We start from the raw sequence: 115,343 nt of genomic DNA on the forward strand, positions 1-115,343 counted from the left end.
CACATGCTGAAGAAATGCTTCCGCCGCACCCGAAGCCAGCGTATTCACCTGAATATCGCTTTCCATCCGAGCGGTCGACAGTCTTTGTGTAGACAGACCGTTTAAGATTACCGGCGTTACAATAACCAGAACTAACAAAATACCCATGCAGTATAGCAGTATACTTCCCCGCTCGTTACGAAAGACGTTTCGATCTCTCATTCCACGAAAGCTAAGCATCCGCTCCTCCTTTCCGGGTAAGGGCCTCCTTGTATCCCGGCGCCCAGAACACCTTGATATTCGTATCAATGGTCAACTTGCCTCCGTCGGCCTGATTAATAACAAAAGTATCCACAATCGTAAGCCGCTGCAGATGCAGCAACGTTTCTAAAAACTGATAAACTTGAAGGGAATCGCCATTGGCCGAAATAGAGATACTCCTGCTTTTGGCCATTCCTGTAACGCTCGCTTCGTTGCCCGTGCTGCTCTGTCCATCGCCGGATTGCTCCGATGTTGTATCTGGGTTGGCGATGACGCTAACATCTGCTTCCTCGCCAACATTGAGGGAATTGATCTTTACGCCGCTTGTTTTTTCCGCCGCCAATAAAATTTGCATATAATCGGTCATATCGGAGTCCAGCGGCAAATGACTAAGAATCTCCTTTAATATCGTATCCTCGACAGCTTTCTTGCTCTTCTCCTCAGATTCGGCCAGCGACGACATTCGACGCTCCAATCGATCGTATTCTTGCTCGTATCCCGCGAGTCGTCTGGCTTCGGGTTGCGAGAGCAGCCAATAAAGGAGCAGAACCAGAAGCACGCTAATCAAAGCGGCTAGAATCAAGATAATTTGCGGCTTTTGTTTGTCCGAACGGTTCCTTATTAACATCAAATCGCTCATCGCTATCCCTCATTTATTGAAACTTGATCGTCATATGAACATCGTAAGCCAGATCTCCGCTGCCTTTGGAGTAAGAATTCAAGCTTACGTCATTGACTATTTGTGCCTGCTTCATCTCTGCCATATAAGGGATAACGTCATCCATATTTCCGAAGCCATATTGTACCTTAACCGTGTGATTCGCTTCTACTTGGATGGTTTTGATAGATGCTTCCGAAGGCAATGGTGATCTTATAATTGCCGTCAGACTGATCCAATCTATCCATTGGCTTCTTATAACGTTATATGATCTTTCCAAACCACTGTACGCGGCCACATAAGGATCTTCCTTAGGCCCCGAGCTTAAGGTTTGGATTTGCGACTCCAGTTCTGCAATTCCCTGCTTCAGCAAATTGCCCTCGCTGCGATTGGAAACGAATCCATATACAAGTATAGTCACGCTGGCAATAGTAATGGTGACGATCAAAACCATCAGACGAACAAAATATCGCTGCCACAAGCTTCTCCGGGGAAGGAGATTCAAGTATTTCAAGATTCACTCCCCCTAAGCGCAAGTCCAAGCGGAACAGCCAAAGCCGAGAAGAACGGCGCGAAATCTGGAGTCTGAGAGCTGAAGCGCGAATTGGACACTATACGAATTTCCAGCGGGAGCTCCCGGCTTAAAAATTCCCGGATGTCCTCCATCCTTCCGAAATCGCCAGTCAAATAGACGGTTGCTACATCTTCTCCTCGATGTTCAAGCGTATATAGATAAAATTTGGTCAGCCGGTCGACTTCGTCCGCGAACTCTGCGCAAATTTGCGAGAACGAGTCCTCTGCCGCATCTGTCTGACTCGAAGACTGAAAAGGAACGTTGAGCGAAATTTGAATGCGTCCCTTCTGCAAAATAACCAGATCGGCGGAATTGGCGCTTATATCGGCTAACATAACGGTTTGTTCATTGTCATAGGATTGATCCTCTTGCAGCAACCGGAATAACGAGAACGACTTAATATCAAAGCTGATCGGCTCAAGGCCGCATTCTTCAAATAAATTGCGATACTCTTCAATTCGATTATAAGGTGCTGCCGCGAGAAGAACGTCGCACATTCCATTCTGCGCTTCGGCTCCAGCCGGACCCATAATCTGAATATGGCCCGCTTGAACCGGTTTTTTCCGCGAGAATAGCTGCTTTAGCGAAGGTTGATTGCGATTGTTAGCGCTTCCATTCAGCTTAATGCAGTCATAGTAGGGATGCTTAAAGGGCAACTGAAGATTATGTTCGATTTCAAAGCTGACCATCTTCTTCAAATCCGGTTCGGGGATGTCGGGGAGACGGAGAATTCGGGTCAGAACGAGCTGGCTGGGCAACACAAAGTGTACACGCTTGGTCGGATTATTTATTCTGGCCAAAAGCGCCCTAAGCGTACGGGTAGCCGCTTCTTTGTCAACTATGACGCCATCTACGATAACCCCTTGTTCAATTGGCTGAATCGCATAGCTATGAACGACCGGAGTTTCCGTGCGCCGATTGTCAAGACTGACCCATTTCATGCAGGAATCGGTGATCTCAATGCCTGCACAATCCCGTCTGAAATACTGGTGAAACATTTGTTTGATTCTCATAGCTCCAACCCCCCCTGCTTCAGCTACCCCCGGATGTCAATAAGCTCCAGTACCACGTAAAGGCTTTTTCTCCCCATAAGTATGAAAACAACGCTCCAGCTGCAATAAATGGTCCGAACGGAATAAATTTCTTCTTGCTGTCCTTGCGAAGCAATCGAGTAGCAAAACCTACAAGAACGCCAAGCAAGCTAGCGATGAACAAGGCCAAGAAAGTGTTCTGTAATCCTAGGAATAAGCCAAGTAGCGCGAATAGCTTAATATCTCCCCCGCCGATGCCGCCTTTGCTGACGACAGCAAGCAGAAAAAGCAAAATACCGACACCGAGACCCGCGACTGCATAGCTCCACAGCGGAAGCGGATGACTAACGAACAGCCGGATCGGTACGATAGCTAGTAGACCGAACAAGACGACCCGATCCGGAATAATCATAAGCCTCAAATCGGTCTGCACAATAACGAGCAAAATGGAAACGAACAACAAGGCCGGTATAAGTTCTAGTTGCCAACCCATTTGCCAAGCGTATACGGCGAACAGTGTTCCCGTCACTAACTCTCCAAGCGGGTACACCGGTGAAACGCTTGTTTTGCAGAAGCGGCATTTGCCTCGAAGCCATATATAACCAAGTACAGGCACCAAATCGAATTTCCGTAACGTATTCCCGCATTTCATGCAGTGAGATGCCGGAAAAACGATTGATCGGCCTTCCGGCACACGGATGGCGACAACGTTGAGAAAGCTGCCTATCAACAGTCCCATTATTCCGGCAAGTATAATAAATAGCGATTCCGGAATCACTTCACGCAGCTCCTCGTAGATTTTGAGAGAAAAAGGTAACTCGTTAGAGTTACCTCTTCACCAATTATGAGTCAAAAACGGCTCAAAACCAAGTCATTGCTTGACGGATTCAACGCATCATGCTGATTTAAGTTGAGGATGGAGATGGTGATCCACCAGCCACCGTGCCGTAAGTAAACCCTTTTCCTGCACCGTCGTCGAATGCCCAAGAATCGCCAATCTGTTTGACGTAAAATGTCGCGTATGGCTTATTAGCATCAGATCCAGTTTGCTTTATAGGAGCGCTTTGTAAATACCCCTTAGCAACCAAATCCGATACTGAGATTGTAGTACTACTAAAGCTCGGAGTGTCAAAAATATAACGTAGACCAGCCTCTACTATCATTTTTTCTGAAGTAGCATCGCTGCTTTTGCGAGAGTTGTTTACAGCTCCGGCAATTAATGGGATAGCAATCGCTGCAATAATACCTATAATGACAACAACCGCCAGAAGCTCGATCAAGGTCATCCCTTTTTGGTTTTTCAGTAATCTTGCTTTTGCTAAAATCATAGTAATTCCTCCTAATAAATTCTATTGCTTCAAAGCTTTTTAGCTCTGTGCAAACGTTTGATTTATATATCGGCAAATATTGGGGATTTTTTCATAATAAACTTAAAAATTTTTTCGATTTTTTACTGTTTTCTGTTCACTTTTTGTTCAATTCTGCTATATTTTTTACTCGCCATTTTGCGTTGAGCAAACGTTTGCTCACTAATAGCCGCCAAATGGTCTTGCTCTCGCGAATGTTTCATCATTTCATGCTGCCCATCAACGAGAAGCTTGGGAGAATGACAGCAAGAACGATAGTTCCTACAGCTACCGTCATTCCTACGATCAGCAACGGCTCTATCAAAGCTTTAAGGCGGTCGGCCATCATATCGACGTCGGCTTCGTAATATTCCGCCGTCTTGCCAAGCATGACCTCCAACGTCCCCGTCTTTTCCCCGACAGCTATCATTTCGAGAACCATCACAGGAAAATTGCCGCTCGCTTGCATCGGCTCGATCAAGGAATGACCGCTGCTAACGTTTTCCCTCGATTGCAACAACGCCTTACCAATCGCCTCGTTATCGACAACTTTGGATAAAATAGTCAATATTTGCAACATAGGCACGGAGGCCGCATGAAGCGAAGAGAACGTCCGGCTGAATCGGGCAATCGCTTGCTTATGCCAGAGTTGTCCGAATATCGGAACTTTCAGCTTGTAAGCGTCTATCTGGTACTTGCCCTGCTCCGTCTTCCGAAAATACATGAAGGCCGGGACGATAATCGCGATTCCCAAAAGAATCAGGTACCAGAAATGCTGGAGAAATTCGCTTAATCCGACGACCAGCTTCGTAGGCAATGGCAGTTCTACGCCCATTGACTTGAAATTTTCTATGTACGTCGGAACGATGAACAGCATCATAAAAATAACGACGAGAGAGATAGCGATAGACATGATGATCGGGTAGATCATCGCCGATTTGACTTTTCCCTTCGTGGTCTGTTCCTTCTCGTACATAATAGCGATTCGTTGCAGCATTTCATCAAGCTTGCCGCTCATCTCGCCGGCTTCGATCATATGAACGAACACCGTTCCGAAAATCTTCGGGTGAGCTGCGGCCGCGGCCGAGAAGGACGAACCTCCTCTCATGTCGTTTACAATTTCATTCAGCACTCTGCGCAATGGCTTGCTCGTCGTCTGGCGAGCCACAATCTCGATAGCGTCGACCAGGTTGATTCGGGCCGAATACATCGTAGCAAGCTGTCGGCAAAGTAGCGTAAACTGATCTTTCTTCACCTTGGCTTCGAGAAAAGGAATATCGCGAGTCCAGACGCTCCGTTGCGGATCAACCAGTTCGACAATTCTTAGTTCCTTGGACCGAAGCAAGGCAATCGCCTGCTGTGCACTTTGGGACTCTATCGATCCTTTTCGATACGATCCGCTAGAATCGACGGCAACATATTTGTATGCAGCCAATCATCATCCCCTCCAGCGAGTATGAAAACGCTTACTTTAAGTGAATTATACATCCACTTGGAATAATTGTCTAGGTGTTTTGCCTTAGTTTCCCTACCGTTCGGCCCATTTTATTCCACCGTTCGTCAAACGTCCCGGCTAGTGACCCGAAGCACTTCCTGCAAGGTCGTAAGCCCGGCGGCCGCCTTCTGCAAACCGTCATGCAACAGAGACAGCAGTCCCTGCTTCACGGCATGCTCCCTGTAATCGGCGTCGGATCTTCTGTTTATGATCATGGATCTCAACGTATCGTCCAGCAGCAGAACTTCATGAATCGCAACCCTGCCCTTGTATCCCGTCTGAGAGCATTGCAGACAGCCGGTTCCCCTCTGCATTTCCTCAACCTTAATACCTTGCATTTCGAACCATTTCCGCTCTTCGAGCGAGGGCTTGTACTTCTCGGCGCAGCCTTTGCACACGCAGCGAACCAACCGCTGAGCTACTACGCAGTTAAGAGAGGATGACAACAAGAAAGGCTCGACTCCCATATCAAGCAAGCGAGTAATCGCATTAACGGAGTTGTTGGCGTGAAGCGTGCTAAGAACGAGGTGACCGGTCATGGCTGCTCTTACGGAAATTTCCGCCGTTTCCAGATCGCGCATCTCTCCGACCATTACAATGTCCGGATCCTGCCTGAGCATCGACCGCAAACCTTTGGCGAACGACAAACCCGGTCCGGGATTGACCTGAACCTGATTGATGCCTTGCAGCTGATATTCGACAGGGTCCTCGATTGTCAAGATGTTCACATCGTCCGAATTCAATTGCTGTATAGCGGAGTAAAGCGTTGTCGTCTTCCCGCTTCCGGTTGGCCCTGCAATGACGACCATTCCGTAAGGACTATGAATTCCTTCTTCGAATCTGCTCAAATTCGATTCCGCGAATCCGAGATTGGACAGCTTGTTGTTTTTGTTCTTCGAGTCGAGAATCCGCATAACGATCTTCTCTCCGAACATAGTAGGAAGGGTCGAAATCCGAATGTCGATCTTACGCCTGTCGATAGTGAGCTCCAGCCGTCCGTCATGAGGCAGCCGGCGTTCGGCAATGTCGAGCTGTGCCATAATTTTGACGCGGGCCGAAATAACCTTCTGCATATGAATAGGAAGCTTCTTCTCCGAACGAAGCACTCCGTCCACCCGATAGCGAATACGCAAGCCGTCTTCCTGAGGATCGAAGTGAATATCGCTCGCTCCTACTTGAACCGCTTGCTCGATAATTTGGTTAACGGTCTTGATGACCGGTGAGTAGATGTCGTCTTGCAGCATGGAATTGGCATCGACGATTTCATTCTGCTCCAGCCGCTTGGCAATCTGATCGACCGACTCCTGAAAACCGTAAAATCGGGAGATCGACCGTTCAAGCTCCTCCTTGGAGGTGATAACAGGTACGATCTGCATGCCGGTAGTCATGCGCAATTCGTCGATAGCGAAGTAGTCCAGCGGATTGTTCATCGCAACGACCAGCTTGTTGCCTTCTCTCGATACAGGCAGCACCTTTTGCCGTTCGGCCAGCTTCTGCGGAACGAGCGAGATAACCTGAGAATCGATAGGCAATTCGTGAACTTGAACGTATGGAATTCCGAGCTGATGCACGAGCACATCAATGACTTGTTGTTCGGTAACGTAATTTTTGGATATAAGCACGTCGCCAAGTCGTAACTTGGACTTCCCTTGTTCCTCTAGAGCGGATTGCAGCTGTTCCTCTGTGAGCAGTCCGGCTTCGATCAGTAAATCCCCAAGTTTTTTTCGTGGCAGCATCGGCGTACCTCCGGTATGGTGCTTAGTGGGTAGTGGAATAATTGTACAATCCAAACACATAAAAAGGGAAGCCCCGACTTCATCGTCCGGGCTTCCCCTTCATCAGGCCACTGCACTCGGTGAGATACTGCCGTTCACCGGTTGGTCGCAATCGGGTTTAAGTCTCGAAGATTACTTGTCTTTCCATTTCTGAACCGTTTGGCTTAAGGTTTGCGTGCTGCCCGTCATTGTATAAGAACGGTTAGCCGTGTCCGAGCCATTCGAGTTCGCTTCAGCCGATGCCCACGTGCCTCTAGTAAATTTGAATTGAATTGCAGTGCCGGACGTCACGTTGAGCACGATGGAATATGTGCCGTCGCTATTCCGCGTCATTTTGTAGCTGCTACCCGCCGGATCCCAGTTGTTAAACGAACCGGTGATGTACACCGAATCGCTCGACGTCGTAGTGGACGGTACGGAAAGCTGGATCGTCAGACCTTGGGTTTGCGGATTTACGGTCGGCTCTCCAGCCTTGATCGTTCCATTGTCGTACGTCCATACTCCTTGCTGGAACGTGTAGTTCTTGCCGCCATTATTGTCCCACGTGCCGCTGCCGTTGTTGAACACAGCCTGCATGCTCGTAGCGGTGCCCAGATCCACCGTGATGGCGCTGTAGCCTGGGTAGTCAGTCGACGATTGCATCGCTTTTCCAGGTGCCGTCGTCCACGTTCCGCCTGCCGGCATGTAGTGGAAGTACGGCGTGCTGTAACCGCGCTTGTAGTAGATCGTAGCCGTGTTCGATGTTGGAACTGCGCTCGTCGTTACTGGAAGCACGCTGCTCGCATCCGATTTGTTGCCTGCAGCGTCGTAAGCTTTCACCGTGTACGTATACGCAGTTTCAGCCGTCAGGCCGCTGTCCGTGTAAGACGTCTGAGCCGAAGTGCCGACTTTCGTATCGTTGCGATAAATCTCGTAGCCGGTTACGCCCACGTTGTCCGTCGAAGCGTTCCAAGCCAGTGTGACGGAATTGTGCGTCTTCGCGGTCGATTGTACACCGGCCGGTACAGATGGCGCGATGTTGTCGATAATTACGCCAACCGGCGTTCCCGCCTTAATGGTTCCATTCTCGAACGTCCACACTCCTTGTTGGAACGTGTAGTCCTTGCCGCCATTGTTATCCCACGTGCCGCTGCCGTTGTTGAAGTCGGCTTTCAGGCTCGTTGCCGTGCCGATGTCAACTGTGATCTCGCTATAGCCCGGGTATTGTGTAGAAGCTGTCATCGCTTTACCAGGTGCCGTCGTCCAAGCTCCGCCAGTTGGCATGTAGTGGAAGTACGGCGTGCTGTACCCGCGTTTGTAGTAGATCGTAGCCGTGTTCGATGCCGGAATTGAGCTCGTCGTTACTGGAAGCACGCTGCTCGCATCGGATTTGTTGCCTGCAGCGTCATAAGCTTTGACCGTGTACGTATACGCGGTTTCAGCCGATAGACCGCTGTCCGTGTAGGACGTCTGAGCCGTAGTGCCGACTTTCGTACCGTTGCGATAAATCTCGTAGCCGGTTACGCCCACGTTGTCCGACGAGGCGTTCCAAGCCAGCGTGACGGAATTGTGCGTCTTCGCGGTCGATTGTACGCCAGCCGGTACGGATGGTGCGATGGTGTCGACAATTACGCCAACAGGAGCTCCCGGCTTAATGACTCCGCTCTCGAACGTCCAAGTGCCTTGCTCGAACGTGTAGTCCTTGCCGCCATTGTTGTCCCACGTGCCGCTGCCGTTGTTGAAGTCGGCTTTCAGGCTCGTTGCCGTACCGATGTCGACTGTGATCTCGTTATAGCCCGGGTATTGAGTCGAAGCGGTCATCGCTTTGCCCGGTGCCGTCGTCCAAGCTCCGCCAGTTGGCATGTAGTGGATGTATGGCGTGCTGTAGCCGCGCTTGTAGTAGATCGTTGCCGTGTTCGATGCCGGAACTGCGTTCGTCGTTACTGGAAGCACGCTGCTCGCATCGGATTTATTTCCTGCAGCGTCATAAGCTTTGACCGTGTACGTATACGCGGTTTCAGCTGATAGACCGCTGTCCGTGTAGGACGTCTGAGCCGAAGTGCCGACTTTCGTACCGTTGCGATAAATCTCGTAGCCGGTTACGCCCACGTTGTCCGACGAGGCGTTCCAAGCCAGCGTGACGGAATTGTGCGTCTTCGCGGTCGATTGTACGCCGGCCGGTACGGAAGGCGCGATGGTGTCGACAATTACGACCGGTGAACCTTCGGTGATTTTACCGTTGTCGTATGTCCATACTCCTTGCTGGAATGTGTAGTTCTTGCCGCCGTTATTATCCCAAGTATTGAGGCCGTTGTTGAACACGGCTTCGGCGCCGCTCGCCGTTCCAACGTTAATGGTTATCTTATTGTAGCCTTCAGCTTCCGATTGCGGCATAACGACGCCAGGAGAGACTGTCCACGTCCCGCCGATCGGACGATAGTGGATATAAGGCGTCGGATAACCGCGCTTGTAGAAAATCGTGACGATGTTGCCTTTTTCGGTTTTGACCGTGATCGCCACGCTGAGTGCAGACGGATTTCCTGCCGCGTCGAACGCTTTTACGCTGTAGGAGTATTCCGTTTCAGGGCTCAAGTCGACATCCGTATAAACAGTTTGGTTCGTGCTGCCGACTTTGACGCCATTACGGTATACGTCGTATTTCTCTACGCCGTAGTTGTCCGTAGCTGCCGTCCAGCTCAACTTAACAGTAGATGCCGATTTTTCGACCGCCGTCAGGCCAGTCGGAGCGTCAGGAGCGATCGTATCCGGCTCCTTCGTTAGTACCGGCAGCGCCGAGCTGGCTGGCGATACGTTGTTCGCCGCGTCTTTTGCTTTGACCGTATAAGAATACGAAGTGGTAGCCGTCAGACCCGTATCGGTATAAGACGTCGTCGGAGTGGAGCCGATCTTTACTCCGCCGCGGTACACATCGTAAGCAGTTACGCCGACGTTATCCGTCGATGCCGACCAGGTCAAGCTTACGGAACGATCCGTCGTGTTAGCTGCTACGACGTTCGAAGGAGCAGTAGGAGCTTCATTGTCGATAACCAGGAACGGATAAGTTCCTTGGATCGAGCCGTTGACATCCTCTACAATTTTGCCGCTTGCATCCTTCTTGTACTTACCTGCGCCAACGTAAACCGATTGAATATCCGATTTGGTTACGTTACCTGCGTTGTCAACCGCTTCGATGTAGTAATCGACCAGTTGATCGCGGTAAGCGTTCAAATAGGTGTAGTACAAGTCGCCGATTTCTTGAGCAGGAACGACTTGGAACATTTTCGTGCTGCTAGGCTGCCAAGCTACGCCATTGATGTCTTTTTTCAGATCGCGTTTGTTCATCGGATATTCGACCCAGGAGCTGACTTTGCTAGGATCGATATTCGCGATGCCTTGCGCCTTCATTGCTGCAGGATCGTAGACGCGGAACGTGTTGTCTTTGGCGTCTGCCGATTTTGCGGTATGCGTTCTAACCTTCAGCTTGATGTCGCTCAGACCGTTGACATCGTAGCCATACGTGTAGATACCGAACGTGTTGTCGTAGTATTGAAGAGTCCAGCCTTCGGCTTTGCTGACGTTTGAGCTGCCCGGGTTGTAAGGGTAGCGCTGAGGCCACCAAACGGAAGGACCGGTTTTGTCTTTCGCCAGTTTTTGAGATACATACGGTTTCGTGAAATACAAGGAATTGTTGAACGAAAGCGTCGGTTTTACGCCGTCGTCTATGTTCTCATCGTAGTAACCGAAACCGGAATCCATAGCCGGAAGCAAGAAGTACCATCCGAGCTCGGCCGGGTTGGCTCCGCCTTTGTAATCGTTGTTTGGATCGCCTTTGACCGGGTAAGAAAGCATCCACGGATTCAATTGGTTGCCGGAATACGTTACTTTCTTGTCCGCGGTTGACGTAGGCGACCAGTAGTTCGGATGATCGTCCAGCCAGATTTGCTCGGCTGTCTTCGCGTAGTTCTCCGCTGCCTGCAAGAGGGCGAAGTTTCTTTCCAAGTAGTGGTATCCGTATTCGAAGGATACCGTCATGCCGTCGTCGACGCCATTCAAGTTCTTCTTCGGCGCCAAGTTCAGCCCAGTTGCCTGGTTGAAGGCTGCGAATTGGCCTTTCCAAATGCCGAACGGCAAGTGCCAGTGATACCAGGTAGGGTCGGAAGAAGAATCGCGCGTATCGATCCAGGAGCCGTCCTGCACGTGAACGACATCGTTCGCAGCCGGCTTATTGTTGATCAAATACTCGCTGATCCCTTCGCCCTTCACTCCGGAATCGGAATAAGTTACGTTAGCCGCATTCCGCCACGTATCTTCCGAGCCGGCGCGGCCGGAGGAATTGTCTCCGTCATGCGCAATAACGAAAAACTGCTTCTGCGCAACCAGACCTTCGAACGGCTTGAGCGCCGTCGCTCTGACCGAGCCTTCGTAGCCCTCTTCCCACGATTCCGCTTGCGCCACAGGAATGCCGACTACTTTGCTCTCACTGCCCGTAGCAGGATCTACGTAACGAACCCAGTGCGGGGTGGAGGCAAATGGAAATTTGTTATAAACAACTTGTTGCTCGTTGAACATCGGTTGGGCAAGCCATGAACCCACCGAGCTCGTATTTTGCAAATCAGCGCGATTCGGAGGAGATACCATCGTATCCTTGCCCGGATCGTTCAACAGAGGATAATCCGTCAGCGTACGGGAGAAATGGTTGTTCCCGATAACCGACCACTCGATGCCGAGCTTGGAAAGAACCGGAATAATTCTTTCGGAGAAGCCAAGCTCCGTAGGGAAGAACCCTTTGGATGGCGTGAAAGCATCTCCCAGGAAGTAAGGCTGTGCCAGCGTAACATTGTGGTAGATCAAATCTTTCAATAAATAGTCGTTGCCCGTCAAAGGACCCATGGAATGGTGTCCGCTAAAATGAATCGTGTCCAGCGTGCGGTTCCCGCCTGGAGTAAACAGCGTGCTGTATGCGTTTCTCCAAGGCTGCCACCAGTTGGGGTTGTTGTAACCGGATACATTGTTGGTCGTCATGAAGCTGTTAACGTTGTTGATGACCGCAGCCGACATGGTGACTTGCACCTGCGCGGAAGGGTTCGATTGGCGCAAAGATTGCGCGACTTGCCAAGGCCAGTACAAATAAGCGCCGGATTTGGCATGATGCGTATAATAGGAAACCAAATCGTCATGCGGCAACGCAGTGCCGTTGCTCGGGTTAAAAAACGTATAGCCGGCAGGAGGATTCTTCTTCAACTCGATGACTTGACCGTCGTACGTGTAGCGGATAGGCGAACCTACCGAAGCGGAACCATACGACGAAGTATCGTAATAAGCCCAGAAGTTAGGCATGTGGTTATGATAGACATGGGATGCCGAAATTTCGGCGAATGCGCTTGTTGTGCCAGCCTGCATCGAGATGATCAAGGCGATCAACAAGACGGACCATTTGTGTCTGAGAAATTTCAGAGAAGCCGCCTCCTAATAAAGATATGGTGAGGGGAATAATGCTGCCACATCCGTATTTGAACGGGCATGGCAGCATTGTTCCTTCCTCTTGGATCAAAAATTACTTGGTGAAGATTTTGACTTCTTTTGGAGCGAGAGTTACCGTGATGCTTCCGTTGTTAACGGATGCGGAGTCGGAGCCCATACGATTGTAAGCTTGGCCCATATTGCTCACATTAGAAATCGTACGAGTCTGGCTCGACCAGGAGTTGTTGATAACGACGAGTGCTTCGTCCCCGTCCTTGGAACGTTGGAAAGCATAGATGTCGTTGTCTACCCATTTCTCAGTTTGAGTTCCGTTCTGCAGAGCAGGGTGAGCTTTGCGAATAGTATTCACTTGGGCAATGTACTTGTACAGCTCATGGTTAGCGTTCAGAACCATATCTTCGCGGTTGCTTGGATCGTCTCCGCCGGAGTAGCCCAGCTCGGTTCCTTGGTAGACGATTGGAATTCCGCGGGACGTCAGGACGAAGCCCAATGCCGCTTTCAATTGCTTCCATTTGTCCCCGCTCGTCGCTACGTTCAGGAACCGTTTCGTATCGTGGTTGTCAATGAACACCCCGTTGAATCGGGTGTCGCGATACTTGTTGTCCGAATTGTAGCGATCCTTGATCAGGTTCATGGAGCCGTCTTTTGCGAATACGTCCGTAATGGTGTAGTACATTGGGAAGTCAAGTACTGCATCCAGATAGTTGGAGTAATCGCCTACTACTGCCGGATCTCCGTGGAAGATCTCGCCGATAGTGAACGTATTTGCGGCGTTGTCGAAGCTTTTCAGGTACCATTTTGGAACGTGCTTCGCCGTATCGACGCGCAAGCCGTCGACTTTCGACTGAGCGATCAGCCATTTGATCCAATCGTTCAGCGCGTTCGCGACCGCAGGGTTTTCCTGGTTCAAGTCATCCAGGCCGGCGACTTCGCCATTCTCGATTCGGTACGTGTTGTTCGTGTTGTAGTCGTTGTTCGAAATATCGCCGATATGGTGATACCAGTCATAGTTGTTGAACGGAGCTGCCGCGCCGCCGGTTCCGAAATCGCCCGTATGGTTGACGACGACGTCGAGCATAACGGCGATTCCTTTTTGGTGAGCGGTATTGACCAATTCCTTGAACTTGTCCATCGTGCCCAAGTGCCCATCTACGGAGTAGAAGTCATAGGTGTGGTAGCCGTGATAAGCATAGGCACCTTTTTGCATCGTAACAGGAGTGATCCAGATGGCGGTGAAGCCCATGTTCTTGATGTAATCCAAGTTGTTGATGATACCTTGGAAATCCCCACCGTGCCACTTGGTCGGATTGCTCTTGTCCGAATTGAACCCGCCGTAGTTGTCGTTGCTCGTATCTCCGTTGACGAAGCGGTCGGTCATCATGAAGTAGATGCTTTGCTTGCTCCAATCGACCGGATCGGTGATCGGAGTGTCGTCACCGCCGCCGCCATTATTGCCGGGAACGCCGGATTTGATCGTACCGGACTCGAACGTCCACGTTCCTTGCTGGAAGGTGTAGTTCTGGCCGCTGTTGTTGTCCCAAGTATTCAGACCGTTGTTGAAGACGGCTTGCATGCCCGTAGCCGTACCCAGATCGATAGTAATGACGCTGTAGCCCGAATGGTCAGGGGAATTCGTCATCGCCTTGCCCGGAGACGTCGTCCAAGTACCGCCGGTTGGCGCGTAATGGATGTACGGCGTGCTGTAGCCGCGTTTGTAGTAAATCGTTGCCGTGTTCGTCGTCGGTTGCGCGTTGGTCGTTACTTTCAGCTCTGCGCTGGCATCGGACTTATTGCCCGCTGCGTCGTAAGCTTTGACCGTATACGTGTATTCGGTGGACGCCGCCAGACCGCTGTCTGCGTACGTCGTTCCCGCCGACGTTCCCACTTTGCTGTTGTTGCGGTAAATCTCGTAGCCGGTTACTGAGACGTTATCCGTCGATGCGCTCCAAGAGAGGTTGACGGAATTGTGCGTCTTGGCAGTCGACTGTACGCCCGCTGGAATGGATGGCGCTATCGTGTCGATGATTACGCCGCCGGTAGGCGTGCCGGCCTTGATCGTTCCGTTCTCGAACGTCCACACTCCTTGTTGGAACGTGTAGTCCTTGCCTCCATTGTTATCCCATGTGCCGCTGCCGTTGTTGAAGTCGGCCTTCAGGCTCGTAGCTGTGCCGATATCGACTGTGATCTCGCTGTAGCCCGGGTATTGAGTCGAAGCCGTCATCGCTTTGCCCGGTGCAGTCGTCCACGCTCCGCCGGTTGGCGTGTAGTGGAAGTATGGCGTGCTGTAGCCGCGTTTGTAGTAAATCGTTGCCGTGTTCGTCGTCGGTTGCGCGTTGGTCGTTACTTTCAGCTCTGCGCTGGCATCGGACTTATTGCCCGCTGCGTCGTAAGCTTTGACCGTATACGTGTATTCGGTGGACGCCGCCAGACCGCTGTCTGCGTACGTCGTTCCCGCCGACGTTCCCACTTTGCTGTTGTTGCGGTAAATCTCGTAGCCGGTTACTGAGACGTTATCCGTCGATGCGCTCCAAGAGAGGTTGACGGAATTGTGCGTCTTGGCAGTCGACTGTACGCCCGCTGGAATGGATGGCGCTATCGTGTCGATGATTACGCCGCCGGTAGGCGTGCCGGCCTTGATCGTTCCGTTCTCGAACGTCCACACTCCTTGTTGGAACGTGTAGTCCTTGCCTCCATTGTTATCCCATGTGCCGCTGCCGTTGTTGAAGTCGGCCTTCAGGCTCGTAGCTGTGCCGATATCGACTGTGATCTCGCTGTAGCCCGGGTATTGAGTCGAAGCCGTCATCGCTTTGCCCGGTGCAGTCGTCCACGCTCCGCCGGTTGGCGTGTAGTGGAAGTATGGCGTGCTGTAGCCGCGTTTGTAGTAAATCGTTGCCGTGTTCGTCGTCGGTTGCGCGTTGGTCGTTACTTTCAGCTCTGCGCTGGCATCGGACTTATTGCCCGCTGCGTCGTAAGCTTTGACCGTATACGTGTATTCGGTGGACGCCGCCAGACCGCTGTCTGCGTACGTCGTTCCCGCCGACGTTCCCACTTTGCTGTTGTTGCGGTAAATCTCGTAGCCGGTTACTGAGACGTTATCCGTCGATGCGCTCCAAGAGAGGTTGACGGAATTGTGCGTCTTGGCAGTCGACTGTACGCCCGCTGGAATGGATGGCGCTATCGTGTCGATGATTACGCCGCCGGTAGGCGTGCCGGCCTTGATCGTTCCGTTCTCGAACGTCCACACTCCTTGTTGGAACGCGTAGTCCTTGCCTCCATTGTTATCCCATGTGCCGCTGCCGTTGTTGAAGTCGGCCTTCAGGCTCGTTGCCGTGCCGATATCGACTGTGATCTCGCTGTAGCCCGGGTATTGAGTCGAAGCCGTCATGGCTTTACCTGGTGCCGTCGTCCACGCTCCGCCTGTTGGCGTGTAGTGGAAGTATGGCGTGCTGTAGCCGCGTTTGTAGTAAATCGTTGCCGTGTTCGTCGTCGGAGCTTTTTCCGTCGTTACGATCAACGGTGCGCTCAGAGCCGACAAGTTGCCGCCGGCGTCATAAGCTTTGACCTTATAGGTGTAAGCTGTATCCGCCGCCAAACCGGTGTCCGCGTAGGAAGTCGAAGCCGAAGTGCCGACTTTAACGTCGTTGCGGTAAACCTCGTAGCCTGTTACTCCAACATTGTCCGTCGACGCGCTCCACGTCAGGGAAACGGAATTGTTGGTTTTGGAAGCCGCTTGTACGTTCGTTGGCACCGATGGAGCTTGCAGATCCTTCGGTTCCGTCGTTACGGACAATGCACTGCTCTCATCCGATTTGTTGCCGGCTGCGTCATAAGCTTTAACTTTGTACGTATAAGCGGTTTCAGCTGTAAGGCCGCTATCCGTGTAAGCCGCTGAAGTAGACGTACCGACTTTCGTTCCGTTGCGATAGATTTCATAGCCCTTGACGCTTACGTTGTCCGTAGACGGGCTCCATGTCAAGCTAACGGAATTTTGCGTCTTGGCCGCTGCTGCGAGATTCGTCGGAACGGATGGAGGATCGTTGTCTACAGGATTGTCGATCCAGTTCGCACCGTCATACCATCCTTCCGCGCTGATCAGGAAGCCTGCCGATTGAGCCGCAGGAAGCTGCTTGCCGCTTGCATCCTTGAAGATGACTCTTGTGCTCTCGACGTCCGCTATCGTATACGAATACCAACCGTCGCCGTCATCGGTCATCGATGGCGCCGAAGCCCATACAGGTTCCGTTACTTTAGGCGTCGTTTCATAGAAGTACAATTGCGGAGTGCTCCAATTGCTAGGCTTCTTGAAGTGAACGGTCAGCATGCTTCTGTCCGTCTTCGTGAACGTGTACTGCTTGGAATCGCTGCCCAGTTCATTGACCGCATACAAGCGAAGCGTTGCCGTATCGCCAATTTGCATGCCAGTGCCGATCGTCAGCGTTTGTCCATTCGTGAACGAGGTTCCGCTCGTTTGCGGGTCGCTGCCGTCAAGCGTGTATTTTCCCGTTGCCGAGTTTTTCACATACAGAGTGATATCTTTCGTAGCCGAGCTAAATTTGCCGCCCATCGGAGTAGCGGATACTTTAGCTTTCGGGTTCGGCAGTTCTTCGATAAGAATGACGCCGTTTCCGTTGGCCGTGAAGGTTGCTTTGCCGCCGCTTACGACGGTTTCGGCGCCGGTGTACGCATCGCGTACAGCCGCTCCATCATCGAATACGCCGCTAACATTGACCTGCGTCGAACCGCTAGCTCCTACTGCCACAACCACTTTGTCTTCCAGACCGTTCTTGTTGTAAGTACGGCTGAAGACGTATGGCGACGACGCTTGGAGCTGCTTGTGGGCGCCCGCGCCGATGGAGATGTGGTTGCTGCGGAACTTACCAAGCTTCTGCCAGTGCGACAGTACGCTTTGATTAATGGAGCTCCAGTTCATATCCGAGCGCGTCGGTTGATCCCAAGGCGCGGTTACCGGCTGTCTGGCCGTCTCGTCGCCGTAATAAATCTGGACGGCGCCCGGCAACAGCAGCATCGAAGTTCCGCCGTTGATCAGATTGCCGCGGTTGTAGAGCGATGTATCATGGGAAGACATGTAGCTGAGAACATTGAACGAATCGTCCGAATTGATCTTGGACGCATATTCCGAGAAGATGCTCTCCAATTTATCAAGGTTGCCTGCTTGTCCTTGGAACGAGAAGTTGATCAAGGAATCGAACCCGTTGTCGAAGTAGCTGCTGCGCCCGACTCCGTGCCCGTATACTTCGCCCGTCATCCAGAAGTCCAGATCGTCCATCTTCTTCGAAGGATTGGCGGCCTTCCAGTCCCGGAGAGCCGTAACGGCTTCCGCCTTCAAGCTTTTCCATACGGATTGGTCTACGTGTTTAGCCGTATCGACGCGGAAGCCGTCGATTCCATAGTCCCGAACCCAGTCGGTCAGCCATTTCGTCAAGTAGTTGCTAACCGTGCGAGGCTTGCCCGTACGGTTGAAGAACGCATCGAGCTCTTGCTGCTCTTTGGTCTTCTTCGCGCTATCCCACTTGCTCAGCAAAATCGGAGGCAAGCCGACGACTTTGCTGGACTCCGTCTTGAAATCCGGAAGATCGGATAGACACATGGTCGTATCGGATCCGCCGCAAGCATCGTAGCCCGATTTGTTAACGCGAATCCAGTCCGAACCCCACCACTTGCTCCAGCGGGACGAGTCCGTATTCTGTACGATGTTGTTGTAAGTAGTGTAGTGCGCGGACGATTCCGGCTGGTTGTAGTAGTAGCTCTGCCAGCCGCTGGCAAGTTGGCCGAAATCGTACTCGCTCATGTCTTTCATCGTTTCGTAGCCGGCATGGTTCATAACGATGTCCATTACGATCCGGATGCCGTGCTCATGAGCCGTATCGACGAACGTTTTCATGTCCGATTCCGTACCCATGTTTTTATCGATTTCGGTGAAATCGAGAGGGTAGTAGCCATGGTAAGCATAATGACGGAACGCTTCTCCGCCTACCCAGCCGTGAACTTGCTCGTAAGGCGCCGTAATCCAGATAGCGTTAACGCCCAGATTGTTGAAGTAGCCTTCGTTGATTTTGTTTGTAAGCCCTTTCAAATCCCCGCCGTGGAAAGTGCCCACTTTGTTTTTGTACCCGGAGTACTCGTTGCCGCTCTGATCGAGCTCGCGACCGTAAGAGTGGTTGTTGCTCGAATCTCCATCGAGAAAACGGTCCGTAATCTCAAAGTAAACGGTGGCATTGTCCCATGAGAACGGGCTTGCCGGTTCCGTAGATGTCGTAGCCGCTGCCGATACCTCTTGGCGCGCGCTCCCGAACGTAAGGAACGTCGAGAGAACCAATGCGCAGATCAAGAACGCATTCAGCGTTTTTCTGGCTAGTTTCATGAAAAATCATCTCCCTTTCCTGATAACTCCCACTGTGCAATCGTTTGTGCAAACGTTTGCGCAGAGCTGAATAAAAAGCCATGAAATCGAATTTTCGAAATTCACGTCAAGTTTGCTTTTGTTTTTTGAATGATATCGCTTTCAATTTGACACGTTCATTCAATGGTGAGGTCAATCATTCAATCGTCGATCGTAGGGTGAGACGGAAGCGGGAATGCCATTCGACTTGCTTGATGAGCCGACAAGCATAAAACGGAGTTTCAAAGATTGAGGCAATGTCTTGCGTGGTTGCTGTTGTCCTGCCCTCCTTTTCGATAAAAGGTGCTTGCGAAGCTCGCCGTTCTGTAAGCGTATTCAAGAAGCATTAAACATTAATCTGTTTCTATCCCTTGAGGGGGATGGGTTGGGTCATTCGCTTGATGGCCGAGCACAGATTTCAGATTGTAAGAAATTAGCCTTTCTTGCAAGTCCTTACCTGTAAAAAATGTGAAAGGCTTCTTGAATAATTTTACTCTATGATAATTTTTCGGTTTTGTATAGGGGGAATCTTTCAATTTTTGTCGAACTGTCTCAAAAATTTATCGACAAAGAGCCGTTTAACCGCTCAACCTTCCACCTAATTATCCAAAAAATATAAATTTAGTTCATAGATTAGGTTTCTGAAAATATGGCGGCCGAGGCTCGTTATGAGCTTTCGAACTGAACAAAAACGGCCCTCCCGATTGAACGGGCGGGCCGTCTCGATTACCGGAAATCACGAGGAATCCGGCGTGCGGTTCCCGAGTCGATGGCGGCTTGGACGACGCGGTCCCGAACGGTTTTGACCACATTCTGATTGAATACGCTCGGAATAATATAGTGCCGATTAAGCTCCTTCTCCGAAATGATAGAGGCGATCGCTTCGGCGGCCGCCAGCTTCATCTCTTCGTTGATGTCGATAGCCCGGCAATCGAGAGCGCCTCGAAAAATCCCCGGAAAACAGAGCACATTGTTGATCTGATTCGGAAAATCCGACCTTCCGGTCGCGACGACGGCAACCAGATCCTCGATCTCCTCGGGATGAATCTCCGGCGTCGGATTCGCCATCGCGAACACGATCGGCCTCTGCGCCATACGCTGTACGTGCTCCCGCGTCAGAACGCCGCCCTTGGATACGCCGATGAAGACGTCCGCTCCTTCCAGTGCGTCCGCCAATCCGCCGCGAAGCCGGTTCGGATTCGTCCTCTCGGCGAACCACCGCTTCATCGGGTTGTCGTAGTGCGAGTCGGCGGTTAGAATGCCCTCCACGTCGACGCCGATCAGCTCCTTCACTCCCGCCGCCAGAAGAATGTTGCTGCATGCAATGCCCGCCGCGCCGATGCCGCAGACGACGACTTTAACCTCGTCGATCGACTTGCCCGCCAGCTTCAGAGCGTTAATCAGCCCGGCATAGAGCACAACCGCCGTACCGTGCTGATCGTCGTGAAAAACCGGAATGTCCAATTCCTCCCGCAGTCTTCTTTCGATCTCGAAGCAGCGCGGAGACGAGATGTCCTCCAGGTTGATGCCGCCGAAGGCGGTCGCGATTTGCTTGACGGCGCGAATGATCTCCTCGGTATCCTGGGTTTCCAAGCAGATCGGAAAAGCGTCCACCTCCGCGAACTGCTTGAACAGCATGGCCTTCCCTTCCATCACCGGCATAGCCGCCCGGGGACCGATGTTGCCAAGGCCGAGCACGGCGCTGCCGTCGGAGACGACCGCTACGGTGTTCCTCTTGATCGTCAAAGTGAACGCCTTTGAAGGATCTTCGTAGATGGCCATGCACACACGAGCGACATCCGGCGTATAGACGCGAGACAGATCGTCCCTGTTCTGAATGGGCGTCTTCGGCGTGATCGCGATTTTGCCGCCCAGGTGAAGCAGGAACGTGCGGTCCGAGACGTGCATGACTCGAACGTCGGACAGCTTCGCGAGCGCGTCCGTGATCTTGGCAATATCGCCCGTGTCGCCCGCGTTAACCGTCAGATCGCGTACCGTGGCGGTCGACGTCGTCCCGATAATGTCGATGGCAACGATATCGCCGCCGGCGGACGAGATCGCAGTCGCCACCTCTCCGAACGTAATGCGGGCCGAATTCATTTCCAGACGGATAATGATGTTTTTTCCCGAAAAATTTCGCGACCAGTCGTTCATCCTGCCACCCCCTATGAGTAAAATAGCATATATCCATCTACAAGTATGAACATGTTTTGAGCGAAATCGGCAGGCGGCGCGGATTTTTTTACATTTTCTCCGATAGGAGCTTGGCTTGGGTCAGCAGCAGCAGGTAGTCCCGACCGCCGGCCTTCGAATCGGTGCCGGAGAGGTTAAATCCTCCGAACGGGTGAACGCCGACGAGAGCGCCGGTGCATTTTCGATTGAAGTACAGGTTGCCGACATGAAATTCCCGCCTCGCCCGCTCCAGATGAGCCCGGCTTCTCGAGAACACAGCTCCGGTCAGCCCGTAATCGGTATCGTTCGCGATTCGCAACGCTTCGTCGAAGCTGGCCGCCCGGATGAACGCAACGACGGGGCCGAATATTTCTTCCTGCGCGATGCGGGCGCCCGGCTCCACGTCCGCGATTACCGTCGGTTCGATGAAATAGCCGTCGCCAGCCGCCTTGCCGCCGCCGCAAACGATACGGCCCTCCCTCCGTCCGCTCTCGATATATGCCAAGATGCTGAGATAGGCTTTCTCATCGATAACCGGGCCCATGTAAGTCGCTCCATCCGTCGGGTCGCCAACAACGAGCTTGCTCGCTCTCTCCGCCACTTTTGCCAATACCTCGTCGTACACCGCTTCATGCACGATAGCCCGCGAGCAGGCCGAGCATTTCTGCCCGGCGAAGCCGAACGCCGATACGACGATCGCTTCAGCCGCGGCGTTCAAGTCGCTATCGCTGTCTACGACAATGGCGTCTTTTCCGCCCATCTCGGCGATAACGCGCTTTATCCACCGCTGCCCGGGCTGCGCCTTGGCCGCCTTTTCGTTAATACGAAGCCCGATTTCGCGCGAGCCGGTAAAACTGACGAACCGGGTGAGGGGATGCTCGACCAACGCATCTCCCACTTCCCCGCCGGAGCCCGGGAGGAACGCGACCGCTTCGGGCGGCAAGCCCGCTTCGTGAAGCAGTTCCACGAATTTGGCCGCGATGACGGGCGTCGGGCTCGCGGGCTTCAAGACGACCGTGTTGCCCGCCACGAGAGCGGACGTTGTCATCCCAACCATGATGGCAAGCGGAAAATTCCAAGGAGGAATGACGACGCCGACGCCTAGAGGGATATAGGTCAGCTCGTTGTCTTCGCCAACTATCCGATACAGAGGCTGCCGCTCCTCCAATCGCTCCATTTCCCGCGCGTAAAACTCCATGAAATCGATCGCTTCAGCCGTATCGACGTCAGCCTCTACCCAGCTTTTACCCGCTTCGTATACCATCCACGCCGAAAACTCGAATTTTCGCCGACGCAGAAGAGCCGCCGCTTTGTACAAATAACGCGCTCTCTCCGAACCCGGCACCCGGCTCCACGTCCGGAACGCTTCGGAAGCTTCCCGAATCGCTCGCGCGGCCAGCTCCCGATCCGCTTGCCCTACAATTCCGATTACTTGCTTCGGATTCGCGGGGTTGACGGATGGCGCGAAGCGGTCCACGTCAATACGCTCGCCTCCGACGATCGGTCTATATTCGCGGCCTAGCTCCTTTTCGACCCTCTTCAACGCTTCCTTGAACGCCTGAGCTTGATGCGCCGGAGAAAAATCGGTGAACGGCTCGTTGCGAAAAGCTTCCAGCATGCTTATCTCCTCCTTCTGCGAACTGCGGCAGTCTAATGCCAATAAATGCGAATGACTCGCGGCATATGCCAGCCTCTCGACAGGTCATCGCTATTCGAAGGAGGTGAAGGAACAAGTGGACAGAGTAACCCGAATGTTCAGATCCGCTTTGCTCGCCATGGCCGGCAACCGGGTTGCCGAATCGATAGCTTCCCGGTGCGGCCTGAAGCTGGGCGCGGGCAGATTCGTCGCAGGCGAAACGATGGAGCAAGCTCTGGATCAGGCGCGAAAGCTGAACGAAAAAGGAATCATGGCGACTCTCGACCACTTGGGAGAAGGAATTCGTGATTTGACGGAAGCGCAGCGGTACAAGGAAGAGGTTCTGCGTCTGCTAGACGGCATTGAAGCTTCCGGCGTCGATGCCAACGTATCGATCAAGCCGACTCAAATGGGCTTGGCTCTGAACGAGGAAGCCGGATATGCCCATATTCGCGAAATCGTGTCGAAAGCGAAAACGCTGCGAAATTTCGTGCGGCTCGATATGGAGAATTCACCCTATACGTCCGCTACGATCGAGACGGTTCGGAGATTGAGGGCAGAAGGACTGAGCAATACAGGCACCGTCATTCAGGCTTATTTGCGGCGGTCCGAATGGGACTTGCGACGGATCACGGCCGAGAAAATGAACGTGCGGCTCGTCAAAGGAGCGTACAAGGAACCGGGAGCCATCGCCTACCCCGATATGAAAGATGTCGACGACAGCTTCAAGCGGCTCATTAGCGCAAGATTGCGCAGCGGCGTCTATACCGCTGTGGCCACCCACGACGAACGAATGATCGAATGGACAAAATTTTGTGCATCCGGCTTCGACGTATCGCCCTCCTCATTCGAATTTCAGATGCTGTACGGCATCCGGACTCCTCTGCAAGAAAGGCTGGCGCGCGAAGGCTTCCGCATTCGCTGCTACGTGCCTTACGGGCGAATGTGGTACCCCTATTTCGTTAGGCGGCTGGCCGAGCGGCCGGCTAACCTCCTGTTCATAACGAAGAGCATTTTCAAGCGTTAAAAAACTCGTCCGGAGAGGATGACTGTCTATGAACCGGCTTCGGAAACCGATCGGCGTAATTAGCGTCCCCTTCGATCTCGGTGCTGCGCGGCGAGGCGCGGCAGGCGGCCCCCATGCCATTATGCAGGCGGGGCTGGAAGCCGATCTTCGCCGATTGGGCTACGACGTTCATCGTTACGAGCCGTTTCCCGTCGATGACGGAGCGACAATAGACTTAGGAACGGATAAGGATGCGATAGCGACTGAAGGCGCAAATACGGCCCAAAGCAAACTCAACTTTGTCCGGGAAGTCGCCGCAGCCAATCGGCTCCTTGCCGAACAAGTTGCGGCAACGGCCGCTCGCGGGCAATTTCCGCTTGTGCTGGGAGGCGATCACAGTATCGCTGTCGGAACGATCGCGGGAATGGCCGACCGATATGCCAATCTGGGCGTTGTTTGGTTCGACGCTCACTCCGACTTGAACACCGCGGAGACGACCCCCTCCGGCAATATCCACGGGATGTCGCTTGCGGCCAGCCTTGGTCTCGGCCCTCCTGAGCTAACCGGGATTCGCGGCCATGCGCCCAAGCTGAAGCCGGAAAATGTCGTCCTGATCGGAACGCGATCGCTCGATCAAGGCGAGAAGGAGTTGATTCGCGCTTCCAACATCACTTGTTACACCATGCACGATATCGACCGCAAAGGAATCCCTCTCGTCATGGAAGAAACGATCCGCAAGCTATCCGGCTCGTGCGACGGCGTTCATCTGAGTTTCGACGCGGATAGCGTCGACCCGCTCTTTGCTCCGGGCACGGGAACCCCGGTGCGCGGAGGAATCTCCTATCGCGAGGCTCATCTCGCACTGGAGCTGCTCTGCGAGGCCGGGATCGTCACCTCGGCGGAATTCGTAGAGGTGAATCCCGCTATCGATATCCGGAACGAGACGGCCCGGCTGACCGTCGAACTCATCGCCTCCCTTCTCGGCGACACGATCCTGTAGCGACTATTGCTCTTTGAGCAGATGCTCCCCGGCGATTCCGGGAGTCGTCATCTGGATCGGATCGAGAATTTCGTTCATTTCCTCCGGCGTAAGCAGATGGCGTTCCAAAATAATCTCCTTAATAGATAAGCCCGTCCTTAAAGCTTCCTTCACGAGCTGAGCCGCTACGTCGTAACCCAGGTGAGGGTTCAGCGCCGTCACTATTCCGAAGCTTTGCTCCACGTACGACCGGCACCGCTCGCGATTCGCTTCCATGCCGGCGAGCGCATAATCGACGAAAACGACAAGCGCGTTGCGCATGATTTTCAAAGATTGCAGCAGGTTGAAGGCGATAACGGGACCCATGACGTTCAGCTCGAACTGCCCCGCTTCCGAGGCCATGCAGATCGTATGGTCGTTGCCCATGACCTGGAATGCGACTTGGTTTACGACCTCGGCCATGACCGGGTTCACCTTGCCGGGCATGATGGAGGATCCGGGCTGCCGCGACGGCAGCTTGATTTCGCCGAACCCGGTGCGCGGCCCGGAAGCCATAAGCCGGATGTCGTTGCACATTTTCGATAGATTGACCGAGCATACCTTGAGCGCCGCCGACAGCTCCGTATATGCGTCCGCGTTCTGTGTAGCATCGACCAGATCGTCTGCCGAGCGGACGGGAATCCCCGTATCCTCCGCGAGCTTGGCGACGACCAGTTGTATGTATTCGGGCTTGGCGTTCAAGCCAGTGCCGACCGCCGTCGCTCCTATATTCACCGCGAGCAAATTATTCGTCGCCCGCGAGATCCGTTCGATGTCCCGTCCGATTACCCGGGAATAAGCGCCGAACTCTTGTCCCATGCGGATCGGCACCGCGTCCTGAAGGTGGGTTCGGCCCATTTTGATAACGTCGTCGAACTCCGCCTCTTTCCGCTCAAGCGCCTCTCTCAAAGTCTGCATCTGCTCAAGCAGCAGCAGCGATAGCCGGTACGCGGCAAGTCGGAGCGCCGTTGGAATCGTATCGTTCGTCGACTGCGACATGTTGACGTGATTGTTAGGATTGCAATGAAAATAGTCGCCCTTGGCCAGCCCCATCAACTCGAGCGCCCGATTGGCAAGCACCTCGTTCATGTTCATATTGATGGACGTACCGGCGCCGCCTTGAATGGAATCGACGATGAACTGATCGGCTAATCCGCCTACCGCGACTTCGTCGGCCGCGCGAATAATCGCGTCCGCGATTCGGCCGGGAAGCAGCTTAAGCTCGGCGTTCGCCTCGGCTGCCGCTTTCTTCACTTGCGCAAGCGCGACGTATAGCTCGGGATGAACGGAAACGCCGGTAATGGGGAAATTTTCGACCGCCCGAATGGTCTGTATGCCGTAATACGCTCCTGATGGAACCGTGTGCTCGCCTATGGAATCTTTCTCGATGCGATCGGACATTGGCGCGCCCCCTTCGGTAGGTTATTGTCGGAACTCGACCTACTCTCATTAAACCATGTCCCGGATTAGGATGTCATCAGCAACAGGAGGAAATACCGATGAACGATACGACTCGTTCCATTGCCCTGACGGAGAAGCTCGGAGCCCGGAATTACCGCCCGCTCCCCATTGTTGTCGCCGAATCGGAGGGAGTATGGGTCCGCGATCCGGAAGGCAAGCGATACATGGACTTCTTAAGCGCCTACTCCGCCTTGAACCATGGACATCGGCATCCGGCCATTATACGGGCGCTCATAGATCAGGCGAATCGGGTAACGCTGACGTCTCGCGCATTCCATAACGATCGGCTTGGCGAATTTTATGAGGAACTGACCCGTTACACCGGGAAGAACATGATTCTGCCCGTGAACACGGGAGCGGAAGCCGTGGAGAGCGCGATCAAAGCCGTGCGGAGATGGGCGTACAATGTCAAAAAGGTACCGGACGGGCTAGCGGAGATTATCGTGTGCGAAGGAAATTTTCATGGGCGGACGATTACGGCGGTTTCTTTCTCCTCGAACGAGGAGTACCGTCGAGGATTCGGGCCGTTTACGCCGGGCTTCCGAATCGTACCCTACGGAGATACGGAGGCTCTGGAGAAGGCGATCGGTCCGAATACCGCCGCCTTTCTCATTGAACCGATTCAAGGAGAAGCCGGCATCGTTATTCCGCCGGACGGTTATCTGCGTGAAGCTGCGCGGCTGTGCAAGATGAACGACGTCCTGTTCGTCGCCGACGAGATTCAGACCGGCTTCGGGCGTACCGGGAAGCCGTTCGCTTGCGATTGGGAGGATGTGAAGCCGGACGTCTATGTACTCGGCAAAGCTTTAGGCGGAGGCGTCTTTCCAATCTCGGCCGTAGCCGCCGATGAGAAGGTGCTTGGCGTCTTCGATCCGGGATCGCACGGATCGACATTCGGAGGCAACCCGCTAGGCTGCGCCGTAGCGATCGCGGCTCTCGACGTTATGGAGAAGGAACGGCTGGCGGAGCGGTCCGCGGAGCTTGGCGACTACTTGCTGGATAGACTCTCGAAGGAGCTTGGAGGCCATCCGCTCATTCTTGACCTGCGCGGCCGCGGACTCTTCATCGGCATCGAGCTCGCCGTTGGCGCGAGGCCGTATTGCGAGCGGCTGATGCGGGATGGACTGCTATGCAAGGAGACGCACGACAACGTCATCCGTCTCGCTCCGCCGCTCATCATTACTCGGCATGAGCTGGATTGGGCGATGGAGCGGCTCGTTAACGCGCTTGGTAACTAACCTTCGAAGGCCTTATTTCGGCGCTTCCCCCCTCATCCGCTCGTAATAGTAACTCTGACGGTCTTATTTCGGCGCTCTCCCTCACATCCGCTCGTAATAGTAACTCTGACGGTCTTATTTCGGCACTTCCCTCCTCATCCGCACGTCATTGTAGCTGTGACTGCCTTATTCAGGCGCGCCGGCACCCGTTAAATAAACGAGCCGCAAAAGGCCTGCCCACGGCAGGCCTTCGTTATGTTAAGGTACCACACGTCATTCCGCAGCTCACTTACGGCGGCCCTGCCGGTAAGCCCGCGACTTTCCGAATGGCGGTAAACGGCTGGGCTCGAAGAACGACGGGGATTCTTCGCATCGGCAATCCCCCGTCCGGAGCCTGGCCGACATGGACGCCCGCGCTGCCGGATGGCAGCAGTCTTCTGCCGGATCGTACAATATGGCTCGCCAAAGAATAGAACCACGCTCCTCCGGCAAACAAGCCCACCCAAAATTCCAACATCGCCAGCGCCATCCGCTCCAATCGCATCATAACCGGACGACCGCTCATCAGCTTCTTCATACTCTTCATACTCTTCATACTCTTCATATTCTTCATTTTCCCCATCATAAGCCGCTCCTCCATTCAGCTCACCGTCCTTGGCCGTTCCATCTTGCCCATTCCCGGAAAGCGGAAGGCCGCCCATTCCGGCTGATACCGGGTAATCTTCGTCACGATGACGGTCATATCGTCGCCGATGCCGCCTCCGGGATTTTGCCTCATCGCCTCGGCAAGAAGCTCCTCGGCAAGCTCCTGCGGATCGTCGGTCTGAATTTCCTGAATAACCCGCTTCATCCACAGCTCCTTATTGATCGCATGTCCCGGAGAATCCATGATCCCATCGGTCATCATAATGAGAGTATCGCCCGGCTGCAGTTGAACGCGAAGCAAATCGATCTCGATATCGTGCAGGATGCCTATGGGCAAATTGTTCGCGGCGATCGGAATAATCTCCCTCCCTCTCTTAATAAAGCTTGGCGTAGATCCAATCTTAAGCATCGTGGCATGAGCGCTGTACAAATCGATAAGAGCCAGATCAACCGTCGCGAACATCTCCTCCGGAGAACGGAGCAGCAGCACCGAATTGACGGACTTCACGGCAAGCCGTTCGTCGATGCCGGATTGCAGCAATTGCTCAAGCATCGAGAGTGCGGCGCTGCTCTCCATTCGCGCTCGTGCGCCGTTGCCCATCCCGTCACTGAGCGCAACCGCGAATTTGCCCGTGCCGAGCTCCATCATGCTGAAGCTGTCTCCCGACAGCAAATCGCCGTCCTTCGCCGCTCCCGCAACACCGGTTATGACCTCGAAAGCCTTGGCGGAGGCGAATGTTACCGAGGACAAATGCACGGCAGGCTCTCCGGTCCGTTCCCGGGCGACGGTGACCGTCTCTCCCAATATTTCCGACAGAAGGGGAGCGATCATTTTGCGGCATTCATCGTACCCGGTACGAAAAGCGTGAATCATCTCGATCTCGATATGCCCCTCTTCGAGACTAATAATCTCAATGCCTTGGATCGCCAATCCGAGCCGTTCGAGCGAATCGCGAATTTGCCATTCCTGCTTCTCCAGCTGCTTAGCTTCCCGGCGAATTTCGTTCACAAGATCGTCCATCACCTGCGAGACGCCCGACAGTTGATCGGCTACCAAGTATCGGCTGTCCTGAAGCTGGCGTCTCCAATGAAGATCGTGACGGTACAATTCGTATTCCCGCTTCAAAACGTCGAGTACTTGCGGCGTTTTCACGCATAATTTGGTCCACATTTTCGGCAGCTGCGCGGAGGTTACGTTCGGATTCTGCTCCACGGTAGTCATCATTTCGGTCATGAGAGCATAGGTTTGAACATACTGCTGCCCGTCCCAGCAAGCAGCTCTCTTGTGGCAAGCGGCGCAAGCCTGCTTGTGAACGGCTCCGACGAAATGCTCGAAGTCGCGGTCTTGGCGCACCGACTCGCCGTGCTGCGTCATTTGGCGGAAGCTTCGGGACAGCTGGCGGAACACCTCCGAGAATCGGGCGACTCGCTCCGCAGTCAGATCCCGTACCTTCTGGGCGTATTCCTGCTGAGTCTGAGCATGACCGTTCGTGCCCGGTACCGTTCTGGCGACCGCTTCGATCCAGCCTTTGGGCGTTACAAGAAGCAGCAAGGACCCGGCGACGGACGCCCAAGTGGATACCATCGCTATCGTTCCGTCGCCGGTATAGAGTGCCAGCACGGACGTACCCAGCATTAGCCCGAATACTACGGCTGCCTTGCCCCCCTCCCGAAGCAAGCCGGCCATCAACCCTCCGAATGCGAGCAGCCCGATTTCCGAAGCCGCGGCCGAATCGGACAAGCCGATAATGACGCCGGATACGACGCCGACCGTTGTGCCAAGCGCGGGGCCTCCCGCCAACGCCGATATAAGAACGACATACCGGGTCAGAACTGCCGCGACCGCGATTCCAAGCACTGTCCAGCCCGTCATTCCCGTCATAAGGCAAGCAAGCAGAATCGTCAGTCCGATCCATTCCTCGTGGCGAAGCGGCAGCGACTTCCTCTTTCGGGTTAACACCGGGAGCGCATGTACGAACAACAGCGTAAGCACGAACGCAAGTCCGGCCTCGACCGCCGTCAGCAAATACTGAAGCCACTCCGTCTTGTCAGCGGTAAGAACGGTATCGAATAGACGTACGATGAGCGTTGCCGCGAACACGACGACCGGCGCATGGGACAAATCCGCACGCTCGTATTTTTCCAAGCCTCGAAACAACAAGTAAATAATGCCTAACTCCGCACAAATGACCGTCGGCATCGGATCGATGGAGAAAAAGCTGCCGCATGCGAGAGATAAGGCAGCCCAGAAGGCGAACTCCCTTCTTACATACAACACGACTCCAAAAAAAGCAGCGGCAAAAGGAGCTATTCCCTCCAGCATCTCCGCCCTGCCGAGCAAAAAGCCGATCAAGAGCGTTCCCGCAAGAGGCAGTTGGGCCCGAAGAGCCTCCAGCAACGTCGTCCAATACGACAACGGCTGATCAGCCTTGCGTCCGGACGAATGCCGGTGCGGCAACCATTTCCTTTTGTTCCGTTTGACCGAATGCTGGCTCGATTGTTGTCCGTTCCCTATGCGCGGCACGAAAGGAACGACGGACGGCTTGTCCATCATGCACACCCCATTCTCACAAAAGTAATGTGCCTCTTATTATAGGAGCACCGAAAAAGGAAGTTTGTCATAACCCGGCTGTCGGCCAAAAGTTTTTTCCGACACCCTCCGCCCTTGCTGTCCGACGGTTTTCGGGAAGGGGTCGAACCCGCGCTGCGACACCTTATTTTCAACCTAATCGAAAATATGTTCCGGTCATTCGGACGCCTCCGCTAACGAAAAAACGCGCTCATCCGACGGCGCGTTCCGTCGCCCCGAAGGGCGGCGATCGTTTGCAAATGCCGGATGAGCGCGAATGAAAGCGCTGCTAAAATAATTCTCATTATTTTTTTCTTTTAGAAGCGTTAGAAGACACAAAAAACCGGATCCTCACGGACCCGGCCTCGATCGCATAGCGTATGTTAGGAACGACGTCCGCCACGGCCGCCGCGTTTGGATTCGGTGCTTTTTTTCAAGTTGGAGATGCGCTCTTCGCTGTCTTTTAAGAAGCGAGACACTTTGTCCTCGAAAGTGGCACGGCCTGGACCAGGCTTGAAGGGGCGGCCTCCGCGGTCGCGAGGTCCACGATTTTGTTGCTGTTGCTGCTGTTGTTCCGGCGGTTTGTCCACGGCCTGTCTGATCGACAGTCCGATCTTACCGTCTTTGTCTACGTTAATGACCTTTACCGTCACGACATCGGCAATCTTCAGATGCTCGTTGACATCCTTCACGTAGCTGTCGGCAATCTCGGAAATATGGACGAGCCCTGTGACTCCTCCCGAGAGATCCACAAATGCTCCAAAATGCGTAATGCCGGTTACTTTACCTTCCAATTTGGTGCCCACTTCGATGGCCATAAAAACCGATGTTCCTCCCTAGAACATGAGTGTCCGGAATAATCTCCGGTTATGTTGATTATAACCGACCTGCAAAAGCAAGGTCAACAGACGTTCGTCCCGCTTTGTCATGTCGAAACAGGTCAAGGCTTCGTCGGTTCGACATGAATCGCTTGTTCGCCGGGCATTCCCATCCCCTGATCCTTGCGGGCGATCTGTCCGATATATTCGGGATCGTTCAGCCGACTAACCTCTTGCGTCAATCTATCGCTCTTCAACTTGGCATCGGAAAGCTGCTTCTCCGTCTCCCGTAGCTGCTGCCCGCGGTCGCTCATCTGCCCGTGTTGGGCGATGTAAGTATATAAAGCCCAGCTCATAAAAAGAACGACAACGAACAACAATAGCCTCAACCGTCTGCGAACGCCCATATAGGTTGGCGCTGCAGCCGCCGATCGGGTTGACATTCCGATGCCTCCTCTCTTTACTCATGAATAGCGATTATTATAACATATGATGGTAGGGTAAACTATCGTACTTCCGTCTTATTCTGTCGCTGTATTCGACTTCTCGTTTTACTCCTTTTTTTGAAAAAGCTCGCGGATTTGACGCCATTTCTCTTTCGCTCTCTTCCAAGCGAGAACGATCGGCTGCATTCGTCTGCGAACCGGCATTAGTCTCGCCCACAGCCATCGTCCGGAGGACGAAGAAGCTTGGCTGCAAGACGGTATAAGACTAATAAAATAGCGGCCAGGATAATAAAGACGATGTCAATCAGCTTGGCGAGAAAACGTACGAGCCAAGAAACAGGAATAATCAAAAGCACCCGAACGATCCGCCACAGCAGCAGCGATACCCGCTTAATCGCTTCGAACAGCCACCCCGACAGCCTGACCACCCATCCGCTGAACAATCCGAAATATCCGGTAACGCCGATGCCGAGTCCCAAAAAAACGAACAGACGAACTTCCCGTGATTGTACCGCAGCAGCACGGCAAACACGCACAGTGTCGCCGCAGCCCAGTAAATCAGATCGAGCGGAGGAAGCATCCATCGCGCGATGTGAAACCGGCGCGCCGCTACTCGATAGACGTCGAACACGGTGCCCATCGACAGTCCGCACAACACCATGGAGCCTATCGTCATCCATTGAGCGGCCGCGTTCACTTGAACAGCTTCCCGAACAGTCCCTTGGATTTGCCCGCACCGTTCCCGTCCAAATATTGGAGGGAGTGAATCAGTCCTTCTATCGCGACGAGCCCCTGTTCGAGATTCAAATTTTTCATGTGCAGGTTTTGCCCCCGCACCGTTAGAAAACCGCACTCGGTTTCCAGCAGAAATTCTTCGTTGTCGAAGCTTTCTACGTTTCCGACCCCCGAGATTTCGAGCAGCTTGCGGTTGAGCATCCGAACTTCCTGGTGCTTCGCGGTTTTGCCGTGGTCCATAGCACGTCCCTCCTCCTCTTAGGTCTAGCATATGGGAGGGTTTGGACGAATAGAACCGGCTTAGCTAGCGAAGGTGACCGAGCAGCCAGGCGAGAATGGCGGCAAGCCAGCCGACTGGACCTGGAGCAACGGGCGCAGGAACCGGAACGGTCGCGGCTTGCTTCAAATCGGCAGCCGCTCCGGCGAGCAGCTTGCCGTCCGCGTCGCCGCCAAGCTCCCAGAACATCGCTCCCGCCAGTCCTTGCGATCGGATGAAGGCGGTCTTATGACGGATCGATTCGGCGTCGTCATAGCTGATGAACGTCCGATTCGAGGCATTATAAAGATAAGGTACTCGGGCATTTTCGTTCCAATAGCGGCGATATCCATTCTTGCCGATGTACTTCGCCGCAAGCTGGTCGTAAGTAAAAGTGCCGTTGGACGTTGGAGCCGCCTTCGCCGGTCCCGAGCATTCCTTATATTGCCCGTTGCCTGCCTCTCCGCAGTCACTCCACCCCCGCCCGTAAAAAGGGATGCCGAGCACCAGCTTGTTCGCGGGCACGCCCGCCTTGCGAAAGCCCGCTATAGCCGCCTCTCCATAGGCTTGCTTCGCATCGGGAAGATTGGCCGCCTCCGCCGCTTGATCGCGATACAACGGGGCGTTGTGACCGCTCGTTTTTTGCCAATCCCCGTTAAAATCGTACGTCATGACGTTAATCCAATCGACGACGGTCGCGACTTTGCTCATCTCGGTATTATTCAAATACGGCGTTCCGATACCGGCCGCTATAGTCAGCAGATACGATTTGCCGTCCGCTTTGCCCGCCGCATCCAGCTTCGCACGCAGCTCCTTCAACAGCAGAGTAAAATGGGTCTTGTCCTCGGGACGGCTGCTGTTGCCGGCCATCCCTCCTCCGCCGGGATACTCCCAATCGAGGTCGACACCGTCAAAGGCGTATCGGCGCAAAAAGGAGACGGTCGAGTCGGCGAACGTTTCACGCGTCTTTGCGGTTGCGGCCATATCGGAAAATCGGCCCGACCAGGACCATCCGCCGACGGAAATAAGCGTCTTCAGCTTGGGGTTTGCTTGCTTCAGCTTTTTGAGCTGATTGAAATTGGCGATATCGATGGACGGATCGCCCATGACGAGCGTTCCGTTCGACACGGGAGCCGAGGAACCGTTGCCGCAAGGCTGGCGCTGATCGACGCTGCCCCTCTTCCCTCCCAGCAAATATCGGCGAAAGCGTAGTTCACGTGAGTTAGCTTCGACGCGGCGATTTGGGAGACGGGGTAGCGGTCGTTGTACGCACTCCATGATGAATAGTAGCCGACGACCTTATATGTATGAGCTGGAACGACGTTCGCGACAGACTGAGACTCATCCTTTGCTTGAAACGGAAATATCGACCATATCGCCGAAAATAATAGAAATAGACGCACAATCAACACAGAAAATAACGGCACAGCCAAAAGAAGCTCCCCTTTCGATGCCCGGAAATCGATCGTTACAATCTATCTCCATTGTCGTAGGAAAGCGGTTGCTAGAATAGGCGTAATATTTTCCTGCGCCGAATGTGGGGGCGGGCAAGGGGGCGGCTTGGTTGCTGGCGGGTTATTGGGGCAGCGAGAGGGCCCGGTGTGAGCGCGGTAGCCCGCTGCGGGCGGGCTACTTGGGGGTGGGATGCACTCGCTTGGCGCTCGTAACCGGCTGTGGGCGCGCTATTGGGCGGTGCACACACTCTCTCGACGCTCGTAACCCGCTGCGGGCGCGCTATTGGCGGTGCACACACTCTCTCGACGCTCGTAACCCGCTGCGGGCGCGCTATTGGCGGTGCACACTCTCTATCGGCGCTCGTAACCCGCTGCGGGCGCGCTATTGGCGGTGCACACACTCACTCGAAGCTTGTAACCGGCTGTGGGCGCGCTATTGCGCGGTGCACACACTCTCTCGACGCTCGTAACCGGCTGTGGGCGCGCTATTGGGCGGTGCACACACTCTATCGGCGCTCGTAACCGGCTGTGGGCGCGCTATTGCGGTACACACACTCACTCGACGCTCGTAACCCGCTGCGGGCGCGCTATTGGCGGTGCACACTCTCTATCGGCGCTCGTAACCGGCTGCAGGCGCGCTATTGGCGGCGCACAACACTCACTCGACGCTCGTAACCGGCTGTGGGCGCGCTATTGAGTGGTGCACACACTCTATCGGCGCTCGTAACCGGCTGTGGGCGCGCTATTGCGGTACACACACTCACTCGACGCTCGTAACCGGCTGTGGGCGCGCTATTGAGTGGTGCACACACTCTATCGGCGCTCGTAACCGGATGTGGGCGCGCTATTGGGCGGTGCACACACTCACTCGACGCTCGTAACCGGCTGCGGGCGCGCTATTGGCGGTACACACACTCTCTCGGCGCTTGTAACCGGCTGCGGGCGCGCTATTGCGGGGCTTACGCCGCTACATTTTTACGTCCGGGCTTCGCGGATGAGTACGCAGACCGGTTTGCGAACCGCTATTTCTGTGCCGGCAAAAATCGGGAGGCCGGAATTTGGCTCAATCCGGTACAGAACAACGTTGTCGGAATCCTGGTTGGCGGCGATGAGCCAGCATCCATCCGGCGTCAGCGCGAAGTTCCTCGGATTGCTTCCACGAGTCGATACGTGGCCGGCAGCTTCGATCCGACCCGTAGCATCGTCGATCCGGAATATCGCAATGCTGTCATGGCCGCGATTGGAAGCATAGACGAATCGGCCGTCGGGAGAAACGACGATTTCGGCGCACGTGTTGTCACCCTTGAAAGAAGACGGCAATGTCGTAATCGATTCCTGGCGCCCAAGCGCCCCTTCTTTCTCATCGTAGGTGAATCGGGTTACCGTGCAGCTTAGCTCGTTCACAACAAACGCGGCTCGGCCGGAAGGATGGAACGCGAAGTGTCTCGGTCCGTCGCCTGGCGCCATCGAAATCGCCTCGTGTCCGGACCATTCGTTGGCTTCCGGTCCGCGAGCGTAAACCATTACTCGATCGAGCCCGAGATCGGGAACGAACATATAGTTGCCGTCCGGACTGAATACGGCCGCATGCGGGTGCGGCGCTTCCTGCCGTTGCTCGTTCGGACCCGAGCCCGTATGACAAAGCCGAATAACCGCCGGGCTTGGGCGCGAGTCGGGGGTTATCATGAACAAAGTAACCGAAGCTCCATTGTAGTTGGACACAGCGAGCCAATCCTCCTCTGGAGCAAGGGAAAGATGACAAGGGTGAGCGCCGTAGGTTCGATGAAACTGCACGGGGCCCAGCTTAAGCGTGTCCGGCTCTATCGGGAAAGACGCAAGCTGGCCGCCTTCCTCGCCGTCGGTTTCAAGCGTTTCGCTAACGGCGTACAGTCGGGTGCCGGACCGGTTCATACGGAGAAACGAGGCGTCCTCTATTCCTGCATATTCGGCCGCTTTGACTAGCTCGGCCGTATCGGAAAAAAGCTGCAATCTTGTAAGCGTGACCTCGTCCTTGGCGCCGTATGCGCCGATCCATATTTCAAAGGCGGATGCTTGCGAGTTTTCGGGGGTAGTCATGTAGCGCCTCCTCAAATGTCAAACGGTCGGTTGCTATTCCGTCTATTGTAGCCCAAGGAGGGGGGGCAGGCTAGCCGAGCTAACTCTATCTGTCAGCAGTTACATTGCGATCCTCCGACTGTCTCAACGCAGTCTCGGCCATTCCACTAGAGTGCTGTCAGTCTCCCTGCTACTGTCGGGTTAAGCACTCTTGTACACTCGACCGCGCAGCGCATTGTCACAGCCTGCGATAGCGCCGGAAAACAGCCTATTGCGCAGCATGAACGCGATCAGCTTGGGCGCTTTCGTCTTTTACGGCTTCTTTGCCGACGACGGCCTCGCGCAGGGCTTGCTCTGCCCGCACGGCGGCGCTTCGCAGGCGACCTCTTCTTCTTTCTGTTCTTGCCGCTATGAATCAATCGTTGTTGTTTTTCGCGTAAAGGTTGCGGCTCCGGGGCGGGTTCGATTGCCGGAATCAAATCTGTCGGAGCCGCTGCCAGGGAAGGGATAGGAATTCGTTCCATTTCACACCGCTTCTTTATCAGCATTCCGTAATGGATCGGACAAATACCGAGAGCTTGAATAGTCAACCCGACGGAAGGATGGCAGAAGACAGCTTGCTCCGCCTCTCTCACATTCGCCCATTCGGATAATTCGCGCAGAATATCGTCCGCATAACCGGGATGGCACATGATTTCGGTCGTTCCATCCGGAAGATTGTGCAGGCAGCGCAGCAGACGCAGCAAGCCGTCCTCCTCGTGATACGTATCCAGCCATATATAATCCGTCGTCCATGCCTGCTGCCCGTTCGGTTCGATCGGCGTCTGGGAACGTCTCATCGGAATGCCTTCCCGCTCGGCCCATGAAGCCATTACGTTGAAAACGGAAGGAATGTTCTGGTGCAGCAAATGGTGGGAATCGAGATGGGTCGGCCGTAAGCCTGTCGATACGAATCGGTTCCACTGCGCCGCAAGCTCCGTCGCAATGTCCTTATCCGTCCATGCAGCCGCGCTGCGGATGCCGAGATAAGCCCCGCTGGAGTTAACAAGCGAAGGCACAAGACGAGGCTCGGACAACGGCTTGCCATAAGTAAGATTGAAATGGAGACCCACTCCGAGGAAGGGATTCAACCGAGCCAGCCTGACCGCATCCTGAAAACCCGGCATGTTGACCATCATGGAGGCGCTCGTAATGCCGCCAGCGGCAAAGGCTTCCGCAATACCCCGATTCACGCCGGGAGATAAGCCGAAATCGTCGGCGTTCACGATCAAAAATTTCGTCATCCGTCACCCTCCACTGAATAATGGCTATTTATCAGCAGATGCGGGGACGCCGATTTCGGACAGGGGCAAACGTTTGCTCTTTGCAGCTTAACTTGCGTCTCTTATTCGTTCATACCTTCGAACGGCTGCCGTATAACCCCTTCCGATCTGCCAATACTATCCGCGATCCCATCATGCTACGGTCAAAGGGGGAACGAAATGCGCCGTATAGCGGTTGGAATCGTCCTGGCGCTCTGTATATTCGGACAAGCCGCATCCATACAAGCATCCGCGATCGAGCAGCCTAACGGAACGTCCGAAAGCGTCCCGACCATGAAAGAGGAGGATAACTCCGTTCAATCGAAAGCTTTTCGATCAGGCAGAAGAACGTACCGCGCTCCTCGAAGCGGCTACACCGGAGGGAATCGGACCGGGGTCGCTCCCGGAACCAATACAGGGCGAACGACAAGGACGCCCGCTGCGGGCACGACGGGAAGGTTTGGCGGTTTTTTCGGCGGACTGACTGCCGGCTCCTTGCTTGGAGGCTTGCTGAATCCTTTCGGATTCGGAGGCTGGGGCGGCGGCACCGGGGCTTCTCCCTGATCGGCGTGCTGTTCTGGGGCGTTCTGCTTTATGTCGCCTTCCGGTTTGTCCGCCGTTTGTGGAGCGGCAGACGGCATTAATCGGCCGCAATCGCAACAAAGGCATCCAAACCGCTAACGGTTGGATGCCTTTGTTAAACATGACGGATGTCTAGCCTTGCAGAAAATCCGCGGAATCCTCCCGCTTGCGAATCTCTTCCTTCACAATCGTATAGAGCTCTTCCGCGTCTTCCTTGCGCGCCGACTCCGCCAACCGTTCGATGCGCACCGTCAGAATGCGCTGTCCGAACTGAACCTCCAGCGTATCCCCGGGCTTCACGACGCTGCCCGGTTTGGCTTCCTTACCGTTGAGAAGGACGCGCCCTTGATCGGACACGTCCTTCGCGACGGTGCGGCGCTTAATAAGCCGCGACACCTTCAAAAACTTATCGAGTCGCATGAATTACTTAACGGCGTCTTTCAGTTTGTTGCCCGCTTTGAAAGCAGGAACCTTGGAAGCCGGAATTTCGATCGATTTACCCGTTTGCGGGTTGCGTCCTACGCGACCGGAACGAGCGCGAGTCTCGAACGTGCCGAAGCCGATAAGTTGAACTTTGTCGCCGCCGGCCAATGCGCCGGATACTTCATCCAGGAAGCCGTTCAATACGGACTCCACATCTTTCTTAGTAAGGCCGCTTTTTTCTGCGATGTTGTTGATCAGGTCGGTTTTGTTCATGTTTCGAATTTCCTCCCGTTATCTTCGTTTCCAGCTTGTGAAAACGTTTGTTTGATAAAGCACCATGATAACTATTCGGTCCCCTGCTAAAAAAATCCTGCCGCCAAACCAAAAAAAATTCTCGAAACAAGTAGAAATTGCGAGAAAGTTGCCGAAAACTCTGGAAATGGACAAATTTAGTGTGCAATTTGGAAGCTAATTAGTCAATTTCGCTTCCTGCCACCACTCTTCCATCTCTACTAAACCAGTCTCGTCAAAAGTTCGTCCTCTTATACGCAGTTGTTGTTCGATATATTCAAACCGGCTTCTGAACTTGCGATTCGTCCCCGCAAGCGCTTCCTCCGGATCGGCCTTAATGAATCTGGCGGCGTTGACGACGGCGAACAGCAAGTCTCCGAGCTCGTCCTTCTGACGTTCGGGCGACTCGTCGGATGCAGCTTGGCGAAGCTCGGCCAGCTCTTCTTCGATTTTATCGAATACGCCGGACAGATCGGGCCAGTCGAAGCCGACGCGGGAAGCCTTCTTCTGCAGCTTGTACGCCCTTGGCAGGGCGGGCAAGTCCTTCGGAATGCCGTCCAGAACCGACTGGCGTTCCTCCACCCCTTTGCGGCGCTTCTCCTCGGCTTTCATTTGCTCCCAATTTTTCAGAGCCTCCTCCGCATTCCGGGCATCCTCTCCTCCGAAAACATGAGGATGGCGGAAAATAAGCTTGTCGTTCAGCTCGGCCAGAACGTCGTAGACGTCGAACGCGCCGTTCTCCTCTTCCATCTGGCTGTGCAGAAGCACCTGGAGAATGACATCGCCGAACTCTTCCTTCATATTATCGGGGTCGTCGTTGTCGATCGCTTCGATCGCTTCGTACGTTTCTTCGATGAAATTTTTGCGGATCGATTGATGCGTCTGCTCCTGATCCCAAGGGCAGCCGCCCGGACCGCGCAGGATGGAGACGATCTCGTGCAGCCGCTCGAAGGAACGGCGGCGCAAAGATTCGGACGAGTCAGCCGGGATATAGACGAGCGTCAGATTGCCGTAGACGTCCAATCGATCCAGCTCGTGAAGCGGAACCGTCAAAATTCGCTCTTGGCCCGGAACGCCCAGCGCTTGGCCCACGGTGACCGGATATTCGTCCGGATAGACGCTCATTAGCGCAAGCTTCACGTCGGATGCGGTGAACGCATCGTACACTTGCCCAATGATCGTATGAAGGCGAGGGCGAAGGTGCTCGCGCGTAAGTTCCGAGGCATCCAGCAGTTGGAAACCTTCGATCGGGTCGAATCCGAGCCTGACGAAGGCTTGGTCGAGAAAGCTTTCGCCGCCGAGTAGCTGCAGCTCGATTCCTTCCTGTACGGCGCGCTCCCTTAACAGCTGCACTGCCCGCTCGGCGACCATCGGATGACCGGGAACGGCGTAGACAATCGATTCGCCGGGGTGATCGGCGGCCGCCGACAGCAGCGTCTTCGCGATCGCTTCGTACACCTCTTCGAAGCGGCCGTAGCTCTCGTACAACGAATCGAACGAGACGAACTCGATGCCTCGCGCAGACAGATCGGCTACCGCAGGATGGTCGACGGTCCTCACGTAGCGATGCGTCGCTTGCTCAAGCTTCTTAAGTATGCCAAGCGTTAATTGGTTTTCTCCGCCGGAGCCTAATCCGACGATGGTAATGGTGCCATGCATAGTCAACGATCATCCTTTCCAGGGTTGCTCCGCTTCTGCGGAGCGATGTATGCGAATCGACGCGCCGAATAGGCGCGTGAATGCTCGGTCTGGCCGCGAACCGGCCGACAAGCCGGGCAGCGCCCGCCACTGCTGCGGCGACAAGGCGCCGAACGCGACGAGGCTCGCCGCGAAAGCGGCCGCGCCGACGGCAACGCCGGGCAGCGCGGTGAGCAGCGCGGCGGCGCGGTCCGGCAGGGCGCGGGCGAGCGCCGCGATTAGCGCCGCGGCGAGTGCGGTGAGCGCGGCCATGGCGGTTAGAGCTGCCGCCGGGCGCCACATAGTGGCGGCGCGAGGCGCAGGAATGGCAATGCGCTGGCGCAGCGACAGCGCATTAAGCAGTGCGGCGGCGGCGAACGCGAGCGTCATGGCGGCCGCCGCGCCGTTGATGCCGTAAGCGGGCACTAGCAGCGCGTTAAGCGTGAGCTTTAAGATGGCGGCGGCAGCGAGGTTAACGGCCGGCGCGCGCAGCTCGCCGAGCCCTTGCAGCAAGCCGCCGCTCACCGCTTGAAGCGTACCGCCGACAGCGGCGAACGCGATGATCGCAAGCGCTGCGGAGCCGCTGTTGTCCGAGAACAGCGCGATATTGACCGGCGACGCGAGCAGAGCGAGGCCGATGGCTGCCGCGCAGCCGATCCACCAGGCGAGCCGGATCGTGAAGGCGGCGCGCATCGCCGCTTCCTCGCCTCCGCCTTCGCCCCGCGCGCGTGCAGCGGTCAGTGCCGGCACGAGCGCCGCCGCCGCGCCGCTGGCCGCCATTAGAATGAGCTGCAGCAAGGCGACTCCCCGGTTATACACCCCGAAGCTCGCCATGGCCGATGAAGAAGTTACTTGCGGGTCGTGCTGCAGCAGGCGCGGCACCGAGAAAGCGTCGATCAAGCCAAGCAACGGCGCCGCGACGGACGCAATAGCGACCGGAATGGCCACGACGGCGATGCGCTTGACGAGAGCCAGCCTCGTTTCCGGCATCCTGACCTTCTTCGGGCGGGCGAAGCCGGCTGCCGGTGCCGAGCCCGATGATGACGCCGACTTTGCCGCGTTCGCCGTCGGCTCCTCAACCGGGTCTGCCGACGTGGATTCAACGGCAGTTGCCCCGCTGCTCCCGTATTTCTTGCGAGCTCCTCTGGCCGCGACCGTTAGAGCAATCGGCTCCCGCCTTTTGCGAGCCGGCCAAAGCATAGCCGCAAGGCCCGCCGATGCTCCCGCCGCCAAGCCGCCGTGAAGCGACGCCGCGGTTGAAGACGGGGACCAGCCAGCCTCAATGGCCCATACGAGCATGACCAGCATGAACGCCACTCTGGCCGACTGCTCCACGATCTGTGATACGGCAGGCCGCAGCATCTTCATTTGCCCTTGCCGGAAGCCTCTCATCGCGGCCGTTGCCGGGGCGAACAGCAGCGCGATGGACGATGTACGAATCGCCGAAGCCGCATCCTTCGCGCCCATCCAGGCCGCGAGAGTATCGGCGAATGCCTGCGCCAGCCCAAATGCAATCAATCCGCTCAAGCCAAGCAGCACGATCGACCATCGCAATACCCTTTGAGCGTCCTCGTCCTCGCCATCGGCGCTTCTCTCGGCGACGAGCACGCTGACGGCCGTCGGCACCCCTGCCGCAGCCAGCGTAATCCACATGACCGCCAACGCGTATACGGCGCTGTACAACCCGAATACTTCGTCTCCGGCAACGTTCTGCAGCGGTATTTTTTGCAGCGTTCCGATCAGCTTGGATAGAAGCGCCGCTCCCCCTAGCAGCGCGGCTCCCTTCAGCAGCGTCCCTTGCGCGGAATCCCCCGGAATTCCAATTTCCTTCCGTTCCGTCGACATGGCGGTGCTCTCTTCCCCTCTTATCTATCCCACGGTTATCTGTTCCATAACCCAAATTATAACCGAAAAAAGCTCCCCGCACCGCCTTTCCGGAAGGCTGGGAAGCTTTTTCTTTCTTATTCTCCGCTATCGTCTTATTGCTCCATCTGCTTCGCAAGAAACCCGGCCGCCGTCTCGACCATTTTGCTCTCCATGTCTCCCATCGAGACGCCTTCTTCTTTGCTGAGCAGAACGACCGTTCCGATCGGATCGCCGCCCGCTACAATAGGAGCCACCGCAACCGAACTGTAAGTCTCGGCGATGTCCTTTAGGATTTCGTAGCTTCCCGGACCCGGCTCCAAAGCGATTTTCCGATTTTCCATGATGTTCTCCAGCAAGTTTCCAACCGATTTTTCGAGAAATTCCTTCTTGGATGCACCCGCCACGGCAATGACCGTATCGCGGTCCGTGATGATGGCGATATGTCCGGTGCTTTCGAACAATGACTCGGCGTATTCCTTGGCGAAGTCGCCCAGCTCGCCGATCGGGGAATATTTCTTCAGAATGACTTCTCCGTCCCGATCCACGAAAATTTCAAGCGGATCCCCTTCGCGGATTCGAAGCGTGCGGCGGATTTCCTTCGGAATGACCACCCGGCCGAGGTCATCGATGCGGCGTACAATCCCGGTTGCTTTCATGGCTCATGTTGCCCCACTTTCGTTGGTGTTTTATGCCTTGGCTGCTTGCCGGTGCGAGATGGGACCGGCCTGTATGGCGAAGCAAGAGCACTCGGAAAAAGGTGACATTGAATCGTAGGTGTAGTATTCAACCCCTCCCATTTTCTTATGCGTTCACCCTGAGCTGGCGGAATTCGGCAATAAGAAAGGCCTTCTTGCGGATCGCTCCGCCCGAAGGCCTTCCCATTCGATTGTACGGCTTCCTAGAAGGCCGGAACGACCGCTACGCCGTATTTGTCCTCGATGAATTTCTTCACTTCCGGCGTCGTCAGCGCCGCGTTCAGCTTCTTGATCTCTTCGCGGTTCTCGTCGCCCTTGCGAATCGTAATGATATTCGCATACGGCGAGTTGGCGTCCTCGCGGAACAGCGCGGTTTTCGGATCGATCTTCGCTTCCAGCACCAGGTTCGTGTTGATGATGGCTCCATCCAGATCCGGCAAAGCTCGCGGCAGCGTTGCCGAGTCAGCTTCGACGAAGGTCAGCTTTTTCGGATTGTCCACGATGTCCTTCGGAGTCGCCTCGTACGTGGTCAGACCGTCCTTCAGCTTGATCAAGCCTTGCTGCTGGAGCAGGACGAGCGCCCGGTATTCGTTCGATGGGTTGTTCGGAATGCCGATCTTGGCGCCGTCCGGCAGCTCGTCCTTCGATTTGTGCTTATTGGAATAAAAACCGATCGGCTCTACGTGAACCTTCGCCCCGACGACGAAATCGTAGCCTTTTTCCCCTTTGACCGAATCGAGGTAGGGCACATGTTGAAAATAGTTTGCGTCGATCTGGCCGTCCTTGAGAGCCGGATTCAGTTGGCCTTCGTCGTCCAGGATGACGACCTCCAGATTGACGCCCTGCGCTTTCAGCGCCGGCTTGATGAATTCCAGAATTTCGGCATGCGGCACCGGAGCCGCGCCAACCTTCAATGTCACTTCCGGTGACGGCGAAGGCGACGGCGATTCCGAAGCCGGGGGCTGCTCGAAGCGCTGGGACTTGCCGCAACGGACGCTTTCGGCGAAGCCGAATCGGCTTTGTTGTTCTTGCTCGAGCCGCAGCCCGAAACAATCAAAGCAAAGACAACGAACAGGGATACAAGTGCAAATACCGACTTTTTAGACATGGTTAACTCCTACCCTTCTTTTTATATATGAAACCATGCGCTGTTGGCGCGTAAAACCTATTCCGGCTTGAACCGCTTGCGTTCGATGGATTTGGCGGCGGCGTTGCCCGACCATTGGATCGTCTGCACGAGCGCCAGAATGACGAAGACGGTCGCGAACAGAATATCTTCCCGGAATCGCTGGTAGCCGAACCGGATAGCCAAGCTTCCGAGCCCTCCCGCTCCGATCGCACCCGCTACGGCTGTGAACTCCGTAATGGCGATGACGGCAATCGTCATGCTGCGGATCAGCGCAGGCAGCGCTTCCGGCAGCAGCACCCGCCAGACGATGGCGAAGGAGGAGGCGCCGACGGATTTTGCCGCTTCGATCTTGCCTCCTCCGACCTCCTTCAAGGAGTTCTCTATCATGCGCCCCAGGAAGGGCGCAGCGGCGATGGACAGCGATACGATCGCGGCTGTCGGGCCTAGCGTCGTGCCGACGATCCATCTTGCGACAGGAAGCAGCAGCACAATCAGGATGATGTACGGCATGGACCGTACAACGTTGATGAAGAAGCCGGTCAACCGGTGAACGGCCGGAAACGGCCGAATGCTGCCCTTATCCGTGACGACCAGGGCGATGCCGAGCGCCAGCCCGAGCGTGAGCGCGAATATCGACGACCAGAACACCATGTACAGCGTTTCTCGCAGCCCTTCCCACAGCAGCTCGATCAAGTCGTCCTTCATATGCCCGCCCCCGCTCCGTCCACGGCGAATCTTCGCCTGCGATAATTGTCCGTAATGTTGACGAAGCGCCGCGCCGTATCGCTCTCCGGATGAAGAAACAGCTTGTCGACGGAGCCGCTCTCCACGATCCGTCCGTTCTCCAGAACGGCCATGTGACGGCAAATATGCTGAAGAACGTCGAGCTCGTGCGTGATGAGCACAATCGTCAGTCCCAATTGACGGTTGATGTCCGCCAGAAGCTCGAGAATCGAATAAGTCGTATGCGGATCAAGGGCGGAGGTTGCCTCGTCGCTGAGGAGCACATCAGGCTCGCCTACGAGCGCCCGGGCGATGCCGACTCTCTGCTTCTGTCCGCCGCTGAGCTGCGACGGATACGCGTTCGCCTTATCCGCAAGCCCGACGAGCGCCAGCATCTCCTCGACCCGAGGGCGAATATCCTTCTTCGCGCAACCCGCCACGGCGAGCGGGAAGGCAACGTTCTGAAATACCGTCTTGGCATCGAGCAGATTAAAATGCTGGAAGATCATGCCAATTTTGCGTCTGGCGTTCCGCAGCTCATTCTTGCCCAAATCCGTAATGACGCTGTCCCCGATGACGATGGTGCCGGAATCGGGCTCCTCCAGTCGGTTCAGGCAGCGGATCAACGTCGACTTGCCCGCGCCGCTGAAGCCGATGATGCCGAAGATGTCGCCTTTTTCTACCCGCAGATTGATGTCGTCCAGCGCCTTTACCGTCTGGGTGGGCGTTCGATATGTTTTGTTGATGTTGTTAACGACGATCATGAAGCATCACTCGCTTTTCCTGTCTGATAAACAAAAAAAACAGAGTTCCTGCGCCCCATGTTCCGACGCAAAATCTCCGTTTCCAGCTACCTGGTCAACTTTAGATATATCTTATAAATCCGATTTGTTTAGTAAACATTAAATCAAATTCCAGTCGTTGTCAATAGACTCATTGCCTTAGTGAAGCTATTTACAGTAGCTTAGACTTAATATACGGATTAAAATTGGCATTAATGAAAAAGACCGTAGCTTAAGCTTCCCCCTGAAGCTCTCCCCTTCCACCCGACGCAAATTGTAACTGTGGGTGCCTTATTTCTGCCGCTCCCCCACCCTCCGACGCAAATTGTATGGATCGGCTACACTAAGTTGGACAGAAAAAAAGAGGGGGTAGTAAAATACAAGAAAGAGCCGAAGGAGCGGATTGCTGTTGTCGCAGTCAAGACGAACGTTTACACCCGAGTTTAAGAACCAAATGGTGCAGTTGTACGAGAGCGGGAAGTCCAGAGCGAGCCTCGTGAAAGAGTATGATTTGACCGCATCCGCATTGGACCGTTGGATCAGCCAAAGTCAGCGGACAGGCTCATTCGCGGCCAAAGACAATCGCACACCCGAAGAGAACGAAATGTTGGAATTGCGTAAGGAAAATCAGCGGCTGAAGATGGAGAACGATATTTTAAAGCAAGCCGCGCTGATTATGGGACGAAAGTAAATGTGATTCGCAATAATGCGCACAAGTACTCGGTATCAGCAATGTGTAGCGTCCTGCAACTGCCCCGAAGCACGTATTATTACGAGCCTGTGCCTTCACCCGACCCACAAGAGCAACAACTGGAAGAAGTAGTGATAGAGATCTTCAAGAGCAGTCGTAACAATTATGGCACGCGCAAAATCAAGGTGGAACTGGCCAGAAAGTCGCTTCAAGTCTCCCGTCGTAAGATCGGACGTGTGATGAAGAGGCACGGGTTGGTTTCCACTTACACGGTAGCGCAGTACAAGCCCCACAAAGCCGCGCCAAACGAAGCGGAGATCGGCAATGCCCTGCAGCGGGAGTTCAGTCAAGAGAAGCCCCTTGCCGTTGTCGTAAGCGACCTGACCTATGTACGGGTGGACGCCAAATGGAATTACGTCTGCTTATTTGTTGACCTCTTTAACCGTGAAATTATCGGTCACAGTTGCGGTGTAAACAAAACCGCCCAGCTCGTTTACGATGCCATAGCAAGCGTCTCCGTGCGCCTTGATCGTATCCAGATGTTCCATACAGACCGCGGCAGCGAGTTCGATAATAAACTCATTTCCGAGGCACTGGAGACCTTTGAAATTGAGCGTTCGCTGAGTAATAAAGGTTGCCCCTACGATAACGCGGTTGCCGAAGCGACGTTTAAGATTTTTAAGACGGAGTTTGTCAAACAAAGGCACTTCCATAATCTGCAACAATTACAATTGGAGCTTGACGATTACGTACACTGGTTCAATCATCACCGCATTCACGGGACTCTCGGTTATCGTACACCCGTTGAAGCTAGGCAGTGGCCCTCATAATATCTGTCCAGTTTCGTGTTGACAATCCAGTAACTGTGAGTGCCTTATTTCAGCCGCTCCCGCCCCTCCGACGCGAATTGTAACTGTGAGGGCCTTATTTCAGCCGCTCCCCCGCCCTCCGACGCAAATTGTAACTGTGAGGGCCTTATTTCAGCCGCTCCCTCACCCTCCGACGCGAATTGTAACTGTGAGGGCCTTATTTCAGCCGCTCCCCCGCCATCCGACGCAAATTGTAACTGTGAGGGCCTTATTTCAACCGCTCCCCCGCCCTCCGACGCAAATTGTAACTGTGAGGGCCTTATTTCAACCGCTCCCCGCCCTCCGACGCAAATTGTAACTGTGAGTGCCTTATTTCAGCCGCTCCCCCACCCTCCGACGCGAATTGTAACTGTGAGTGCCTTATTTCAACCGCTCCCCCGATCGCCGCTTTACTTAGATGATTCTTCGTCAGAGGACAAACAAACAAGCGACTCTCTCAATCCTCTCATAGAATACGCAGAAGGACGCGCAACGAGGAGGGAAGGACATGAGCGGTTCCGCCAAAGACGACCGGGACATCCGTATCGAAATTTTGATCAAGCCGCACATCGAGATCGGCACCGTTATTATTATGCCGTGTCCCGATCCGGTTCCCACCCCGCCGCCCTGCCGCGTCATCCCTACCGTGAGACGTTATTTCCACATTGCCGTTCGCCCTATTCATCTCGCGGCTCCCGCCATCATCCCCGCCTCCCGGTTCGCGGACGATGCGGGAAATCCTGCCGACAAGTTGCCGAACTACGGCGAATACGGCTATTGCAACTGCTTCATCAACGGGGTGATGCAAGAAGGCGATCTCTATCACACTCATTCGCTCGGCCTCGTTATCGCGGCAACCGGACAGACGATTCCGGCCGGTACCCCGATCATTCTTGAGTTCGTCAAGCTCGATGTCGAGCATTCCTCTTAAAGTTAGTGCAACTCTATCAGGAAAACCGCCCTATCGTTTCGCCTCCGTCATGCATTAACTACTAGTAGATTGGAGGTGATTCAATGCCGCTCTCGATCATCAATATTCACGTCAACGTCTCTGGCGACTCCACTCGTTTCTTTAATGTCTTGGCCGCGCCTCTAGCGATAACGGACGGAACAACCGTCGCCGCTACAACCTTCACGACGGATGCCGGAGCTGCAGCCACAGCGTTCCCGGTCGTCTCGAACGGGTACTACAATCTGTACATCAACGGAGTGCTGCAGGAAGGAGACGCGTACACCGTCTCGGCCACCGAGCTTACGTTCAATGGCGTTACAGGTACACTTAGCGCCGGTACGCCTCTTATTGTGGAAGCCGTCGAATTGACGACCGTCATCTGATCGGTCCTATTAAATGCAACAATACAAGCCCGAAGAGCATCGAGCTCTTCGGGCTTGTTGTCGGGCTGGAAACCATGGCAATCCGAAATTACTGTCGCCTCTGCGGTCTGGCAGGCCAGTTGATTAACTGTACCACATACATCTATCCTTCCCGTAGAGCCGCGCCGATGGGAATGACCTGCAAAAAGTACCGTTATTTTTCATCATTCCGGAGCTGGGCGCTAAAAGAACCCCCAATACATGTACCTTTTGCCGATAATGTCACTAGAGTGCCAATCTATCCTCAAAATAAAGGTATGTTTTACAGTTGAACATCAGGCCAGCTCCCGCGCTGCTGTTTGCCATACGCACACGAGCTTTTTACACAGCGCCTTGATCGGCACTGGCGGAAATAAAGCCCAAATAACGGAATGCCGCCCGGCCGGGCTGGCTCCGCTATTCCTCCCGGTGTTTCAACAGCGAGGCCAGCTCCCGCTTCAGCTTCATAAAGTCCGGATGCTCCCTTACTTCCGGAGTCCGCTCGGCAGGGAGCTCGACGCGATATTCGCGCAAAACCCTCCCCGGCCCCGCCGCCATCACGACGATTCGCTGAGAGAGGAAGATGGCTTCGTCGATGTCGTGAGTAATAAACAGGACGGTCGTCTTCTCCTTGTCCCACACCTCAAGCAGCGCTTCCTGCATTTCCAGCTTCGTCTGCGCATCGAGCGCCCCGAACGGTTCGTCCATCAGAAGCACCTTCGGCCCGTTCGCCAAAGCACGAGCGATAGCGACGCGCTGCTTCATCCCGCCGGAAAGCTGCTTTGGGAAGTGGTTCGCGAACGATTCCAGTCTCGTAATCCTCAAATAATGGTTCGATATTTTGCGTCTATCCAGTATCGGCACTCCGCGCAGCTTCGGTCCGTATTCGATATTCTGCCTGACGGTAAGCCACGGAAACAGCGTATACCCTTGAAAAACCATGCCGCGATCCGCGCCGGGACCGACTATCGATTCCGCGTCCACAGACAGTTCCCCTTCGCTCGCTTCCTCCAGCCCCGCCACAATGCGAAGCAGCGTCGACTTCCCGCAGCCGGAGGGCCCGAGAATCGTGACGAATTCGTTCGCGCCGATCGTCAGATCAATCTCGTCCAAGGCGCGGAATACCGATTTGCCTGTCCGATAGGTTTTGCCAACGCCCTTGATCTCAATCTCGCCCGCTTTGGCAGCCGATTCGATCATTCGGTTCAACCTCCTCTCAATCGATTACGCCCATGGAAAGAAACGGCGGTTCAAAAATGCGAAAATGCGGTCGCTGACGAGCCCCAACAAGCCGATGACAATAATGCCGACGAATATTTGATCCGTGTTCAGAAACCTCTGCGCCTTCATGATCGCGTAGCCAAGACCGCTGTTGACGGCGACGAGCTCGGCGACGACGAGATACGTCCAGGCCCAACCGAGCATAAGCCGCAGCGTATTGAGCAGACGAGGCTGAACGGCCGGGATAACGACCGTCTGGATCGCCTGCCAGCGGCTCGCTCCGAGCGTGAACGAGGCCTGCACGAGATCTTTGCTCACAAGCCGCGTATCCGCCGCCACCATCAACGTAAGCTGGAAAAAGCACCCGATGAAAATAAGCAATATTTTCGCCCATTCCCCGATTCCTGCCCATACCATGATAAGCGGGATGAAGGCGACAGCCGGCATGTATCGGATGAATTCCATCGGAGGCTCGACGAATGCTTCGCCGTATCGGTACGTACCGGCCAACAAGCCGATGGGGATTGCAATGACGCAAGCAAGCACGAAGCCCGCCGACACCCTGAAAATACTGATTCCGATATGATGCCAGTACGCGCTCGTACCGAGAAGGTCGAAGAACGTCGCAAGCACCCGGTCCGGCGTCGGAAGAAAAATCGGATTGACGAACTCCCCGTAGCTAAGGACAGACCAACCCGCCAGCAGCAGCAAGAACGAGAAGGCTGCCGTCATCCCGAAGCCTTTCCTGGAAATATCCTCGAAAATTTGCATCCGATGACGCCTTTTGCGGACGGCGGCTTGCCGGTAGGAGGGCGCCCCCGTCTTCGGCGGCCCCTCCTTCACTTCGGTTGCTTGAGTCATTAAGTTTTACCCCCCGGCTGCTTTTTGCACGAACTTCGGCTCTAGGAGCGCATCGATATCGGGAATGTCGGAGATCATATCGAGCTTTTTCAAAAATTCGGCCGTTTTGTTGCCCGTATAGGAAAGCGATGTGTAGTCGTCCTTCTTCTCGAACGCGGCGACGTTGTCTTGAGCGGTAAACAGCTTGATGCTTTCAAGACCCAGCTTGAAATCCTCGGGCGACGTCTCGGCATGCTTAGCCAACAGCTCGATCGATTCCTGTTCATGCTCCTTGAAGTAATTCAGCGCATCGAACCAAGCGTCGACGATCTTCTGCACGTCTTCGGGACGGTTTTTCACGACCGATTCCTTGAAGACAAGCAGATCGGGAATAAGACCCGGCGTTTCTTTGGAGGAGAACAGGATTTTGCCCTTGCCCTCCTTGACGGCGGTCGTCTGGAACGGCTCCCACAGAACGGAAGCGTCAGTCTTGCCGGTAATAAAAGCCGGACCCGCGTCGTTGACCGTCATGTTCGTATAGTTGATATCGTTCTCGCTCATGCCGTTCTTCTCCAGCGCGGTCAGCAGCAGCAGGTGGTCGACGGTGCCTAGCTCGGTAGCGACCGTCTTGCCCTTCAAATCCTTGATGCTGTTGAACTCCTGCTTGCTGACGATGGCATCGCCGCCGTCGGAGTTGTCGTTGACGAGAACAGCCCTCAGCTTGATCCCTTTGGAAGCCGGAGCGAGAGTATCCGACAACGTCTGGCTGTTCGCGTCCACCTTGCCTGTCGACAGAGCCTGGAGCGAATCGCTGTAGACCGGAAACCATTCGAGTTTGACGTCGACGTCATGCTTGTCGAAGAACCCTTTCTCTTCGACCAAATACCAGAAAAACCAGCCCGGCCACGGACTAAGCGCAATCTTGATCGGCTCGTCCGTTCCTCCGGAAGCCGCTTCATTCTTGCCGCAGGCGGTCATGACGGCAGCAAGCAGCGCAGCGGCGACAAGCGCAGTAACGACAGTCTTGCGAACGCGGAACAATCCTGGTTTCATCTCTCTCCACTCCTTTTTGATGGTTAAAAATAAACAGAAAAAGCCTGAGAGAGATCTCCCAGGCTTTTGTCCTTCCGTGTTATATGAGCGCCGCAGCAAGCCGTTGTGCCGTCTGATGCCGCATGCGTCATACGCCGACTCTTGGACCAGCTTGAGCCGCGCAACGCGCGATCAACGGAACCCTAGACGGCTTTGTCGTTCCCCTTCGGGGCGGAACCTTTATGAATTTGTAAGATTTGTTAACATTATAGGGTCGATCGCCTGAGCGTGTCAACCTTTATGTTAGTTTACATAACATAAATAAATTTACACCGTCAAATATCGCATGACCGCAGGGTCGTCGAGGTCGTCTTTTCCGCCTTCCCAGACGATAGAACCCTTCTCCATGATATAAATCTTGTCACACACGCTCCGAACGAACTCCAAGCTTTGCTCCACAAGCAAAATAGCGGTCTTCCCTTCGTCGCGGATCGAACGGATAACGTCGCGGATGTCGTCGACGATCGAAGGCTGAATCCCCTCCGTCGGCTCGTCGAGCACGAGCAGCTCCGGCTCGGAGATGAGCGCACGCGCGAACGCGAGCTGCTGCTGCTGCCCGCCGCTCAGGTCGCCGCCCCTGCGGCCGTACATCGCCGGAAGCACGGGGAACTTCTCCACCGCTTCGGGCGGAATGACGCGGCTTCTCCGCTTAGTCTTATCGCGAACCGCTTCAAGCCCGATCCTCAAGTTCTCGTATACCGACAATTGGGAGAAAATCTCGCGCCCTTGCGGAACGTAGCCGATTCCCTTCTTGGCGCGAATGCCCGGCGCTTTCTTCGTTACGTCCGACCCTTTGAATTCAACCGACCCTTTGCGCGCTTTCAACAGTCCCATGATGCTCTTGATGAGCGTCGTCTTGCCTACCCCGTTGCGGCCCATGATGCAGACGACCTGCCCCGGCTCGACCGACAGCGTAACGCCCCGCAGAATGACGCTTTCCCCGTAGCCCGCTTCAAGCTGTTGAACCGACAACATCGCTATCCCGCCTTTTGCCCAGGTACACTTCCGCCACCCGGTCGTCTTTTTGAACGTCGTCCATCGAGCCTTCCTTCAGCAGCTTGCCTTCATGCATAACCGTCACTTTGCTGGCGAAATTGCGCACGAACTCCATATCGTGCTCCACGACGACAACAGTCCGCTTCTGCACGATCTGTTGGAGCAACTCGCCCGTCTTATCTGTCTCCTTGTCGGTCATGCCGGCCACCGGCTCGTCGAGCAGCAGAATTTCGGGCTCCTGAAGCAGCATCATGCCGATTTCGAGCCACTGCTTCTGGCCGTGGGAGAGCAGCCCCGCCCTCAAAGCTCGATGATCCTGCAGCCCGATCAGCTCAAGCTCCGCTTCGATCCGTTCGCTCTCCGTCTTCGACATCGACGCCCTCAGCGTCGCCCATACGCTGCGATTCTGCGACATGGCGATTTCCAAATTCTCTCCTACCGTAAGCCCAGCGAAAATGGAAGGCGCCTGGAACTTCCGCCCGATGCCTAGCTCGGCGATCTTGTGCTCCTTGCGGCGGGTAATGTCGATCGTACCGGAACGGCTCTCGAACGCCACCTTGCCGGACACCGGCTTCACCTTCCCGCAGATCACGTCGAGCATCGTCGTCTTGCCCGCTCCGTTCGGGCCGATCAGGAAGCGAAGCTCTCCTTTTTCCAGCTTTAAATCCATCCCCTGCACCGCTTTGAAGCCGTCAAACGCTACGGTTACTTTTTCGCAGGACAGAATGGCCGATGAACTCATGGGAATCCCTCCTTCGGGTCATTCGTTCGCTCAACGAGCGGAATAGGCCGACGATGCCGCCCGGCAAGAAGACCGTCACGACAATGAACAATGCGCCGAGGAAAAACGTCCAAATATCCGGGTACGATTCGCTGAGCCCGCTTTTGGCGGAATTCATGACGACTGCCCCGATAACCGCGCCGATAACCGTCCCTCTGCCTCCGATGGCTACCCATAGCACCATCTCGATGGAAGGCACGATAGCCATCATGGAAGGGGAAATAATGCCGACGTGAAGGACGAACAGCATGCCCGCAAGACCCGCAAGACCGGCCGATATCGCGAATGCCGCCATTTGATACATCGCCGGATCGAAGCCGAGAAACCGAACGCGGTTCTCGCCGTCGCGGATCGCTCGAAGCACCTTGCCGAAGCGGCTCTTCACGAGATAGCGGCAAACGAGAAAAGCGAGAATCAGGATGACGACGGTCGCCAGATACAAGCCCGTCTTCGTGGACGACGACTTCAACGAATAGCCGAACAGCGTCGTATAGCCCGTCAGCCCGTTCGTGCCGCCCGTATAAGCCTGTTGACCGATGAATAACGTGACCGTGATAATAACGAGCGCTTGCGTCAGAATCGTAAAGTAGACGCCCCGAATCCGGTTGCGGAACGTGAAGAAACCGAGAAACAGGGCGAGCGCCGCCGGGATGACGATCCCCATCGCGACAGCTATTCCGAAATACTTGAACGGCTCCCAGAACCAAGGGAGCTGCGTCAGCCCGCTCCAATCCATAAAATCGGGCAGGCGGCCCCCGCTGGCCGTCAGCTTGAGGTGCATCGCCATGGCGTAAGCGCCAAGACCGAAGAACACACCGTGACCGAGGCTGAGAATGCCGGTATAACCCCAAATAAGATCAAGGCCCATCGCCACGATAGCGAAAGCCAAAAATTTCGCCAGCAAATTCAGCCGAAAATCGCTGAGATAGAGAGGCGCGCAGAACAGCACGGCGGCCGCGGCCGCGTAGCCGATAAGCATCCAAGTGCGCCGGGAAAACGGGATTGCTTGCAGCATGATCGGTTCACCTTCTTTCCCTTCATTAGTCCAGCGAGCGCGTCCGTACCGCGAACAGCCCCATCGGCTTCCACTGCAAGAAAGCGACGATGCCGAGGAACACGAGCACTTTGCCCAGCGAAGCATCGGTCCACCACTCGAACAGCGAATTGAACATACCGATTCCGAGAGCTCCCGCTACGGTGCCGACCAGCTTGCCGACTCCGCCGAGAACGACGACCATGAAGGCGTCAATAATGTAATACGTTCCGATATTGGGACCGATCGGCCCGATAAGCGTCAGCGCGCAACCGGCGATACCGGCAATTCCGGAGCCTATCGCAAAAGTAACGGCGTCCACGCGCCGGGTCGAGATGCCCAGACACGCAGCCATCTCCCGGTTCTGCATAACGGCCCGCATGCGGCGGCCGGCGTTGCTCCGATAAATATACAAGTACATAGCGAACAAGCAAAGCGCGACAAGAGCGATAATGAACAGCCTCTTGTAGGGAAGCACGACATCCTCCATAATCGTCCAGCCTCCATCCAGCCATTTCGGACTGGATACGGCGACGTTCGGCGCGCCGAAAATCGTACGGGCAAGCTGCTGAAGAATAAGGCCGACGCCCCAGGTGGCCAGCAAGCTGTCGAGCGGCCGTCCGTACAAGAACCGGATGAGCGTCCCTTCAAGCAAATAACCGAACGCGAATGCAACGACGAAGCTGAATAAGATCGCTACCGGGAAGTACACCCCGAACATTCCGTCCGGAAGAGATTTCTGAAAAAACTGCTGGGTCACGTAAGCCGAATAACTGCCGATCATGATGAATTCGCCATGAGCCATGTTAATGACGCGCATAAGGCCGAACGTAATAGCCAGCCCCAGGGCGATCAGCAGAAGAATCGAGCTGACGCTAATCCCGTTGAATAATTGCGATATCCAAATTTCCATAACCCGTTCCCCTTTCCGCCGGGACCGGCCTGGCGGCCTTTGTAGCAACGGAGGGAAGCACCGGCTGTTCGCCGGACACTTCCCTCGTTTGCTGGTGAGACTTTGAGTTTGAACGTTGGTTTGAACCTCTTGACTATTACGAGCCCGAGCTTAGACCCTTCGCCCAATCGTATGTTTTGAGATACGGATCCGGCTTGACCGGGCTTCCGGAATTCCATAGCTCCGTAATTTGGCCGTCCGCCTGGATTTCGCCGATCCGAACCGTTTTGTAAATATGTTGATTGTCGCCATCGATTGTGACTTTGCCTTCAGGCGCATTCCACTCGATGCCTTTGGAAGCTTCTTTCACCTTATCGACTTCGAAGGAGCCCGCCTTCTCAACCGCTGCTTTCCACAGATACACGGCCGTATAGCCCGCTTCCATCGGATCGCTCGTGACACGGTCCGCGCCGTATTCCTTCTTGAAGTTCTCGACGAACTTCTTGTTCTCCGGCGTATCGGTCGTTTGGTAATAGTTCCAGGCAACCAGATGACCGACCAGGTAATCCGCGCCGATCCCTTTCACTTCTTCCTCGGCGATACTGACGGATACCGTCATCAGATCCTTGGAGGAAATGCCCGCATCCTTCAATTGCTTGAAGAAGGCAACGTTGCTGTCTCCGTTAAGAGTGTTGTACACGACGTCCGGCTTCGCTTGCTTGATCTTAGCGATAATGGTCGTGTAATCCGTATGTCCGAGCTGGGTGTACTCTTCTGCGATCGTCTCCGCGCCTTTGGCTGCGAGCTGCGCCTTGATGATCTTGTTCGCGGTACGCGGGAACACGTAGTCGGAACCGAGCAGGAAGAACTTCTTCTTCCCTTTCTCCAGCAAATAGTCGACCGAAGGTACGATTTGCTGATTCGTCGTTGCGCCGGTATAGAAAATATTAGGGGAAGATTCCAAGCCTTCGTATTGAACCGGGTACCAGAGCAGCCCTTTCAGCTCTTCGAATACCGGAAGCATCGCTTTGCGGCTCGCGGACGTCCATCCGCCGAACACCGTCGCGACTTTATCTTCCGAGAGGAGCTTGCGAGCTTTCTCCGCAAACGTCGGCCAGTCGGACGCGCCGTCCTCGATGACCGGTTCGATCTGCTTGCCGAGCACTCCGCCTGCGGCATTGATCTCTTTAATAGCCATCAGCTCCGAGTCTCTAACCGTAACCTCGCTGATTGCCATTGTGCCGCTAAGCGAATGAAGAATACCCACTTTGACCTTCTCGCCTCCGGACGCCGTCGGCGATGACGACGATGATGATGGCGATGCGGAAGACGATGCCCCCGAGTTCTCGTTGTTGTCCTTGCCGCAAGCCGCCAGTACCAAGCTTGCCGTCATTGCCAATACGAAACCTTTGAGCCAATTGCTTTTCTTCATTGCTCCACTCCCCATCCTAGTGTTGGTTCTCTCTAAAATCCGAACGTTCGACTCTATTCGGCGTCTATCGTTCGTTAACCCATTATATGGCTATGTAAGATTTGGTGTCAATATACATAACATAATTTTGTTAAATGATGTTTATTTGGCAACTTTCCAGTATATTAATGTAATGTTTATGTCATTTATTAATTGTTGTGATGCTACAACCAGACAAAATTGCAATCATTTATGTAATATTTTTTCACCTTTTGTTTTAGAACATTTGAAAAATACGAATGTAGTGCGGAGTTAGGCAGCAGAGCGATATTTGCGGGATCAGTTCGGTGACGTGGCCCGGGTAGGTAATCTAGCGTTACTAATCCGGACAATTCGGAGGCATGATGCTGAGTTAGGCAGCCGGGCGTTACTTAGCGGCACGATTCGGCGGCATGGGACGGGGTTAAGTAGTCGGGCGTTAGTTAATGGTGCTCCGCGAAAAAAAGCCGTTCTCGAAATGAATCGAGAACGGCCTTTTTGACATTAAGTTATTATTTGGCCGCCGACGGCGATGCCGAAGGGGACGCTGGTGCCGATGCCGATGGAGAAGCGGAAGGAGACGCTGTTTCTTCGGCAGGCAGCGTAACTTTAATTTCCAGCTTCTCTTGTTCCTTCTGAATGAAATCCGACATCTTAGGCGAGATAAGAGTTTGGACGATGGCGTCCTTGTCGGTTTGGGACAGCTTGTCATATGCGGTCGGCTCGCGGCTCTCGACCTTCATAACGTGATAGCCGTAATCGGTTTTGACCGGATCGCCGATTTTGCCGATTTCCTGCTTATTGGCAGCGTCCTTGAATTCGGCTACCCATTCTTTTGCTTGTTTTTTCTCATACAGGCCGCCTGTTTCCTTAGAGCCTGTATCGTCGGAATACTCCTTCGCGAGCGCAGTCCAATCGCCGCCTTTGTCAAGCTTGTCCTTGACTTCCTTGGCGATTTTCAGCGCCTCCTCATCCGTATGCTTAGCCTCGCCTGTCGCCGGGTCGGAGGTCGCGATCAGAATGTGACGCACGGTAACGATATTATAATCGGCGGACGTTTTATCGAACTCCGCTTTGATTTCTTCGTCTTTGACCGCTTTGATGAACTCGTCTTGCTTCGTCTTCATTACCGCGCTGGCGTCGGAAACGATCTTGGCGATTTGGACCAGCTCGTCAACGGTGATCTTTTTCTCATCCAACTGTTTCTTCAGATCTTCTTGCGTCTTCAAAGCATCTTCCAACTGCGATTTGAACGTGTCGATCTGCGCCTTGCTCTCTTTGAGCTGAGCGTCCGTCGCTTGTGCGGCGAATGCCTTTTGAGAAATGTACTGCTGAACGAATTGCTCCTTGAATTGAGGGATGGACAAATACATCGCGGTTTGCGGATCGGTGATCGCTACGAAATCCGCGTACTTGTTGAATTCTCCCTCGGTCAGTTTTCCGCCGTCTTTGTAAGTGGCGATAACCGTACCTTCTCCTTCTCCCGGAAGGCTCGTTCCTTTTTCCTTTTTGCCGCAGCCGGCCAGTAGGGCGGCAAGCAGTACCGTCGCCATCACGATCATAGCCAGTCGGCGATACGGTCTGCGATTAAGGTGCAACATCTTGTAGTTCTCCCTTCGATTTTAGGACTTCCTTGTATTGTACCAGAAACTCTTCCACCAGCGCGAGTGTAGCGTTTTCATCAAGCCCCCGCGACCGTAGTCGAACGTTCAATTGCTGGGCGGAAACGGTGCAAGTCAGCCGCCCTTGGAACTTGCTCTCCATGTCCTTCAGCTTCGAAGCCTCAACGTCGATTGCCCGACCGTCCTCGAATTTCAGCTGCGTATCGTCGGCGCGGCGGACGATGGACTCGACCCCGTAACGCCGTCCGTACACTTTGAGGCGTCCGACGGCGAGCAGATTAAGAACCGCTTTCGGCGGATCGCCGAACCGGTCGGTGAGCTCCTCGAACAAATCAGCGATATCCTCCATCGAAGACGCTGCAGCCACTTTTTTGTAAATTTCGATTTTCTGAATGCTGTCATAGATGTACTCGGGCGGAAGATAGGCGTCCACGCCCAAATCAAGCTGAGTGTTGACCGCGCGCGGAGGAATGTCGGCCTTGCCGAACCATTCGAGCTTGCGCTTCTGAACCTCGTCTGCCAGCATCTGCGAGTACAGGTCGAAGCCGACGGAAGCGATGAACCCGTGCTGTTCCGCTCCGAGCAAGTTGCCGGCTCCGCGAATAGACAAGTCCCGCATCGCAATCTTGAAGCCCGAGCCTAGCTCCGTGAACTCCTTGATCGATTGGAGCCGCTTCTCGGCCACTTCGGTCAGCACTTTGTCCCGCTGATAAGTGAAGTATGCGTAAGCTATTCGATTGGATCGGCCAACCCGCCCCCGCAATTGATAGAGCTGCGACAGGCCCATTTTATCCGCATCGTGAACGATTAACGTGTTGACGTTAGGAATATCCACGCCGGTCTCGATAATGCTCGTACTGACGAGCACGTCATACTCCCCGTCTAGAAAGTCGAGAATGGTGCGCTCAAGCTCTTGCTCGGACATCTGCCCGTGGCCGACGGCTACGCGAGCTTCCGGGCACAAAGCGCTGATCTGCTCCGCCATCTGATAAATTCCTTGTACGCGATTGAATAAATAGTACACTTGACCGTCCCGGGCAAGCTCGCGTTCGATCGCTTCCCGCATCAGCGTCGGGCTGTGTTCGACAACATACGTCTGCACCGGGAACCGATTTTCCGGCGGTGTCTCAATGACGGATAAATCGCGTACGCCGAGCATCGACATATGAAGAGTTCGGGGAATCGGCGTTGCAGTCAAGGTGAGCACGTCCACGTTTGTTTTCAGCCTTTTCAGCTTCTCTTTGTGGGACACGCCGAACCGCTGCTCCTCGTCCACGATGAGCAGACCCAAATCCTTGAACACAACATCCTGCGACAACAGACGGTGCGTTCCGATAATAACGTCTACGGTTCCCGCCTTCAGTCCTTTGAGCGCATCGGTCTGCTCCTTGCGGGAACGGAACCGGCTCAGCACCCGGATGTTGAAAGGATAGCCGGAAAAGCGTTCCCGGAACGTCTCGTAATGCTGCTGGGCAAGAATCGTCGTCGGCACGAGAACGGCAACCTGCTTGCCCTCGATAGCAGCCTTGAACGCTGCGCGAACGGCCACCTCCGTCTTTCCGTAGCCGACGTCGCCGCATAGGAGCCGATCCATCGGGCGCGGCGTCTGCATATCCGCCTTGATTTCCCGAATGGCGCGAAGCTGATCGGCCGTCTCGTCGTAGGGAAACATCTCTTCGAATTCGTTCTGATACGGTGTATCCTCGCCGAAGCCGAAGCCGCTCGTCGCTTGCCGCTCCGCGTACAGCTTGATCAGATCGTCGGCGATATCCTTGACGGACGACTGCACCTTCGATTTGACGCGGTTCCAGTCCGCCCCGCCGAGCTTGCTGACCTTCGGCTCCTTCTCCTCAGAGCCGACGTACTTCTGGATCAGATCGAACTGCTCCACCGGCACGGAAAGGCGATCGCCCCCCGAATATACGATGTGCAGATAGTCTTTGTGAATGCCGGCGACTTCAAGCGTGCCTATTCCGAGGTATTTGCCGATACCATGATTTTGGTGAACGACGTAATCGCCCACCTTGAGCTCCGTATAGCTCTTGATCCGCTCGGCGTTATCCAGATGGCGGTCGACGCGACGCGCCTTGCGCTGCTTTTGGGTGAACATCTCGCCTTCCGTAATAACGACGAGCTTTACGGACGGCAGCTCAAAGCCGCTTTGCAGGTTGCCTTGCAAAATTTCGGGAGACTCGATCTGGTAGTCTTCCAGCACGCGCCTCATCCGATCGGCCCGTTCGGCATTGCCGGCCAGCATCAGAATGCGGGAGCCGCTCTTGCGCCACCGCTCCATCTCCGCCTTGAGCACGTTCATTTGTCCATGAAAGCTCTGCATCGCGCGGCAGACGAAATTGACGATATTTTGCGGCTGCGTATGGGGAACCTGGCGAACGAAGAGCGACAAATAGATGGTCTGAAATCCTTTGGGATACAACGCCTGCTCGGCGGGAACGGCAAGCACGAAGCCGGGCAGCGACTTGCCCTGCGACAGCAGATGAGTCGACCATTCAACCTCGTCCCGCTCCAGCTGGCGCGCCGTCTCCGCAAGCCGATTCGGCTCGTCCATGAACAATACCGTATCTTTCGGCATGTAGTCGATCAACGTCTGGCGTTCCGGATAGAGCAGTGAAATATATTTGTAGATTTCGGAAAAATAGACATTTTGACGCAAAAGATCGACTTCCCGGGAAATTTCGGACCGGAGCCGATCCTTCGCTTGTTTATCCGACATCTTCTCAAGCTGCTTCTCCAACAAGTCGCTCGCGTGCTGCGCGGCGTTCTTGAAGCGGCGGTCGTTCGCGATCCACTCCCGGCAAGGACGCACCGTATACGCCTCCAACTTGTCTACCGAACGCTGGTCGGCCGGATCGAATGTGCGAATGGAATCGATCTCGTCATCGAACCATTCCACGCGATACGCAACCGGGGATGCGAGCGGAAAAAAATCGACAATGCCGCCCCGGACGCTCAAATGCCCTTTTTGCTCGACGCGATCCACGCGCTCATAACCCATCTCGATCATCGTGCGAAGGAAACCGTCCATCGGACGAGTATCCCCAACCTTCAGATCTAGACGGGCTTCTGCCATCGTATGACGGTCGGGCTGGAACCGTCGAACACCGGCGAAAGGCACGATGACGACACCACGGAACCCTTCCGCGAGCTTCAGCAGCACTTCGAGACGTTGAGCCGAGGTTTCCGGACTCGAGATGGCGGTTTCGGCGGCGATCAGCTCATTGGCCGGATACAGCAGCACCTCTTCGGTAGACAGGCACTCTTGCAAGTCTTCCGCCATCTTCTGCGCGGCGAACATGTTGTGGGTAAGGATAAGCATTGGACGCTGCAGTTCCCGGTAAAAGGACGCAAGCATGACCTGGCGGGCGGAGCCGGACAAGCCGGCAACCAGCTGTTCCCGCATGCCGCCCCGCACGCCGGTCATTACACTGACCAGTTCGGGATCCGTGACGAACGATTGGATAAGCGGCTTCATGACGTTTCCCCTTTTGCGTCCTCAATAGGACGACATTCCATTTATGCAAGACGTTCCGATAGGCGCCGGCGCAAAAACCGAACCATTCGGAATCATAAAAAAGCCCCGGCACGAGCCAAGGCCTCTTGTTTCACGAGAGTGCGCGATGGGGATAAAAAGCGACGGTCTATTGCAGCGGATTCGAGAGAAGCGACAGCTCCGGGTAAGAATCCAACGTCTGGCTGCAATACTCGCAAATAACATTAATCGTGACATCCCCATTGGAATTATACGCTATTATACGCTTTCGCTCCGCAGGGGTCAAGAAATGCAAACCGAGCCGATATTCGGGTACTTCCGAGTTCTCGAACCGGCCAAGCGGCGTCCGGCAATGTCGGCACACGTAATCGACGGCCATAGGATGTGTATGCCTCCCGAAGGTGGATTATTCGGCCTTAACGGCCGCATTTCCTTCAGTATGTCCGGATACGAGCGGTTTTATTGCTCTTATTCTCCTGTTCGTCCATTAAACTTTGCCATCGCTTGCTCGAATGGGTGCTGCAGAGCGAACTCGATCGCATCGCACGCTTCCTCGACCATTCGGCTTACATCCTGCTGTTCGGCTTTGGCGAACGTCGAAAGCACGTAATCGGAAATAACCATTCCCGTCTTGGGACGAGACACTCCCAGTCGAACCCGATTGAACGTCTGCGTACCCGTATGCTGAATGATCGACTTGATCCCGTTATGGCCGCCCGCGCTTCCTTGATAGCGCAGACGGATTCGGCCAACCTCGGTATCGAGATCGTCATAGACGACGATGGCGTCCTCCAGCTTCACCTTGAAGAAGTCCATGTAGGCGCGAAGCGACTCGCCGGACAAATTCATATACGTCATCGGCTTCAATAGCCCCACCTTGACTCCTTGTACGCGGGCTTCCCCGATCAATCCTTTACATTTATTTTGACCCACCTGAACGCCCCACCTTCGAGCCAGTTCGTCGATAACGAACCATCCCGCGTTATGCCGCGTTTTTTCGTAAGCGGCGCCCGGATTTCCCAATCCGACAATCCATCTCATGACTGCAATCCCCTTCGACAGTATTTTTTGTAAAAAAATCTCGGATGCCATGCAACGAATCGAACCCGACAAATGTCATACCCAATAGAAAACAAAAACGGAAAGAAGGTGAAATGATGTACATGAACGGCCAAATGATATTCGACGATAATCACTTCATGGACCATATGGTGTCCGAAGTGCCGATTCAAGTGTATTGCGGTCGAATGCACAGCGACGTCGGTTTCATCGAATATTATGGCAAAGAATTCGTGAAGGTCAACAATATATTCTACAGCCGGAAGCAGTTCACCTTTGTGTCCAGACCGGGCTATTGAGAGAACCCCCGCTGCTAGAATCCGTTCCGCGAACAAAGCCTTCCTCGGCGAAACCCTCCCTTTCGCCGGCGAGGGCTTTGTTCTTTTAAAGGCAAAACAACCCGGCCGTCGTATCGCACTCGCGGCTCGGGTTGCAGTTAGTTGTCGCGTTATTCGGCTTCCGTGGCAATGGGGCGGCGCAGCGTCGGCGCTTCCCGCCACTTGCTCTCGATAAGATGGGCGCAAGCGAGCACGAGAATGAGACCGAGAAGAGAAAGGCTGACCGATGCGGGAATTAACCAGACGTTCGTCTGCGGTACGAAGAAAGGGACAATCGATACGGCCAAAATCGGCGGCGCGTTCCAGTGGAACCGCTTGATAAGCCATGCGACGATCAGTACGTTGGCGAACAAGCTGATGGCGCTAGGGTATAGCTGATGAAGCCAAGAGCCGATGATCGAGGAGATTGTCGCCCCGATCAGAATGCGTCCGACATCTCTGGCATCGAATGTACGCGACGCGAACAGAAAGCAGAAGGCACCAAGTGTCGGATAGAAAAGAGCATGCAGCGCCGGTTCCTGCGAGGACAACCAATAAATAAAAACAATATACAAGCCAATGAGCACGAATTTGTAGTTCATAACTTTACATATCCACCGCTTTTAATATTTAGTTAGTATTCCTAAAATAAATTGTATAACTCCCCTCCTTCTTGGTCAATAGCCAACAAATGACTAGTCAACCCGCTGCGGAATCGGTATGATGGGAAAAACCTTGCGCACAGACAGGAGACAGGAAGGCATGACTTACAAGATTGCTTTTTTCGACATCGACGGCACGCTGGTGAATGAAGAAAAACAAATTCCGGACGACACCGTTGCAGCCATTCGAGAACTGCAGCAAAGCGGCGTCACGGCAGTCATCGCAACGGGCCGAGCCCCCTACTTCTTTCGGCCGATCGCCGAGCAGCTCGGCATCGATTCCTTCGTTAGCCTGAACGGCGGGTATGTCGTCTACAAAGGCGAGCCCATCTACCGATATTCGATTCCTCGGGACCGAATGGAAGATTTAGTCGCCCAAGCGTCGAAAAACAATCACTCTCTCGTATTCGAGGGCGAAGAAGCTTATTTCGCCAATACCGATTCGCACCCTCATATGATCTCTTCGGTCTCTTCCCTTCGAGTCGAGCTTCCGGGATTCGATCCCGACTACTGGCAGAAGGCGGATGTCTATCAGGCATTCCTGCATTGCGAAGTCCACGAGGAGCACTTATACGACTTCCCCGGCCTTCGCATGGTCCGGTGGCATTCTTCGGCTATGGACGTTCTTCCCAACGACGGCTCCAAGGCTCGGGGCATTCTGGAGCTTCTGAAGCGCCTTAATTTGACCCCCGAAGAAGCTGTTGCGTTCGGAGACGGCCTGAACGACAAAGAAATGCTCTCTTGCGTAGGTCTCGGTATCGCGATGGGCAACTCGCATCCCGATCTGCTTCCGTTCGCCGATTATGTGACCAAGTCCGTAGACGAAGGCGGAATCCGCAGCGGACTTCAGCACGCCGGCCTTCTCTAGCCCAACAATCGGGCAAAATCAGACTTCAGAAGTTCCCCACAAAAGCAAAACGCCTTCGGTGCTCTAGACGTCGAAGGCGTTTTGCTTCGGTATCGGTTGGATATAAGGGGTTGAAAGCTTATCCTTTCCGTTATTTCAAGAAAATCCGCGTCTCTTTCGCCCCTGATGTCTGACGGGCAGTTGATTAACTGTAATAGATACAACTATCCACCCTGTAGATCCACGCCGCTGGAATTGAACTGTAAAAGTAACCGTTATTTTTTGTCATTTCCGAGCTTGACGCTAAAAACGCCCTACATACATGTATATCTTTTGCAGATAATATTTTAGAAGTACCGCTCTATCATCAAAATAAAGGTATGTTTTACAGTTGAACGTCGGGCCAGATGCGGATCGTCGGTCATTCGGCTTTAGGCGGTCACGCGCACCTTCAAGAAAAGCCGGCTCCAAGCACCTCTCCTATGTCGGATGGCTTTTTTGAAAAAGTGACTTTGAGTTGCTAAAATGTCCTTGACATAGTACGCCCGTATCCCAAGCAAACCGGCATCGGCGCCCGCCCTCTGGACGTCAAAGAAACTTTGCGTCGGTATCGGATGGGTATTCGAAAAAAAGGCTATTCCCGCGCCCATACGCCGGGAATAGCCTTTTTTGCCGCGCTGCCTGCCCCTTAATCCTTCTCGACAGCAACCGCAGCCTTGCGATGGTTCTCGTTTTCCTCTTCCTCGTCATCCAGTGCGTCCAGCTCATCCGCGGTCCGCTCTTTCTGAGGCGCGAGCACGGAGACGACGACGGCTTCCGCATCCGCTACAGCTTGTACGCTGTCAGGCAGCTTCAAGTCGGCTATCGTCAGATTGTCGCCTAATTGCAGCCCCGAGACATCGACATGAATAACATCGGGAAAATCCTTCGGGTAACATTCGACTTCCAGCTCGTGCATGACGAATTGCAGCATGCCGCCCTCCTGCTCGCCAGGAGACTTGCCCGAAGCGTCCAGCCGAACCGGCGCTTTGATCTTCCGATTCATATCGATTTGATGGAAGTCAATATGAAGAACCTTATGGCTCATCGGGTCGCGCTGAACGTCCGTCATCATAACCGGTTGATTGCCAAGCCCCGGTACATTCATATCCACTACCGCATGCGGATGGCTTCTAAGAATGGCCAGCAGCTCCTTGGCTTCCACAGCGATCGCTGTCGGCTTCGCGATTCCGGCACCGTAGATGACGCCCGGAACTTTGCCCGATTCCCGAACGCCTCTCAATTGTCCGCTCGTTTTCGTATCCCGAAGCTCGGCTTGCAGCACTTGATTCATGGGTGAACCACCCCTCCAGTCCAAAAGGTATACCCTATTGTTACCCGAGGGGCATTCCGGCTAAACATGAGGCTCGAACAGTTTGCTTATGGACTTCTGCTCATGAATGCGGACGATGGCTTCGCCGATGAGCGAGGCGACCGACAGCACCCGAATTTTGCCTGTAGATTGCAGTATCGACGGATTCAGCGGAATGGTGTCTGTCACGACGATTTCTTTAAGAGGGGAGGCTTCAAGCCGTTCAATGGCGGGTCCGGACAAGACGGGATGCGTGCAGCATGCGTACAGCTCTTTCGCTCCCGCTTCTTGAAGAGCCTTGGCCGCAAGCGCGATCGTTCCCGCCGTGTCGATAATATCGTCGATCAGAATGGCCGATTTGCCCGCCACGTCGCCGATAATGTTCATAACCTCCACCACGTTCGGTTCCGGCCTGCGCTTATCGATGATCGCAAGCGGCGCCTGCAGCGTGTCGGCTAATCTTCGCGCTCTCACGACGCCCCCATGATCGGGAGATACGACGACGGGTGACGAAATGTTCTTGCTGCCGAAGTAGTCGCCGAGAATTGGAACCCCTAGCAGATGATCGACCGGAATATCAAAAAAGCCCTGAATCTGCATCGCATGCAGATCCATGGCTATAACGCGGTGAGCCCCCGCGGTCTCGATCAGATTGGCGACGAGCTTCGCCGTAATCGGATCGCGCGAACGAGCTTTCCTGTCCTGACGAGCGTAACCGTAGTAAGGGATGACAACGTTGATCGTCTTTGCCGAAGCTCGCTTGAGAGCATCGACCATCACGAGAAGCTCCATCAAATTCTCGTTGACGGGCGCGCACGTAGACTGCACGACGAACACATCGCTGCCGCGCACGCTGTCGTCCAGGCGGACGTGAATCTCCCCATCGCTGAACCGATTCATCTGGGCAGCGCCTACCCGAACGCCGATATAGCGGGCGATCGCTTCCGCAAGCTGAGGATTGGAGCTGCCCGCGAACAGCTTTAAGCTCGAGTCGGGGTACGCCATCGTTTGTTCCCGCCTTCCTTCGCAAGATCAGGAATTGTTTTTCGTTTCTCGCTCTTTCTTGGCTTTGGCGCGTGCGCGAATCTTATCCGCATAACCCGTCTTGTTGACTTGCCGTTCGCGCGCGATCGCCACGTCATTATCCGGAACGTCGTGCGTAATCGTCGATCCGGCGACGACATAAGCGCCGCTGCCGACTTTGACCGGAGCAATCAGGTTCGAGTTGCTGCCTATGAACACGTTGTCGCCAATTTCCGTCTTTGATTTATTATACCCGTCGTAGTTAGCCGTAATCGCGCCGCAGCCGATATTGACGTTCGTTCCGACAATAGCGTCTCCGACATAGCTAAGATGCGGCACTTTGCTGTGCTCCCCGATAACGGCATTCTTGATCTCGACGAAATCTCCGATCTTGACATGCCGCCCCAGCTTCGTGCCCGGACGCAAATAAGCGAAAGGACCGACGCTGCAGTCGTCCCCAACTTCGGCGCTTTCCACGACGGTCTGACGAATCGTCGTCCCGCTGCCGACCTTCGCGTCCAGCAGGTCGGCGGAAGGGCCGATTACGCAATCGCTGCCGATAGTCGTAAGCCCGCGCAGCACCGACCCCGGATAGACGACCGTATCCGCTCCGATAACCACTTCAGCTTCAATGTACGTACTATCCGGGTCGATGATCGTCACGCCGTTTACTTGATGCCGAGTATTAATGCGTTTGCGCATAAGCTTCTCGGCTTCGCCCAATGCGATCCGGTCGTTGACCCCGATCGCTTCCGACGGGTCGGTCGCGAGAGAAGCGGCGATCCGCTCGCCTTGCCGCTGCAGAATGCCGATAACGTCCGTCAAGTAATATTCGCCTTGCGCATTGCTGTTCGTCACTTCGGCCAATGCCTGGAACAGCTTCCGGTTATCGAAGCAGTACGTTCCGGTATTAATTTCGCGAATTGCGTCTTCCTCCGAGGAACAGTCTTTCTGCTCGACGATTCGAAGCACGCCGCCGTCATCTCCCCGAACGATACGTCCGTAGCCGGCCGGAACGGCCAACTCCGCCGTCAGCACCGTAGCCGCAGCCTGATCTTTGGCGTGCAGGGCAAGCATCTCCTCGATCGTCGCGGTGGAAACCAGGGGAGTGTCTCCGCAAATAACGATCGTAACTCCTTCTTCGTCTCCCAGAAGCCGTTCCGCTTGCCGGACGGCGTGCCCCGTTCCCAACTGCTCCGCCTGAATAGCGTACTCCACCGATTCTCCCAGAGTCGCCTGCACGGCTTCCGCGCCGTGTCCGACGATAACGACCGCTCTCTCGCAAGATGCCGCACGCACCGTGTCGAGCACATGGCTGACCATCGGTTTGCCGCAAACCGGGTGCAGCACTTTATATAATTTGGACTTCATTCGCTTGCCTTGTCCGGCAGCGAGTACAATGGCCATCGTCTTCATAAACCTATAAAAACCCCTTTCCGCACAGGTCTTCAACCTCTACAGAATCATAGCTTATTCACTGGAAAATGAAAAGAGAGCCGCACAGGGCCCTCTTCTCCGCAATCATTATTATGCCCCTTCGACCATGACATCTTCTTCCTGCGCTGCCCGCTCGTATTCAGCCAGAACAGCAGCTTGAATCTTTTCCCGGGTACCGGAAGAAATCGGGTGAGCAATGTCCCGGAACTCTCCGTCCGGAGTACGCTTGCTCGGCATTGCCACGAACATCCCATTGTTTCCGTCGATGACCCGTATGTCATGTACGACGAACTCATTGTCAATGGTGATCGAGGCGATCGCTTTCATGCGCCCCTCCGAATTGACGCGGCGGAGTCTCACATCTGTAATTTGCACTTGTGCTCACCACCTTTTGCCTTCTAGAAGACTTGGTGTAATATTCCACACAAGCAACCGAAATCCTTCTTTTATCTGGTAAAAACCGCCTGAGATTAGAAGAATATTTTTAGTTTTTGGGACTTTCGACAGGGATCGCCGCAATCAGTTCAATTTCGACAAAAACATCCCTCGGCAGGCGCGCCACCTCTACAGTCGATCGTGCCGGCGTATGGTCTCCGAAGTAAGATGCGTATATCGTATTGAACTCGGCGAACTGGTTCATGTCCTTCAAGAACACCGTCGTCTTGACGACATCGGAGAACCCGGCTCCCTCTGCCGACAGAACGGCTTTCAAGTTAGCTAGCACCTGATGAGTCTGCTCGGCGATTCCTCCGGCTGCGAGCTCTCCGGCTGCGGTAAGCGGGATTTGGCCCGACGTGAACAAGAGGTCGCCGATACGAACCGCTTGCGCATAAGGACCAATGGCCGCAGGAGCGGAGGGGGTGGATATGATTTTTAGAGACATGGGTAATGCGCCTCCCGAATAGTGGTTTGGGTTCGTTATTGGTTATGAAAAAAATTGCCCGGCTGTACGGTAATATGGCGAGATTTCAAATCTACCTCAGTCAACCGCGCAAGCGAAACGTAGTCGTGCAACAGCCGCTCGTCGCTCTCGATCTCCCCGGACTCGACGAATACGCCGACTCCCGCCACGAGTGCCCGGAATTCATGCAGCAGGTCGACCATCCCTTGGATCGTTCCTCCCGCTTTCATGAAGTCGTCAATGATGAGCACTCGGGATTCTTCCTTCAAAGCGCGGCGCGCCAGAGACATCGTCTGAATCCGCTTGGTGGAACCGGATACATAATTGATGCTCACAGCAGAGCCTTCCGTTACTTTGTGATCCCTGCGCACGATGACGACCGGCAAATTCAAATAGTGAGCCGTAGCATGAGCAAGCGGAATCCCCTTCGTCTCTACCGTCATGATAACGTCGATATTGCGATTGGCGAACGCGGACGCGAACATGCGGCCGACTTCCTGCATCATGCCCGGAACTCCGAGCAGATCGGTCATATACAAGTAACCGCCGGGCAGCAGTCGATCCGGCTGCTCCAGTTCGCGGCAGATGTCAACGATCTTACCCAGCGCGATATCCTTGCGGACCTTCGGAACGAACCGAACGCCGCCCGCCGCTCCCGCAAGCGTATGCAGCTCTCCAACGCCCTCGTCCTCGAACACTTCTTTGATGATTGCCAAATCCTCGCTAATAGACGACTTCGCCGATTGATATCGCTCGGCGAAAGCTGTAAGAGAAATTAACGTATGGGGACGGGACAACAAATATTGTGTCATTTCCACGAGGCGCGCGCTACGTTTTAACTTCTTCACGATTCCTCTCTCCCGTCAAAACCCGAATATTTTATCGACATCATACCATTTTTATACGTTTTTCATCAACTTCATTCCGAAGGGAAGAGCCCTCGGTTTGCACACGGGGCTCCTCGTCTTTAACTATGTAAGCAATCTTACCACATACACTTCCTTGCAGAAGCCTCGAAGCCCATTGTACACTCGCGCGACTTTCGCTTCCTTGGACACCAGTCCGAAGACGGTAGGCCCGCTGCCGGACATTAGAACGCCATCAGCTCCGAGCTTTATCATGCATTCCTTGATTTGGCGAACTTCTGGGTACCGATCGAGCGTGACATCCTCCAGAACGTTGCCCAGCTCCCCGCACATATCCGGGAACGATTGCCTGGCGATTGCGTCCAGCATTCGCGGAACGGACGGATGCTTCGCGATCTGGGAAGCTCTCAGCTTCCCGTACACGTCGGCGGTCGACACATTGATGGGCGGCTTGGCCAGAATGACCCAGCATTGAGGCGGCGGAGAAATCGACTCCAGCTTCTCTCCGCGTCCTCTCGCGATAGCCGTCCCTCCTCGAACGCAGAATGGAACGTCCGAGCCAAGCTCGGCTCCCAGCAGCTCAAGCTCCGACACCGACAGCCCGAGACCCCACAGCTTGTTCAGCCCCTTCAACGTCGCCGCAGCATCGCTGCTGCCGCCGGCCAGTCCTGCCGCAACGGGAATCCGTTTGACCAGATGAATGTACACGCCGCGACGGACGTCATACCGCTCCTTAAGAAGCCTGGCCGCCTGAAAAGCCAGGTTCTTCTCGTCAAGAGGAATGAAGCCGGCCTGACTCGTCAGCACGATTTGATCGCGCGGCAATTCTTCCATCTCCAGACGATCGGCGAGATCCACCATCGTCATGATCATTTCCACTTCATGAAAGCCGTCGTCCCTCTTGCGAAGCACGTCGAGCAGCAGATTTATTTTGGCCGGAGCCTTTTCGAATATCTTCGTCATGTCATCACCACTCCGCGCAAAAAAGCTTTACATATTATAACAAACCCCAAGTGTAAATGCATTTTTCCCCGCGCAAAAAGAAAGAACGGGCTATTCGTCGCCGAAAAAACCCGTTCCGACGCAGCAGCTTTACGGCTTGCGAGCCGCTTGCTGCTCTGCAATTTGAATGGCGCGCTTCACCATATTTCCCGCGTCCTTCGCCCGTATGCCCCCCCAGCCTTCGCGCTGGACTGTTTCGTAGAATCCGAGGTCTTTGGCAAGCTCGGCTTTGAACGTTTCCGACATGACGCTTCTTCTTCGGCTCAAATCCTCGCCTCCTTGGAGTTGTCTTCGACGTTCCCTCTTAGGATGCCTCGACGAGTCGGCGCGCATGCAAAGCGGGCAGCCCCTTCATCGCTCTTCTCATCGAAGAAAACGATCGGGACTGCCCGCGCAATTTGAATCCGATGGGTCAGTGCGTCAATTGAATGCGCACTTCGCCTTCGTCATTACACACCATCACTTCGACGGACTCGGTCAAAATATCCGCATAGCTGTAGGAAACCCGCTTGAAATGATGCTGTTCCTGATCAAGCTTGACGATAAATACCGACGGGTAGATCTCTTCCAGCACCCCGGTCCTCTCGATGGTCTTACGTCGACCACCGTTGGCGCGGAGCATGATCTTTGATCCGACATGCGGTTCAAGGCTTCGTTTGATTTCCAGGAGCGCATTTTTGCCCATGATCCACTACCACCTCTTTCCCTGTAAATTATAGCTAAAAAGAGGGGGGCATGTCAAATGAGCTGAATATTATATCAGCGCTCCTAAAAAGTTGTCAACGGTCAATTTCCTTGTTCGGCGCGGGTTTTCACCGTTTAGTCAAATTAGACTGCGCAAAAAGTCACAGAACGTTCACATTTGAACCCGTTATTGTCGAGGGAGCAATCGTCGGCGGCTTCATATTGGGTACCCCAATCCGATATTTGCCTACCGTCTCGATGCCTCCGACCCCTTGCATCCCGCTAATCGTATGAGCGATGACGTCGGCGATGTTAATCGTCTCGCGGAAGGGAGTGAACGCAGCCCTGACGGCGACGTATACAGGATCCAGCGCATGAATCATGATGCGTCCGGGGGAGCTTGCAAAATTGGCTCCGGCCTGCAGCAGAGCCTCGAAATGCGACTGGCACGCTCCGGCTACGACAACGAGAGAATCCCGATTGCGTTCGTATTCCCTCGCCACGTTCACGGAGTGAACGAAATTGAGCGAATTCTTATAGCTTCCGATATGCTGCAGGTCTTCCCGTTGTTTCAACACGCCGTCGTGCCCGGTAATAACGACAATATCGGGGCGAACGTGCGGCAGCAGCCTCTGAAGAACAAGCGGCATCTGGGATTCGAGACAATGAGCCCCTTCCGCCGGAACGTGCAGCTGATTGTATACCTGCATGCTCTTCTTCAAATAGTTGGCGTCGCCGTCCAAATGAAGCACCTTTCCCGGCAGCTCGAAAAAAGGCTGTCTCCGGTAATCCGAGTCGTTCGGCTGTCTGCTCAAGCTCGCTGTCCGAACCCGCTCTTCCCTCATCCGTCTAAGCGACTCATTCGTATGAATCCGAGCCGTACGCGTTCCTCCGAGCTCGTCCGGATACCGCACCGCTTGAAGATCTTGGATCGGCGCATCCGCGAGCAGCCGGTAATCCATCCCTCGCAGCAGCGCGTCTTTGCCGCCGACCGCCGCAATTCGGAACAGCATATCCCCGCCATAGGATTTACGGACGACCAGGTCCCCCTGCTTCATGGGCTAATCACCTCTTCGTCTATCCTATGGGAAGCCGGGGCGCAAGGTGCGCGTCTTGCTTAACGTTAATTAATCATTCCGGCATTGGCCAACGCCTCGGTTACCGAGGCGAATTCGGTCAGCGAGAGTGTCTCGGCCCGGCGTTCCGGCTCGACTCCGCAGCCTCGAAGGAGATCTGCAAGCTCCGCTTTCCGTTCTTTGCCGGACAAGGCCGTCAAATTGTTGGAAATCGTCTTGCGCCGCTGCGCGAATGACGTTTGCACGATCTTGAAGAACAGCTCCGCGCTCCTCACTTCTACCGGAGGCTTATCTCTGCGCGTCAGCTTGATAACGGCCGAATCCACATTAGGAGCCGGTATGAAGGCTCCCGAGGGCACCTTGCAGACGATTTGCGGCTCGCAGTAATATTGCACGGCAATGCTCAGACTCCCGTATTCCTTGCCGCCCGGAGAAGCGGCCATCCGCTCCGCTACTTCCTTCTGCACCATAACTACGATATGCTCGACGGGCAAATTCTCCTCGAGAAGCTTCATGATGATCGGAGTCGTTACGTAATACGGCAGATTGGCGACCACGCTAACTTTTTCGCATCCGGCGAACTTCTGTTCCCAAAGCTCATGGAGATCGGTCTTCAATACGTCCGCCTGGACGACACTGACGTTCTCGTAAGGTGACAGCACGTCCTGGAGAATCGGAATGAGCCTTCTGTCGATCTCGACAGCGGCGACCTTGCCTGCGGCTTGGGCAAGCCTCTCCGTCAGCGCGCCGATGCCCGGTCCTATCTCAAGCGCTCCCCGCGTTTCGTCCAATCCGGCCGCCTCTATGATGCGATCAAGCACGTTCTGATCGATGAGAAAGTTTTGTCCAAGGCTTTTCTTGAAAGTAAAGCCGTGCTTGCGAATAATATCCCGCGTCCGGCCCGATGCCGCGATTCCAACCGCTTCGCCTTTGCCTGCTTGCCCTGATGCTTTCTTGTTCATCGTCTTACAACCCTTCCCGCTCCAGCTGTTCCAGCGCCGCGACGAATTCCTCGCGCGTAATACGGAACATCACGATTCGTTTATATAGCGTCTTGCCGTTCGCATATCCGATTCCAAGCAGCTCTCCGATCCGCTCCCTGCGGCGAGCGGAGGAGGCGTGCACGATGAGTCCTGCGTCCAGCAGGTCGCTCCACTCCAACTCGGGCTCACGGGTGGACACGCTTGCTCCTTGAGCTTCCGGCTCTCTAACGCGGTCCAGAGCCCTTCTAATCGCTTCATCGGAAGCATGCTCCACACCAATACCGTCTTTGCCTCGCGCCTCGTCGCGTGTCAGGAACGCATGCTTGACGCCCGGTACCCGCTCGGCGACGATTTTACGGATGCGCTCGCCCGGCGAATCGGGATCCGTGAAAACAATAACGCCTCGGCGCTCGAATGCAAGCTCCACTCGGCGCAGCACATCCTCGCCTACGGCGGAGCCCCCCGTTTCGATCGTATCGGCCCCGACCGCCCGGCGGATCGCCGCGGTATCCTCTTTGCCCTCCACCACGATCATTTCTCGTATCATTGCAATATTCCTCTTCCTTTAGCCCGCTTATCTAATCAGCGTATCCGACTTTTCGCCGCACTTCAACTTCGGAGCGCGCAAAAAACGCAAAAATCGGGAAGAAGCCCTATGCAGGAAGCTTCTCCCCGATCATTCAATTCGCCGCTTCATAACCAAATCCGTACCTCGATGCATTCGAGCGGGTGGCATCCCCGGACATTCGATTGAACGAATGCATCTTCCAGCGTCAATCCGCGGACGGCTTGACGGGTCCGATCACGTAGACGGTGTACCCCTTCTTCGTGCCGAATCGGTTGGCATGCTTCTCGTTGTCGTAATAGACATCGATTTTTTTGCCTTTTACCGCGCTTCCCGTATCTTCGGCCCGTCGGAATCCGACGCCGTCGATATAGACCCACCAGCCCATCGGAATAACCTTCGGATCGACCGCGATCGTGCGGCCCTCCGAGACGGTTGTGCCGGATGCTGTAATGCCATAACCGGAATCGCCTTTGGATTTGCCCGTGGACTCCAGTCCCGCCGAATACGCCGTCAACGTTACATTGTTCAGCAGACGACGGACTTTGACCGTCTTGCCGTTCAACTTCAACGTGCGGTTCTCGTCTTTCTTCGGATCTTCGTAAGCGAGCGTAACAACTTTCGCTTTCTTCTTCGTACCGATAGCCACGACTTGCTGAACGGCCGGCTGAGACACCGCATTGCCGACGATTCGCTCGCTCACGAGCTTGCCGTCTTCGAAGACGCGTTCCGTCTTCTTGACGAGTACGCCTTCTTTGCCTGTCGTAACTACCTTCTGCTTGCCGCTCTCCAGATTGTCGTCCTTCTTGTTGACGACCGTATACGCGATCGGGTGCTTCGTCTCGACGACTTCGCTGCGTACCCGAACGACGGTCACCTTCATTCCATCCTGAAGCTGTTCCTCAGGCGACGGAATTACCCGATCATCCGCTTGCACCGTGACGTTCATCGCAGCAAGCGCTTCGCCTACCGTATCCGCAGTTGTATGTGTGGCGGCTTCCTTGCCGTCCGCTTGCAGTGTAATGCCGACCGCGCGATCGATAACCACTGTGCTCCCCTGTTCCAAGGAAGCTGTCAGCGGCATGGATACGCTGTCGAATGGCCCTACGACGATATTCTGTTCTTTCAACAGCCCCGTAACGTCGTCCTTCAGGGTCTGGATGACGGACGATGAAGACCCGTCTACGATGGTCACGCTCTTGGCGGACGCATCCTGCAGCAATGATATAAACATGGTAATCATAGCAAAAGAGAGAATTGCGCCGATTAATATCATGCGCAAATGCTCATGCCTCCACTTCGCTGCGAAAAGCCTGGTAGTCGGCCGTGGATCATGGGTTTCCTGAACAGGTACAACACCCACTATCTCGTTCCTCCTTCATAGCCCCGCCGTCGACAGTAATGCATGATCTTGTCAGACGCGACTAATAAATTTGATAACGGCGCAAAAATCCGTTCGCGTTAGCGGCGTAACACGCGAACGACGCGCCGCCTTGCCCAGCTATATCGGTCTTCCATACGCGCTGTACAAGCCGCAACCCGAATTTGACCAACAAAAAAAGCCTACGACAGAGGATCTGTTCGTGGCTCCGCTTGAGGACGTCAAAAGTGGGATTGGGCAGCACGAGGTTGACCTCTCTCTGTAACGCTTGCGAGGTTAGCTGTCGGGTTCGGACAAAGAGAGTTGCCCTATTCGCATGCCGGCTTCATGAGCCGCTTCCGCGTAATTCACCCCAAGATTGCTCGGACCGCTGCGTCGTCCTGGAATCGGATCATACGCAGTTGTTGGGTCCCCCGCTCTTCCGTATTGGAAGATTAAGCGTACTGGAAAAGGGATGCCATATTCAAACTACTGAGTCTGATAATAACCTCTGGATACCGAACGTGTAAAGACGGGTCAATGGGCGAATTTGCCCAATTTCGAGTAAATTAGGCCTTGGTTTCGGATTTTTTGGCGACGATGCTAGTTTTTTCTGTATCCTATTCCGTTTTTCTCGGGATGTTACCGTTTTATCTCGAAAGCGACAGACAGCGCCGGGCGTTATCGCTCGTAATAATTGAAATTTCTTCCAGAGTTACTCCTTTGATGGAAGCTGCTTCTTCCGCTACCAAGCGGACGAAAGCGGACTCGTTTCGCTTCCCGCGATGGGGGTGAGGAGTCAAATATGGCGCATCTGTCTCAAGCAATAGTCGGTCCATCGGAACCCGTTCCAGCACCTCTTTGGGTACCCTTGCATTTTTGAAAGTAACCGGTCCGCCAAATGAAATGTAGAAGTTCATATCCAGACATTTCCGGGCCGTCTCCCAGCTTCCGGAGAAGCAATGCATAATACCGCCTACCTCGCTGGCGTTCTCCTCCTTCAACAAACGAAGAATATCCTCGTGAGCGTCGCGATTATGAATGACGATCGGCTTGCCGAGCTTGCGCGCCAGTCGAATTTGTTCGCGGAACACCGTCTGCTGCAGCTCTTTGGGCGAAGTATCCCAATAATAATCCAGCCCTATTTCGCCGATGGCAACAACTTTGGGGTGATTGCACAGCGATTCGATCCAGGCAAGATCCTCTTCGAGCTTCATATCGACCGCATCCGTCGGGTGCCATCCTACAACGGCGTAAATGAACGGATATTTTTCGGCCAATGCCATCGTCGTCGGAATCGTCTCCCGGTTAAAGCCGATATTGACGATCGTATCGATTCCGGCTTCTCTCGCGCGGGCGATGACTTCCTCTCGATCGTTGTCGAATTTGGGGGAGTCGAGGTGTGCGTGCGTGTCAATAATCATGTCGAAATTTCGTCTCCCTTCTATTATAAAGACAATCTTTCCCGAGTTAACCGGCTCAGCTTTGAAGCGTGCGGACGAACCAAGTCTTCCGGGTAATATAGAAAATATTTGCCGCGGTGAAGACCTGTGATCGATTGAATGATTTCGGACTTGGAAGCAATTTCGGTAAGCCCCTCGCGGTCGTCCAACAGCAGGATCGGCGGCTTCTCCGGACTGTCCTCCCCAGGCTTGTACACATCATAAGGAAGATCGATCGGCGTGTCCACTTCCATATGGTAGTCCGGGTGCAGCCCTATGCTTTTCCACTCGTCTCTAAGCCCGTTCAACCACGTCTCGTCCCGCTGTTCCAAGGGTATGTATTTATACAACACGCGATTCAAAAATCGACGGCAAAAATCCGACAACAGCTCGTCCTTCTCCTCCATCCACTGCCCGAAGGCCGTCTGTACGAGAGCTTCGTCCAACTGCAAATAACCTTCCACCGACAATGTCCCCTGGAGCAATTGCCGGAGCGGTGGCAGCATGAAACCGAACTCGTAGCCTTCGGCGTAGAGCTCGCGCGCCCGACGGAAAATTTGCCTGAGTACGATTTCGGAGCTGCGGGTCACCGGGTGAAAATAGATTTGCCAATACATCTGGTAACGCGACATCAAGTAATCTTCCACCGCATGCATGCCGCTTTCTTTCACCACAATCTTGTCCTTGTACGGCCGCAGCACGCGAAGAATTCTTTCCAAATCGAACGTGCCGTAATGAACTCCGGTAAAATAGGCGTCCCGCAGCAAGTAATCCATCCGATCCGCGTCCATCTGGCTCGACACCAGGCTAATAACGATCGGTTTGTCGTACGTCTTGCGAATGACGGAAGCAACCTTATCGGGAAAATCGGCTGACACCTCCCGTAGTACGCGGTTGACCCCGGTATTTCCAAGAATAACCTCGCAGGTCCAATCTTCGTGGTCGGTATCGAATACTTGTTCAATTGAATGGGAAAACGGACCATGCCCGACATCGTGAAGAAGAGCGGCGCACAGGCTCACCAATTTTTCTTGTTGCGGCCAATCGGAATATCCGTTACGCTCGAATTGCGAAATTATTTTCCTCGTAATTTCATAGACTCCCAAAGAATGGGAAAATCGACTGTGCTCCGCTCCATGAAAGGTTAGATAAGAGGTGCCCAATTGACGAATTCGCCGTAACCTCTGGAACTCCGGCGTATTAATCAACTTCCAAATCGTCGCATCTTGAACGTAAATCGATTGATGTACCGGGTCCTTGAATACTTTCTCTTCCTCCAGCTGCCTAAACATTCGTCCACCTCATCCTCTCTTTTTTCGACAAACGTCTACCTTTTTGTCGAATCGTGTCGATATATGACATTCCCTTAATTCCATCCAAATGACTGAATGTTTGCTGAAACATCCTTTATTTATAACGCTTTTCACCGAATTGACCCAAATAACGAGTCAAAACTAGGTTGACTTTTTTGGGAATCGTTGGTACGATAGATAGCGGAAAAACAAGAACTTTGTCGAATGTTGGCGAAACAGCGGACTAGCCACTATCAACCGTCCGTTTGAAATTATTTTAACCTGAGGAGAGGGGTATTTCCAAATGATGAAATCTACGGGAATCGTAAGGAAAGTCGATGAGTTAGGACGGGTAGTCATCCCAATTGAGCTTCGACGTACTCTCGGCATCGGAGAGAAAGACGCGCTTGAAATTTATGTGGACGGCGAGCGGATCATGCTGAAGAAATACGAGCCTGCATGCATCTTCTGCGGCAATGCGGAGAACGTTACTTACTTCAAAGGAAAAATTGTTTGCAGAGAATGTTTGAACGATTTGCCTTCACCTGTGACAAATTAAAGAATATGAGTTATAATAGAAAACAAAGCCAATCAAATTGTTAATTCTAACCTTTTTATATCTCCTTGAACCCTCCCGACCCTAGGTCCGGGAGGGCCTTTTTTTCTATTGGTCCTCCTGAAGCAATCGCTGATAGACATCTCGGCGGGATAGACCGCGGTCCTGTGCCGCCTGCTTCATCGCTTCTTTGCGGTTGCCCGTCCGGGACTCGTAATGGCCGACATGCTGATCAAGCGATAGCACGCTCCACCATGGCGCTCCCGACTCCGCTTCCGCCTGCGCTATGTCTTCCTCGGATGCCCCCGAACGACCAAGCAGCATTCTCCCAGAGGAGGATTCGCTTCCACATAGGCCAGACAAGCCTCCACCGAGCCTCTAATTGCTTCCTCATGCCGCTTCGTCAATTCCCGGACGACTGCCATCTGGCGTCCCGCCCACTTCTGAGCCAAGGTTGCAAGCGTCTTGGCTACCCGATGCGGCGACTCGTAGAACAGAATCGTTCCCGACTCCTTCGCCAGCTCGGCCAGCAGGCGTTCCAACGCTTTGCGATCTCTGGGAGGAAAGCCGACGAACAAAAACCGATCCGTCGGAAGCCCTGAAATAATTAACGCGGACAATGCCGCGTTCGCTCCTGGAATCGGAACGACGGGAATGGCATGGGCCACGGCCAGCGCAACCAAGTCGGCGCCCGGGTCGGAAATTGCCGGAATCCCCGCATCGGTGACGAGCGCAATACTCGTTCCCTCTTTCAGCAGCTTGATCAATTCGGGCCCGCTTGCTTCTTTATTATGCTCGTGATAACTGACCAACCGATTTTGGATATCAAAGTGCGTGAGCAGCTTGCGGGTTTGACGGGTATCCTCGGCAGCAATAAGCCCCGCCTCCTTGAGAGTACGAATCGCCCTGAAGGTCATATCCTCCAGATTGCCGATCGGCGTCGCGACCAAGTACAAGGTGCCAAGCTTCTCCCTGGCTGCAAAGCTGCGCTGCACTTGCGCGGTGGTATCGCCAACCGTGCCTTGCTTCTCGTCTTCTCTCATCGTTGCTCCTCCTGTTTTCCCGTTGAATCCGCAAGCTCCGTTCTTCGTCCGTAAAAAATATCAAGGAGTTCTTCCGTGTATGTTCGTCCGTCGCCCTTATAGACGATAATCGGCGGCAGTAACCGTACCTCCGGACGGCCGCCCTTCAGCGCATCGATCAGCACCATGTTCGCTTCCGCATCCGAACGCGGATGAACGAACCGCATCCTCTTAGGCTCAAGACGGTGGCGGCGCATCGCTTCGGTTATTTCGACAAGCCGCGACGGCCGGTGAACCATCGATACCCGACCGCCCGTCTTCACGCAGCGAGCGCAAGCGGCCACTACGTCTTCGAGCGTGCAGCCGATCTCGTGGCGCGCCATCGCTTGATGGATGTTTTCTTTGCGGTCTCCACTTTGCAGCGGCATATACGGCGGATTAACCGTAACCGCATCGTATTCCCCATTTGGCGGCGTCCACGCCCGCAAGTCGTCCTCAATGACGGATATCCGTTCTTCAAGTCCGTTCAATCGGATGCTTCGCCGCGCCATATCCGCCAGCCTCGGTTGAATTTCGACCGCATCGACGCAAGCGGACGTACGGGTCGTCAACAATAGAGGAATGACGCCGTTGCCGGTGCACAAATCGAGTATCCTTCCTCGCGGAGGAAGTGCTGCAAATCGAGCCAGCAAAACCGCATCCAACGAGAAGCTGAATACTTCCGAGCTCTGGATAATTCTCATATCGTAAGAGAGAAGGTCGTCCAACCGCTCCCCTGGCTGAAGAATAGCGTCCGTATTTGCGGTTTCCGCCATTTTCGCTTACCCCCGTTCTTTCATGCTCACGCCCACTAGCTTACTTGATTTCCTTGCTCTCGGCAAACAAACCTCCCCACCTTATTCTCCGCCTCCATGGTCTGACAGGCAGTTGGGTGAACTGTAATAGATACAGCTATTCGTTCTGTTGAGCCACGCCGCTGGGATTGAACTGCAAAAAGTACAGTTATTTTTTTCCATTTCAGAACTTGGCGCTAAAATCGCCCTAGATACATGTACCTTCTGCAGATAATATCGTTAGAATATCGATTTACCATCAAAATAAAGGTATGTTTTACAGTTGAACGTCGGGCTCGGCGCTGATCGTCAGCCATTCGGCGTTAGATTCGGCTTGAAAATCGGGCTCGGTTCGGCGGCACGCGCAGCTTTGGGTTCGTTCTTGGGATACTTTCTTTTATTCGAACAAAATGCCGCTCCCCGAAAGGAGCGGCATGTTCTTCATGCAACGCGCGCGTTATTCGTCACTTACTCAAGAAAGATAAGCAGAACAAGCAATCGCCTTCCATGCGCAAATGTCCGTAGTACACATTGCATATATGGAAGCCTTCGTGGTACAGGCGGGCCAGATTATCGTACCCTTCCCCTACTCCCGGCAATGAGACGGGCTTGTCTTCTTTGCTTAATACGACCGGTTCCTTCGCCGCCTCCGCGCGGGCGATATTGGAATCCGTTTCTCTTTTCAGCACTTTCCGCAGCTGTTGGTTCTCGATTCGAAGCCTCTGGTTCTCTTCGAGCAGCTCCTTGATCTTCAGCTTGAGCTCTCCGAAATCCGCATGCACGGTGCCGAGATGCGATTCAAGTTCATCCATGCGAAGGTAAATGTCTTTCATGAACGGCTTCCACCTCAAAGCATCAGGTTGTGCATACTAAGCTTATTTGAGGACGACGTCGTCAAAAGGCAGCTCTTTCACTTTGCCAATTTCGAACACTTGCACGTGAACGGTACGGCTGCCAGGATTGATTCCGACTACTTTGCCATCGCCCATCGAAGTAACGACGAATCGGCCTACGGCCGGCAATTCTTCTTTAGCACTCTCGTAATTATCGTGCTCGTATTTCAAACAGCACATGAGTCGGCCGCAGAGCCCCGATATTTTCGTCGGATTGAGCGACAAGTTCTGGTCTTTAGCCATCTTGATGGAGACCGGTTCAAAGTCGCCAAGCCACGAGGAACAACAGAGCACGCGCCCGCACGGACCAATTCCGCCGAGCATCTTAGCTTCGTCCCTAACGCCGATCTGCCGCAGTTCAATGCGAGTCCGGAACACGCCGGCCAAATCCTTGACCAGTTCCCGAAAGTCGACGCGGCCTTCAGCCGTGAAGTAAAAGATAATTTTGTTCCGGTCGAACGTGTATTCCACGTCCACGAGCTTCATCTTAAGCCCATGATCCTTGATTTTCTGCAGTCCCACGGTAAAGGCGTTCTTAGCGGCGCTGCGGTTCTCGTCTACCGCGCGTGCGTCGGTATCCCCCGCTATGCGAATCACTTTCTTGAGCGGAAGAACGACGTCGGATTCGCCGACCGTCTTCGGTCCGACGACAACTTTGCCGTATTCCACACCTCGCGCCGTCTCTACAATGACATGCTGATCTCTGGATACCGGATGCTCGGCGGGGTCGAAGTAATAGATTTTGCCCGCTTTCTTGAAGCGAACGCCGACAACTTCGTACAATTCTACCCCTCCCGCACGTTCACCAATAATTGCTCGATAACGAGCTGAGGCTGCACATGCGCTTTAATACGCCGCGCAGCCGTCAGCGCCGCTTCCATGGCCGACACCCACGCATCGACGGAACGGCTCCAAGCGTGCTTGGAAATCCAGTCCCCCTGATCGGGAAAAACCATCTGATTCTGGCGTCCGGTCATGGCGTAAATCATATCTCTATACCACAAAGCCATCATTTGCAGCAAAAGTTCAACATGTTCGGCGAGCTCCGTCTTAAAAACCAGCTGCTGCGCGGTTAGCAAGCTGCCAGGAAATCGGGACGGATTCTCCCTGCCTAATTGTATCACTACGTTTCGGATTTCTGCAAACCAATTCTCTTCTACCAGCTTGCGGCTCGAATCCAATCCGGAAGCGAGATGTACCGCGGTTCTAGCGAGAATAGGCGGTTTCCCTTCCACGACGAGAGCCGTTTCCAGCGCTTCCCGGTCTCCCGGCACGAAGGCGATGAGCTGGGACCGCGACAAGATGGTCGGCAGCACCGACTGCGGACCGGGAGCAAGCAGAATCGCTACGACAGGAGATGAAGGCTCTTCCAAAAATTTAAGCAGGCTGTTAGCCGCCTGCACCGTCATCGTCTCGGAATCTTCTATAATATAAATTTTGTAGCCCGCTCCCGCGCTTCGATAAGACAGCTCCCGCTGAAGCTCTCTAATCTGTTCAATCTTCACGGTCGCGCCGCTTGGCGATATGACATGGAAATCGGGATGGTTGCCGTGCTCAAGCTTGCGGCATGACAGGCATTCTCCGCAAGCGTCGTCGCCGCCGCGTTCGCAGAACAATGCTTGCGCGAACGCTTGCGCCGTTTGGCGTCTTCCTGAGCCCGCCGGCCCCGCGAACAAGTAGGCGTGTGCGATTTTGCGGGAACGCAGAGCGTTCTGCAACAGAGCCTTAGCCCGCTCCTGACCGGTAATGTGACGAAAAGCCATACTGCGCACCTCGAAATCGTCCATTCAATTAGAAAACGAAGTTAATTAATATGCCCCGTATCTCGCCTACTTTATTCAGCAAGTCGATTCGGCCTTCCTCCGTCTGAAGCAGCTCCTCGCCCATGGCGACAAGCATTTCGTCCACTTCCTCGAGCAGCTTGTACCGTTTGCCTCGGCCGCGACGATCCCAGCCTCTCGTTTCCTTGAGACCGACCCCTCTGCGCACCGTATCCTCGAGGAAAGACTTGACCATATTGCGGTACAGCTTGAGCTCCCGGACGGTCATCGACCTAGCCAGCCGATCGCCCTGCATCCGGATGTCCTCCAGCTTGCGCTGCAGCTCCTCGTTCGACCGCTGCTCGTCGTTCTGATGCATGAAGTCGCCGAAATTTTGCGCGGGAGCCGGCCTGCTGGACGTCTCGCCCCGCTGCAGCGTCTTGCCAAGCGGAAAATATCCCGGTTGGATCTTCATCGCCGTTCACCGCCAGGTTCTCGATTAGAAGTGCTCAAAGCGTTCCACAGGAAGGACGAATACGGCAGCACCGCCGACTTGTACTTCCACCGGGAACGGAATGTAAGAATCCGCCGCACCGCTGACAGGCGACACCGGAGTAACGAGTTGATCCCGTACCTTGCAATTGGCGCGGATGACATCCAGCGCGCTCTGAACCCGATCATCCTCGATTCCGATCAAGAACGTTGTGTTGCCCGCTCGCAGAAATCCTCCCGTACTGGCAAGCTTCGTGGCTCGGAATCCTTCCTTAATCAGGGAGTTGGATAGACGATTGCTGTCTTTATCTTGAATGACGGCAATAAGAAGTTTCATTGTCAGGCCCTCCTCGAACAAAATGGGGTCTGTCCCTCTAACTAGAAATTGGACACTCTTACGCGAAAATCCTCTTTTCAACCCTATAATTTATTCTGAAGCAGCCTCCATGCGCGATCGAGCAGCTCTTGCGGATCCAATGAAGCATCCAACGATAAGAATCGTTCCGGAAATTTCGCTGCTACGATTCGATAGCCTTCCTGCACCCGTCGGTGAAAATCCAGGCTTTCCAGATCGAGACGGTTCACTTCCCGCTCCTCATTAGCCTTTATGCGCCTTAATCCATCCTCCGGATCGATATCCAAATACAACGTCAGATCCGGCATGCAGCCTTCCGTCGCAAATCGATTAATATTCCATACGTCTTCGACTCCGAGCCCGCGAGCGTGCCCCTGGTAAGCCAGACTACTGTCAACAAACCTGTCGCACAGGACGACGGCTCCCCTGTTTAGCGCGGGCATCACCTTCTCTACCAGGTGCTGCCTTCGAGCCGCAGCATAGAGCAATGCTTCCGTGCGCGCATCCATCGCCGTGTTGTCCTTGTTCAATATCACTTCTCGGATAGCTTCCGCGATTGGAATGCCTCCAGGCTCCCGTGTAATGACCGTCTCGCGTCCTATCTGTCCGAGCTTCCCCTCAAGCAAAGAAATAAGCGTCGTCTTACCCGCGCCTTCTCCGCCTTCCATCGTGATGAACAACCCGCCTCTCACCGTCATGCCCCTTTCATGCTTGCACCCTCCGAGGCGCCGTCAATTTCACGAGGAAAAAGGCAAGAGCCGTTACCGCGCTTACTACCATCATATCAAAGCAGACATTAAACATAAACAAATGCTTGCTTAAATCCGCTTCCCCGTCTCCAATGAGAGGTATGCATGCGGCAAAAACGCCGATTATCGCAACCGCAGCGAGCGTTTCGGCCATGAATTTCTGTCGCAGCGAGACTGTTCGAAATCTCCATACCGCTATCGCCGCCATGTAGAGCCCGATGAACCCGGCGAACCAGCCGAAATAACGCGGAATATGCTTCGCCTTCCATTCGCTCCAGCCGCTGTAGGCATAAGAAATTTGTCCTCTCGGCTTTCCTGCCGTTTTATCGTAATTACCCAGGTAATAAGGCCTGACAAACACGGCGTTATCCGATGCTCGTTCCAGCTTTTGAATAAACCGCGAAGGGTGCCGCAAATAATACATCGCGATATCCTTATGACTTAACGTCTCCAATACTTCTTTCCGCAGCGTCGGATCGTTCTGAGGGATAGCTGTGTCGTGCTGAAAAAAGTTCGTTCCCGCGTTTACCCGGTACTTCTCCGGAATTCGCAATTCCCGCATATCCTCTGCCACATGCGGCGAATCCTTCAACACTCCGTAAAAAATGGACTGATACAAATTAATATGCCTCAGCTTATCAGGCGCCGCAACGAGCATGATCGTCGCACCCGCCACGAGTACCGCGATTCCGATCAATACTTGACGATGCCATCTGCGATTGCCGCTTATACCAAACATTCTCCAGCCAAGCAACGCGAAGGCGAAACCCAGCGGCGCATTCTGAATTTTGGAGGAGGCAAGCGCGAGGGATGCCACAATGAACAACGTGAGTAGACCACCGGACGGGCGATCTCGCGAAGCGAGTGCGAACGCTGCCGCCGTTGCTAGCAGCATAGCAAGCATAGCGAACGGCTCGCCGAAGAACGATTGGTAATAAGCAGAATAGCCAACATCTGCGAATACAAACAAAAGTGCCGTTCCAAGGACGACGGCAACCGCAAATCCGCCCCAGCGCCTCGCCCCCTTAGGGACCGGAACATAACGAACGAGAAGTATTACAGCCGCCAGGAACAGTCCGATATAAGCCGCTCCTAGCCAGCGGATATCAAAGACGAGCCCATTAAATATCCGAGCGATTAAACCGATTGCTGCAACCAAGATCACATGCGTCGACACATAGCCGCCGGAATGAAAATCTCCATAGCCGAATCGGGCGTGGGAGAAAGCGAAATAATGATCCTCGTACGTCTCCTTCCCGTTCAAAGGAGCTATACCCGAAGCGCCCATTACTCTATTAAAATCCCCGTTATCGGCAACTCCTATAACTGGCGGAATCATGAGCAGCCAAATGAGGAGCGCCGCACCCGCAATCCCGAAAAACCATGCGATCGGCTTGCGCCAATCATCTATTTTCAACAATCGCTTAAACATACTGGACCTCATTTCTCCAATACTCTGACCCGACAGAGGGACGAATCTTCCGCTCCTTGGATTTGAGCGCCTTTGGCCCTCCATTGAATCAACTGATTCACGGCGGAAGGTTGGATTTCCTCCCCGGGAAACAAGACTGGAATACCCGGCGGATAAGGAATAACCCACTCGGCTGCAATGCGTCCAGCGCTCTCTTCGAGCGGAATAGCCTCGGATGGGGGCATTTTTCTGCGAAAAACGATCGGGGCCGGAATTTCCTCGGACAAACGATACTCCTCGCTGCGGACCTTTGAGGCTCTTACCGTTGTTATCTTGAAGCTGCCAGCGATATCGAATAGAGCCTGAATGAGAGCATCTCCATCTTCCGGGATCGAACCGGTCCCGAAAGCGAGCACGACATACCGGGAATCGGCCATTTCCGCAACGCAGCCCCTTTTACCCAATTCGTCCCTCAGCGAAAACCCGTCAAGCATCCCCGTCTCGTCAAACAACACAAGCTTAAGCGGGTCATATGCCACTGCTTTGTTTCGATATTTACCGGCTCCGAGATTGCGAAACGGCGTCTCGGCCAGCTTGTCCAATACCGTATCGAGCGCCCGAAGGGCTTGGCTGAACGCCTCGGCTCCTTCCACTTGAAGTTGACGGCGAGCCAAATCGAGTGAGGCCAATATCGGAAAAGACGGACTGGAGCTCTGCACCATTCGAAGCGCCTGGCGGATCGATTCCCGATCGAGAAGATCGCCTTGCATATGTATCATTGCCCCCATCGTCATGGCCGACAACATCTTATGGGCGGAATGGATGACGACATCTGCTCCCGATCTTAACGCAGAGCTTGGAAATCTCGGATGGAAGCCGAAATGGGGCCATGCGCCTCATCGACCATTACAGGAATCGATCGTTCGTGAACGAGCCGAACAAGCGGAGCTAAATCTCCCGTCATGCCATAATAATTAGGATTCGTTAAAATAACCCCTCTCGCTTCCGGATACTGCTCCAACGCTCGGTCGAGACGTTCCGGATGAGGCAACAAACCGAGACCCGATATCGGATCGATCTCCGGCGATAAAAGTACAGCTCGCGCACCCGCCAGCATTAACCCATGAATGACCGATTTATGTACATTGCGTTGGACGATTACGAGATCGCCCGGCTCGCATTGGCCCAGTATCATCGCCAAATTGCCCGCCGTACTGCCCCCGACCAGAAATCTCGTCTCGTCCGTTCCATAACAATCTGCCGCAAGCTGTTGTGCTTCAAGAAGGCTGCCGATCGGATGATGCAAATCATCGGTATCGGGCAGCTCCGTTACATCGAGAGCAGCGATACTATCGTAATAAACAGCTGCTTCCTCATGGCTGAAGCTGGCACGCTGCTTGTGTCCCGGTACGTGAAAAGCGCGGCCTCCCGCACGGGAATGCTCCGCCAGCGCTTCGAACATAGGCGCCCGATGTAGCATTTCAACGAATCCTCCGATCCATTAATTCGATTATTCTCCCATTTTACCAACCGTCCCTACTTATGCCAAACCAAGATACAAAAAAACCGAAACCTCCTCGGCTCCGGCCTGATCTGTCATTCGCTGGTCTCATACGTGGAAACGAACCCACACTTGCTTCAATTGCTGAACGAAAAACGGATATTTGCGATCTTCCACCTTCGTGCTTACCATCTCCCTCTCACAGGAGACGCATATAAATTCCGTTACAACCTTAATGCCTTCTTCTTTTTGTTCTCCGCATATGATGCAGGTTTTCCGTTCGATCGGCTCCATGGACATCCCAGCCTTTAAGTATGATAGCTATCAGTCTGCCCATATTCTATGAAAAAATACGTCTTTCATAGCTTTATTGAGCAAATCTCCCCATAACATTCTAGGCTTATCAAGCCGATAGTAAATTCAGAAGAACCCCTACTTAACAAGGGAGTGAACGTCCATGTCTCCAAGCTCGCCTTCCGTCGTTAGCGAGCCGACTATCTACCATTATAGACTCATTCGCAAAATTACACTCCGGCCCGAGTCCAAATATAGCTATATGGCAACCGCCTTGCTCGGCACCGCCGCTTTAACCGTAGTCTACGGCCAATTCGGCTTGGCCGTAGCGGCCGCGTCCTCCGTTATTATGCTGGTAGTGCACGCTATCGTACTTAGACTAACCTTGAGAAGAGTCGACGAGCCCTCCGAAAAAAAATGGACCTTCCGAAGCGATTGGCCCTGGATCGGGCCGCTCCCCATCCTCGATTCGAACCTCGGATTGTTTCGGCGGCTTCACTTTCATTTGATCCTCGTAGGCTGCTGCGTAACCGGGCTGTTCTATCCTTGGGCGTCATCCGCGTGGGTAATTGCCTTGTTGTACTGGCACTTCTGGCTGCTCTCCCCGCGAGTCCGTCTATTGTGGTCGCTAAGACGCGAAAAAGGAGACGGCGTCATCCGTCTGGATGGACACGAAATATACTACTACCACAGGTAAGCGCCCCTTTGCGCTTCTTTGACCCTTTTTCCGCTCACGTAACCGTTCGACGCACGGCTATTGAGCTTCCACACTCTCATTCCGCTTACGTAACCGGCTGAGGCATGGCTATTGAGCTTCCACACTTTCGCTCCTCTCGCATAACCGGCTGACGCATGGCTATTGGGCTTCCATACTCTCATTCTGCCCACGTAACCGTTCGAGGCACGGCTATTGGGCTTCCACACTCTCGTTCCGCTCGCGCAACCGGCTGAGGCATGGCTATTGGGCTTTGCATATCTTCTTTACGCCCGCGTAACCGGCTGATTCCCGGTTAACGAGGATACTCTCGGCGAAATCACTAACAAACATTGTATATAGAAAAAGACACCCTCCTAAGAAGGTGTCTTTTCGTTTGCCTGGCGACGTCCTACTCTCCCAGGACCCTGCGGTCCAAGTACCATTGGCGCTGGAGGGCTTAACGGTCGTGTTCGGGATGGGTACGCGTGGAACCCCTCCGCAATCATCACCAGACCGATCGTGCGACGAAGTCGTCACGAGCCGCATGGCTGCAGGCTGTATAGCTGTGCTATACGTTGCAGTCGTGCGTTGTTTCAAGGCTTGCGCCCTGAAAACCGGATGCGAAAACGAAATGAGCGATTAACATCGTCTTACCTGTGTTTGTTAGGATAAGCCCTCGACCGATTAGTACTCGTCAGCTGCACACGTTGCCGCGCTTCCACCCCGAGCCTATCAACCTGGTGTTCTTCCAGGGGTCTTACATACTGGGAAATCTCATCTTGAGGCGGGCTTCGCGCTTAGATGCTTTCAGCGCTTATCCCTCCCGCGCTTGGCTACCCAGCGATGCTCCTGGCGGAACAACTGGTACACCAGCGGCGCGTCCATCCCGGTCCTCTCGTACTAAGGACAGCCCCTCTCAAATTTCCTACGCCCGCGACAGATAGGGACCGAACTGTCTCACGACGTTCTGAACCCAGCTCGCGTACCGCTTTAATGGGCGAACAGCCCAACCCTTGGGACCTACTTCAGCCCCAGGATGCGATGAGCCGACATCGAGGTGCCAAACCTCCCCGTCGATGTGGACTCTTGGGGGAGATAAGCCTGTTATCCCCAGGGTAGCTTTTATCCGTTGAGCGATGGCCCTTCCATTCGGTACCACCGGATCACTAAGCCCGACTTTCGTCCCTGCTCGACTTGTAGGTCTCGCAGTCAAGCTCCCTTATGCCTTTGCACTCTTCGCGCGATTTCCAACCGCGCTGAGGGAACCTTGGGGCGCCTCCGTTACTCTTTAGGAGGCGACCGCCCCAGTCAAACTGGCCGCCTGACACGGTCCCTCCACCCGATAAGGGTGGCAGGTTAGAACTCCGATACGATCAGGGTGGTATCCCAACGGCGCCTCCACCTAAGCTGGCGCTCAGGCTTCCAAGGCTCCCACCTATCCTGTACAGACCGTACCAAAGTTCAATATCAAGCTCCAGTAAAGCTCCATGGGGTCTTTCCGTCACGTCGCGGGTAACCTGCATCTTCACAGGTACTAAAATTTCACCGGATCTCTCGTTGAGACAGCGCCCAAGATCGTTACGCCATTCGTGCGGGTCAGAATTTACCTGACAAGGAATTTCGCTACCTTAGGACCGTTATAGTTACGGCCGCCGTTTACTGGGGCTTCGGTTCACAGCTTCGGGTTGCCCCTAACCGCTCCCCTTAACCTTCCAGCACCGGGCAGGCGTCAGCCCGTATACTTCGCCTTACGGCTTCGCACAGACCTGTGTTTTTGCTAAACAGTCGCTTGGGCCTCTTCACTGCGGCCCCCTCGTGCTATTCACACTACCGGGGCACCCCTTCTCCCGAAGTTACGGGGTCATTTTGCCGAGTTCCTTAACGAGAGTTCTTCCGCGCGCCTTAGACTATTCATCTCACCCACCTGTGTCGGTTTACGGTACGGGCACCTTCATCTGGCTAGAGGCTTTTCTTGGCAGCGTGAGCACGGGACCTTCGGTACTGCAATTTTCCCTCCCCATCACAGCTTGAGGTTACGTAGCACGGATTTGCCTATGCTACCCTCTTGCTGCTTGGACGAGCTCTTCCATCCGCTCGCGTCCTTGCCCTCCTGCGTCCCCCCATCGCTCGTAACGATTTACGGTGGTACAGGAATTTCAACCTGTTGTCCTTCGACTACGCCTTTCGGCCTCGCCTTAGGTCCCGACTTACCCTGGGCGGACGAACCTTCCCCAGGAACCCTTAGGTTTTCGGCGGATCAGATTCTCACTGATCTTTTCGTTACTCATACCGGCATTCTCACTTCTATGCAGTCCACCAGTCCTTACGGTCTGACTTCTACCCGCATACAACGCTCCCCTACCCAAGTACATTGCTGTACATGCCATAGCTTCGGTGGTGTGTTTAGCCCCGTTACATTTTCGGCGCAGAGTCACTCGACCAGTGAGCTATTACGCACTCTTTAAATGGTGGCTGCTTCTAAGCCAACATCCTGGTTGTCTTCGCAACTCCACATCCTTTCCCACTTAACACACACTTGGGGACCTTAGCTGATGATCTGGGCTCTTTCCCTCTTGACGACGGATCTTAGCACTCGCCGTCTGACTCCCGAGTATACATACATGGCATTCGGAGTTTGACTGGACTTGGTAACCCTTGGCGGGCCCCGCACCCAATCAGTGCTCTACCTCCATGATGCTTAACCTCGAGGCTAGCCCTAAAGCTATTTCGGGGAGAACCAGCTATCTCCGAGTTCGATTGGAATTTCTCCCCTACCCCCACGTCATCCCAGAGCTTTTCAACGCTCACGAGTTCGGGCCTCCAGTGCGTGTTACCGCACCTTCACCCTGCACAGGGGTAGATCACACGGTTTCGGGTCTACGACCACGTACTTATTCGCCCTATTCAGACTTGGTTTCCCTTCGGCTCCGCCTCTTCAGCTTAACCTTGCACGTGAACGTAACTCGCCGGTTCATTCTACAAAAGGCACGCCATCACCCCTAGATCGGGCTCTGACTTCTTGTAAGCGCACGGTTTCAGGTTCTTTTTCACTCCGCTCCCGCGGTGCTTTTCACCTTTCCCTCACGGTACTGGTTCACTATCGGTCGCCAGGGAGTATTTAGCCTTGGCAGATGGTCCTGCCGGATTCCCACGGGGTTTCTCGTGTCCCGCGGTACTCGGGATCCGTCTCGGAGGGAGCAGACTTTCGACTACAGGGTTGTTACCTTCTTTGACGGGACTTTCCAGTCCTCTTCGTCTACCCTGCTCCTTTGTAACTCCATGTGAGACGTCCCACAACCCCTAAGAGCAAGCTCTTAGGTTTGGGCTAATCCGCTTTCGCTCGCCGCTACTGACGGAATCACTCTTGTTTTCTTCTCCTCCGGGTACTTAGATGTTTCAGTTCCCCGGGTATGCCTCCAATGACCTATGTATTCAGTCAAGGGTAACTGCGCATTACCGCAGCTGGGTTTCCCCATTCGGAAATCCCCGGATCAAAGCCCACTTACGGCTCCCCGAGGCATATCGCTGTTCGTCGCGTCCTTCTTCGGCTCCTGGCGCCTAGGCATCCTCCGTGCGCCCTTATTAGCTTAACCTGTTGCAACTGTTAGCGTTAGCCAAAGGCTAATGCTCCGTTGTCAACTTCTTGATTCACAACTTCCGTTGCAAACCAACAGCAAGTAAGGCGAATGATGTCTTTCGCGCATTTCGTTTTCGCTATCCGGTTTTCAAGGTACAAGATGATACCTAATTGAAGGAATTGATCCTTCAAAACTGAACTCGAGCGCAATACGGATTGCCACCTCGCTGACGCGAGCTGTGGACTTTGTTAGCCCTTGCGGGCTCCTTAGAAAGGAGGTGATCCAGCCGCACCTTCCGATACGGCTACCTTGTTACGACTTCACCCCAATCATCTACCCCACCTTCGGCGGCTGGCTCCCTTGCGGGTTACCCCACCGACTTCGGGTGTTGTAAACTCTCGTGGTGTGACGGGCGGTGTGTACAAGACCCGGGAACGTATTCACCGCGGCATGCTGATCCGCGATTACTAGCAATTCCGACTTCATGCAGGCGAGTTGCAGCCTACAATCCGAACTGAGACCGGCTTTGCTGGGATTGGCTCCGGATCGCTCCTTCGCAGCCCGTTGTACCGGCCATTGTAGTACGTGTGTAGCCCAGGTCATAAGGGGCATGATGATTTGACGTCATCCCCGCCTTCCTCCGGTTTGTCACCGGCAGTCAACCTAGAGTGCCCACCTTAACGTGCTGGCAACTAAGTTCAAGGGTTGCGCTCGTTGCGGGACTTAACCCAACATCTCACGACACGAGCTGACGACAACCATGCACCACCTGTCTCCTCTGTCCCGAAGGAAAGGTACATCTCTGTACCGGTCAGAGGGATGTCAAGACCTGGTAAGGTTCTTCGCGTTGCTTCGAATTAAACCACATACTCCACTGCTTGTGCGGGTCCCCGTCAATTCCTTTGAGTTTCAGTCTTGCGACCGTACTCCCCAGGCGGAGTGCTTAATGTGTTAACTTCGGCACCGAGGGGTGGACCCCCCCAACACCTAGCACTCATCGTTTACGGCGTGGACTACCAGGGTATCTAATCCTGTTTGCTCCCCACGCTTTCGCGCCTCAGCGTCAGTTACAGTCCAGAGAGCCGCCTTCGCCACTGGTGTTCCTCCACATCTCTACGCATTTCACCGCTACACGTGGAATTCCGCTCTCCTCTTCTGCACTCAAGTCTCCCAGTTTCCAGTGCATCACGGGGTTGAGCCCCGCACTTAGACACCAGACTTAAAAGACCGCCTGCGCGCGCTTTACGCCCAATAATTCCGGACAACGCTTGCCCCCTACGTATTACCGCGGCTGCTGGCACGTAGTTAGCCGGGGCTTTCTTCTCAGGTACCGTCATCGAATGTGCAGTTAACACACCCTTATTCTTCCCTGGCAACAGAGCTTTACGACCCGAAAGCCTTCCTCACTCACGCGGCGTTGCTCCATCAGGCTTGCGCCCATTGTGGAAGATTCCCTACTGCTGCCTCCCGTAGGAGTCTGGGCCGTGTCTCAGTCCCAGTGTGGCCGTTCACCCTCTCAGGTCGGCTACGCATCGTCGCCTTGGTGAGCCGTTACCCCACCAACTAGCTAATGCGCCGCAGGCCCATCCCTAAACCACAGATTGCTCCGTGTTTCCCAAGCCCGTCATGCGACAAGCTTGCGTATCCGGTCTTAGCATTCGTTTCCGAATGTTATCCCAGTCTTAGGGGCAGGTTGCCTACGTGTTACTCACCCGTCCGCCGCTAACCTTATCGGGAGCAAGCTCCCTCCAAGATCCGCTCGACTTGCATGTATTAGGCACGCCGCCAGCGTTCGTCCTGAGCCAGGATCAAACTCTCCATTAAAGTGTTACACTTTATTGAAGAACCTCGATGGCTCTTTCAAAGCTGGTCTTACTTTTTGGTCCTTCCGACTCGGCCTAAGCCTTGTCTTCAGGGATCCGTATTACGCTCGATGTTCAGTTTTCAAGGAGCAATCGCTTGGCTTCTCAGCCTCGCTTTTTTTCGTATCGCTCAGCGGCGACTTAAATAATATATCACGCTCAGATATCGAATGCAACTGTTTTTTTAACTTATTTTGAATTCTTTTTTCTAGCCGCTTACTATACCCTATTGACCGCCCGTCCGCACTAGTACACAAAGAAGAAATCTGTGAGTATGTCGACTTGTAACGAAAGTAGTTAAAGGAATTCCTATAGAAAAGAAAAGACCGAATCAAGCGCTATGACCCGCCTGATTCGGTCTAAAGATATGCCTCTTAATTCGAAGTAAATACTTCGCAGATAAACAACTTTCGGTCTTGAGCCAAATTCACGATCTGTCCGTGAATCGACACCATCGGCCTCGTCGGATGATTCCGATCGCTAAAGACGATCTCGCCCAAACGACCGTCGTTCAGCCTAACGAACAATCCGTTATGGAACTGGGTCGTCCTCTCGATGAAAGTCTGCACGTATACCGGATCCAATTTTCCAAAAGAACCGGCATGCAGCTCTTCGAGTACGAGATAAGGCGACTCGGCTTTTCGATAGTGACGGTTGGACGTCATAGCGTGATACATATCGGCGATGGCGACGATTTTGGCGTAGGGGTGAATCTTATCGCCCTTAAGCTTCATCGGATAGCCGCTGCCGTCGATCCGCTCGTGATGCTGAAGCGCCGATAGCCAGATGCCTTGATTGAGAGAAGTTACGTTCTCAAGCAGTCGGAAGCCGTGAAGGGTATGCTGCCTCATTTCAAGCATCTCGTCGTTGGTCAAACGAGACGGCTTGTGCAGAACTGCGGAATCGACCTTGGTATTGCCGATGTCGTGAAGCAAGCCGGCCATAGCAATCGGAAACAAGTCCTTCTCCGGGAACTTGTTCCACTTGGCAAGCGTGTAGGAAGTCATCGCGCACAACACGCTATTCCGAATGAGGACGTCCGTCTTTCCTTCCGATGGCGGAAGGTAGAAGGTCAGTATATTATACTCGTCTATTCGGCTGAGCAGAGCGCTGAGCCCGTTGCGCACGTCCAGGACCGGGATTTTCAAGCCGGACTGGACCATGGAGAACACTCGTTTCAGCAACAGCTCCATATGAACGAATTGTTGCTGAAGCGGAGTCTGCTTGATGTCCGAAGCGTTCGCTGCAAGCTCGTCCGCAGGCAGGTCCATTTCGTTCTCATCCAGACCGCTCCGTGATACCTCCACGCTAGCGATGAGGTACGCTTGCAAGATTTCCAGATCGCGCTCGGACAGCGCCCTTCCTTTTTGCAGAAGGATGCTGCCCAAAGCCGTTTGAACATCGCTCCCAAGCCGATCTCCGGCCTGAACCTGGGAAGTGGGGATGATTGGCATGCTATCCCTCCTATTCCGTCTCTCCTTCGATGCTGTCTTCCGATTCGTCTTGGTCGTCGTCTTCGCTGCGAGGCGCGCGAGTGACCGTTGCCACGGCATCCTCGTCGCGAATATTAATGAGCTTCACGCCTTGCGTGATACGTCCCATCGAGTTAATGCCGGACATGCTTGTCCGAATAAGCGTTCCGGAGGTCGTCATAATCATCAAATCCTCATCGTCATGAACGACCTTCAGGCTGACGATATCGCCGTTCTTCTCCGTCACGTTCAACGTCTTAATGCCTTTGCCGCCGCGCGTTTGGATGCGGTATTCGGTCATCGGAGTCCGCTTGCCGTAGCCTTTGGCGGTTACGATCAGCACATCCTCGTTCGGTTCGACGACGTCCATATCGATAACGTTATCGTCATCGTCAAGCTGAATGCCCTTGACGCCCGTAGCGGAACGTCCCATCGAGCGGACATCCTTCTCAGGGAAACGAATGGACATCCCTTGACGCGTTCCCATAATGATCTCTTGCTCGCCGTCCGTCAGCTTAACTCCGATCAGATCGTCGTCTTCGCGCAAGGAAATGGCGATCAGACCGACTCTTCGGATGTTGGAATAATCGTCGAGCGGCGTTTTCTTCACAATCCCGTTACGGGTAGCGAAGAACAAGTATTTGTTCGGCTCGAACGCTTCGACCGGAATGACCGCGTTGATCGTCTCTCCCTGTTCGATCTGAATCAGGTTAATGATCGGCGTTCCCTTGGCCGTACGGCTAAGATCCGGAATTTCGTAAGCCTTCAGACGGAACACGCGGCCTTTGTTCGTAAAGAACAACAAGTAATGGTGCGTATTGGAAATGAATAGGTTCTCGACGAAATCCTCGTCCTTCGTTCCCATTCCCGTTACGCCCCGTCCGCCCCTCTTCTGGCTGCGATACGTCGAAACCGGAAGACGCTTGATATAACCGGAATGGCTCATCGTAATAACGACGTCATCGCGCGGTATCAAGTCTTCGTCCAGAATCTCTTCGTCGCTATGCGTAATTTCCGTACGTCTCTCGTCTCCGAACTTGAGCTTGATCTCTTCGAGCTCGTCGTAAATGATGTCCAGCACGAGCGCCTCATCTCCGAGAATCGCTTTGTATTCGGCGATCTTCTGCATCAACTCGGCATATTCCTGCTCGATCTTGTCGCGTTCCAGTCCGGTCAGACGCTGAAGCCGCATATCAAGAATGGCTTGCGCTTGATCATGCGACAGACCGAATCGGGTAATCAAGCCTTCGCGGGCAATTTCAGCGGTTTGGGATGCGCGGATCAAGGCGATAACCTCGTCCAGATGATCAAGCGCGATCCGCAACCCTTGCAGGATATGCGCGCGCGCTTCGGCTTTCTTCAGATCGAACTCGGTCCGTCTGCGGATAACTTCGATCTGATGCTCGATGTAGTAATACAACGCATCGCGCAAGTTAAGCAGCTTTGGCTCCTTGTTCACGATCGCAAGCATGTTAACGCCGAACGTGGATTGCATCGCTGTTTGTTTGTATAGATTGTTCAGCACAACGCTCGGATTGGCATCGCGCCGAAGCTCGATGACGACCCGCATTCCGTTGCGGTCGGATTCATCGCGCAGGTCGGTAATGCCTTCAAGCTTCTTATCCCGAACGAGCTCGGCGATCTTCTCGACAAGCCGGGCTTTGATTACTTGGTAAGGAAGCTCGTGAACGATAATCCGGGCTTTGCCGCCAACCTCTTCGATCTCGGCGCGGGCTCTCATCGTGACGGAGCCTCGACCTGTCGTGTAAGCTTGACGAATTCCTTGGCGACCGAGTATGAGGCCGGCCGTCGGAAAATCCGGACCCGAAATAAACTCCATCAAATCGGCAGCGGTCAATTCCGGGTTGCGAATCAGCGCCTGCGTGCCGTTAATGACTTCGCGCAAATTATGCGGCGGGATATTCGTCGCCATCCCAACGGCAATACCGGTATTGCCGTTAACAAGTAAATTCGGATATCGAGCCGGAAGTACGGACGGCTCTTGCTCTTCGCCGTCGTAGTTCGGAATAAAATCGACGGTTTCCTTGTTGATGTCCCGCAGCATCTCCAATGCGATCTTGGACATCCGCGCTTCGGTATATCGCATAGCGGCAGCAAAATCGCCGTCGATCGAGCCAAAGTTGCCATGACCGTCGACAAGCATGTAACGAAGCGAGAAGTCTTGCGCCATCCGCACCATGGCTTCATAAATCGATGAATCCCCGTGAGGATGGTATTTGCCGATTACTTCGCCGACGATCCTGGCGGATTTCTTATACGGCTTGTCCGGTGCCATTCCAAGCTCGGACATGGCATATAGAATACGCCTATGAACCGGCTTCAGACCGTCGCGCACGTCCGGAAGCGCCCGGCTTACAATGATGCTCATTGCATAGTCCATGAACGATTCCCGCATCTCGACCCCTATATCGCGGTCGCGGACTTGGAAGCGTTGCTCTTCAGCCATGTAGATCCTCCTACGTCAAATACGAATTTCAACTCGCACGAGCGCCGTTAAATCGACACACGGCACGGCATATTCCGTCATAAACTAAAAAGCACGAATAATTCCATTATAGCATAATGTCGAGGGAAAGGTTGGATGAACCCATCATGCGAATCCAGCGCGTCCTCAGCAAATGGGCGAAAACCGAGACGCTTCTAAAAGACCCGGCGGTAGCCGAATACGTCCCCGTCACAAGCCACTTTAACCGCCTAACCGTGAAGGAGCTTCTCGACCGTTTCGAGATGATTTACGTGAAGCCGGTACAAGGCACTTTCGGCAAGGGCGTCATCCGGTTGGAAAAGAGAACGGAAGGAGCGGCACCATACTTTTTTCAATCCGGCGAAAAAAAGTATGAGTTCCTTTCATTCGATGAAATGTACGATCGGCTAGTAGCCGTGAAGCGCAAACGAAGCTACCTAGCCCAGCAAGGAATTCCGCTACTTAAGCACAAGGGCCGCCGATTCGATCTGCGCTCCATGGTTCAAAAAAACCCCGCAAATCGCTGGGAAACGACGGGGTTGATCGGCAGGCTGGGCCATCCTCGCAAAATCGTAACCAACTATCATAGCGGAGGAACCCCTCTGCCAATTGAACGGCTACTTGCAACGCATGTTCCGGACCACGTGCTCCCTTCCTATCTCAACGGGATTCGCAAGCTCAGCGTTCAAGTGGCTGCATCGTTGGAGAAGAGATATCCGAGGATTAAGGAAATCGGAATCGACTTCGCCATCGACGAGCAATTAAAGCCATGGATACTCGAAGTCAACACGTTGCCCGATCCGTACATCTTCAAAAAATTGCCGTCCCGAAGCGTATTTAAGCGTATTTACAGCTACTGTGTCGCATACGGTCGATTCCGGCGAAAGCGCCGTTAATCCGCAGGGGGTATCTCCAGAAGAGATACCCCCCAATTTGTCTATACGTCCAGGTTCTTGACCATCTTAGCGTGTTGTTGAATAAACTCGCGTCTTGGCTCGACGTTGTCGCCCATCAACGTGTCGAAAATAAGGTCCGCATGCATGGCGTCTTCGATCCGCACTTGCAGCATCGTCCGGCTGTCCGGATCCATTGTCGTCTCCCACAGCTGCGACGCATTCATCTCTCCGAGACCTTTGTAGCGCTGGATACTCAACTTCACGCCTTCTCCGAATTGAGCGATAATCTCGTCGCGCTCCTTCTCGGACTGGGCGTAGCGAATGACCTTGTTGCGCTCGATCTTGAACAGCGGCGGCTGAGCGATGTAGACGTAGCCTTCCTCGATCAGCTTGCGCATGTACCGGTAGAAGAACGTCAGCAAGAGCGTACGTATATGAGCTCCGTCGACATCGGCATCGGTCATGATGCAAATTTTGTGATAACGGGCTTTCGTAATATCGAAATCGTCGCTAATCCCCGTTCCGAGCGCCGTAATGATCGCCCGAATTTCGAGATTGGACAATATTTTGTCCAGACGAGCCTTCTCGACGTTCAAAATTTTTCCCCGCAAAGGAAGAATCGCTTGGAAATGCCGATCCCGTCCTTGCTTGGCCGATCCGCCTGCGGAGTCCCCTTCGACGATGTACAATTCGCTGATGGACGCGTCCTTCGAGGAGCAATCGGCCAGCTTGCCCGGCAGAGAGCTGACTTCGAGAGCGCTCTTGCGGCGAGTCAATTCGCGAGCCTTCTTCGCCGCTTCCCGCGCACGAGCGGCTTGCTGCGATTTCTCGACTACCTTGCGAGCCACGGCCGGATTCTCGTCCATGAACTCCATGAGCTTCTCGGCCAAGAGAGACTCGACGATACCGCGGACTTCGCTGTTGCCGAGCTTCGTCTTCGTCTGGCCTTCGAACTGAGGCTCCGGAATTTTCACGGAAATAATCGCGGTCAGTCCTTCGCGCGCATCATCGCCGGTCAAGTTCGATTCGTTATCTTTGACGTATCCCATCTTGCGAGCGTAATCGTTGATGATCCGGGTCAAAGCGCTCTTGAAGCCCGATTCATGCGTTCCGCCTTCGTGGGTGTTAATGTTGTTAGCGAAGGAATACAAATTCTCGCTGTAGCCGTCATTGTACTGCATGGCGATTTCACAAGCGATATGATCCTTGGAGCCCTCGACGTAAATCGGCTGCTCGTGCAACGCTTCGCGGTTCCGGTTCAAATACTTGACGAATTCGTTAATGCCGCCGTCGTATTTGAAGCTGTCGCTAACGCCGCTTCTCTCGTCGGTAATCGTTATCCGGATGCCTTTGTTCAGGAACGCAAGCTCCCTGATCCGGCCGATCAAGATGTCGTATTCATAAACGGTCGTTTCGGTAAAAATGTCCGGATCCGGCTTGAATCTCGTCTGAGTACCCGTTTCCGTCGTTTCTCCGATCTCTTTCACATCGTACTGAGGCGCGCCTCGACGATATTCCTGTTGGTAGATATGCCCGTCGCGCTTAACCGTCACGACAACCTGCTCGGACAACGCATTAACGACGGACACGCCGACGCCGTGAAGACCGCCGGACACTTTGTAGCCCTCTCCGCCGAACTTGCCGCCTGCATGAAGAACGGTCATAACGACTTCTAGCGTCGCCTTCTGCAGCTTCGGATGAATACCGACCGGGATGCCCCGGCCATTATCAATGACGGTTATGCTGTTATCTTCATGAACGAAAACATCGATCTTGTCGCAATAGCCTGCCAAAGCCTCGTCTATGCTGTTATCGACGACTTCCCATACGAGATGGTGCAGCCCTCTGCCGCTTGTGGAACCGATGTACATCCCGGGACGTTTGCGTACGGCCTCGAGCCCTTCCAAAACTTGAATCTGACTTTCGTCATACGTGTTATGCTGCGAATTCACGGACAAACCTTCCACCGCCTTCTTAACGTTGCCGAGCTGCTGCTACCCGTCCAAATGATGAGCGCGTTTCTTGAGCGTGGACGTGGAAATGGGGGAATAATAAACGCGTTCTTCCGTCACGACGATCGATTTCGGATCTTCTTCTCCGATCGTCTCCACCACACGGTTCTTCTGGGCTTGCGCCACGAATTGCCGGGACAGCTTGGAAGACTGCTCGATCGATATATCGAAAATAGCCACGAGCTGGGACGTTCGAATAATCTTTTCCCCGCCGAGATGAATATACATGGCGCCCCTCCTCCGTTACTTCAGAAGCTCCCCGTTACGCACGTGAAAAACGGCCGCATCCTTCAACCGATTCATGTTGACGCTTTCCAGACCCGTCGTCGTAATGAACGTCTGTACTCGGCTCTGGAACGTCTCGATCAGTTGCGTCTGACGAGTCTGATCGAGCTCGGACAACACATCGTCAAGTAGAAGAAGCGGATATTCTCCGATCTCTTCATGCATGAGCTCCAGCTCAGCCAGCTTAAGAGATAGAGCCGCTGTTCGCTGCTGCCCCTGGGATCCGAACGACTGGACGTCTTTGCCGTTGATGGCGAAGGTCAGATCGTCGCGATGAGGACCGGTAAGGGTCGCTCCCCGGCGAAATTCCTGCTCTTTTCCTTGCGTTAACTTTAACATAAATTGACCAAATAAAGAAGAATGATCTTGGAAAGCGTCTCCATTCGGGCTCCCGAACGAAGGCTGATATTCCACCGTCAGCTTCTCCGTCCCGCCTGTAATGCCGGCATGGATTTTTTCCGCCCACCTTTGCAGGTGATACATAAAGTTTTTCCTTTTTTGCATCATTTTAACACCATAGGTGGCAAGCTGCTCGTTCCATACGTCGAGCAGCTCCGGCGAAGCTCTGGAGGCATCGGTCGACTTCAAGTAGTTGTTGCGCTGCTGCAGCACCTTCTGGTATTGCTGCAAATCGTGCAAATAACCGGGGTGAACCTGGCCGATCTCCATGTCCATGAACCGGCGCCGCACTCCGGGAGACCCTTTGACGATGTCTAGATCCTCCGGCGCGAACAACACCACATTGACCGCTCCGACGAAGCCGCTCAGCTTGCGCTGCTCAAGTCCATTCACTTTGGCCTTCTTGCCTTGCGATGAAATCTGAAGCTCGAGAGAAACATTCCCGTATTTACGCTCCAATTCGCCCCGGATCTTGGCAGAATCGCCATTCCATCCGATCAGTTCGCGGTCTTTGCTCGTCCGATGCGATTTGGTCAGAGCCAGTACGTGAATCGCTTCGAGCAAATTCGTCTTTCCTTGAGCGTTGGGTCCGATGAAGATGTTCACCCCGGAGCCTGTCGAAAGACTGGCGGAATCGTAGTTCCGATAGCCTTGAAGTTCCAATGATTTCAAATGCATGTCCTGGCGCCCTTTCCGGAGCTCTCAGCGGGTCGTAACGGTGAACGGGCTGAATCCTTCTACTTCCACGAGGTCTCCGGGAACGACTTTGCGTCCCCGTCTGTTGTCAGGCTCTCCGTTAATGAGCACCTTCGTTTCTTGCAGAAAAAACTTGGCTTCTCCGCCCGTTCCTATACAATCGGCCAGCTTAAGCAGCTGACCGAGCGTGATATATTCCGTTGAAATAGCGATTTTCTTCATGATCGTACGCCTCAATTCGTCGTTCGATAGGGGAGGATCAGGTGCAAGCCGTTATCGTGATCGCGCGGCTTGATAATAATCGGGCTCATCGCCCCGGTAAAACCGATGAACAGCTGCTCGCTGTCGATGATCTTAAGCACGTCGAGCATATATTTGGAGTTGAAAGCGATTCGAATCTGCTCGCCATGGAATTCCTTGACGTCCAGTTGTTCATTTACCCGGCCAAGCTCGGAGGAACTCGAAGAAATTTCGATGCCGCCGTTTTCCGTCGTAGCCAGGCGGACGATGTTCGTCTTTTCCTCCCGGGACAGCAGATAGGCGCGATCTATCGAATCGCTTAGCAATTTCGTATTCAGGACGAGTTCTGTTTTGAAGTTTTGCGGAATAATCTTGGAAGTGTCGGGATAAGTCCCGTCCAGCATCCGCGAGAAGAAGAGCACGTTGCCCAGTTTGAACAGCACCTGATTGTCCGCAACGACGATATCGACTAGAACGTTCTGATCCGGAACGATCTTCGCTAGCTCGGACAGCGTTTTTCCGGAAATAACGACATTGGAAAAACGAACCTCTTGGGTATCCACAGGCGAGGTACGGCTGGCAAGACGATGGCGGTCGGTCGCTACGAGCTTAAAGACGCCATCCTGCAAATTCCACAATACGCCCGTCAATATAGGAGAAGCTTCATTCGTCGTAACGGCAAATACCGTCTGGCGAATCATGTCGCGAAGAATGTCGCCCGGGATGGAGAAAACTTGGTCTTCTTGAATGGTTGGAAGCACGGGGAACTCTTCCGGATCGAGACCGACCAATTGAATTTCGGCAGAACCCGACGTAATCAAGGTTTGAAAACGCTCGCCAACATCGATGTGAACTTCCTCGTGCGGCAGCTTTTTGACGATTTCGACGAAAAATTTGGCTGGAAGCACGACGCTACCCATACGTTCGACAGTGCCTATCGTTTTGTCCGGCGTTTCAAGCGGAATAAAGCTTTGAATGGCAATATCGGTATCGCTGGCGGTTAACGTTACGCCGGTAAAGCTTGCTTCCAGTTTAATGCCGCTCAGAATCGGAATAGTCGTTCTCGAGGAGACGGCTTTGGATACGTGTTGAATCGCATCGTTCAACTCGTTGCGTAATATCGTCAGCTTCATGGATACGGGACACCTCGTCTATTTCAGCTTATTGTAGCATGTTTAAAAATGAAGTCGTAGTAGTAGGTGCTGTTAACATGTGGATAACCTCTAAAAAGCCGAAAAGAACGCCTATCCACAGTGTGTATGAGTTGTGCATAGGCGTTTTGGTTATCAACCAGTATATATACGGTTATCGATTACGTTAAGTTTTTGATTTTTTCCGTCAGGCTGTTGATGATTTTGTACAGATCTTGATCGACCTTAATCTGCTGCGAGATTTTCTCGTGGGCGTGAATAACGGTCGTATGATCACGGCCTCCGAAATTGTCCCCGATCTTGGGCAGCGAATAGTCGGTCAGCTCGCGAGACAGATACATGGCGATCTGCCGCGGAAAAGCGACGGCTTTCGTACGCTTGCGCGCCTTGAAATCCTCCAGCTTCAACCCGTAAAATTCCCCGACGCGCTGCTGAATATCTTGTATCGTTATAAGCCTGTTTCTGCCGGTCGGCAATATATCCTTAAGCGCTTCGGCAGCCAGATGGGACGAGATGTCCTGGTTGGTCAAGGACGAGTAGGCGACGATCCGAATCAAGGCGCCCTCGAGCTCGCGAATGTTGGAATCGATCATATTGGCAATGTACATCATCGCTTCGTTCGGAATATCCAGGTTCTCGGCCTTGGCTTTCTTGCGAAGAATGGCGATCCTCGTCTCCAAATCCGGCGGCTGAACGTCCGTGATGAGTCCCCATTCGAACCGGGAGCGGAGCCGCTCTTCCAGCGTCGGAATTTCCTTCGGCGGACGGTCGGAAGAGATGACGATTTGTTTCGATTCTTCGTGCAGCGCATTGAAAGTATGGAAAAATTCCTCTTGCGTTCCTTCCTTGCCTGCGAGGAATTGAATGTCGTCGATCAGCAGAACGTCGATGTTGCGATACTTGTTGCGGAAGCTTTCGCCGCGGTTGTCCCGAATCGCGTTAATAAACTCGTTCGTGAACTTCTCGGACGAGAGATAGACCACTTTCATATGAGGGTTGTGTTCCAGGATGTAGTGGCCGATCGCATGCATTAAGTGCGTTTTTCCGAGTCCCACTCCTCCATAAAGGAAGAAAGGGTTGTACGCCTTGGCCGGAGCTTCCGCTACTGCGAGCGATGCCGCGTGCGCGAACCGGTTGCCCGCACCGATAACGAACGTATCGAACGTATATTTCGGATTAAGCATGTGGATAATCGTGTCGTCCGTTACCGGCTGACGAACTTGCACTTGCTGCGGAGGAGCCGGCGGTTCGGCGCCGCGAGCTTCTTCAATGGCGAATTTCGCTTCTACATGCCTTCCAATATATTCGGACAAGGTAGATTCGACCAATTTCGTATATCTCGTCTCCAGCCATTCGGCTGCGAAGGTGGTAGGGGCCGTCACGACAACGACATCGTCGCTTAGAAAGGAAGCTTTCGTCGACTTGAACCACGTATCGAAGCTTGGTTTGCTGAGTTTGGTTTGGATCACCGACAAGACCTGTTGCCAGATCTCGTTATGGCGGCTGTCCACGACAACTTCACTCCTTTAACCCGCTCGGCGGACAAAAAAAGCGCGGAAACGTCGAAAATGCACGATTTCGACAAGTTATCCACACAATTCCCTGAATTCTTAGTAGGGTTGTCCAAAGGAAGGGGGATTTGTTCACAAGGTTATACACAGGCTGTTGATAAAAAGCGGGGAAAATGATGAAATCCACGGCTTAAGATACGACTTATCATAGCAGAGAAACCCGCTTAACACAACGAATTTGAAGGTGTTATCCACAATTTCAATAACTTGTGGGTAGAAGATGTGCACAGCACAAGATATTGTTGATAATTTGTGAGATTATTCGACAAAGAAACAAAACCTTTGCGAATAACTTATTTTGTTATGCACATGTGCATAACAAAATAAGCACGGGATTTAACTCGCGCGAGAGTTAAAGGTGTCCACAGCTACTTTGAAACGCGGATACATGGGTGGCATGCGGGAATAGGTGGTCGTCAACTACTCCGGAGCGCGGGTACGTGGGATTCGTGTGAGCTTAGGTAGTCCACAGCTACTTGGGAGCGTGGATTTCATGGGATCGCGAGAGAATAGGCAGCCGATAGCTACTTAGGGGCGAGGATACAAGCGACAAGCGGCGACACGTACAATCTACGTGTCGATCCGCTATTTTTTGTGCGTTTCAACAGATACATACAAAAAAGTTAATGAAAAAATGTATGAAAATTTTCAGAAAGCAATATTTTTCTAATTTATCCTGTGTTATTCTATGAACAAGCGCAAGTGCAAACGTTTGCGCATATAGATAAAAAAGGAGTGGAAGAGGATGAGGAAATCGCATTACAGGTCTTACTGCATGGTCGTATTTTTGTTCCTGGCAGGCTTGTGCATTGGTGGTTTGGCTTCGGCTTCTCCTGCAAGACCGGATTTACAGCCGTTTACCCAGCCATCCGGTCAAACGTTTCAAGCGAGGCTTCAAGGTGACGAGAATTTGAACTGGGCTGTAACGACGCAAGATGAAATCATCGTGAAGGATGAAGACAAGTACTGGAATTATGCAGAATTAAACAATGGAAATTTGGAGTCGAGCGGGGAGAAGTACGGAGTCGATCCGCGGCCGACCGAGGTCGTGAACAGCGAAGAGCTGAATGAGTTCTTCGAGGAAAACCCTGAGGTGCTGGAGTCTTCAAATGCTGCTAGAAGCGGCGGCTTGTTGGAGAATAGCGGGCCTGCAGCTCCCGCGAACGGAGGCTTATTCGAGAATATCGCGGGCCAGGAAACCAAAGGCACTCAAAAAATCCTCGTGTTGCTGGTCGAATTTACTAATATTAACTTTATTTATTCGGACAGCCAGTGGAATAATCGATTTTTCGATACGTCGAGCAGGAGCGTGAGGGACTATTACCGGGAAGTATCCCACGGTCAGCTTGATTTCGTCCCGGCAACCGAAACGAAGGGAACCGCCAATGACGGTATCGTTAGGGTTCAATTGAATCATCCGCACGAAACGGGAGGCAATATAGCGAAAGAAGCGATAATAGCGGCGGATCCTTATATTAATATAGCTAGCTATGATACGGACGGAGACGGCTACATTCAGAACGATGAGCTTAGAATCGTTACGATTTTAGCCGGGTACGAGACCTCTTACAGCAGCGCTTATACGCCGACGGTCTGGGGGCATTTCTCGGGCTTGGGCAGCAGCGATGCGCCTACGATCGACGGCAAGAAGGTGTTCGATTCCAATCACGGAGGTAATTATACACAGCAAGGTGAGCGCCACGGCGATCATATGGCGACAATAGGCATTCTCGTTCACGAGCTGGGCCATTCGCTCGGAGTGCCGGACTTGTACGATACGGACTCTTCTTCGAGCGGAATCGGCATCCACAGCGTAATGAGCTACGGAAGCTGGGGCGCTCTGAGCGGAGAGTACGCGGGAACGACTCCCGTACACTTCGATGCATGGAGCAAAACAATGCTCGAATACGTTACGCCGACTCTGGCCAAGACGAATACGAGCACCGCTTATACGTTGAAATCGATCAGCACGAACGCTTACAACGTCGTCAAGATCCCAACGTCGGACCCTAAGCAATATTTTCTTCTGGAGAATCGCCAATATGAAGGGTATGATCGCAGTCTGAACATGCACGGCGGCATCGCCATCTGGCACATCGATCAAAATCAATCGGGCAACTATGACGATTTGAGGCGATTGGTCGATTTGGAAGAAGTATCGGAATACAATCCGTATTTCTACTCCGGCAATGCGACGGATTTCACGCCGAATACCGTTCCGAACAGCAATCGTTACACAGGATATTATATCGATCAATACACAGGCATTAACGTGAATGTTCCTCAAACGAGCTCCAACAGCATGACGGTGAACGTCTATGGCGATTATACCGCGACTGCTCCTACCTCACTAAGCTCAACCTACTCCACAATGAGCACTGTCGGATTAACTTGGAACGCAACGACGGACACCGATTTCGATCATTACGTTATTTACCGCAACGGCAACCTCTATACAACGACAACCAAAACCTCCTATAAGGACGCTTGGCTAAATGGCAGTACCACTTATACGTATACGGTGAGGATGATAGACAAGGCGGGCAACGAATCCGTAGACAGCAACGCTGTTACGGTGACCACCGCAGCGACTGACAGCGTCATTATCTATTATAAACAAGGCTTTTCGACACCATACGTGAAATACAAAATCTATTACAGCGATCCATGGATGGATCTTGCACTGGTGCCTTCCGAATTTCCGGGCTACAGCAAAGCGGTCATTCCAAAAGGAATAGAGCTAAGCAGCATAGCCGCGTATTTCCATGACGGCAACGGCAATGTGGATGACAATTCCGGAAGGCTGTATTCGTTCGCTCCGGGCGTATCCACCTTCGTCTCCGGGCTGATTACCGAAGATTATCCGGATACTCAGTCGCCTTCCGTTCCGACAGGACTCGTATCGACGGATAAAAGCGACACGCAGGTTTCTCTAAAATGGTCGGCTGCCAGCGACAATCTCGGAGTAACCGGCTACGAGGTATATCGCGACAACGTGAAGATTGGAACGACGTCAAGCCTGAGTTATACGGCGACGGGCCTTACGGGGAGCACAGCTTATTCGTTCACCGTGAAGGCGTATGACGCGGCGGGCAACTTGTCCGGCGCAAGCGCTCCGTTGCTGATCACGACGAATCCGTCCCACATTGTCACGATTTATTACAAACCGGGCTTTAACGCGCCGAATATTCATTATCGTCCTGCCGGCGGCACGTGGACGGCGGTACCGGGACTACCGATGGCCGTATCGGAGGTGCCGGGTTATTACAAGTTCTCAATTAACATCGGGACGGCATCCCAATTGGAAGCTTGCTTCAATAACGGAAGCGGGACGTGGGACAACAATAATGGGTCCAACTACATCTTCCAGTTAGGCGTGTGGACTTTTTATAACGGCACGATTACGTCGGGAGCTCCGACTCCGGACACTCAAGCTCCGACCGTTCCAACCGGTCTTGCCAGCACGGCGAAGACCGACTCCAGCGTCAGCCTCGCGTGGACGGCTTCGACGGACAATGTGGCCGTTACCGGCTATGACATTTATCGCGACGGTACGAAAATCGGAACTTCGACGGGGACAAGCTATACGGCGACGGGGTTGAGTGCCAATACCAGCTATTCGTTCACGGTCAAAGCGTACGATGCGGCCGGCAATATCTCTGCGGCCAGCGTCGCATTGTCGGTAACGACAAATCCGATAACCGGCAATACGGTAACCGTATATTACAAGAAGGGTTTCAGTACGCCTTACATTCATTATCGTCCTGCCGGAGGCACATGGACGACGGTACCCGGAGTAGCGATACCGGCTTCGGAAGCGACAGGCTACAACAAAATCACGATCAATATTGGCAGCGCGACCCAGCTTGAAGCGTGCTTCAACAACGGCAGCGGAACGTGGGACAACAATAACGGGGCGAACTATTTCTTCGGGGTAGGCACGTGGACGTTCAATGCGGGTACGATCGTCAGCGGCGCTCCGGACAGCCAAGCTCCAAGCACCCCTGCGGGACTCGCTTCGACGGCGAAGACCGATACGAGCGTTAGCCTCACGTGGACGGCTTCGACGGATAACGTAGCCGTTACCGGCTATGAAATCTACCGTAATGGGACGAAAATCGGAACCTCGACGAGCACAAGCTACACCGCGACAGGACTTAGCGCGAATACGGCATATTCGTTCACGGTTAAAGCGTACGACGCGGCCGGCAACGTATCCGCGGCATCGTCCGCCTTGTCGGTCACGACTAATCCTTGGACCGGAAATACGGTAACGATTTACTATAAGAAGGGCTTCAACACGCCATATATCCATTATCGTCAAGCGAACAATACCTGGACATCCGAACCAGGAGTGGCTATGTCGGCATCGGAAGTATCGGGTTACAACAAAATTACGATCAATATCGGCTCGTTGACCCAACTTGAAGCGTGCTTTAATGACGGCAACGGCAATTGGGACAGCCAATATGGAGCGAACTATTTCTTCGGGGTAGGAACATGGACGTTCAATGCCGGCAGCATTACGGCAGGAACTCCTTAAGTTTTCAGCAGGCGGAATGGGAGACGGACTTGCGCAAGGCGGCAAGCCCGTCTCTTTTTCTCAAAAATAGAAAATCTTATGCCAAAAACAAAGGAAAACATGATAATATTCAATTTTTTTCTAGTTCTGGACGTGATACGCTGAAGCTAGGCAAACGCGCAATCGTTTGCACTAATTAGGTTAGAGGAGTTGAATAAGGAATGGAGTGGAGAGAAACAGGAGAGAAGGGCGCCTTGCCGAGAGGGAGAGCAAGTATCGCAAGGTGGATTGTCGTCGTCATGGCGGTCATCTTATTAACGGGAACGTGGGGAGGAGCTCTTCCGAAGGCCGAGGCCTCGGGGACTCCGACAGCTTATCCGTTGAATCGGGCAACGGGAGGAACGGTTACGGCTAGCGGGGAGTATGCGATCGCCGGGGAAGTGAAGGAGAACGCATTCGACAACAATTTGTATGCCAAATGGCTGGTGAACAGCAGCACGGCTTGGATTGAGTATCATTTCCCGGGAGCCGCCGCGTATGCCATCAATAGTTATACTCTGACTTCGGCAAACGATTACTCGGAGCGGGACCCGAAAAATTGGACGCTGAAAGGTTCCAATGACGGAACGAACTGGACATTGCTTGATACCCGCACCAATGAAAACTTCAGCCGCCGGTTCGATACTCGCACGTATGAATTTACGAACGCGACATCGTACAAGCATTACCGCTTCGATTTCGAAAATCACAGCGGAGGTGCGCTGCAAGTTGCGGAGATCAAGCTGTTCGACGGCTCGACCCGCACGTATTCAGCTATTCAACCTACGGTGACGGTAAGCGGGGAGAATACTCCGAACGAAGGAAAGGGTAATTTAACGGACGATAACAGCCGGACGAAATGGCTGACCTTTTCGGCAACCGGCTGGGTTAGACTGGATTATGGTCAAGCCATTACGCTGGACGGGTACGCACTTATTTCAGGCAACGACGCGCCGGAGCGAGATCCGAAGAGCTGGACGCTCAAAGGCTCGAACGACGGAAGCACCTGGACGACGATCGACAGCCAGAGCAACGTGACCTTCTTGTATCGCCACCAGAGGAATCACTTCCTTGTGTTGAACAATACAACCGCTTATCGGTATTATCAATTCGATTTTCAGAGTAACGGAGCCAGCATCTTGCAATTATCGGATATCGATCTGTCCTATCAGGAGGATATGTGGCACGAGGTGAATCCAATCGTCGAGTTCCAGGTGCAGGACACGATCGGCTACGGCTACTTATTCGAGCAAGCGATCCCGCATCCGGTGGAAAATATTCAAGCGATCATCAGGGAAGTGTGCGCCCAGTTGTATGACAATCCGGGCGAGATGCTGCGCGGTCCTCGGAAGGTCAAGGTTACCGTGGTCGATTCGGGGGTAGCGGGCACTTCCGGCACAGGCTCCGAAGCGCTCGTCGCGTTCGGCGCAGGCTACATGAGAGACTATACGAACAATTCCGGGAAGCCGCTTCGGGAAGAATTGTTCGCGGTTTTGTACCATGAGCTGACGCATGTCTACCAGTATGACGATCAAAGATACGGACAGATTGGGTATATGATCGAGGGAATGGCTTCCGCTATGACCTATAAGGCGGGCATCTACGACCGGTATTCTTATCCGACGGGAGGCACCTGGCAGGACGGTTACGGAAATACGGCCAATTTCTTCCGCTGGGTGGATGAGCACCGTCATCCCGGGTTCCTTCGCGAATTGAACGCCAGCTTGAATCCGTTCGACGGGGTGGACTGGACGCCGAGCGCGATAGAGCAAATTACGGGCGTCGACGTCACCACGCTATGGAATGAATACCAGAGCCGTCTGCCGGAGCTTAGAGATTATGACATCGTCCCTCCAACGGTTCCGGCAGGCTTGGCCTATACGTCCAAGACGAGCACAAGCGTCAGCCTTTCATGGGGAGCATCGACCGATAACTTCAATGTAGCAGGCTACACGATTTACCGGGACGGCGCCAAGGTTGGAACGACGACGAGTACGAGCTACACTGCAACGGGGCTATCTTCATCGACTGCTTACTCCTTCACGGTTAAAGCGTTCGATACGGAAGGGCTGTTCTCGGCAGCGAGCAGCGCTCTCAGCGTCACGACGGACAGCGGCAACACGGTAACGGTGTATTACAAGCAAGGGTATAGCACACCTTATATCCACTATCGTCCGGCTGGAGGCTCTTGGACGACGGTGCCTGGCGTAGCGATGCCAGCTTCGGAAGTGTCAGGCTACAATAAAATCACGATTAATATTGGAACGGCGACGCAGTTGGAGGCGTGCTTCAACAACGGAAGCGGCACATGGGACAGCAACAACGGCAATAATTATTTCTTCCCGGTAGGCACGTCGACGTACAATGCGGGTACAATCGTAAGCGGAGCGCCGGACAGCCAAGCGCCAACGGCTCCGACGAACCTGACATCGACAGCGAAGACGGATACGACAGTCAGTCTGAGCTGGACCGCGTCCACGGACAATGTAGGCGTTACGGGCTACGACATCTATCAGGGAACAACGAAGATAGGCACTTCAACAACGACGAGCTATACGGCGACGGGCTTGAGCGGTAACACGGCCTATTCGTTCACGGTTAAAGCACGCGATGCCGCAGGCAACGTCTCAGCGGCAAGCTCAGCGCTGTCGGTGACGACTAATCCGTCGGTAGGCAACACGGTTACGATCTACTACAAGCGGGGCTTCAGCACGCCTTACATCCACTACCGCCAAGCGAACAATGCCTGGACGACGACGCCGGGCGTAGCGATGTCGACGTCGGAGGTATCCGGCTACAACAAGATTACGATCAATATCGGTTCGTTGACGCAGTTGGAAGCTTGCTTCAATGACGGTAACGGCAACTGGGACAGCAACTATGGCAGCAACTACTTTTTCTCCACGGGAACGTGGACGTACAACGCAGGTTCGATTACGGCTGGAACGCCTTGAACTTTCGATTAAGGATGAAGGCGGAGGAGAGGGGGCATCCCCTCTCTTTTTCCTTGTGAGGGGCGTTAAATGCTTTATGTAGATGAACAGCGGTTCGGCTGAGCTTGTCCGAAGTCGAGTTGACTTTTTGCATTATCTGTGTTTTAATTTGTAGACGTGAGTTTTTAAGTAAGGGGGTATCGAACCATGGGTCCTACATTCAAACCGAATGTTAGCAAGCGCAAGAAGGTTCACGGTTTCCGTTCGCGCATGAGCACGAAGAATGGTCGCAAAGTTCTGAAGGCACGCCGCCAAAAAGGCCGCAAAGTGCTGTCCGCATAGGATTAAAGACCACCTTGTGTGGTCTTTTTTCAATCCTCGACACAAACGTGTGTAGCTATCCTTCCGGAGGAGGCGCAGACGTTTCTACTTGTTTTTATCGGGATGCTGGCCCGACGTTAGCCGAAGGAGTGACGAGGCAGAAGATGGAGCGAAAGCTGCGGCTTCGAAGAAGAGAAGATTTCAATAAAGTATACCGACACGGCAAATCGTTCGCCAATTCTCAATTCGTCGTCTATTGGCGCAAGCGATCGGATCCGGTTTGTTTTCGACTGGGGGTGTCCGTCAGCAGCAAGCTGGGGGGAGCGGTCGTTCGAAACCGGATGAAGAGAATGGTTAAGGAAATCGTCCGGTTGAACGAAAGCAAGCTGCATCCCGAGTACGATCTTATTTTAATCGTTCGTAAACCGGCGCTGGCGATGGTTTATAAGGAGCTGGAAGGAAGCGTTATGCACGTATTGCGCAAAGCCGGCCTTCTCAAAGGGTCGCCTCCCTTTTCCGGAACGCGGAACCCGCCGTCTACTCGGGGCGGAAATCAGCGGTCGGGCTCCTCGAACCGCTCGAAATAAGCGCTTGCAAGAGTGGTTAGGACAAGCTTTTCTTTGTCTTTCTTCTTATGGTATAGTTAACATGTGGAAAGCTGTCCGAGATTTCTTATCCACAGGTGAATTTGACTACGCGTGCAACGGTTCGATGAGGGGAGTTTTGTTGTTTGTTTCGTAATCGCAAATGGTGGTTAGTGCTCGGAGCAATTTCATTGGTAATGGTGTTGTCGGGATGTACGCCGCAAGGGACGGCAACGACGACGGAAGATATGTTGAACAGCAATTCGTGGTGGACGAAGAACGTCGTCTACTGGTTCTCCCTTACGCTGGATAAGTTCGCGGAATGGTTTGGAGGTTCGTATGGTCTTGCGATTTTGCTCCTTACGGTTATCGTTCGGACCATTATCCTTCCATTGATGATCAAGCAGTACAAGAACACCAAGGCAATGCAGGCGCTTCAGCCGGAGATGAAGAAGATCCGCGAAACGCACAAGGACGATCCTCGCAAGCAGCAAGAAGAGATGATGAAGCTTTATCAGACGCACCAGGTGAATCCGCTTGCGGGCTGCTTGCCGCTCATCATCCAGATGCCGATTTTTATCGCGCTTTACAATTCGATCTACAA

92 protein-coding genes, 3 rRNA genes, 5 pseudogenes and 1 riboswitch (2 of these 101 cut by a window edge) are annotated in these 115,343 nt (G+C 53.9%); of the genes and pseudogenes, 17 read left to right on the forward strand and 83 right to left on the reverse strand.

The genetic code is table 11. The features are described 5' to 3' along the window. From D3H35_RS23565 to pruA, 13 genes and pseudogenes are all read right to left on the reverse strand, one after another. Window positions 1-219 carry the 5' end (the start) of a hypothetical protein gene (locus D3H35_RS23565; protein ID WP_119151605.1) on the reverse strand. It extends 1,176 nt beyond the left edge of the window, so only the first 219 of its 1,395 coding nucleotides appear in the window; the start codon lies at window positions 217-219; the stop codon falls past the left edge of the window. Beyond that, entirely contained in the window at window positions 212-880 is a 669-nt protein-coding gene (locus D3H35_RS23570; protein ID WP_119151606.1) for a hypothetical protein, read from the reverse strand. Before D3H35_RS23570 ends, D3H35_RS23565 begins: the two co-directional genes overlap by 8 nt. A gap of 13 nt (window positions 881-893) precedes the next feature. Then, the gene (locus D3H35_RS23575; RefSeq protein ID WP_119151607.1) at window positions 894-1,412 is read right to left on the reverse strand and encodes a hypothetical protein; all 519 of its coding nucleotides are present in this window, start codon (window positions 1,410-1,412) and stop codon (window positions 894-896) included. Beyond that, the gene (gene pilM / locus D3H35_RS23580; RefSeq protein ID WP_119151608.1) at window positions 1,409-2,485 is read right to left on the reverse strand and encodes a type IV pilus biogenesis protein PilM; all 1,077 of its coding nucleotides are present in this window, start codon (window positions 2,483-2,485) and stop codon (window positions 1,409-1,411) included. Before pilM ends, D3H35_RS23575 begins: the two co-directional genes overlap by 4 nt. A 19-nt stretch (window positions 2,486-2,504) precedes the next feature. Next, complete coding sequence (locus D3H35_RS23585) at window positions 2,505-3,281, reverse strand: prepilin peptidase (protein WP_233568114.1); 777 nt, start codon at window positions 3,279-3,281, stop codon at window positions 2,505-2,507. Between the two features lie 127 nt (window positions 3,282-3,408). Next, window positions 3,409-3,831: a prepilin-type N-terminal cleavage/methylation domain-containing protein gene (locus D3H35_RS34295; protein WP_119151609.1), complete on the reverse strand. Its 423-nt coding sequence runs from the start codon at window positions 3,829-3,831 to the stop codon at window positions 3,409-3,411. 241 nt (window positions 3,832-4,072) lie between these two features. Next, on the reverse strand, window positions 4,073-5,284 hold the full coding sequence (locus D3H35_RS23595; RefSeq protein WP_119151610.1) for a type II secretion system F family protein: 1,212 nt from the start codon (window positions 5,282-5,284) through the stop codon (window positions 4,073-4,075). 125 nt (window positions 5,285-5,409) lie between these two features. After that, window positions 5,410-7,080, reverse strand: a complete 1,671-nt coding sequence (locus D3H35_RS23600) for a GspE/PulE family protein (RefSeq protein WP_119151611.1) — start codon at window positions 7,078-7,080, stop codon at window positions 5,410-5,412. Between the two features lie 171 nt (window positions 7,081-7,251). After that, on the reverse strand, window positions 7,252-12,498 hold the full coding sequence (locus D3H35_RS23605; RefSeq protein ID WP_233568155.1) for a carbohydrate binding domain-containing protein: 5,247 nt from the start codon (window positions 12,496-12,498) through the stop codon (window positions 7,252-7,254). 154 nt (window positions 12,499-12,652) lie between these two features. Then, the gene (locus D3H35_RS31435; RefSeq protein ID WP_411675169.1) at window positions 12,653-14,659 is read right to left on the reverse strand and encodes an alpha-amylase family glycosyl hydrolase; all 2,007 of its coding nucleotides are present in this window, start codon (window positions 14,657-14,659) and stop codon (window positions 12,653-12,655) included. Further along, a pseudogene (locus D3H35_RS32855) lies at window positions 14,639-18,961 on the reverse strand (carbohydrate binding domain-containing protein); the annotation flags it as partial. The gene D3H35_RS31435 and the pseudogene D3H35_RS32855, both read right to left, overlap by 21 nt. A gap of 744 nt (window positions 18,962-19,705) precedes the next feature. Then, window positions 19,706-21,133, reverse strand: coding sequence for an NAD-dependent malic enzyme (locus D3H35_RS23615; RefSeq protein ID WP_119151614.1), 1,428 nt, complete (start codon window positions 21,131-21,133; stop codon window positions 19,706-19,708). Between the two features lie 88 nt (window positions 21,134-21,221). After that, window positions 21,222-22,769: an L-glutamate gamma-semialdehyde dehydrogenase gene (gene pruA / locus D3H35_RS23620; RefSeq protein ID WP_119151615.1), complete on the reverse strand. Its 1,548-nt coding sequence runs from the start codon at window positions 22,767-22,769 to the stop codon at window positions 21,222-21,224. A 115-nt stretch (window positions 22,770-22,884) separates the two neighbouring features. On the opposite strand from pruA, the gene D3H35_RS23625 reads away from it, so the two are divergent. Further along, the gene (locus D3H35_RS23625; RefSeq protein WP_119151616.1) at window positions 22,885-23,814 is read left to right on the forward strand and encodes a proline dehydrogenase family protein; all 930 of its coding nucleotides are present in this window, start codon (window positions 22,885-22,887) and stop codon (window positions 23,812-23,814) included. Window positions 23,815-23,842: 28 nt separating this feature from the next. Continuing rightward, window positions 23,843-24,793, forward strand: a complete 951-nt coding sequence (gene rocF / locus D3H35_RS23630; RefSeq protein ID WP_119151617.1) for an arginase — start codon at window positions 23,843-23,845, stop codon at window positions 24,791-24,793. A 3-nt stretch (window positions 24,794-24,796) separates the two neighbouring features. On the opposite strand, the gene aspA is transcribed toward rocF, so the two are convergent. After that, on the reverse strand, window positions 24,797-26,212 hold the full coding sequence (gene aspA / locus D3H35_RS23635) for an aspartate ammonia-lyase (protein ID WP_119151618.1): 1,416 nt from the start codon (window positions 26,210-26,212) through the stop codon (window positions 24,797-24,799). Between the two features lie 98 nt (window positions 26,213-26,310). On the opposite strand from aspA, the gene D3H35_RS23640 reads away from it, so the two are divergent. After that, window positions 26,311-27,510 carry an ornithine--oxo-acid transaminase gene (locus D3H35_RS23640; protein ID WP_119151619.1) on the forward strand — a complete coding sequence of 400 codons (1,200 nt, stop codon included), beginning with the start codon at window positions 26,311-26,313 and terminating at the stop codon, window positions 27,508-27,510. A 268-nt stretch (window positions 27,511-27,778) separates the two neighbouring features. Here the strand turns inward: D3H35_RS23640 and D3H35_RS23645 are convergent, their stop codons facing one another. The 10 genes and pseudogenes from D3H35_RS23645 to D3H35_RS23685 all read right to left on the reverse strand — a co-directional run bounded on the left by D3H35_RS23645 (window position 27,779) and on the right by D3H35_RS23685 (window position 37,750). Beyond that, window positions 27,779-28,114 carry a hypothetical protein gene (locus D3H35_RS23645; RefSeq protein ID WP_147355926.1) on the reverse strand — a complete coding sequence of 112 codons (336 nt, stop codon included), beginning with the start codon at window positions 28,112-28,114 and terminating at the stop codon, window positions 27,779-27,781. Window positions 28,115-28,129: 15 nt separating this feature from the next. Further along, entirely contained in the window at window positions 28,130-30,688 is a 2,559-nt protein-coding gene (spoIIE, locus tag D3H35_RS23650; RefSeq protein ID WP_233568115.1) for a stage II sporulation protein E, read from the reverse strand. A gap of 398 nt (window positions 30,689-31,086) precedes the next feature. After that, on the reverse strand, window positions 31,087-31,521 hold the full coding sequence (locus D3H35_RS23655) for a S1 domain-containing RNA-binding protein (protein WP_119151621.1): 435 nt from the start codon (window positions 31,519-31,521) through the stop codon (window positions 31,087-31,089). A 122-nt stretch (window positions 31,522-31,643) separates the two neighbouring features. Then, complete coding sequence (locus tag D3H35_RS23660; protein WP_119151622.1) at window positions 31,644-31,964, reverse strand: FtsB family cell division protein; 321 nt, start codon at window positions 31,962-31,964, stop codon at window positions 31,644-31,646. A 206-nt stretch (window positions 31,965-32,170) separates the two neighbouring features. Continuing rightward, complete coding sequence (locus tag D3H35_RS32860; RefSeq protein ID WP_233568116.1) at window positions 32,171-32,503, reverse strand: hypothetical protein; 333 nt, start codon at window positions 32,501-32,503, stop codon at window positions 32,171-32,173. Window positions 32,504-32,520: 17 nt separating this feature from the next. Further along, window positions 32,521-32,643: pseudogene (yabQ, locus tag D3H35_RS34995) on the reverse strand (spore cortex biosynthesis protein YabQ); the annotation flags it as partial. A gap of 17 nt (window positions 32,644-32,660) precedes the next feature. Further along, window positions 32,661-32,942 carry a sporulation protein YabP gene (yabP, locus tag D3H35_RS23670; RefSeq protein WP_119151624.1) on the reverse strand — a complete coding sequence of 94 codons (282 nt, stop codon included), beginning with the start codon at window positions 32,940-32,942 and terminating at the stop codon, window positions 32,661-32,663. 64 nt (window positions 32,943-33,006) lie between these two features. After that, a complete protein-coding gene (locus D3H35_RS23675; RefSeq protein ID WP_233568117.1) occupies window positions 33,007-34,152 on the reverse strand; it encodes a glycoside hydrolase family 18 protein in 1,146 nt (381 codons plus the stop codon). A gap of 1,235 nt (window positions 34,153-35,387) precedes the next feature. Next, entirely contained in the window at window positions 35,388-36,488 is a 1,101-nt protein-coding gene (locus D3H35_RS23680; protein ID WP_119151625.1) for a lactonase family protein, read from the reverse strand. Between the two features lie 269 nt (window positions 36,489-36,757). Then, window positions 36,758-37,750, reverse strand: coding sequence for a carbohydrate deacetylase (locus D3H35_RS23685; RefSeq protein ID WP_119151626.1), 993 nt, complete (start codon window positions 37,748-37,750; stop codon window positions 36,758-36,760). 198 nt (window positions 37,751-37,948) lie between these two features. Between D3H35_RS23685 and D3H35_RS23690 the strand changes: the two genes are divergently transcribed. Next, window positions 37,949-38,332 carry a hypothetical protein gene (locus D3H35_RS23690; protein WP_119151627.1) on the forward strand — a complete coding sequence of 128 codons (384 nt, stop codon included), beginning with the start codon at window positions 37,949-37,951 and terminating at the stop codon, window positions 38,330-38,332. A gap of 150 nt (window positions 38,333-38,482) precedes the next feature. Here D3H35_RS23690 and D3H35_RS23695 read toward each other — a convergent pair whose 3' ends face one another. From D3H35_RS23695 to D3H35_RS23730, 8 genes and pseudogenes are all read right to left on the reverse strand, one after another. Further along, the gene (locus tag D3H35_RS23695) at window positions 38,483-38,770 is read right to left on the reverse strand and encodes an RNA-binding S4 domain-containing protein (protein ID WP_119151628.1); all 288 of its coding nucleotides are present in this window, start codon (window positions 38,768-38,770) and stop codon (window positions 38,483-38,485) included. Window positions 38,771-38,773: 3 nt separating this feature from the next. Then, complete coding sequence (locus tag D3H35_RS23700; RefSeq protein ID WP_119151629.1) at window positions 38,774-39,046, reverse strand: HU family DNA-binding protein; 273 nt, start codon at window positions 39,044-39,046, stop codon at window positions 38,774-38,776. A 195-nt stretch (window positions 39,047-39,241) separates the two neighbouring features. Beyond that, window positions 39,242-40,723 (reverse strand): bifunctional methyltransferase/pyrophosphohydrolase YabN, encoded by a 1,482-nt coding sequence (yabN, locus tag D3H35_RS23705; RefSeq protein ID WP_119151630.1) that lies wholly within the window; start codon window positions 40,721-40,723, stop codon window positions 39,242-39,244. Between the two features lie 9 nt (window positions 40,724-40,732). Continuing rightward, the gene (locus D3H35_RS23710; RefSeq protein WP_119151631.1) at window positions 40,733-42,586 is read right to left on the reverse strand and encodes an oligosaccharide flippase family protein; all 1,854 of its coding nucleotides are present in this window, start codon (window positions 42,584-42,586) and stop codon (window positions 40,733-40,735) included. Between the two features lie 134 nt (window positions 42,587-42,720). Beyond that, the gene (gene spoVT, locus D3H35_RS23715) at window positions 42,721-43,263 is read right to left on the reverse strand and encodes a stage V sporulation protein T (RefSeq protein WP_119151632.1); all 543 of its coding nucleotides are present in this window, start codon (window positions 43,261-43,263) and stop codon (window positions 42,721-42,723) included. 242 nt (window positions 43,264-43,505) lie between these two features. After that, a pseudogene (locus D3H35_RS23720) lies at window positions 43,506-44,410 on the reverse strand (MetQ/NlpA family ABC transporter substrate-binding protein). A 57-nt stretch (window positions 44,411-44,467) separates the two neighbouring features. Next, window positions 44,468-45,136, reverse strand: coding sequence for a methionine ABC transporter permease (locus tag D3H35_RS23725; protein WP_119151634.1), 669 nt, complete (start codon window positions 45,134-45,136; stop codon window positions 44,468-44,470). Then, window positions 45,133-45,918, reverse strand: coding sequence for a methionine ABC transporter ATP-binding protein (locus D3H35_RS23730; RefSeq protein WP_119151635.1), 786 nt, complete (start codon window positions 45,916-45,918; stop codon window positions 45,133-45,135). The genes D3H35_RS23725 and D3H35_RS23730 overlap by 4 nt, the downstream gene beginning before the upstream one ends. Window positions 45,919-46,390: 472 nt before the next feature. Here D3H35_RS23730 and D3H35_RS23735 point away from each other — a divergent pair. The 3 genes from D3H35_RS23735 (at window position 46,391) to D3H35_RS23745 (ending at window position 48,810) form a co-directional block, all read left to right on the forward strand. Next, a protein-coding gene (locus D3H35_RS23735) for an IS3 family transposase (protein WP_119147401.1) occupies window positions 46,391-47,457 on the forward strand; the annotation gives its coding sequence in 2 pieces (ribosomal slippage) (window positions 46,391-46,592 and window positions 46,592-47,457; 1,068 coding nt in all). 526 nt (window positions 47,458-47,983) lie between these two features. Continuing rightward, window positions 47,984-48,406 carry a DUF4183 domain-containing protein gene (locus tag D3H35_RS23740; protein WP_119151636.1) on the forward strand — a complete coding sequence of 141 codons (423 nt, stop codon included), beginning with the start codon at window positions 47,984-47,986 and terminating at the stop codon, window positions 48,404-48,406. A gap of 83 nt (window positions 48,407-48,489) precedes the next feature. After that, window positions 48,490-48,810, forward strand: a complete 321-nt coding sequence (locus D3H35_RS23745) for a DUF4183 domain-containing protein (RefSeq protein WP_119151637.1) — start codon at window positions 48,490-48,492, stop codon at window positions 48,808-48,810. Window positions 48,811-49,245: 435 nt separating this feature from the next. On the opposite strand, the gene D3H35_RS23750 is transcribed toward D3H35_RS23745, so the two are convergent. The 12 genes from D3H35_RS23750 to pth all read right to left on the reverse strand — a co-directional run bounded on the left by D3H35_RS23750 (window position 49,246) and on the right by pth (window position 63,304). Further along, on the reverse strand, window positions 49,246-50,028 hold the full coding sequence (locus D3H35_RS23750; RefSeq protein ID WP_119151638.1) for an ABC transporter ATP-binding protein: 783 nt from the start codon (window positions 50,026-50,028) through the stop codon (window positions 49,246-49,248). A 24-nt stretch (window positions 50,029-50,052) separates the two neighbouring features. Then, the gene (locus D3H35_RS23755; protein WP_199728590.1) at window positions 50,053-50,910 is read right to left on the reverse strand and encodes an ABC transporter permease; all 858 of its coding nucleotides are present in this window, start codon (window positions 50,908-50,910) and stop codon (window positions 50,053-50,055) included. A gap of 6 nt (window positions 50,911-50,916) precedes the next feature. Further along, window positions 50,917-51,942, reverse strand: a complete 1,026-nt coding sequence (locus tag D3H35_RS23760; RefSeq protein ID WP_119151639.1) for an ABC transporter substrate-binding protein — start codon at window positions 51,940-51,942, stop codon at window positions 50,917-50,919. Window positions 51,943-52,248: 306 nt separating this feature from the next. Beyond that, window positions 52,249-52,956, reverse strand: coding sequence for an urea ABC transporter ATP-binding subunit UrtE (gene urtE, locus D3H35_RS23765; RefSeq protein ID WP_119151640.1), 708 nt, complete (start codon window positions 52,954-52,956; stop codon window positions 52,249-52,251). Next, entirely contained in the window at window positions 52,934-53,719 is a 786-nt protein-coding gene (urtD, locus tag D3H35_RS23770) for an urea ABC transporter ATP-binding protein UrtD (protein ID WP_119151641.1), read from the reverse strand. The genes urtE and urtD overlap by 23 nt, the downstream gene beginning before the upstream one ends. Further along, on the reverse strand, window positions 53,670-54,773 hold the full coding sequence (gene urtC, locus D3H35_RS23775) for an urea ABC transporter permease subunit UrtC (protein ID WP_119151642.1): 1,104 nt from the start codon (window positions 54,771-54,773) through the stop codon (window positions 53,670-53,672). Before urtC ends, urtD begins: the two co-directional genes overlap by 50 nt. A 25-nt stretch (window positions 54,774-54,798) precedes the next feature. Continuing rightward, the gene (gene urtB / locus D3H35_RS23780) at window positions 54,799-55,704 is read right to left on the reverse strand and encodes an urea ABC transporter permease subunit UrtB (protein WP_119151643.1); all 906 of its coding nucleotides are present in this window, start codon (window positions 55,702-55,704) and stop codon (window positions 54,799-54,801) included. Window positions 55,705-55,840: 136 nt separating this feature from the next. After that, window positions 55,841-57,076: an urea ABC transporter substrate-binding protein gene (urtA, locus tag D3H35_RS23785; protein WP_378124986.1), complete on the reverse strand. Its 1,236-nt coding sequence runs from the start codon at window positions 57,074-57,076 to the stop codon at window positions 55,841-55,843. Between the two features lie 569 nt (window positions 57,077-57,645). Further along, entirely contained in the window at window positions 57,646-58,734 is a 1,089-nt protein-coding gene (locus D3H35_RS23790; RefSeq protein WP_119151645.1) for a peptidylprolyl isomerase, read from the reverse strand. Continuing rightward, window positions 58,721-62,245 (reverse strand): transcription-repair coupling factor, encoded by a 3,525-nt coding sequence (mfd, locus tag D3H35_RS23795; protein ID WP_119151646.1) that lies wholly within the window; start codon window positions 62,243-62,245, stop codon window positions 58,721-58,723. Before mfd ends, D3H35_RS23790 begins: the two co-directional genes overlap by 14 nt. A gap of 166 nt (window positions 62,246-62,411) precedes the next feature. Continuing rightward, the gene (locus tag D3H35_RS23800) at window positions 62,412-62,642 is read right to left on the reverse strand and encodes an anti-sigma-F factor Fin family protein (RefSeq protein ID WP_119151647.1); all 231 of its coding nucleotides are present in this window, start codon (window positions 62,640-62,642) and stop codon (window positions 62,412-62,414) included. Window positions 62,643-62,731: 89 nt separating this feature from the next. Beyond that, a complete protein-coding gene (pth, locus tag D3H35_RS23805; RefSeq protein ID WP_119151648.1) occupies window positions 62,732-63,304 on the reverse strand; it encodes an aminoacyl-tRNA hydrolase in 573 nt (190 codons plus the stop codon). A 122-nt stretch (window positions 63,305-63,426) separates the two neighbouring features. On the opposite strand from pth, the gene D3H35_RS23810 reads away from it, so the two are divergent. Next, window positions 63,427-63,621 carry a hypothetical protein gene (locus D3H35_RS23810; protein ID WP_199728591.1) on the forward strand — a complete coding sequence of 65 codons (195 nt, stop codon included), beginning with the start codon at window positions 63,427-63,429 and terminating at the stop codon, window positions 63,619-63,621. A 149-nt stretch (window positions 63,622-63,770) separates the two neighbouring features. Here D3H35_RS23810 and D3H35_RS23815 read toward each other — a convergent pair whose 3' ends face one another. Continuing rightward, a complete protein-coding gene (locus D3H35_RS23815) occupies window positions 63,771-64,241 on the reverse strand; it encodes an HPP family protein (RefSeq protein ID WP_119151650.1) in 471 nt (156 codons plus the stop codon). A 160-nt stretch (window positions 64,242-64,401) separates the two neighbouring features. Between D3H35_RS23815 and D3H35_RS23820 the strand changes: the two genes are divergently transcribed. Then, window positions 64,402-65,169 (forward strand): Cof-type HAD-IIB family hydrolase, encoded by a 768-nt coding sequence (locus D3H35_RS23820; protein ID WP_119151651.1) that lies wholly within the window; start codon window positions 64,402-64,404, stop codon window positions 65,167-65,169. Window positions 65,170-65,836: 667 nt separating this feature from the next. Here D3H35_RS23820 and D3H35_RS23830 read toward each other — a convergent pair. The 15 genes from D3H35_RS23830 to D3H35_RS23900 all read right to left on the reverse strand — a co-directional run bounded on the left by D3H35_RS23830 (window position 65,837) and on the right by D3H35_RS23900 (window position 79,130). Beyond that, entirely contained in the window at window positions 65,837-66,481 is a 645-nt protein-coding gene (locus D3H35_RS23830) for a 50S ribosomal protein L25 (protein ID WP_119151653.1), read from the reverse strand. A 60-nt stretch (window positions 66,482-66,541) separates the two neighbouring features. Then, the gene (locus tag D3H35_RS23835) at window positions 66,542-67,504 is read right to left on the reverse strand and encodes a ribose-phosphate diphosphokinase (RefSeq protein ID WP_119151654.1); all 963 of its coding nucleotides are present in this window, start codon (window positions 67,502-67,504) and stop codon (window positions 66,542-66,544) included. 27 nt (window positions 67,505-67,531) lie between these two features. Beyond that, entirely contained in the window at window positions 67,532-68,938 is a 1,407-nt protein-coding gene (gene glmU, locus D3H35_RS23840; RefSeq protein WP_119151655.1) for a bifunctional UDP-N-acetylglucosamine diphosphorylase/glucosamine-1-phosphate N-acetyltransferase GlmU, read from the reverse strand. A gap of 111 nt (window positions 68,939-69,049) precedes the next feature. Next, window positions 69,050-69,334 carry a septation regulator SpoVG gene (gene spoVG / locus D3H35_RS23845; protein ID WP_119151656.1) on the reverse strand — a complete coding sequence of 95 codons (285 nt, stop codon included), beginning with the start codon at window positions 69,332-69,334 and terminating at the stop codon, window positions 69,050-69,052. A 109-nt stretch (window positions 69,335-69,443) separates the two neighbouring features. Then, entirely contained in the window at window positions 69,444-69,842 is a 399-nt protein-coding gene (locus D3H35_RS23850) for a RidA family protein (protein WP_119151657.1), read from the reverse strand. Window positions 69,843-69,877: 35 nt separating this feature from the next. After that, window positions 69,878-70,708 (reverse strand): pur operon repressor, encoded by an 831-nt coding sequence (gene purR / locus D3H35_RS23855; RefSeq protein WP_119151658.1) that lies wholly within the window; start codon window positions 70,706-70,708, stop codon window positions 69,878-69,880. 123 nt (window positions 70,709-70,831) lie between these two features. After that, window positions 70,832-71,689 (reverse strand): 4-(cytidine 5'-diphospho)-2-C-methyl-D-erythritol kinase, encoded by an 858-nt coding sequence (gene ispE, locus D3H35_RS23860; RefSeq protein ID WP_119151659.1) that lies wholly within the window; start codon window positions 71,687-71,689, stop codon window positions 70,832-70,834. 129 nt (window positions 71,690-71,818) lie between these two features. Beyond that, window positions 71,819-71,974 carry a small, acid-soluble spore protein, alpha/beta type gene (locus D3H35_RS23865; protein ID WP_378124985.1) on the reverse strand — a complete coding sequence of 52 codons (156 nt, stop codon included), beginning with the start codon at window positions 71,972-71,974 and terminating at the stop codon, window positions 71,819-71,821. Window positions 71,975-72,140: 166 nt separating this feature from the next. Beyond that, complete coding sequence (gene veg, locus D3H35_RS23870; RefSeq protein WP_119151660.1) at window positions 72,141-72,413, reverse strand: biofilm formation stimulator Veg; 273 nt, start codon at window positions 72,411-72,413, stop codon at window positions 72,141-72,143. Between the two features lie 160 nt (window positions 72,414-72,573). Beyond that, window positions 72,574-73,470: a sporulation peptidase YabG gene (yabG, locus tag D3H35_RS23875; protein ID WP_119151661.1), complete on the reverse strand. Its 897-nt coding sequence runs from the start codon at window positions 73,468-73,470 to the stop codon at window positions 72,574-72,576. Window positions 73,471-73,535: 65 nt separating this feature from the next. Then, window positions 73,536-74,450 (reverse strand): 16S rRNA (adenine(1518)-N(6)/adenine(1519)-N(6))-dimethyltransferase RsmA, encoded by a 915-nt coding sequence (gene rsmA / locus D3H35_RS23880; RefSeq protein WP_119151662.1) that lies wholly within the window; start codon window positions 74,448-74,450, stop codon window positions 73,536-73,538. A 4-nt stretch (window positions 74,451-74,454) separates the two neighbouring features. After that, on the reverse strand, window positions 74,455-75,018 hold the full coding sequence (gene rnmV, locus D3H35_RS23885; protein ID WP_119151663.1) for a ribonuclease M5: 564 nt from the start codon (window positions 75,016-75,018) through the stop codon (window positions 74,455-74,457). 226 nt (window positions 75,019-75,244) lie between these two features. After that, window positions 75,245-76,312, reverse strand: coding sequence for a 3D domain-containing protein (locus D3H35_RS23890; RefSeq protein ID WP_233568156.1), 1,068 nt, complete (start codon window positions 76,310-76,312; stop codon window positions 75,245-75,247). Between the two features lie 355 nt (window positions 76,313-76,667). Next, a riboswitch (cyclic di-AMP (ydaO/yuaA leader) is annotated at window positions 76,668-76,868 on the reverse strand. 178 nt (window positions 76,869-77,046) lie between these two features. Further along, the gene (locus tag D3H35_RS23895) at window positions 77,047-77,820 is read right to left on the reverse strand and encodes a TatD family hydrolase (RefSeq protein WP_119151665.1); all 774 of its coding nucleotides are present in this window, start codon (window positions 77,818-77,820) and stop codon (window positions 77,047-77,049) included. A 23-nt stretch (window positions 77,821-77,843) separates the two neighbouring features. After that, window positions 77,844-79,130: an HD domain-containing protein gene (locus D3H35_RS23900; RefSeq protein WP_119151666.1), complete on the reverse strand. Its 1,287-nt coding sequence runs from the start codon at window positions 79,128-79,130 to the stop codon at window positions 77,844-77,846. A gap of 304 nt (window positions 79,131-79,434) precedes the next feature. On the opposite strand from D3H35_RS23900, the gene D3H35_RS23905 reads away from it, so the two are divergent. After that, window positions 79,435-79,689 (forward strand): AbrB/MazE/SpoVT family DNA-binding domain-containing protein, encoded by a 255-nt coding sequence (locus tag D3H35_RS23905; RefSeq protein ID WP_119151667.1) that lies wholly within the window; start codon window positions 79,435-79,437, stop codon window positions 79,687-79,689. Window positions 79,690-79,794: 105 nt separating this feature from the next. On the opposite strand, the pseudogene rsmI reads toward D3H35_RS23905, so the two are convergent. The 12 genes and pseudogenes from rsmI to D3H35_RS23965 form a co-directional block, all read right to left on the reverse strand. Then, window positions 79,795-80,729: pseudogene (rsmI, locus tag D3H35_RS23910) on the reverse strand (16S rRNA (cytidine(1402)-2'-O)-methyltransferase). Continuing rightward, on the reverse strand, window positions 80,726-81,523 hold the full coding sequence (locus tag D3H35_RS23915; protein ID WP_119151668.1) for a tRNA1(Val) (adenine(37)-N6)-methyltransferase: 798 nt from the start codon (window positions 81,521-81,523) through the stop codon (window positions 80,726-80,728). Before D3H35_RS23915 ends, rsmI begins: the two are co-directional and overlap by 4 nt. Window positions 81,524-82,005: 482 nt before the next feature. After that, window positions 82,006-82,374, reverse strand: coding sequence for an initiation-control protein YabA (locus D3H35_RS23920; RefSeq protein WP_119151669.1), 369 nt, complete (start codon window positions 82,372-82,374; stop codon window positions 82,006-82,008). Between the two features lie 42 nt (window positions 82,375-82,416). Beyond that, window positions 82,417-83,217 carry a PSP1 domain-containing protein gene (locus D3H35_RS23925; protein ID WP_119151670.1) on the reverse strand — a complete coding sequence of 267 codons (801 nt, stop codon included), beginning with the start codon at window positions 83,215-83,217 and terminating at the stop codon, window positions 82,417-82,419. A 2-nt stretch (window positions 83,218-83,219) separates the two neighbouring features. Beyond that, complete coding sequence (holB, locus tag D3H35_RS23930; protein WP_119151671.1) at window positions 83,220-84,197, reverse strand: DNA polymerase III subunit delta'; 978 nt, start codon at window positions 84,195-84,197, stop codon at window positions 83,220-83,222. Between the two features lie 28 nt (window positions 84,198-84,225). Beyond that, a complete protein-coding gene (locus D3H35_RS23935) occupies window positions 84,226-84,669 on the reverse strand; it encodes a YaaR family protein (protein WP_119151672.1) in 444 nt (147 codons plus the stop codon). A 24-nt stretch (window positions 84,670-84,693) separates the two neighbouring features. Beyond that, window positions 84,694-85,023 carry a cyclic-di-AMP receptor gene (locus tag D3H35_RS23940; RefSeq protein ID WP_119151673.1) on the reverse strand — a complete coding sequence of 110 codons (330 nt, stop codon included), beginning with the start codon at window positions 85,021-85,023 and terminating at the stop codon, window positions 84,694-84,696. A gap of 83 nt (window positions 85,024-85,106) precedes the next feature. Then, on the reverse strand, window positions 85,107-85,739 hold the full coding sequence (tmk, locus tag D3H35_RS23945) for a dTMP kinase (RefSeq protein ID WP_119151674.1): 633 nt from the start codon (window positions 85,737-85,739) through the stop codon (window positions 85,107-85,109). A gap of 7 nt (window positions 85,740-85,746) precedes the next feature. Next, complete coding sequence (gene wsfD, locus D3H35_RS23950; RefSeq protein WP_119151675.1) at window positions 85,747-87,222, reverse strand: glycan biosynthesis hexose transferase WsfD; 1,476 nt, start codon at window positions 87,220-87,222, stop codon at window positions 85,747-85,749. A gap of 8 nt (window positions 87,223-87,230) precedes the next feature. After that, complete coding sequence (locus tag D3H35_RS35000; protein ID WP_411675170.1) at window positions 87,231-87,695, reverse strand: Orn/Lys/Arg family decarboxylase; 465 nt, start codon at window positions 87,693-87,695, stop codon at window positions 87,231-87,233. Window positions 87,696-87,881: 186 nt separating this feature from the next. Beyond that, a pseudogene (locus tag D3H35_RS23960) lies at window positions 87,882-88,681 on the reverse strand (aminotransferase class I/II-fold pyridoxal phosphate-dependent enzyme); the annotation flags it as partial. A 129-nt stretch (window positions 88,682-88,810) separates the two neighbouring features. Continuing rightward, on the reverse strand, window positions 88,811-88,996 hold the full coding sequence (locus tag D3H35_RS23965) for a sigma factor G inhibitor Gin (protein WP_119151678.1): 186 nt from the start codon (window positions 88,994-88,996) through the stop codon (window positions 88,811-88,813). A 163-nt stretch (window positions 88,997-89,159) separates the two neighbouring features. Here D3H35_RS23965 and D3H35_RS23970 point away from each other — a divergent pair, with 163 nt between their 5' ends. Further along, a complete protein-coding gene (locus D3H35_RS23970) occupies window positions 89,160-89,693 on the forward strand; it encodes a transposase (RefSeq protein WP_119151679.1) in 534 nt (177 codons plus the stop codon). Window positions 89,694-90,089: 396 nt separating this feature from the next. Here the strand turns inward: D3H35_RS23970 and rrf are convergent. The 5 genes from rrf to gyrA all read right to left on the reverse strand — a co-directional run bounded on the left by rrf (window position 90,090) and on the right by gyrA (window position 99,072). Further along, a 5S ribosomal RNA gene (gene rrf / locus D3H35_RS23975) occupies window positions 90,090-90,206 on the reverse strand. Window positions 90,207-90,357: 151 nt separating this feature from the next. Continuing rightward, window positions 90,358-93,286 (reverse strand): 23S ribosomal RNA (locus tag D3H35_RS23980). A 255-nt stretch (window positions 93,287-93,541) separates the two neighbouring features. Continuing rightward, window positions 93,542-95,095 (reverse strand): 16S ribosomal RNA (locus tag D3H35_RS23985). Together the 16S, 23S and 5S rRNA genes form the textbook arrangement of a ribosomal RNA operon. A 412-nt stretch (window positions 95,096-95,507) precedes the next feature. Beyond that, window positions 95,508-96,587, reverse strand: coding sequence for an HD-GYP domain-containing protein (locus tag D3H35_RS23990; RefSeq protein WP_119149318.1), 1,080 nt, complete (start codon window positions 96,585-96,587; stop codon window positions 95,508-95,510). Window positions 96,588-96,597: 10 nt separating this feature from the next. After that, the gene (gyrA, locus tag D3H35_RS23995; protein ID WP_119149320.1) at window positions 96,598-99,072 is read right to left on the reverse strand and encodes a DNA gyrase subunit A; all 2,475 of its coding nucleotides are present in this window, start codon (window positions 99,070-99,072) and stop codon (window positions 96,598-96,600) included. Between the two features lie 146 nt (window positions 99,073-99,218). On the opposite strand from gyrA, the gene D3H35_RS24000 reads away from it, so the two are divergent. Further along, on the forward strand, window positions 99,219-99,986 hold the full coding sequence (locus tag D3H35_RS24000; RefSeq protein WP_119151680.1) for a YheC/YheD family protein: 768 nt from the start codon (window positions 99,219-99,221) through the stop codon (window positions 99,984-99,986). A gap of 41 nt (window positions 99,987-100,027) precedes the next feature. Here the strand turns inward: D3H35_RS24000 and gyrB are convergent, their stop codons facing one another. The 6 genes from gyrB to dnaA form a co-directional block, all read right to left on the reverse strand. After that, on the reverse strand, window positions 100,028-101,944 hold the full coding sequence (gyrB, locus tag D3H35_RS24005) for a DNA topoisomerase (ATP-hydrolyzing) subunit B (protein ID WP_119151681.1): 1,917 nt from the start codon (window positions 101,942-101,944) through the stop codon (window positions 100,028-100,030). A gap of 36 nt (window positions 101,945-101,980) precedes the next feature. Further along, a complete protein-coding gene (remB, locus tag D3H35_RS24010; RefSeq protein ID WP_119151682.1) occupies window positions 101,981-102,226 on the reverse strand; it encodes an extracellular matrix regulator RemB in 246 nt (81 codons plus the stop codon). A 15-nt stretch (window positions 102,227-102,241) separates the two neighbouring features. After that, window positions 102,242-103,360, reverse strand: coding sequence for a DNA replication/repair protein RecF (recF, locus tag D3H35_RS24015; protein ID WP_119151683.1), 1,119 nt, complete (start codon window positions 103,358-103,360; stop codon window positions 102,242-102,244). Window positions 103,361-103,384: 24 nt separating this feature from the next. Beyond that, window positions 103,385-103,600 (reverse strand): S4 domain-containing protein YaaA, encoded by a 216-nt coding sequence (yaaA, locus tag D3H35_RS24020; protein WP_119151684.1) that lies wholly within the window; start codon window positions 103,598-103,600, stop codon window positions 103,385-103,387. An 11-nt stretch (window positions 103,601-103,611) separates the two neighbouring features. After that, the gene (dnaN, locus tag D3H35_RS24025; protein WP_119151685.1) at window positions 103,612-104,751 is read right to left on the reverse strand and encodes a DNA polymerase III subunit beta; all 1,140 of its coding nucleotides are present in this window, start codon (window positions 104,749-104,751) and stop codon (window positions 103,612-103,614) included. Window positions 104,752-104,930: 179 nt separating this feature from the next. Further along, on the reverse strand, window positions 104,931-106,280 hold the full coding sequence (gene dnaA, locus D3H35_RS24030; RefSeq protein ID WP_119151686.1) for a chromosomal replication initiator protein DnaA: 1,350 nt from the start codon (window positions 106,278-106,280) through the stop codon (window positions 104,931-104,933). 805 nt (window positions 106,281-107,085) lie between these two features. Here dnaA and D3H35_RS24035 point away from each other — a divergent pair. From D3H35_RS24035 to D3H35_RS24055, 5 genes are all read left to right on the forward strand, one after another. Then, on the forward strand, window positions 107,086-110,883 hold the full coding sequence (locus D3H35_RS24035; RefSeq protein WP_119151687.1) for a carbohydrate binding domain-containing protein: 3,798 nt from the start codon (window positions 107,086-107,088) through the stop codon (window positions 110,881-110,883). A 200-nt stretch (window positions 110,884-111,083) separates the two neighbouring features. Beyond that, window positions 111,084-113,855 (forward strand): carbohydrate binding domain-containing protein, encoded by a 2,772-nt coding sequence (locus D3H35_RS24040; protein WP_119151688.1) that lies wholly within the window; start codon window positions 111,084-111,086, stop codon window positions 113,853-113,855. Between the two features lie 186 nt (window positions 113,856-114,041). Continuing rightward, window positions 114,042-114,176 carry a 50S ribosomal protein L34 gene (rpmH, locus tag D3H35_RS24045; protein WP_084423307.1) on the forward strand — a complete coding sequence of 45 codons (135 nt, stop codon included), beginning with the start codon at window positions 114,042-114,044 and terminating at the stop codon, window positions 114,174-114,176. A gap of 143 nt (window positions 114,177-114,319) precedes the next feature. Further along, window positions 114,320-114,742 carry a ribonuclease P protein component gene (rnpA, locus tag D3H35_RS24050; protein ID WP_119151689.1) on the forward strand — a complete coding sequence of 141 codons (423 nt, stop codon included), beginning with the start codon at window positions 114,320-114,322 and terminating at the stop codon, window positions 114,740-114,742. Window positions 114,743-114,936: 194 nt separating this feature from the next. Continuing rightward, window positions 114,937-115,343, forward strand: the 5' portion of a protein-coding gene (locus D3H35_RS24055) for a YidC/Oxa1 family membrane protein insertase (protein WP_119151690.1). 391 nt of this gene lie beyond the right edge of the window; only the first 407 of its 798 coding nucleotides appear in the window; the start codon lies at window positions 114,937-114,939; the stop codon falls past the right edge of the window.

Source organism: Cohnella faecalis (genome assembly GCF_003570905.1).
Taxonomy (GTDB): Bacteria; Bacillota; Bacilli; order Paenibacillales; family Paenibacillaceae; genus Cohnella; species Cohnella faecalis.

Bases quoted from the DNA above. Each gene is read 5' to 3' on its own strand.
- D3H35_RS23570 (WP_119151606.1), bottom strand. From the start codon at position 880: ATGAGCGATTTGATGTTAATAAGGAACCGTTCGGACAAACAAAAGCCG.
- pilM (WP_119151608.1), bottom strand. From the start codon at position 2,485: ATGAGAATCAAACAAATGTTTCACCAGTATTTCAGACGGGATTGTGCA.
- D3H35_RS34295 (WP_119151609.1), bottom strand. From the start codon at position 3,831: ATGATTTTAGCAAAAGCAAGATTACTGAAAAACCAAAAAGGGATGACC.
- D3H35_RS23600 (WP_119151611.1), bottom strand. From the start codon at position 7,080: ATGCTGCCACGAAAAAAACTTGGGGATTTACTGATCGAAGCCGGACTG.
- D3H35_RS23605 (WP_233568155.1), bottom strand. From the start codon at position 12,498: ATGCAGGCTGGCACAACAAGCGCATTCGCCGAAATTTCGGCATCCCAT.
- D3H35_RS23615 (WP_119151614.1), bottom strand. From the start codon at position 21,133: ATGAACGACTGGTCGCGAAATTTTTCGGGAAAAAACATCATTATCCGT.
- pruA (WP_119151615.1), bottom strand. From the start codon at position 22,769: ATGCTGGAAGCTTTTCGCAACGAGCCGTTCACCGATTTTTCTCCGGCG.
- rocF (WP_119151617.1), top strand. From the start codon at position 23,843: ATGAACCGGCTTCGGAAACCGATCGGCGTAATTAGCGTCCCCTTCGAT.
- aspA (WP_119151618.1), bottom strand. From the start codon at position 26,212: ATGTCCGATCGCATCGAGAAAGATTCCATAGGCGAGCACACGGTTCCA.
- D3H35_RS23640 (WP_119151619.1), top strand. From the start codon at position 26,311: ATGAACGATACGACTCGTTCCATTGCCCTGACGGAGAAGCTCGGAGCC.
- D3H35_RS23645 (WP_147355926.1), bottom strand. From the start codon at position 28,114: ATGATGGGGAAAATGAAGAATATGAAGAGTATGAAGAGTATGAAGAGT.
- spoIIE (WP_233568115.1), bottom strand. From the start codon at position 30,688: ATGATGGACAAGCCGTCCGTCGTTCCTTTCGTGCCGCGCATAGGGAAC.
- D3H35_RS23655 (WP_119151621.1), bottom strand. From the start codon at position 31,521: ATGGCCATCGAAGTGGGCACCAAATTGGAAGGTAAAGTAACCGGCATT.
- D3H35_RS23660 (WP_119151622.1), bottom strand. From the start codon at position 31,964: ATGTCAACCCGATCGGCGGCTGCAGCGCCAACCTATATGGGCGTTCGC.
- yabP (WP_119151624.1), bottom strand. From the start codon at position 32,942: ATGGACCACGGCAAAACCGCGAAGCACCAGGAAGTTCGGATGCTCAAC.
- D3H35_RS23680 (WP_119151625.1), bottom strand. From the start codon at position 36,488: ATGACTACCCCCGAAAACTCGCAAGCATCCGCCTTTGAAATATGGATC.
- D3H35_RS23685 (WP_119151626.1), bottom strand. From the start codon at position 37,750: ATGACGAAATTTTTGATCGTGAACGCCGACGATTTCGGCTTATCTCCC.
- D3H35_RS23690 (WP_119151627.1), top strand. From the start codon at position 37,949: ATGCGCCGTATAGCGGTTGGAATCGTCCTGGCGCTCTGTATATTCGGA.
- D3H35_RS23695 (WP_119151628.1), bottom strand. From the start codon at position 38,770: ATGCGACTCGATAAGTTTTTGAAGGTGTCGCGGCTTATTAAGCGCCGC.
- D3H35_RS23700 (WP_119151629.1), bottom strand. From the start codon at position 39,046: ATGAACAAAACCGACCTGATCAACAACATCGCAGAAAAAAGCGGCCTT.
- yabN (WP_119151630.1), bottom strand. From the start codon at position 40,723: ATGCATGGCACCATTACCATCGTCGGATTAGGCTCCGGCGGAGAAAAC.
- D3H35_RS23710 (WP_119151631.1), bottom strand. From the start codon at position 42,586: ATGTCGACGGAACGGAAGGAAATTGGAATTCCGGGGGATTCCGCGCAA.
- spoVT (WP_119151632.1), bottom strand. From the start codon at position 43,263: ATGAAAGCAACCGGGATTGTACGCCGCATCGATGACCTCGGCCGGGTG.
- D3H35_RS23725 (WP_119151634.1), bottom strand. From the start codon at position 45,136: ATGAAGGACGACTTGATCGAGCTGCTGTGGGAAGGGCTGCGAGAAACG.
- D3H35_RS23730 (WP_119151635.1), bottom strand. From the start codon at position 45,918: ATGATCGTCGTTAACAACATCAACAAAACATATCGAACGCCCACCCAG.
- D3H35_RS23740 (WP_119151636.1), top strand. From the start codon at position 47,984: ATGAGCGGTTCCGCCAAAGACGACCGGGACATCCGTATCGAAATTTTG.
- D3H35_RS23745 (WP_119151637.1), top strand. From the start codon at position 48,490: ATGCCGCTCTCGATCATCAATATTCACGTCAACGTCTCTGGCGACTCC.
- D3H35_RS23750 (WP_119151638.1), bottom strand. From the start codon at position 50,028: ATGATCGAATCGGCTGCCAAAGCGGGCGAGATTGAGATCAAGGGCGTT.
- D3H35_RS23755 (WP_199728590.1), bottom strand. From the start codon at position 50,910: ATGACTCAAGCAACCGAAGTGAAGGAGGGGCCGCCGAAGACGGGGGCG.
- D3H35_RS23760 (WP_119151639.1), bottom strand. From the start codon at position 51,942: ATGAAACCAGGATTGTTCCGCGTTCGCAAGACTGTCGTTACTGCGCTT.
- urtE (WP_119151640.1), bottom strand. From the start codon at position 52,956: ATGTTGTCGGTTCAACAGCTTGAAGCGGGCTACGGGGAAAGCGTCATT.
- urtD (WP_119151641.1), bottom strand. From the start codon at position 53,719: ATGAGTTCATCGGCCATTCTGTCCTGCGAAAAAGTAACCGTAGCGTTT.
- urtC (WP_119151642.1), bottom strand. From the start codon at position 54,773: ATGCTGCAAGCAATCCCGTTTTCCCGGCGCACTTGGATGCTTATCGGC.
- urtB (WP_119151643.1), bottom strand. From the start codon at position 55,704: ATGGAAATTTGGATATCGCAATTATTCAACGGGATTAGCGTCAGCTCG.
- urtA (WP_378124986.1), bottom strand. From the start codon at position 57,076: ATGACGGCAAGCTTGGTACTGGCGGCTTGCGGCAAGGACAACAACGAG.
- D3H35_RS23790 (WP_119151645.1), bottom strand. From the start codon at position 58,734: ATGTTGCACCTTAATCGCAGACCGTATCGCCGACTGGCTATGATCGTG.
- mfd (WP_119151646.1), bottom strand. From the start codon at position 62,245: ATGAAGCCGCTTATCCAATCGTTCGTCACGGATCCCGAACTGGTCAGT.
- D3H35_RS23800 (WP_119151647.1), bottom strand. From the start codon at position 62,642: ATGGCCGTCGATTACGTGTGCCGACATTGCCGGACGCCGCTTGGCCGG.
- pth (WP_119151648.1), bottom strand. From the start codon at position 63,304: ATGAGATGGATTGTCGGATTGGGAAATCCGGGCGCCGCTTACGAAAAA.
- D3H35_RS23810 (WP_199728591.1), top strand. From the start codon at position 63,427: ATGAACGGCCAAATGATATTCGACGATAATCACTTCATGGACCATATG.
- D3H35_RS23815 (WP_119151650.1), bottom strand. From the start codon at position 64,241: ATGAACTACAAATTCGTGCTCATTGGCTTGTATATTGTTTTTATTTAT.
- D3H35_RS23820 (WP_119151651.1), top strand. From the start codon at position 64,402: ATGACTTACAAGATTGCTTTTTTCGACATCGACGGCACGCTGGTGAAT.
- D3H35_RS23830 (WP_119151653.1), bottom strand. From the start codon at position 66,481: ATGAATCAAGTGCTGCAAGCCGAGCTTCGGGATACGAAAACGAGCGGA.
- D3H35_RS23835 (WP_119151654.1), bottom strand. From the start codon at position 67,504: ATGGCGTACCCCGACTCGAGCTTAAAGCTGTTCGCGGGCAGCTCCAAT.
- glmU (WP_119151655.1), bottom strand. From the start codon at position 68,938: ATGAAGACGATGGCCATTGTACTCGCTGCCGGACAAGGCAAGCGAATG.
- D3H35_RS23850 (WP_119151657.1), bottom strand. From the start codon at position 69,842: ATGTCTCTAAAAATCATATCCACCCCCTCCGCTCCTGCGGCCATTGGT.
- ispE (WP_119151659.1), bottom strand. From the start codon at position 71,689: ATGACGAAGATATTCGAAAAGGCTCCGGCCAAAATAAATCTGCTGCTC.
- D3H35_RS23865 (WP_378124985.1), bottom strand. From the start codon at position 71,974: ATGTCGGAAACGTTCAAAGCCGAGCTTGCCAAAGACCTCGGATTCTAC.
- veg (WP_119151660.1), bottom strand. From the start codon at position 72,413: ATGGGCAAAAATGCGCTCCTGGAAATCAAACGAAGCCTTGAACCGCAT.
- yabG (WP_119151661.1), bottom strand. From the start codon at position 73,470: ATGAAGCAGGGGGACCTGGTCGTCCGTAAATCCTATGGCGGGGATATG.
- rsmA (WP_119151662.1), bottom strand. From the start codon at position 74,450: ATGAACAAGAAAGCATCAGGGCAAGCAGGCAAAGGCGAAGCGGTTGGA.
- rnmV (WP_119151663.1), bottom strand. From the start codon at position 75,018: ATGATACGAGAAATGATCGTGGTGGAGGGCAAAGAGGATACCGCGGCG.
- D3H35_RS23890 (WP_233568156.1), bottom strand. From the start codon at position 76,312: ATGATATTAATCGGCGCAATTCTCTCTTTTGCTATGATTACCATGTTT.
- D3H35_RS23895 (WP_119151665.1), bottom strand. From the start codon at position 77,820: ATGATTATTGACACGCACGCACACCTCGACTCCCCCAAATTCGACAAC.
- D3H35_RS23900 (WP_119151666.1), bottom strand. From the start codon at position 79,130: ATGTTTAGGCAGCTGGAGGAAGAGAAAGTATTCAAGGACCCGGTACAT.
- D3H35_RS23905 (WP_119151667.1), top strand. From the start codon at position 79,435: ATGATGAAATCTACGGGAATCGTAAGGAAAGTCGATGAGTTAGGACGG.
- D3H35_RS23915 (WP_119151668.1), bottom strand. From the start codon at position 81,523: ATGGCGGAAACCGCAAATACGGACGCTATTCTTCAGCCAGGGGAGCGG.
- D3H35_RS23920 (WP_119151669.1), bottom strand. From the start codon at position 82,374: ATGAAAGACATTTACCTTCGCATGGATGAACTTGAATCGCATCTCGGC.
- holB (WP_119151671.1), bottom strand. From the start codon at position 84,197: ATGGCTTTTCGTCACATTACCGGTCAGGAGCGGGCTAAGGCTCTGTTG.
- D3H35_RS23935 (WP_119151672.1), bottom strand. From the start codon at position 84,669: ATGAAGATCCAACCGGGATATTTTCCGCTTGGCAAGACGCTGCAGCGG.
- D3H35_RS23940 (WP_119151673.1), bottom strand. From the start codon at position 85,023: ATGAAACTTCTTATTGCCGTCATTCAAGATAAAGACAGCAATCGTCTA.
- tmk (WP_119151674.1), bottom strand. From the start codon at position 85,739: ATGACGGTGAGAGGCGGGTTGTTCATCACGATGGAAGGCGGAGAAGGC.
- wsfD (WP_119151675.1), bottom strand. From the start codon at position 87,222: ATGTTTAAGCGATTGTTGAAAATAGATGATTGGCGCAAGCCGATCGCA.
- D3H35_RS35000 (WP_411675170.1), bottom strand. From the start codon at position 87,695: ATGCTTGACGGGTTTTCGCTGAGGGACGAATTGGGTAAAAGGGGCTGC.
- D3H35_RS23965 (WP_119151678.1), bottom strand. From the start codon at position 88,996: ATGGAGCCGATCGAACGGAAAACCTGCATCATATGCGGAGAACAAAAA.
- D3H35_RS23970 (WP_119151679.1), top strand. From the start codon at position 89,160: ATGTCTCCAAGCTCGCCTTCCGTCGTTAGCGAGCCGACTATCTACCAT.
- D3H35_RS23990 (WP_119149318.1), bottom strand. From the start codon at position 96,587: ATGCCAATCATCCCCACTTCCCAGGTTCAGGCCGGAGATCGGCTTGGG.
- gyrA (WP_119149320.1), bottom strand. From the start codon at position 99,072: ATGGCTGAAGAGCAACGCTTCCAAGTCCGCGACCGCGATATAGGGGTC.
- D3H35_RS24000 (WP_119151680.1), top strand. From the start codon at position 99,219: ATGCGAATCCAGCGCGTCCTCAGCAAATGGGCGAAAACCGAGACGCTT.
- remB (WP_119151682.1), bottom strand. From the start codon at position 102,226: ATGTATATTCATCTCGGCGGGGAAAAGATTATTCGAACGTCCCAGCTC.
- recF (WP_119151683.1), bottom strand. From the start codon at position 103,360: ATGCATTTGAAATCATTGGAACTTCAAGGCTATCGGAACTACGATTCC.
- yaaA (WP_119151684.1), bottom strand. From the start codon at position 103,600: ATGAAGAAAATCGCTATTTCAACGGAATATATCACGCTCGGTCAGCTG.
- dnaN (WP_119151685.1), bottom strand. From the start codon at position 104,751: ATGAAGCTGACGATATTACGCAACGAGTTGAACGATGCGATTCAACAC.
- D3H35_RS24035 (WP_119151687.1), top strand. From the start codon at position 107,086: ATGAGGAAATCGCATTACAGGTCTTACTGCATGGTCGTATTTTTGTTC.
- D3H35_RS24040 (WP_119151688.1), top strand. From the start codon at position 111,084: ATGGAGTGGAGAGAAACAGGAGAGAAGGGCGCCTTGCCGAGAGGGAGA.
- rpmH (WP_084423307.1), top strand. From the start codon at position 114,042: ATGGGTCCTACATTCAAACCGAATGTTAGCAAGCGCAAGAAGGTTCAC.
- rnpA (WP_119151689.1), top strand. From the start codon at position 114,320: ATGGAGCGAAAGCTGCGGCTTCGAAGAAGAGAAGATTTCAATAAAGTA.